The 115343-nt window shown below is 56.4% G+C and carries 98 protein-coding genes, 2 tRNA genes and 1 riboswitch (2 of these 101 running past the window's edge); of the genes, 54 read left to right on the top strand and 46 right to left on the bottom strand.

Annotation, left to right across the window (positions count from 1 at the left end):
* The 8 genes from C1N56_RS07310 to wbaP form a co-directional block, all read right to left on the bottom strand.
* Positions 1-140, bottom strand: partial view of a phage tailspike protein gene (locus tag C1N56_RS07310; protein WP_394517326.1) — the start only. Its footprint begins 2071 nt before the window's first position; the window shows 140 of its 2211 coding nt (coding positions 1-140); the start codon lies at positions 138-140; its stop codon lies beyond the left edge, outside the window.
* A 69-nt stretch (positions 141-209) separates the two neighbouring features.
* A complete protein-coding gene (locus tag C1N56_RS07305; RefSeq protein ID WP_021509330.1) occupies positions 210-1244 on the bottom strand; it encodes a glycosyltransferase in 1035 nt (344 codons plus the stop codon).
* Between the two features lie 155 nt (positions 1245-1399).
* A complete protein-coding gene (locus tag C1N56_RS07300; RefSeq protein WP_058769966.1) occupies positions 1400-2152 on the bottom strand; it encodes a glycosyltransferase family 2 protein in 753 nt (250 codons plus the stop codon).
* A 70-nt stretch (positions 2153-2222) separates the two neighbouring features.
* Positions 2223-3140, bottom strand: coding sequence for a glycosyltransferase family 2 protein (locus C1N56_RS07295; RefSeq protein WP_394517325.1), 918 nt, complete (start codon positions 3138-3140; stop codon positions 2223-2225).
* Between the two features lie 560 nt (positions 3141-3700).
* Positions 3701-5878 carry a tyrosine-protein kinase Wzc gene (gene wzc / locus C1N56_RS07290; protein WP_021509327.1) on the bottom strand — a complete coding sequence of 726 codons (2178 nt, stop codon included), beginning with the start codon at positions 5876-5878 and terminating at the stop codon, positions 3701-3703.
* A gap of 12 nt (positions 5879-5890) precedes the next feature.
* A complete protein-coding gene (locus C1N56_RS07285) occupies positions 5891-6325 on the bottom strand; it encodes an arsenate reductase/protein-tyrosine-phosphatase family protein (protein ID WP_021509326.1) in 435 nt (144 codons plus the stop codon).
* A 9-nt stretch (positions 6326-6334) separates the two neighbouring features.
* Entirely contained in the window at positions 6335-7465 is a 1131-nt protein-coding gene (locus C1N56_RS07280; RefSeq protein ID WP_031280061.1) for a polysaccharide export protein, read from the bottom strand.
* 299 nt (positions 7466-7764) lie between these two features.
* Complete coding sequence (wbaP, locus tag C1N56_RS07275; protein ID WP_058757291.1) at positions 7765-9198, bottom strand: undecaprenyl-phosphate galactose phosphotransferase WbaP; 1434 nt, start codon at positions 9196-9198, stop codon at positions 7765-7767.
* Positions 9199-9987: 789 nt separating this feature from the next.
* On the opposite strand from wbaP, the gene C1N56_RS07270 reads away from it, so the two are divergent.
* The gene (locus C1N56_RS07270) at positions 9988-11556 is read left to right on the top strand and encodes a TerC family protein (protein WP_278706855.1); all 1569 of its coding nucleotides are present in this window, start codon (positions 9988-9990) and stop codon (positions 11554-11556) included.
* 199 nt (positions 11557-11755) lie between these two features.
* Here the strand turns inward: C1N56_RS07270 and asmA are convergent, their stop codons facing one another.
* From asmA to udk, 3 genes are all read right to left on the bottom strand, one after another.
* Positions 11756-13555: an outer membrane assembly protein AsmA gene (gene asmA / locus C1N56_RS07265; protein ID WP_394517324.1), complete on the bottom strand. Its 1800-nt coding sequence runs from the start codon at positions 13553-13555 to the stop codon at positions 11756-11758.
* Between the two features lie 59 nt (positions 13556-13614).
* Entirely contained in the window at positions 13615-14196 is a 582-nt protein-coding gene (gene dcd / locus C1N56_RS07260; RefSeq protein ID WP_021509321.1) for a dCTP deaminase, read from the bottom strand.
* Positions 14197-14315: 119 nt separating this feature from the next.
* Positions 14316-14954, bottom strand: coding sequence for a uridine kinase (udk, locus tag C1N56_RS07255; protein WP_010615887.1), 639 nt, complete (start codon positions 14952-14954; stop codon positions 14316-14318).
* A 229-nt stretch (positions 14955-15183) separates the two neighbouring features.
* Here udk and C1N56_RS07250 point away from each other — a divergent pair, with 229 nt between their 5' ends.
* The 3 genes from C1N56_RS07250 (at position 15184) to yegD (ending at position 20131) form a co-directional block, all read left to right on the top strand.
* On the top strand, positions 15184-15795 hold the full coding sequence (locus C1N56_RS07250; protein ID WP_021509320.1) for a phosphatase PAP2 family protein: 612 nt from the start codon (positions 15184-15186) through the stop codon (positions 15793-15795).
* A 343-nt stretch (positions 15796-16138) separates the two neighbouring features.
* Positions 16139-18703, top strand: coding sequence for a diguanylate cyclase (locus C1N56_RS07245; RefSeq protein WP_394517323.1), 2565 nt, complete (start codon positions 16139-16141; stop codon positions 18701-18703).
* A gap of 75 nt (positions 18704-18778) precedes the next feature.
* Positions 18779-20131, top strand: a complete 1353-nt coding sequence (yegD, locus tag C1N56_RS07240) for a molecular chaperone (protein WP_104093114.1) — start codon at positions 18779-18781, stop codon at positions 20129-20131.
* Positions 20132-20246: 115 nt separating this feature from the next.
* Here the strand turns inward: yegD and C1N56_RS07235 are convergent, their stop codons facing one another.
* On the bottom strand, positions 20247-21581 hold the full coding sequence (locus tag C1N56_RS07235; protein ID WP_021509317.1) for a carbohydrate porin: 1335 nt from the start codon (positions 21579-21581) through the stop codon (positions 20247-20249).
* Between the two features lie 221 nt (positions 21582-21802).
* Complete coding sequence (locus tag C1N56_RS07230; protein WP_394517322.1) at positions 21803-22765, bottom strand: aldo/keto reductase; 963 nt, start codon at positions 22763-22765, stop codon at positions 21803-21805.
* A 240-nt stretch (positions 22766-23005) separates the two neighbouring features.
* On the opposite strand from C1N56_RS07230, the gene C1N56_RS07225 reads away from it, so the two are divergent.
* The 8 genes from C1N56_RS07225 to yegS all read left to right on the top strand — a co-directional run bounded on the left by C1N56_RS07225 (position 23006) and on the right by yegS (position 36671).
* The gene (locus C1N56_RS07225) at positions 23006-24235 is read left to right on the top strand and encodes an MdtA/MuxA family multidrug efflux RND transporter periplasmic adaptor subunit (RefSeq protein WP_021509315.1); all 1230 of its coding nucleotides are present in this window, start codon (positions 23006-23008) and stop codon (positions 24233-24235) included.
* Positions 24235-27357 (top strand): MdtB/MuxB family multidrug efflux RND transporter permease subunit, encoded by a 3123-nt coding sequence (locus tag C1N56_RS07220; RefSeq protein ID WP_394517321.1) that lies wholly within the window; start codon positions 24235-24237, stop codon positions 27355-27357. Before C1N56_RS07225 ends, C1N56_RS07220 begins: the two co-directional genes overlap by 1 nt.
* On the top strand, positions 27354-30428 hold the full coding sequence (mdtC, locus tag C1N56_RS07215; RefSeq protein ID WP_021509313.1) for a multidrug efflux RND transporter permease subunit MdtC: 3075 nt from the start codon (positions 27354-27356) through the stop codon (positions 30426-30428). The genes C1N56_RS07220 and mdtC overlap by 4 nt, the downstream gene beginning before the upstream one ends.
* A gap of 98 nt (positions 30429-30526) precedes the next feature.
* The gene (gene mdtD / locus C1N56_RS07210) at positions 30527-31933 is read left to right on the top strand and encodes a multidrug transporter subunit MdtD (protein ID WP_031280060.1); all 1407 of its coding nucleotides are present in this window, start codon (positions 30527-30529) and stop codon (positions 31931-31933) included.
* Complete coding sequence (baeS, locus tag C1N56_RS07205) at positions 31930-33315, top strand: envelope stress sensor histidine kinase BaeS (RefSeq protein WP_394517320.1); 1386 nt, start codon at positions 31930-31932, stop codon at positions 33313-33315. The genes mdtD and baeS overlap by 4 nt, the downstream gene beginning before the upstream one ends.
* Positions 33316-33324: 9 nt before the next feature.
* Positions 33325-34032 carry an envelope stress response regulator BaeR gene (baeR, locus tag C1N56_RS07200; protein WP_031280058.1) on the top strand — a complete coding sequence of 236 codons (708 nt, stop codon included), beginning with the start codon at positions 33325-33327 and terminating at the stop codon, positions 34030-34032.
* A gap of 139 nt (positions 34033-34171) precedes the next feature.
* Positions 34172-35542 (top strand): prephenate-dependent tRNA uridine(34) hydroxylase TrhP, encoded by a 1371-nt coding sequence (gene yegQ / locus C1N56_RS07195; RefSeq protein ID WP_211725201.1) that lies wholly within the window; start codon positions 34172-34174, stop codon positions 35540-35542.
* A gap of 229 nt (positions 35543-35771) precedes the next feature.
* Complete coding sequence (yegS, locus tag C1N56_RS07190; protein ID WP_394517319.1) at positions 35772-36671, top strand: lipid kinase YegS; 900 nt, start codon at positions 35772-35774, stop codon at positions 36669-36671.
* 132 nt (positions 36672-36803) lie between these two features.
* Here the strand turns inward: yegS and C1N56_RS07185 are convergent, their stop codons facing one another.
* On the bottom strand, positions 36804-37925 hold the full coding sequence (locus C1N56_RS07185; RefSeq protein WP_309786804.1) for a Gfo/Idh/MocA family protein: 1122 nt from the start codon (positions 37923-37925) through the stop codon (positions 36804-36806).
* A gap of 308 nt (positions 37926-38233) precedes the next feature.
* On the opposite strand from C1N56_RS07185, the gene C1N56_RS07180 reads away from it, so the two are divergent.
* A tRNA-Asn gene (locus C1N56_RS07180) sits at positions 38234-38309 on the top strand.
* Between the two features lie 55 nt (positions 38310-38364).
* Here C1N56_RS07180 and C1N56_RS07175 read toward each other — a convergent pair.
* The 3 genes from C1N56_RS07175 to C1N56_RS07165 are packed head-to-tail and all read right to left on the bottom strand — an operon-like array spanning position 38365 to position 40642.
* The gene (locus C1N56_RS07175) at positions 38365-39138 is read right to left on the bottom strand and encodes a molybdopterin-binding protein (protein ID WP_021509306.1); all 774 of its coding nucleotides are present in this window, start codon (positions 39136-39138) and stop codon (positions 38365-38367) included.
* Positions 39135-39965, bottom strand: coding sequence for a cytochrome b/b6 domain-containing protein (locus tag C1N56_RS07170; protein ID WP_150058663.1), 831 nt, complete (start codon positions 39963-39965; stop codon positions 39135-39137). Before C1N56_RS07170 ends, C1N56_RS07175 begins: the two co-directional genes overlap by 4 nt.
* A gap of 41 nt (positions 39966-40006) precedes the next feature.
* A complete protein-coding gene (locus C1N56_RS07165; protein WP_058769952.1) occupies positions 40007-40642 on the bottom strand; it encodes a hypothetical protein in 636 nt (211 codons plus the stop codon).
* Between the two features lie 230 nt (positions 40643-40872).
* Here C1N56_RS07165 and C1N56_RS07160 point away from each other — a divergent pair, with 230 nt between their 5' ends.
* From C1N56_RS07160 to C1N56_RS07140, 5 genes are all read left to right on the top strand, one after another.
* Positions 40873-41418 (top strand): chorismate mutase, encoded by a 546-nt coding sequence (locus C1N56_RS07160; RefSeq protein WP_058769951.1) that lies wholly within the window; start codon positions 40873-40875, stop codon positions 41416-41418.
* A 297-nt stretch (positions 41419-41715) separates the two neighbouring features.
* Positions 41716-42726 carry a Zn-dependent oxidoreductase gene (locus C1N56_RS07155; RefSeq protein WP_136545888.1) on the top strand — a complete coding sequence of 337 codons (1011 nt, stop codon included), beginning with the start codon at positions 41716-41718 and terminating at the stop codon, positions 42724-42726.
* Positions 42727-42877: 151 nt separating this feature from the next.
* The gene (locus C1N56_RS07150; RefSeq protein WP_058780333.1) at positions 42878-44161 is read left to right on the top strand and encodes an MFS transporter; all 1284 of its coding nucleotides are present in this window, start codon (positions 42878-42880) and stop codon (positions 44159-44161) included.
* A gap of 52 nt (positions 44162-44213) precedes the next feature.
* On the top strand, positions 44214-45674 hold the full coding sequence (locus C1N56_RS07145; protein ID WP_394517318.1) for a mannitol dehydrogenase family protein: 1461 nt from the start codon (positions 44214-44216) through the stop codon (positions 45672-45674).
* Positions 45675-45773: 99 nt separating this feature from the next.
* Positions 45774-46460, top strand: coding sequence for a GntR family transcriptional regulator (locus tag C1N56_RS07140; protein ID WP_058769948.1), 687 nt, complete (start codon positions 45774-45776; stop codon positions 46458-46460).
* 213 nt (positions 46461-46673) lie between these two features.
* On the opposite strand, the gene fbaB is transcribed toward C1N56_RS07140, so the two are convergent.
* From fbaB to thiM, 3 genes are all read right to left on the bottom strand, one after another.
* Positions 46674-47726: a class I fructose-bisphosphate aldolase gene (gene fbaB, locus C1N56_RS07135; protein WP_058757271.1), complete on the bottom strand. Its 1053-nt coding sequence runs from the start codon at positions 47724-47726 to the stop codon at positions 46674-46676.
* Between the two features lie 146 nt (positions 47727-47872).
* Positions 47873-48673, bottom strand: a complete 801-nt coding sequence (gene thiD / locus C1N56_RS07130) for a bifunctional hydroxymethylpyrimidine kinase/phosphomethylpyrimidine kinase (protein WP_215480494.1) — start codon at positions 48671-48673, stop codon at positions 47873-47875.
* Positions 48670-49455: a hydroxyethylthiazole kinase gene (gene thiM, locus C1N56_RS07125; RefSeq protein WP_058780330.1), complete on the bottom strand. Its 786-nt coding sequence runs from the start codon at positions 49453-49455 to the stop codon at positions 48670-48672. The genes thiD and thiM overlap by 4 nt, the downstream gene beginning before the upstream one ends.
* A 33-nt stretch (positions 49456-49488) precedes the next feature.
* Positions 49489-49585: riboswitch (TPP riboswitch) on the bottom strand.
* Positions 49586-49930: 345 nt separating this feature from the next.
* On the opposite strand from thiM, the gene C1N56_RS07120 reads away from it, so the two are divergent.
* Positions 49931-50128, top strand: a complete 198-nt coding sequence (locus C1N56_RS07120) for a hypothetical protein (RefSeq protein WP_021509295.1) — start codon at positions 49931-49933, stop codon at positions 50126-50128.
* A 52-nt stretch (positions 50129-50180) separates the two neighbouring features.
* Here C1N56_RS07120 and ahpF read toward each other — a convergent pair whose 3' ends face one another.
* On the bottom strand, positions 50181-51749 hold the full coding sequence (ahpF, locus tag C1N56_RS07115; RefSeq protein ID WP_166711722.1) for an alkyl hydroperoxide reductase subunit F: 1569 nt from the start codon (positions 51747-51749) through the stop codon (positions 50181-50183).
* A gap of 70 nt (positions 51750-51819) precedes the next feature.
* Entirely contained in the window at positions 51820-52383 is a 564-nt protein-coding gene (ahpC, locus tag C1N56_RS07110) for an alkyl hydroperoxide reductase subunit C (RefSeq protein WP_010617942.1), read from the bottom strand.
* 290 nt (positions 52384-52673) lie between these two features.
* On the opposite strand from ahpC, the gene C1N56_RS07105 reads away from it, so the two are divergent.
* On the top strand, positions 52674-53117 hold the full coding sequence (locus C1N56_RS07105) for a GNAT family N-acetyltransferase (protein WP_125309732.1): 444 nt from the start codon (positions 52674-52676) through the stop codon (positions 53115-53117).
* 3 nt (positions 53118-53120) lie between these two features.
* Here the strand turns inward: C1N56_RS07105 and apbC are convergent, their stop codons facing one another.
* Positions 53121-54233 carry an iron-sulfur cluster carrier protein ApbC gene (gene apbC / locus C1N56_RS07100; protein ID WP_058757266.1) on the bottom strand — a complete coding sequence of 371 codons (1113 nt, stop codon included), beginning with the start codon at positions 54231-54233 and terminating at the stop codon, positions 53121-53123.
* A 162-nt stretch (positions 54234-54395) separates the two neighbouring features.
* On the opposite strand from apbC, the gene metG reads away from it, so the two are divergent.
* Positions 54396-56429, top strand: coding sequence for a methionine--tRNA ligase (metG, locus tag C1N56_RS07095; protein ID WP_394517317.1), 2034 nt, complete (start codon positions 54396-54398; stop codon positions 56427-56429).
* 265 nt (positions 56430-56694) lie between these two features.
* On the opposite strand, the gene C1N56_RS07090 is transcribed toward metG, so the two are convergent.
* Entirely contained in the window at positions 56695-57042 is a 348-nt protein-coding gene (locus C1N56_RS07090) for an endonuclease domain-containing protein (RefSeq protein ID WP_394517316.1), read from the bottom strand.
* Between the two features lie 151 nt (positions 57043-57193).
* Between C1N56_RS07090 and C1N56_RS07085 the strand changes: the two genes are divergently transcribed.
* From C1N56_RS07085 to sanA, 5 genes are all read left to right on the top strand, one after another.
* Positions 57194-57577 (top strand): CidA/LrgA family protein, encoded by a 384-nt coding sequence (locus C1N56_RS07085; RefSeq protein ID WP_021509289.1) that lies wholly within the window; start codon positions 57194-57196, stop codon positions 57575-57577.
* Complete coding sequence (locus C1N56_RS07080; RefSeq protein ID WP_021509288.1) at positions 57570-58262, top strand: CidB/LrgB family autolysis modulator; 693 nt, start codon at positions 57570-57572, stop codon at positions 58260-58262. Before C1N56_RS07085 ends, C1N56_RS07080 begins: the two co-directional genes overlap by 8 nt.
* A gap of 124 nt (positions 58263-58386) precedes the next feature.
* Positions 58387-59283: a cytidine deaminase gene (cdd, locus tag C1N56_RS07075; protein ID WP_211726751.1), complete on the top strand. Its 897-nt coding sequence runs from the start codon at positions 58387-58389 to the stop codon at positions 59281-59283.
* Between the two features lie 158 nt (positions 59284-59441).
* On the top strand, positions 59442-61139 hold the full coding sequence (locus C1N56_RS07070) for an NAD-dependent malic enzyme (RefSeq protein ID WP_021509286.1): 1698 nt from the start codon (positions 59442-59444) through the stop codon (positions 61137-61139).
* A gap of 139 nt (positions 61140-61278) precedes the next feature.
* Positions 61279-61998 (top strand): outer membrane permeability protein SanA, encoded by a 720-nt coding sequence (gene sanA / locus C1N56_RS07065; RefSeq protein WP_104093252.1) that lies wholly within the window; start codon positions 61279-61281, stop codon positions 61996-61998.
* A gap of 191 nt (positions 61999-62189) precedes the next feature.
* Here the strand turns inward: sanA and mglC are convergent, their stop codons facing one another.
* From mglC to C1N56_RS07030, 7 genes are all read right to left on the bottom strand, one after another.
* On the bottom strand, positions 62190-63200 hold the full coding sequence (mglC, locus tag C1N56_RS07060; RefSeq protein WP_394517315.1) for a galactose/methyl galactoside ABC transporter permease MglC: 1011 nt from the start codon (positions 63198-63200) through the stop codon (positions 62190-62192).
* 18 nt (positions 63201-63218) lie between these two features.
* Entirely contained in the window at positions 63219-64739 is a 1521-nt protein-coding gene (mglA, locus tag C1N56_RS07055; protein ID WP_021509283.1) for a galactose/methyl galactoside ABC transporter ATP-binding protein MglA, read from the bottom strand.
* Between the two features lie 71 nt (positions 64740-64810).
* Entirely contained in the window at positions 64811-65806 is a 996-nt protein-coding gene (gene mglB, locus C1N56_RS07050) for a galactose/glucose ABC transporter substrate-binding protein MglB (RefSeq protein WP_059009180.1), read from the bottom strand.
* A gap of 308 nt (positions 65807-66114) precedes the next feature.
* Positions 66115-67155: an HTH-type transcriptional regulator GalS gene (gene galS, locus C1N56_RS07045; RefSeq protein WP_058757261.1), complete on the bottom strand. Its 1041-nt coding sequence runs from the start codon at positions 67153-67155 to the stop codon at positions 66115-66117.
* A gap of 141 nt (positions 67156-67296) precedes the next feature.
* On the bottom strand, positions 67297-68457 hold the full coding sequence (yeiB, locus tag C1N56_RS07040; protein WP_394517314.1) for a DUF418 domain-containing protein YeiB: 1161 nt from the start codon (positions 68455-68457) through the stop codon (positions 67297-67299).
* A gap of 54 nt (positions 68458-68511) precedes the next feature.
* On the bottom strand, positions 68512-69177 hold the full coding sequence (gene folE, locus C1N56_RS07035) for a GTP cyclohydrolase I FolE (protein WP_021509279.1): 666 nt from the start codon (positions 69175-69177) through the stop codon (positions 68512-68514).
* 124 nt (positions 69178-69301) lie between these two features.
* Complete coding sequence (locus C1N56_RS07030) at positions 69302-70432, bottom strand: YbfB/YjiJ family MFS transporter (protein WP_394517313.1); 1131 nt, start codon at positions 70430-70432, stop codon at positions 69302-69304.
* A 103-nt stretch (positions 70433-70535) separates the two neighbouring features.
* Here C1N56_RS07030 and C1N56_RS07025 point away from each other — a divergent pair, with 103 nt between their 5' ends.
* Genes C1N56_RS07025 through fghA form a run of 3 tightly spaced genes read left to right on the top strand, consistent with a single transcriptional unit; the run spans position 70536 to position 73472 of the window.
* Entirely contained in the window at positions 70536-71447 is a 912-nt protein-coding gene (locus C1N56_RS07025) for a putrescine utilization regulator PtrR (RefSeq protein WP_058757258.1), read from the top strand.
* A gap of 45 nt (positions 71448-71492) precedes the next feature.
* Entirely contained in the window at positions 71493-72617 is a 1125-nt protein-coding gene (locus C1N56_RS07020) for an S-(hydroxymethyl)glutathione dehydrogenase/class III alcohol dehydrogenase (RefSeq protein WP_021509276.1), read from the top strand.
* A 12-nt stretch (positions 72618-72629) separates the two neighbouring features.
* On the top strand, positions 72630-73472 hold the full coding sequence (gene fghA, locus C1N56_RS07015) for an S-formylglutathione hydrolase (RefSeq protein ID WP_394517312.1): 843 nt from the start codon (positions 72630-72632) through the stop codon (positions 73470-73472).
* A gap of 47 nt (positions 73473-73519) precedes the next feature.
* Here fghA and C1N56_RS07010 read toward each other — a convergent pair whose 3' ends face one another.
* From C1N56_RS07010 to C1N56_RS06990, 5 genes are all read right to left on the bottom strand, one after another.
* Positions 73520-74308 carry an ABC transporter ATP-binding protein gene (locus tag C1N56_RS07010; protein WP_021509274.1) on the bottom strand — a complete coding sequence of 263 codons (789 nt, stop codon included), beginning with the start codon at positions 74306-74308 and terminating at the stop codon, positions 73520-73522.
* Positions 74308-75387, bottom strand: a complete 1080-nt coding sequence (locus tag C1N56_RS07005; protein WP_262257585.1) for a FecCD family ABC transporter permease — start codon at positions 75385-75387, stop codon at positions 74308-74310. Before C1N56_RS07005 ends, C1N56_RS07010 begins: the two co-directional genes overlap by 1 nt.
* A 161-nt stretch (positions 75388-75548) precedes the next feature.
* Positions 75549-77015 carry an amino acid permease gene (locus C1N56_RS07000; protein ID WP_021509272.1) on the bottom strand — a complete coding sequence of 489 codons (1467 nt, stop codon included), beginning with the start codon at positions 77013-77015 and terminating at the stop codon, positions 75549-75551.
* Positions 77016-77151: 136 nt separating this feature from the next.
* Positions 77152-78018, bottom strand: a complete 867-nt coding sequence (gene yieE / locus C1N56_RS06995) for a DNA-binding transcriptional regulator YeiE (protein WP_058775786.1) — start codon at positions 78016-78018, stop codon at positions 77152-77154.
* A 9-nt stretch (positions 78019-78027) separates the two neighbouring features.
* On the bottom strand, positions 78028-78405 hold the full coding sequence (locus C1N56_RS06990; RefSeq protein ID WP_058757253.1) for a YkvA family protein: 378 nt from the start codon (positions 78403-78405) through the stop codon (positions 78028-78030).
* 106 nt (positions 78406-78511) lie between these two features.
* On the opposite strand from C1N56_RS06990, the gene C1N56_RS06985 reads away from it, so the two are divergent.
* A complete protein-coding gene (locus C1N56_RS06985) occupies positions 78512-79558 on the top strand; it encodes a YeiH family putative sulfate export transporter (protein ID WP_394517311.1) in 1047 nt (348 codons plus the stop codon).
* Between the two features lie 56 nt (positions 79559-79614).
* Positions 79615-80460, top strand: a complete 846-nt coding sequence (gene nfo / locus C1N56_RS06980; RefSeq protein ID WP_058775787.1) for a deoxyribonuclease IV — start codon at positions 79615-79617, stop codon at positions 80458-80460.
* A gap of 69 nt (positions 80461-80529) precedes the next feature.
* On the opposite strand, the gene fruA is transcribed toward nfo, so the two are convergent.
* The 4 genes from fruA to C1N56_RS06960 form a co-directional block, all read right to left on the bottom strand.
* Positions 80530-82227: a PTS fructose transporter subunit IIBC gene (gene fruA, locus C1N56_RS06975; RefSeq protein ID WP_125309756.1), complete on the bottom strand. Its 1698-nt coding sequence runs from the start codon at positions 82225-82227 to the stop codon at positions 80530-80532.
* Positions 82228-82243: 16 nt separating this feature from the next.
* The gene (gene fruK, locus C1N56_RS06970) at positions 82244-83182 is read right to left on the bottom strand and encodes a 1-phosphofructokinase (RefSeq protein WP_021509266.1); all 939 of its coding nucleotides are present in this window, start codon (positions 83180-83182) and stop codon (positions 82244-82246) included.
* Positions 83179-84309, bottom strand: coding sequence for a fused PTS fructose transporter subunit IIA/HPr protein (gene fruB / locus C1N56_RS06965; protein WP_058769932.1), 1131 nt, complete (start codon positions 84307-84309; stop codon positions 83179-83181). Before fruB ends, fruK begins: the two co-directional genes overlap by 4 nt.
* Before the next feature lie 277 nt (positions 84310-84586).
* On the bottom strand, positions 84587-84841 hold the full coding sequence (locus tag C1N56_RS06960; RefSeq protein WP_104093088.1) for a YkgJ family cysteine cluster protein: 255 nt from the start codon (positions 84839-84841) through the stop codon (positions 84587-84589).
* A 152-nt stretch (positions 84842-84993) separates the two neighbouring features.
* Here C1N56_RS06960 and yeiP point away from each other — a divergent pair, with 152 nt between their 5' ends.
* From yeiP to yejF, 9 genes are all read left to right on the top strand, one after another.
* Entirely contained in the window at positions 84994-85566 is a 573-nt protein-coding gene (yeiP, locus tag C1N56_RS06955) for an elongation factor P-like protein YeiP (protein ID WP_031280049.1), read from the top strand.
* A gap of 99 nt (positions 85567-85665) precedes the next feature.
* Positions 85666-86640 (top strand): CobW family GTP-binding protein, encoded by a 975-nt coding sequence (locus C1N56_RS06950; protein ID WP_059009164.1) that lies wholly within the window; start codon positions 85666-85668, stop codon positions 86638-86640.
* A 45-nt stretch (positions 86641-86685) separates the two neighbouring features.
* Positions 86686-87393: a phosphatase PAP2 family protein gene (locus C1N56_RS06945; RefSeq protein WP_058769930.1), complete on the top strand. Its 708-nt coding sequence runs from the start codon at positions 86686-86688 to the stop codon at positions 87391-87393.
* A gap of 514 nt (positions 87394-87907) precedes the next feature.
* On the top strand, positions 87908-88483 hold the full coding sequence (gene mepS, locus C1N56_RS06940) for a bifunctional murein DD-endopeptidase/murein LD-carboxypeptidase (protein ID WP_031280047.1): 576 nt from the start codon (positions 87908-87910) through the stop codon (positions 88481-88483).
* Between the two features lie 226 nt (positions 88484-88709).
* Positions 88710-90275 carry a cyclic di-GMP phosphodiesterase gene (locus C1N56_RS06935; protein WP_058757525.1) on the top strand — a complete coding sequence of 522 codons (1566 nt, stop codon included), beginning with the start codon at positions 88710-88712 and terminating at the stop codon, positions 90273-90275.
* A 65-nt stretch (positions 90276-90340) separates the two neighbouring features.
* Entirely contained in the window at positions 90341-92149 is a 1809-nt protein-coding gene (locus C1N56_RS06930; RefSeq protein WP_336698129.1) for an extracellular solute-binding protein, read from the top strand.
* A gap of 10 nt (positions 92150-92159) precedes the next feature.
* Entirely contained in the window at positions 92160-93251 is a 1092-nt protein-coding gene (locus tag C1N56_RS06925; RefSeq protein WP_058757245.1) for a microcin C ABC transporter permease YejB, read from the top strand.
* Positions 93251-94273 carry an ABC transporter permease gene (locus tag C1N56_RS06920; protein ID WP_058757524.1) on the top strand — a complete coding sequence of 341 codons (1023 nt, stop codon included), beginning with the start codon at positions 93251-93253 and terminating at the stop codon, positions 94271-94273. The genes C1N56_RS06925 and C1N56_RS06920 overlap by 1 nt, the downstream gene beginning before the upstream one ends.
* Positions 94274-95863: a microcin C ABC transporter ATP-binding protein YejF gene (yejF, locus tag C1N56_RS06915; protein WP_336698125.1), complete on the top strand. Its 1590-nt coding sequence runs from the start codon at positions 94274-94276 to the stop codon at positions 95861-95863.
* On the opposite strand, the gene C1N56_RS06910 is transcribed toward yejF, so the two are convergent.
* From C1N56_RS06910 to rsuA, 3 genes are all read right to left on the bottom strand, one after another.
* A complete protein-coding gene (locus C1N56_RS06910; RefSeq protein ID WP_021509254.1) occupies positions 95857-96183 on the bottom strand; it encodes a YejG family protein in 327 nt (108 codons plus the stop codon). The two genes, yejF and C1N56_RS06910, sit on opposite strands and share 7 nt — an antisense overlap.
* A 331-nt stretch (positions 96184-96514) precedes the next feature.
* Positions 96515-97708 carry a Bcr/CflA family multidrug efflux MFS transporter gene (locus C1N56_RS06905; protein ID WP_394517310.1) on the bottom strand — a complete coding sequence of 398 codons (1194 nt, stop codon included), beginning with the start codon at positions 97706-97708 and terminating at the stop codon, positions 96515-96517.
* A gap of 12 nt (positions 97709-97720) precedes the next feature.
* Positions 97721-98443 (bottom strand): 16S rRNA pseudouridine(516) synthase RsuA, encoded by a 723-nt coding sequence (rsuA, locus tag C1N56_RS06900; RefSeq protein WP_021509252.1) that lies wholly within the window; start codon positions 98441-98443, stop codon positions 97721-97723.
* Between the two features lie 225 nt (positions 98444-98668).
* On the opposite strand from rsuA, the gene C1N56_RS06895 reads away from it, so the two are divergent.
* Complete coding sequence (locus C1N56_RS06895; protein ID WP_125309766.1) at positions 98669-100423, top strand: DEAD/DEAH box helicase; 1755 nt, start codon at positions 98669-98671, stop codon at positions 100421-100423.
* A gap of 131 nt (positions 100424-100554) precedes the next feature.
* Complete coding sequence (gene rplY / locus C1N56_RS06890; protein WP_010618083.1) at positions 100555-100839, top strand: 50S ribosomal protein L25; 285 nt, start codon at positions 100555-100557, stop codon at positions 100837-100839.
* A 64-nt stretch (positions 100840-100903) separates the two neighbouring features.
* Here rplY and yejK read toward each other — a convergent pair whose 3' ends face one another.
* Positions 100904-101908 carry a nucleoid-associated protein YejK gene (yejK, locus tag C1N56_RS06885; RefSeq protein ID WP_021509250.1) on the bottom strand — a complete coding sequence of 335 codons (1005 nt, stop codon included), beginning with the start codon at positions 101906-101908 and terminating at the stop codon, positions 100904-100906.
* Positions 101909-102066: 158 nt separating this feature from the next.
* Here yejK and C1N56_RS06880 point away from each other — a divergent pair, with 158 nt between their 5' ends.
* The 7 genes from C1N56_RS06880 (at position 102067) to C1N56_RS06850 (ending at position 108625) form a co-directional block, all read left to right on the top strand.
* Positions 102067-102294 carry a YejL family protein gene (locus C1N56_RS06880; protein ID WP_021509249.1) on the top strand — a complete coding sequence of 76 codons (228 nt, stop codon included), beginning with the start codon at positions 102067-102069 and terminating at the stop codon, positions 102292-102294.
* Positions 102295-102317: 23 nt separating this feature from the next.
* Positions 102318-104066, top strand: a complete 1749-nt coding sequence (gene yejM / locus C1N56_RS06875; RefSeq protein WP_336698119.1) for an LPS biosynthesis-modulating metalloenzyme YejM — start codon at positions 102318-102320, stop codon at positions 104064-104066.
* 72 nt (positions 104067-104138) lie between these two features.
* A tRNA-Pro gene (locus C1N56_RS06870) sits at positions 104139-104215 on the top strand.
* 218 nt (positions 104216-104433) lie between these two features.
* Positions 104434-105699: an integrase domain-containing protein gene (locus tag C1N56_RS06865; RefSeq protein ID WP_052018814.1), complete on the top strand. Its 1266-nt coding sequence runs from the start codon at positions 104434-104436 to the stop codon at positions 105697-105699.
* A 104-nt stretch (positions 105700-105803) separates the two neighbouring features.
* Positions 105804-106970, top strand: coding sequence for a restriction endonuclease (locus C1N56_RS06860; protein ID WP_034937977.1), 1167 nt, complete (start codon positions 105804-105806; stop codon positions 106968-106970).
* 585 nt (positions 106971-107555) lie between these two features.
* Positions 107556-107684 (top strand): hypothetical protein, encoded by a 129-nt coding sequence (locus C1N56_RS06855; protein WP_394517309.1) that lies wholly within the window; start codon positions 107556-107558, stop codon positions 107682-107684.
* A 644-nt stretch (positions 107685-108328) separates the two neighbouring features.
* Entirely contained in the window at positions 108329-108625 is a 297-nt protein-coding gene (locus C1N56_RS06850; protein ID WP_394517308.1) for a DUF3223 domain-containing protein, read from the top strand.
* 62 nt (positions 108626-108687) lie between these two features.
* Here the strand turns inward: C1N56_RS06850 and C1N56_RS06845 are convergent, their stop codons facing one another.
* A complete protein-coding gene (locus tag C1N56_RS06845) occupies positions 108688-110256 on the bottom strand; it encodes an SIR2 family protein (RefSeq protein ID WP_394517307.1) in 1569 nt (522 codons plus the stop codon).
* Positions 110257-110645: 389 nt separating this feature from the next.
* Here C1N56_RS06845 and C1N56_RS06840 point away from each other — a divergent pair, with 389 nt between their 5' ends.
* From C1N56_RS06840 to C1N56_RS06820, 5 genes are all read left to right on the top strand, one after another.
* Positions 110646-111596, top strand: coding sequence for a hypothetical protein (locus C1N56_RS06840; protein WP_394517306.1), 951 nt, complete (start codon positions 110646-110648; stop codon positions 111594-111596).
* A 180-nt stretch (positions 111597-111776) separates the two neighbouring features.
* Positions 111777-112163 (top strand): hypothetical protein, encoded by a 387-nt coding sequence (locus tag C1N56_RS06835; protein WP_394517305.1) that lies wholly within the window; start codon positions 111777-111779, stop codon positions 112161-112163.
* A complete protein-coding gene (locus C1N56_RS06830) occupies positions 112141-113373 on the top strand; it encodes a relaxase/mobilization nuclease domain-containing protein (RefSeq protein WP_394517304.1) in 1233 nt (410 codons plus the stop codon). The genes C1N56_RS06835 and C1N56_RS06830 overlap by 23 nt, the downstream gene beginning before the upstream one ends.
* Before the next feature lie 243 nt (positions 113374-113616).
* Positions 113617-114201, top strand: a complete 585-nt coding sequence (locus tag C1N56_RS06825) for a DUF4755 domain-containing protein (protein WP_394517303.1) — start codon at positions 113617-113619, stop codon at positions 114199-114201.
* A 3-nt stretch (positions 114202-114204) separates the two neighbouring features.
* On the top strand, positions 114205-114585 hold the full coding sequence (locus tag C1N56_RS06820; protein ID WP_394517302.1) for a hypothetical protein: 381 nt from the start codon (positions 114205-114207) through the stop codon (positions 114583-114585).
* Between the two features lie 58 nt (positions 114586-114643).
* Here the strand turns inward: C1N56_RS06820 and C1N56_RS06815 are convergent, their stop codons facing one another.
* Positions 114644-115343 carry the 3' portion of a hypothetical protein gene (locus tag C1N56_RS06815; RefSeq protein ID WP_394517301.1) on the bottom strand. 38 nt of this gene lie beyond the right edge of the window, so 700 of the gene's 738 nt are visible here — the last part of the coding sequence; the start codon falls outside the window, past its right edge; the stop codon is at positions 114644-114646.

Here is a 115343-nt window from a genome sequence, read left to right as displayed (position 1 = left end):
TCGCCCGGCGGGACGCTGGAGGCATCAACCGCTTTCAGCGCCGGCTGACCACTTTTGGCGGCGTAACTGGAAAACGCGCTCACCGACAGCGCGGCAACAATGGAGGAGGCTGCAGTTTGCAAGACTTCTCTTCTTTTCATGCTAACAATCCCGTGGTCATGGGGCCGCATGGCGGCCGAAAAGGTATCCCCGAGGCACGATAAAAGTGGTTACACCAGCGCCAGCCAGCTCTGTTTGATCTGATTACCGTCAAACTTCAGCGCCGTCTCTTTGGTCTTTTCGCTCATGGCAAAGAACAGGCGATCGTCGCTGGCCAGCTGCTCCATGCGCGCCAGGAAAGTGGCTTTGTCGTTCATTGGAACCAGGAAGCCATCTTCGCCGTGATTGATGATCTCCTGCGGTCCGGTCGGACAGTCATAGGCCACCACCGGCAGCGACCAGGATTTGGCTTCCAGCAGTACCAGCGGCAGTCCTTCATAACGTGAGGTCATCAGCGCCATGTCGCTGTCGCGGTAGTAGTCATTGATATTGCTGACTTTGCCGACAAAGTTAACGCTGCCGGTGATGCCCAGCGCCGCGGCCTGATCGTGCAGCTGCTGGCGCAGTTCGCCGTCACCGGCGATCACCAGCTTCCACTCCGGGTGTTTTTTGCTGAAGTCGGCCCAGATATCCAGCAGCAGGTCAAAGCCCTTCTGGTTATCGAGGCGGCCTACCGCCAGCGCCTGACGGCTGCGCGTCTCGCGCTGCCAGGATTTGTACACCACCGGATTAGGAATTTGCTGGCTGGGGATATGCCAGCGGGTAAAGACCTGATGGTCTTTGTCAGTCAGCACGATCACCTGGTCGTAGTAGCGCAGCAGCAGCCACTTCAGCAGTTTGATCGGCTTGCTGAACGAGTTGATGGCGATGTGCTCGCAGGCGTAGGCTTTGAAGGTTTTTTTCTTCATTGCCATCAGGTTCCAGAAGGCAAACATCACGCTCAGGCGCCCCATACTGATCAGGAATACGCTGTCGAAGCCCTCCTGATGGATGCGCGCCACGGCACTTTTAATCGGGTTGCTGTGGCCTTCGAAGCTGACAATCTCTTTCACCCGCTCAAACGGGTAAAAGGTTTTGCCGTGCCCTTCCAGCGAGTAAATGGTGACGGCATGCTCTTCACCGAGGCACTCCGACATGAAGTTGCAGATATTCTCCGTGCCTGCGTAGGAGTAGGCATCCTTAATAACCAAAACAATCTTTTTCATCTGATACTTTTCACCTCAAATTGCTCAAATCCAGACCCAAGTCATTTGCGTTGCCGCAAGGCGGCAAGTGCGTTCATTCCCGGGAGCTTACTCAAGTAAGTGACCGGGATGGACGTGCGCAGCCAACGTAGCGGCAGCGCGAAGGACACAGGGTCTTAGCGATGTTTAAGGGTGAAAAGAACCCCATTCACCATATACCAGCCGTAATAGTAATAGATTTTTAAAGGATTGTTTTTATAGATAATTCTTAATAATTCGAGGTGCCATTTCGCCGCTTTATTTTTGTTACGCGACAGCGAATCGCCCAGCTCGTAGTAGTTGACCAGCGTCTTCTGGATCACCCGGGCTTGTTTGTAGCGGAGGAACAGCTCATAGAGGAACAGGAAGTCTTCATGGCCTTTACGCTGGAAGAAGATGCCCTGTGGCGGACGGCGGAAACACACCGAGGAGAAGCAGACGCGATACTGCTTCTTCACGAAGTTTTCCTGCTGCAGATAAGGTTTGTTGTAGTTGATGTCGTGATCGGCGGTTTTGGTTTTGTAGTGATAATGGGTGATGACGAAGTCGTCACCGGCGGCCAGCGCCGCGGCCTGCTCGGCCAGTTTCTCCGCGTGCCATTCGTCATCGCTGTCGAGAAACGCAATGATCTCCTCTTTGGCCGCGCGCAGGCCCACGTTGCGCGTTTCCGCCGCGCCGAGGTTGACCTCGTTGCTGAGGATAGTGATGCGCGCGTCCTGGCAGTGCTCGCGCACAAAAGCGAGTGAATCATCGGTGGATTTATCATTGACCAGGTAGAGATGCCAGTCGCTGTAGGTCTGATTCACGATCGACTCAACCGCACGCAGCACGGTGTTGCGCGCGTTGTACATCGGCATCACGATACCGATGGTGCCAACATGATTTGTCATTTGTATACCCGGAGTGTCAGGAACCGAAAAAATGCTCCCGCTGCGGGAGCAAGTGAAAGTCATAAATCGATCAGGAAACCGCTCTTCGCCCCGTGAAGCGCGACTTCAGCTTATCGACCAGGCGATTGATGAAGTAGGCGCGGTTATCACGGTTGGTGAGGAAGAAGTAGCGCGCAAAACTGACGCTGGCCAGCAGCGAATTGCCATCCATTTTGTAGCGCAGCGGCAGCTTGAACGCTTTGTAGGTATGGATATCGCGCGCCGTCAGATGCGGCCTCATGGTGTCGAGCCAGAAGAAGGAGTACTTCACCGACTCGCCTTTGTGTTTGGAACCAAATTTGGTCACCAGATGGTAGGTCGCCAGCGGTTTGGCGATCATCACAAATTCGTAGCCCATGCGGTCGGCGCGGATGCAGAAGTCATAATCCTGATGGCGAATATAGCGCGCATCAAACTGGATTCTGGCGGCATCTTCGCGTTTCAGCACGATGGTACTGGTCTGGATAAAGCCGTAACAGCCAAACAGGTACTCCGCCACGGTCTCGTTCTTACCCGGCGGCTGCATCGGCATCACTTTGAGGAAGCTGCCGTCCTGATGAATATTGACCTGGCTGAAGATGACATAGCGCGATTTACCCTGCGCTTCCAGCTTGCGGATGGTATCGCACACTTCCAGCAGCTTGTCCGCGTGCCACTCGTCGTCGGCGTCGAGGAAGCTGATGAAGTCGCCCTGCGCCAGTTCAATACCTTTGTTGCGCGCGCCGGCACCGTTGAGTTTGACCTCAGACAGCTCCAGTTTGATGTCCAGATCCTGATACCGCTCGTCGCGTACCACCTGCGCCAGTTCCGCGGCATCTGCGGATTTGTCATCCACGATGATGACTTCAAAGTTGCGATAGGTTTGCGCTTTGACGCAATCCAGCGTCGTGACAATCGATTTCGACGCGTTATAAGCGGGAATTACAATTGAGAAGCGGATGTCCTGCATTGCCAGCACCTCTTAAACAGCTGTTCCAGATTCAACGGTAACGCGAGCGGCCTGTAGAAAGGAATCGGCTTTGTTCTGAAAAATCATGCCGTTAGTATTCTTTTTCAATAAGACTTTTCGTACCGTCACGGAAATACCTAAGATTGTGCTGTGTGTATGTTGGATGGTGCAAAACGCACCGAAAAATTTAGTCGCCATGTATGGCGTTGTGTCCGGCCAGGCGGTTTGCCGGTCGCCATGAATGGCGTTATATCCGACAGAGCGGTTTTCCGGTCGCCATGAATGGCGACCCTACAGCGTCGGGCACGGTTCTGACCGTCAGTGCATTTATGCGCACCAGCAAAGAGGTCAATTCCCCTGCACCGTCCACGTAGGGTGTGCATTTTTGCGCACCAGCAAAGAGGTCAATTCTCCTGTACCGTCCACGTAGGGTGCGCATTTATGCGGACCGGCAAACAGGTCAATTCTCCTGCACCGTCCACGTAGGGTGCGCATTTATGCGCACCTCGCTAACGCATTTTAGTCATAAAAAGGGGCGGAAAATCCGCCCCCGATGTTGCTTAGCTTTTGCTCTCTTTGCCGTATTCGTAGTTGTAATAGTCGTAGCCATAACCATAGGCATTCGACGCTTTACGGACCACGGCGTTGAGGATGACGCCTTTAATCTCGATACCGTTCTGGGCGAAGCGCTTGTAGCTAACATCCAGCTCTTTGGTGGTGTTGGTTTCGAAACGCGCCACCATCAGCGAGGTACCAGCCAGCTTACCGATGATGGAGGCATCGGTCACAGCCAGAATCGGCGGCGTATCGATCAGCACCAGGTCATAGTTCTTGCTCGCCCAGTCCAGCAGCTCCTGCATGCGACGATGCATCAGCAGCTCAGACGGGTTCGGTGGCACCTGACCGCGCGGCAGGAAGTCAAAACCGTACACGCCCTTCTGAATCATCGCCGGCGAGAACTCGCTCTTGCCTGACAGTACGTTAGACAGGCCGGTCTTGTTATCCGCACCCAGCAGCTCGTGGGTATAGCCGCGACGCATATCACCATCGATGAACAGCACGCGCTGACCTGCTTTGGATACCAGCGTCGCCAGGTTGGCACAGATAAAGGTTTTACCAATACCCGGGCTGGCACCGGTGATCATCAGGATGTTGTTTTTCGCTTCCATCATGGCGAAGTGCAGGCTGGTACGCAGGCTGCGAATCGCTTCGATGGAGAGGTCAGTCGGGTTACCCAGCGCCAGCAGCGTGTTGTGCGGATCCGACTTCTCTTTGCTGCCGCGTCGCGCCAGCGCTTCGGTGTCTTTCTTACGCTGCCACTCGGAGAGCGGTACGCTGGCATAGACGTTCATGCCCAGCTCTTCCAGCTGCTCCGGGTTGTCGATCCCGTGGTGGAACAGCGCTTTCAGCAGCACCAGACCAACCGACAGCATCAGACCCACAATCAGACCCGCGACAATAATCAGCAGCTTCTTCGGTGCTACCGGGCTGGTGCTGGTTTCAGCACGGTCGATGATGCGCACATCACCCACGGTGCTGGCCTTGCTAATGCCCAGTTCCTGCTGACGGTTCAGCAGCTGCATGTAGATTTCCTGACCGGCCTGCACGTCACGCGTCAGACGCAGAATCTCCTGCTGGGTCTGCGGCATGGCCGAGATTTTCTTGTTCAGCTGTGCCTGTTCCGCTTCCAGCGTTTTGCGTTTTTCCAGCAGCGCGCGGTACGTTGGGTGGTCTTTGGTGAACAGCTGGGAAACTTCGGCTTCACGGAAGGTCAGCTCGTTCAGCTGGCTCTGGACGCTAACGGAAGAGTCGAGCGCCGATTTGGCTTCCAGCGACATGTCGACCGACTCGTTCTGACGACGGAAGGTGTTCAGCTTGTCTTCCGCATCGTCCAGCTTGGCACGCACGTTAGGCAGCTGGGTGCGCAGGAATTCGAGGCTCTTTTCCGCCTGCTCAGACTTACGCTCAACGTTCTGCAGCAGATAGTTGTTGACGATCTGGTTCAGCACGCGGCTCGCCTGCTCCTGATCTTCATCCTGGAACTCCAGGCCCAGCACGCCGGTGGTTTTGCCTTTATCGGCGACGGTCAGCGCGCCCAGTACGGTTTTAATCGCCTGCAGGTCGCTCAGCTTGGTGACGCTGAAGCTGGTGCCTTCGTCAGCCTGAATGCCGCTAACCAGCATGGTGACGTCGCCGTGCTGCTCCAGCTGACCGACGCGGCCTTTGAACAGCTCGTCGCCGTCTTTGCTCACGGTATAGGTCTGCGGACCGGTGACTTCCAGCTCAACGGTACGTTTGTCGATGCTGCGCGGAATTTCCAGGCGTGAAATGGCAATCTGCGCCGGCTTGTTGCCCATCAGGCGCGACAGACCTTTACCGATCACCGGGAAGTAGTTTTGCTGAATGACCGTGTCCAGACCAAGGTCGTTAACGGTTTTACCAATCACCATGCGGGATTCGATGATCTGAATCTCGGTGTCTGATGCTGGCGTGGTCGGAATCACATCCTGTAATTCGTTCAGCACCGAGGCGGTGTTTTTCTGCTCCACCTGCACCATAGCGTCCGCGCTATAGATTGGCGTAGCAAACAGTGTGTAGAGCGTTGCCATCAGCATAAAGAAAGCGGTGACCGCCACGATGATCCAGCGATGATCGATCAGCTGCCCCACAAGATGCGCCAGATCCCATCCATTCGAATCTTCTTTTGGCGCAGTCATAACCTTGTTTTTGATATTCATGGATATTCCCAACTATCGGCTTAGTACGTTAACCCATTTCTGGGTAGCGTTTTCCAGTAACCCGTAAACCTCTTCAAAGGCCTCACGGCTTTTTTTGTACGGATCCGCAATTTCCTGTTGGTTAAGCCAGTGGCCCAGCAGCATGGTCTTCCCCCGCGCGGCCGGATCGATGCGGTTCACCTGCTCAACGTGGCGCTTCTCCATTACCAGAATCAGGTCAAAGTCACGGCACATGCTGGCCGTTAACTGCTGAGCCTCATGACCGTCCAGCGAGACGCCATGTTCAGCGGCGACGGCGCTGGCCGTCTTATCCGCCGGGTGGCCCTTCAGGGCGCCAAGACCGGCAGAAGCGATACGGGTATGCGGAAGTGCGCGTTTAAACAGACGCTCCCCGGTGGGGGAGCGGCAAATGTTGCCGACGCAGACGACTAACACTGACTTAATCATGGTAAAACCTTAGTCCGACCAGTTGCGGAAACGCAGCGCTGCGGAGCTTGCATCGTCGATACCCACGATGGTCGGCAGCAGTCCGGAAATCACGCGGTTCCAGCGGGTGATTGGTGTTGCGGTGACGTAGACAATGTCGTACGGCTCCAGTTGGAATTCGGTGCCCATCACCATCGACGCCGCATCTTTGGTGTTCAGCTGATAGATGTTGGCGATCTTGGTGCGGTTAGCACCGCGAATCGGACGAATGACGAATACGCCGGTGGCGTCAGAGGTGGTTTGATCCATGCCCTGTGCGTTACCCAGCGCTTCAGCCAGCGTCATGCCGCTGCGGTCCATCTTCAGCGTGGTCTGCTGTTTCACTTCGCCCATTACGAAGATCTTCAGATCGTCGTTACGCGGTACGTAAAGGATATCGCCCGGATAGAGCAGATGGTTCTGGCTCAGGTCGCCGTTTTGCATCAGCGCCTGCAGCGAAATGCGCTGCTCGCGGCCATTGTGCGTCAGCACCACGTTGCGCCAGTCGGCGTCGGCAGCAAGGCCACCCGCGGCGTTCACCGCATCCAGCACGGTCAGCGGCACGTTGGTGATCGGCTGCTGGCCGGACGTGGTGACCGAACCGGTCACGTAGGCTTTCTGCGAACGGAACGCGGCCACATTGACATCCACCTGCGGACTTTCAATGAACTGCGCCAGACGACGCGCGATTTCACTGCGGATTTCCGTCACGGTGCGGCCTGCAACGCGCACTTTACCGATGTACGGATAGAAGATGGTACCGTCTGCCTGTACCCAGTTACCGGTGTCGCTGGCGCTGCGGTACTGACCGGCCGGCGTGGTCAGCTCAGGGTGATCCCATACGGTGACGTTCAGTACGTCGCCGATGCCAACGCGGTATTGATAGCTCTGAATCTCGTTCTGCAGCAGCGGGTTAGCCTGAGCAACCAGCGGCTTCGGACGCATCTGTTCAACCAGACGCGGCGTCAGAGGGAAGACGTTAACGTATTTGTCGATGTCAAAATTGCTATCCTGTTGCTCAATGACATCTTTTCCGCTAGTGGAAAGGTGCGAACCTGGTTCGATGGTGCACCCGGAGAGGAAAGTCGCGGATACCAGTAACGGTATCAATTTAGTTTTCATTATCATCTGGTTCTTCGCTATCAGTTAATGATTGATAGAGGCGAAAACGCCGCTGTGTAAGCGTCTAACAAAAATAAAGGCAAGGAATTAAACACTGAAACTGAGGTTCATTATCATTAGCTCCCTGGTTTATGTTGTCATCCTGGTTGCAGACGACTTCAATTAAAGTGGGTTATCGTTAAGCGGCTTAATAACCCGCTCTGTTCGGGCTCGATAATGGCAGTTATCAGTTACAGACACTCCCAGCACCGGCAGTTATCAGGCGGGAACGTTATTTCGTCCCCTGCCCTTGCTGTCTATCAATAAGCGCCGTCGCGTTTGAGTACCACGCCGACCGTCTTAAACAGAATCGCGATGTCATTCCACAGCGACCAGTTTTTGACATACCACGAATCGAAATAGACGCGCGTCTCATAGTCAACGTCGTTACGACCGCTGACCTGCCACAATCCCGTCATGCCTGGCTTTGCCATCAGGTAATAATCAACATCACCGGCATAACGGCAGAGTTCATCTTCAATCACCGGGCGCGGGCCAACGAGGCTCATGTCACCGCGCACGACGTTCCACAGCTGCGGCAGCTCATCCAGGCTGGTTTTACGGATGAAATGACCGACTTTGGTAATACGTGGATCGTTTTTCAGTTTGAAATCTTTGTCCCACTCGGCGCGGGCTACCGGGTCGGTGCGCAGCACCTCTTCCAGCACCTCTTTCGAGTTAATTACCATCGAGCGGAACTTCAGGCACTTGAACTTGCGGCCATTGAGACCCACACGTTCGTGACCGTAAATCGGTGGTCCGCCATCACGGCCAACCATGAAGCCGAGTACCAGCAGCGCAGGTGACAGCGCGATGATGATGCTGAGCGCGCCGACGATATCGAATGCCCGCTTCAGGACACGCGAGGTGCGTTTCGCCAGGTTGTTATTCACACGCAGAATCATCACTTCATGGCTGAAGATGTAAGCCATATCGGTGCCGTACAGCGGTACGCCGCGCAACGTCGGGATAACCGAGACCGAGCGACAGTTATGCATCGCCAGCATTTTCAGCCAGCGGTCGCGGTGCTGACTCTGCTCGAACTCAACCGCAACGATAAACTGGGTTTCGCTGTTGGTCAGTTGCCACAGCTCCTGCTCGTTATGCAGCACCGGTACACCGGAGATGCTAGCCTGCGGGCAGCTGCCATCGACGTCGAAGAAGGCGATCACATCAAAGCCCATCACCTCTTCGCTCTGCAGCGCCTGCCAGGCTTCCTGCGCGTTACGGTTGCTGCCAATAATAATGGTTTGCTTTTTCCACATACCGAAATGATTCAGCACGCGTTTGGAAATAGCGCGCGCCAGCGGAATCAGCACCAGCGCTAAAATCCACGTTAATACCCAGACAAAACGGGACATCTGCCATTGTGATAATGCTGAAATTGACAAATCGATGACAGAGAAAATGAGAATGGTACGAAAGATCTCTTTCAGCTCAAACCAGAAGGGTTTGCGATAGGTATAATGACGCAGGCGAACCCAGAACCAGCCTGTACAAATTAAGGACAGACAGACATGGGTGGCGATTTTTAAGTTGAGGTCTTTTTCAGAAATATCTGCCAGTGGAGAATCGGCGAACGAATTAATCAGCGCGAGTGCAATAAACAATGCCGCGTTGAAACAAATTAAATCCGAGCACGCCAGTAAAATTTTTGTCAGAAGACTTTTATATGTAAATTCATTATCGCGCATATTTGACTCTTTTATTTTATTTCCCTTAATCCCTAACGCCTAAGCCTGAGTAATTAATGAGCGATGCACTAACTAAACCAGCGAGACAAACTGCGGCGAACTCCCCGGCATTTAGGCCAATTCTCTTTCCAGTTAAGCAAGAAAATTGTGATAAATACCAACAGATTAGTCTGACTTCCTTTTGCCGCAAGGCCAGACAATTCTTAACCTGTGAAAACCACGTCAGGCACGCTACCGCCCTTGGCTGTCGCTGCCAATACCGCTTACAACACCCTATTTTTTGTCCGCGCTTTGTCGCCACGCCGGGAAATACCCGCCTTAACCCGTGCACGATCACAATTCACAACATTAAGAAGCTAAACAGCGCGCTATTAACAACATTGGCGCAGACATTTACTAACACGTTGCTATACTAGTTATTACTGGCTTGTTTACAAGTAGGCCCCGTCTTCCCTGCACTATTTTAGGAAAAAGACTACCAGCCATAAGTATTGATGCCAGCCCCGCCAGGCAATTTCACGCCAAAATTCAGAATAATTCGATACCCGTCTTCAGATTAGTCGCATTAAAAATGTACGCTTTTGCCGCTGGATAAGAATAAATAGTGGTCTTCATCCACACAGGATGTTTATCCATACTTTTCACTTATCGCCCGGCTGAGCAAGGTAAGATTAATCCTAATAAGCCGCCAGCCCGCGACATCCGCGCGGCCGGGGCGTATTTGTACCCTGTCTGACGATTAACTATCATCAGACTAAGCTCATTTTTAGACATTATGGTGATGAAAGTATGTGGGAGTGGATCATCGATCCGTCGCTCTGGGCAGGATTAGTCACGCTAATCGTTCTTGAGCTGGTGCTGGGTATTGATAACCTGGTTTTCATTGCCATCCTGGTGGAGAAGCTGCCGCCGACGCTGCGCGACCGCGCGCGGGTGTTCGGTCTGCTGCTGGCGCTGGTATCACGGCTGGTGCTGCTGGCGTCGCTGTCGTGGCTGGTTACGCTGACCCAACCGCTGTTCACCCTCTTCCAGCAAAGCTTCAGCGCACGCGACCTGCTGCTGCTGGGCGGCGGTATCTTCCTGTTGTTTAAAGCCACCACCGAACTGAACGCCCGGCTGGAGGGCAGCGACGAGGAATCGGGTCAAAATAACAGCGGTGCTAAATTCTGGCCGGTGGTGGCGCAAATCGTGGTGCTGGACGCCATCTTTTCACTTGATGCCGTCATTACCGCCGTCGGTATGGTCAACGACCTGCCGGTGATGATGATCGCCGTGACCATCGCCATCCTGTTAATGCTGCTGGCCAGCAAGCCGCTGACGCGCTTCGTTAACGGCCATCCGACCATTGTGATTCTCTGCCTGAGCTTTCTGCTGATGATCGGCTTTAGTCTGGTGGCAGAGGGTTTCGGCTTCGTCATCCCGAAAGGCTATCTGTACGCGGCCATTGGCTTCTCGATTGTGATTGAGATCTTTAACCAGCTGGCGCTGTTTAATCGCCGCCGTTTTCTTACCGCCGGACGACCGCTGCGCCAGCGCACCGCCGAAGCCGTGCTGCGCATTCTGCGCGGTGAAGCACAGCGCGCCGATCTGGATGCCGACACGGCATCGCTACTGAGCGATAACCAGGGCGCAGCGCTGTTTAATCGTCAGGAGCGGCGCATGATAATGCGCGTGCTGGGTCTGGGTCAGCGCCAGATCAACAGCATCATGACGTCACGCCATGACGTCGAGCACATCGATCTGAGCGAAGACCCGCAGTCGATCATGGATAAACTCGACCGCAACCAGCATACGCGCCTGCTGATCACCGAACAGGGACGCGAGCCGCTGGGCGTGGTGCATGTGATCGATCTGCTGCATCAGTCGCTGCACAGTAAATCGCTGGATTTGCGTGCGCTGATTCGCCAGCCGCTGGTGTTTCCCGAGCGCGTCACCCTGCTGCAGGCGCTGGAGCAGTTTCGCCATGCGCGCACCCATTTTGCCTTTGTGGTGGATGAGTTTGGTTCGGTGGAAGGCGTGGTAACGCTGAGCGACGTGATGGAGACCATCGCCGGCAATCTGCCCAATGAAGGGGAAGAGATTGATGCCCGTTACGATATTCAGCCCGCAGAGCATGGCGGCTGGATCGCCAACGGCCATATGCCGCTGGAAGATTTAGCGCTGTATGTGGCACTGCCGCTCGACGAGAGGCGCAATTACCATACGCTGGCGGGATTGCTGATGGATAGCCTGCAGCACGTGCCGGCCGAAGGTGAGGAGTTGCGCGTCGGGGATTATCTGCTGCGCACCCTGCAGGTGGAGAACCATCGGGTGCAAAAAGTCGAGATAGTGCCGGTCGCGCCCGCACCGTTTATTTAACCAGGTGCCGGGGCGTGATTTATTATGCGTGTCCGGCCACCTGTGTTGCGATTTGTAGCGGCGCGATTTATCGCGCATGCCTGACATCCGCACCGTTGTACATTGCGCAATAAATTGCGCCGCTACCCGTCAGTGCAACGCGGTGTCGCGGCGCGAATCATCGCGCGATGAACAATCCGATAACGTCGCTCTGGTCCTTTTATTGCCGCGGTGCAGACTTCTGGCTATCCAGCCACTGATTGAGGCGCGTTTTGGCTTCGCCCTGTAACTGCTGGCGCACCACGTCGTCCACCGGCAGTGAATACTGCAGATTGCCCCAGCTGCCGTAAATGCGCAGCGGAATCGGCTGGCCGTTGAGTACTTTCGCCAGCCGGTCGTCGCCCTGCCAGCCGCGCAGAATCATATTAATGGTGACATCCAGCTGCTGCTTGACCACATCCACGTTGCCGTGGGTTTGCAGCGCCAGCCGGCTACTGCCGCCCTGCAGATCCGGCAGCGTGACGTTGCCCTGCTTCAGGCTGATGCGCCCGCTTAACTGTTCAATTCCCTGATCATCCGGCTGATCGTTACTGACGCGATTGCTGACGCGCGCCACGGCGCGGCGCACCATCTGCTGCAGATTCAGCTGCGCCAGTTGCAGATTAGTTGCTTCCAGTTCTGCATTGCCCTGCCAGTTCTGTTTCGCCTCCGCCACGCTCAGCCCGGCACCGCTGATGTCGCCCTTGAGCGAGACCGTGCCCTGCAGCGAAGCCGGCAGTTCCAGCGCTTTAAGCAGCGGCGCAATGGCAATGCTGCTCAGCTCCGGCTGAAACGCCACCTGCGTGACCGGCTGACGGATATCCACCGAGCCGGGAATGGAAAAGTGGCCGTCACCAAATTTGCCCTGCAGCTTGTTGAGCGTCAGCAGCCCGCGCTGATTGCGGGCGTCAATTTGCAGATTGCTGAGCGTCAGACCGCGCCACACGCTGCTGTCAGCGTCGAGCGTCAGCTGTAAATCCATGCTGTTGAGCGGCGAGTCGGCATTATTGTGCGCGCGCGGCTCAGCGATCACCGGCGTGCGCATCACGTTAGCCTGCTGCGTGGTGCTGTTATCGCTGGCGGGCGCGCTGGCCATCAGGTTATCCAGATTGAGCGAGGTCGCGTGCAGCGCGAGATTGAGCTGCTGCGGCAGGGCCAGCCGGCCCTCAGCGCTGCCGTCGAGGGCGCTGTCGTTCGCGGTTAACTGCAGCTTGTTCAGCGCAAACTGCTGCTGGTCGCCATCCCACTGCGCCTGCCCGCTCAGCGTCCCTTTAATGCCCTGCGGCGGCAGGTTCGCGCCGTCCAGCGTGTAATCCAGCTCATCCAGCTGGCCGCTGATACGGTGCGGATAGTGCGCCACGTCCATCTGCCCTTTCAGGTTCAGGCTGAGATTGCGCTGATTGCGCGACACGCGTGTCGCCAGCTCAACGCTGGCCTGCCGGTTATCGTCCTGATTCAGATTGAGGTTGAGATCGCGGAAGTTGTACTCGTCACCGCCCGGCTGCTGCCAGATGAGCAGGCTATCGGCGATGCGCAGTTTACTGATGTTAAAGGTCCAGCCATTGCTGGCGGCGATGGCCGGTTCACTATCGCCCGGCTCAATCGGCGCGCCCTGCGGTTTCTGCACCGCGCTGTCCGGCGTAGCGCGAATAATCGCGTTTTTCAGCATCACCTGGCTGACGCTCAACTGATGCGACAGCAGCGGCCACAGATTGACGTCCAGGCGCATATTATCGGCGGTCACCATCGGCTGGCTGGCGCCGGGCGCGGTCAGGCTCATGCGGCCCGCCAGAATGCTGAGCTGCGGCCAGACGTGCCAGCGCAGGTCGCCGCTCACTTCAAGCTGATAACCACTGCGCTGTTTTACCTGCTGTACCATATAGGTACGAAAGTCGTTGGGATTGACCAGCAACACCAGTGCCGTCATGCCCGCTACGACCACCACTAACAGGATGGCCAGCGTGGTTATCAGTCTTCTCATTGCATCCTCATCACCGTCAGATTTCAGGCCGCTGGCGCGAAATCACTCCAGGAGAAACGTTAGTCTTTATCAATACGGCTGGCGTCAGCGCCCTGCTGCCCGCGATATTTGGCGTCTTCGCGGCGATTGTAAGGACGCGCCGCCGGCCCGGACAGCGGTTCAAAGCTCAGTGCGCCAATCAGCATGCCGGGACGCAGCGCCAGCGGCAGCTTACCGGAGTTGTAAAACTCCAGCACGATACGGCCCTGCCAGCCTGGATCGATGCGGTGCGCGGTAACGTGCACCATCAGCCCGAGGCGCGCCAGTGACGAACGGCCATCCAGCCAGCCCACCAGATCGTCGGGGATGGTGACGGATTCCAGCGTCACCGCCAGCGCCAGTTCACCCGGATGCAGAAAGAATGCTTCGCCTTCCGGCAGCACAATCTCATCGCTCATCACGCGATCCAGCGCCGCGCTCACTTCATGCTTTGGACCACTCAAATCTATAAACGGTGCGGTGTGGCCGCTAAACGTACGGAACTGGTTACCGAGGCGCACATCCACGGTAGCACCGTTGATGCGCTCAACCGGCGGACGGGGATCGATGGCCAGCTTGCCGCTGTCCAGCCAGCTTTCAATATCGCGATCGCATAATCTCATCGCAGCAACTCCATGATTAAGTGTAGCGAAAGGTGGTCAGGTTGTGACAAACCGCTCGCGTCACGTCCATCCGGACGCACGGTGTCCCGTTCCGGTCCCGCTGAACCGGACGGGCGTCGTCAAAGATACTGGTTAATTTTGGCCTTGAGGATATCAATGGCGATGCGGTTTTTACCACCGCGCGGCACAATGATGTCGGCATACTGCTTGGAAGGCTCAATGAACTGCAGGAACATCGGGCGCACGGTCTTTTGGTACTGGCTCATCACCGAGTCCATCGAGCGCCCGCGCTCGTTGACGTCGCGCTTCATACGGCGCATCAGGCAGATATCCAGCGGGGTATCAACGAAGATCGAGAAGTTAAGCTCCTGGCGCAGCCGTGCATCGGTCAGCAGCAGAATCCCTTCCAGAATAATCACTTTCTTCGGCTTCAGATGAATACACTCGTCGGTGCGGGTGTGCTCAACGTAGCTGTAAACCGGCAGGTCGATATCTTCGCCGGCCTTCAGTGCGCGCAGATGCTGCAGCAGCAAATCGTGGTCCATCGCGCTCGGATGGTCGTAGTTGGTTTTCACCCTCTCTTCCATGGTGAGGTGGCTTTGATCTTTATAGTAGGCATCTTCGGGGATCACACCGATATGCTCGTCACCGACCTGGTCACGGATTTCACGATAGAGCGTGCTGGCAATAAGACTTTTTCCGGATGCGGATGCACCTGCAATGCCAACGATCACGCACTGATGAGACTTGTCAGTCATACTTTTTTAAGACCTGATAACTGGAGCCGGTTTCTGTCTGCACAAAAACAGGCCGATTGAGAGGGTTAGTTGGCGGCAATTATAGGGATTTCACCGGGTTGATGCCAGTGAAAACCGGCGCGCCGCCTTTTCAGACTATCCCGTTTTGCAGCCAGCGGCTTAATCGATACACTGTTTCTCTGCCCGCCGTGTGACTGGCGGGAGCCCGATAGTCGTTGCAAGGAAAAGTATGAGCTGGAGAACCCTGACCTATTTTGGCGACAGTATGTTGCTGATCCCCACTGCGGTGATCATCGCACTGGTGCTGCCATGGAAAAGCGACAACCGTCGCACCGTCTGGTACTGGCTGCTGGCGTTTGGCCTGGCGGGCCTGCTGGTCAGCATCTCGAAAATTATGTTTCTCGGCTTCGGCATTGGCAGCGCGCGCTACAACTTCACCGGGTTCAGCGGCCATAGCGCGATGTCAGCGACGCTGTGGCCGGTGATGATGTGGCTGATATCCGGCCGCTGGCCCACGTTCTGGCGCGCCCTGACTATCGGTATCGGCTATCTGATTCCGTTAATGGTGGGATTATCGCGCCTGGTGATCCACGCGCACTCGGTGAGTGAAGTGCTGGCCGGACTGATGCTGGGCTTTACCCTGAGCAGCGCGTTCCTGCTGAGCCAGCGTCGCACCGCGCTGAAGGGTTTTAGCGTGGTGCAGGTGGCGGTGGCATTTCTGATTCCGCTGTTGCTGATGGGCCACGGCCGCGTCGCCACCACCCAGCAGTTCCTCGAGCGTTTTTCCGCTGACCTCGCCGGACTGGAAAAGCCCTTCACCCGCGCCGATTTGTTCCGCTGAGTGCGTTGCGCGGTAAAGGGTGTAAGGTCTGTCCATTACGTTTTGAACACGTTTCATAAATGATTGCACATACGGTAGCGGCGCAATTTATTGCGCGATAAATCGCGCCGCTACAAAATTGTGCAATTTGTCGTGTCCTTACCTGAATCGCTGCAGATCCAGCAGCCGCGATACTGCCAGCAGATTTCACCGTTTTTGTCGGGTGCGCATTCATGCGCACCTGGATGCAGGCCGCAAAAAAACATTTCCGCACAAAGATATCTGACAGATGTGCTAGCATGGATTAAGAGATTGACTGGCGCATTTTTCTTCGAGTAATCAATGCGCGCTGCTGGATTCGTGCATGACTCTTGAGATAGTAACCTCGCAGGATAATCCGCAAAAAAAGTGGCTCAGCGCCCTGCTGCTTTGCGCGCTGGCATTTTTACTGACGCTGTTCTGTCTGGAACTGATTGTCGTCAGCGGCCGCATTTCCCCGCTCTGGTACTCCACCGCGTTAATGACCGTCGTGGTGTTCCGCGCACCCTCGCGACAGGTACCGCTGCTGCTGGCCAGCTGCGTGCTCGGCACGGCGCTGGCCAATCTGCTGGTGATCGGCCCGGCCCTGAGCAATGTCAAATTCGCCATCCTTAATATGGTGCAGGCCATCCTCGGCGGGCTGATGCTGCGCGCACTGCTCGACCGCAAAGCCCCGCTCAACTCACTGGCCGACTGGATACGCTTTGCGCTGGCTGCGGGCCTGATCGCGCCGCTGCTGGGCGGCGTGGTGGCGCTATGGATGCTGCACGTCGACGGCCACGCCTCGCTGCCGTTTTTCTCCACCTGGGTGATCTCTGAAGTGATTGGCGTGCTGGCCTTCGGTCCGGTGCTGCTGCTGTGGCCTGATAAACCGCTGCGCCAGCTGATCACGCCGGAACGTCAGCTGGAGACGCTGCTCACGCTGATCGTCACGCTGCTGGCCAGCTATCTGGCGCTGCGCTTCCTGCCGTGGCCGTTTACCTTTATCGTGGTGATTCTGTTCTGGTGCGCGGTGCGCCTGCCCAAATTCGAAGCCTTTCTGCTGTTTTTCCTCAACGCCAGCTTTATCTCGCTGCTGCTGGCGCTCGACTGGGTCAACCTGGCGCGCAACGATCTGCTGCTCGGCCAGGTCAGCACCTGGCTGCCGTTTCTGCTGGTGCTGCTGCCGAGCCACGTAATGTCGCTGGTGATGGATGCCTTCCAGCGTGAAAAGCACCACATCAGCGAAAGCGAAACCCGCTTCCGTAACGCCATGGAGTATTCCGCCATCGGCATGGCGCTGGTATCACCGGAAGGCGGCTGGCAGCAGGTCAACCAGTCGCTGTGCCGCACGCTGGGCTTCGCGGCGGAAGAGCTGAAAAAACTCACCTTCCAGCAGATCACCCATCCGGACGATCTCAACAGCGACCTGCAGCAGCTGGAGCGGCTGATCGCCGGTGAGATCCTGACCTATACCCTGGAAAAGCGCTATTTCCGCAAAGATGGCGAGATCGTCTGGGCGCGCCTCACGGTCTCGATGGTGCGTGATGCGCGGCTGCAACCGCTCTACTTTATCGCGCAGATTGTGGATATCTCCGAGCTGAAGCAGAGCGAGCAGGTCAACCAGCGGCTGATGGAGCGCATCACGCTGGCCAACGAAGCGGGCGGCATCGGCGTGTGGGAGTGGAACCTGCTAAACGGCGAGATGTTATGGGACAAGCGCATGTACGAGTTATTTGCGCTGGAGCCGCACCGGGTGCCGAGCTACGACCTGTGGCTGCATCTGGTCGATGTTCAGGAACGCGAAGCGGCCGCGCTCATCATTCAGCAGGCGATTGAGCGCCGCAGCGCCTTCCAGCTGGAGTACCGCATCAATCTGCCGCAGGGCGTGCGCTACGTGCGCTCCGAGGCCAATAGCATCATCAGTAAGGACGGGCAGATCGAACGCATGCTCGGCATTTGCCAGGACATTACTTCGCTGCGCACGCTGAATGAAGCGCTGTTCCAGGAGAAGGAACGCATGGCCATCACCCTCGACTCGATCGGTGAAGCGGTGATTTGTACTGACGATGAGATGCGGGTGACCTTCATGAATCCGGTGGCCGAGACGCTGAGCGGCTGGCCGCAGGCGAAAGCGGCTGGCGTGGCGCTGAGCGAACTGCTGACGATTACGCGTGGCGCGCAGGGGCCGCGCGTGGAGAATCTGTTGCTATGCAGCCTGCCCGCCAGCAAAACCACACCGGACCTGGAAGAGGAGCTGGTGTTGCATACCCCGGATGGTGCCCAGGTCGAGATTCACTACAGCATCACGCCGCTGAAAACCCTGACCGGCAGCGACATTGGTGCCGTAATGGTCATTCATGACGTCAGCGAGTCGCGCCGCATGATGAAACGCCTGAGCTACAGCGCCTCCCACGATATGCTGACGCGCCTGCCGAACCGTCACAGCTTTGAACAGCAGCTGAAGCGACTGGTAAATGACGCCGCCGCGCATCACAGTGAGCACGTGCTGGTGTTTATCGATCTGGATAAGTTTAAAGCGGTCAACGATACCGCCGGCCATGCCGCTGGCGATGCGCTGCTGCGCGCACTGGCCGATCTCATGCAGCAGCACCTGCGCAATAGCGATGTGCTGGCGCGCCTCGGCGGTGACGAATTTGGCCTGCTGCTGCCCTACAGCAATGTTGACCAGGTGCGCGAGGTAGTGCAGGGCATCGTCAGCGCGGTGCATGACTTTACCTTTATCTGGCAGGACCGGCCGTATCACGTCGGTGCCAGCGCCGGTATCACGCAAATCGATCAGCATAACTGCATCAGCAATGTGGTGATGTCGCAGGCCGATGTCGCCTGTTACAGCGCCAAACACGCCGGGCGCGGCCAGTATCAGGTTTACCAGGAAGTTCAGGGATAAACTGCGGCGCTGCCCATTGCCAGCCCGCGTTGGCTGCGCTAAAGTCGCCCCCTTTTTTCTGGCATGGGGGATATAATGTTTATCGGATTCGACTACGGCACGGCTAACTGTTCCATCGCGGTAACGGATAGCGGCACACCGCGGTTACTGACACTGGAAAACGGTCAGCGCCTGCTTCCCTCCATGATTTGCGCGCCCACGCGCGAAGCCATCAGTGAATGGCTGCACCGCCACCATCAAATCCCCACGCCAGACAGCGAAAGCACCGCGCTGCTGCAGCGCGCGTTGCGTTATAACCGCGAAGAGGATATCGAGGTAACGCCTGCCAGCGTGCAGTTTGGTCTGACCGCGCTGCAGCACTATATGGTCGATCCGGAAGAGGTGTGGTTCGTCAAATCACCGAAGTCGTTCCTCGGTGCCAGCGGCCTGAAACCCCAGCAGATCGCCTTCTTTGAAGATCTGGTGTGCGCCATGATGCTGCACATTCGCCAGCAGGGCGAAACCCAGCTCGATCAACCGATTGACCAGGCGGTGATTGGCCGGCCAATCAATTTCCAGGGGCTGGGCGGTGACGACGCCAACCAGCAGGCGCAGGGCATTCTGCTGCGTGCCGCACAGCGTGCCGGGTTCCGCGACGTCGAGTTTCAGTTCGAGCCGGTTGCCGCCGGTCTGGAGTTTGAAGCCACGCTGCAGCAGGAGACACGCGTGCTGGTGGTGGATATCGGTGGCGGAACCACCGACTGCTCCATGCTGCTGATGGGGCCGCAGTGGCGTAATCAGTCCGATCGCCGTGCCAGCCTGCTTGGCCACAGCGGCTGCCGCGTCGGCGGTAACGATCTCGATATTATGCTGGCGTTCAAAACGCTGATGCCGCTGCTGGGTCTGGGCGGTAACACGCTGAAGGGCACTGCCCTGCCCGCCCTGCCGTGGTGGAACGCGGTGGCAATTAACGATGTGCCGGCACAAAGCGACTTCTACTCAGCCGCCAGCGGTAAGTTGCTGCGCGATCTGGTGCGTGATGCCGAACAGGGCGATAAAGTCGCGCATCTGCTGAAAGTTTGGCAGCAGAAGCTGAGCTACCGGCTGGTGCGCGCGGCGGAAGAGAGCAAGATTGCGCTCTCCGAGGAGCGCGAGACCGCAGCCTCGCTGGCGTTTATTGCGCAAACGCTGCAGGCGGAGATCAGCGCCGCGCAGCTGGAAGAAGCGATTAACCAGCCGCTGGCGCGCATTCTTGAGCAGGTGCAGCTGGCGCTGGCCAGTTGTGACACCCGTCCGGAGGTGATTTACCTCACCGGCGGCAGTGCCCGTTCGCCGATCCTGCGCGCCGCGCTGCAGCAGGCGCTGCCCGACACGCCCATCGCCAGCGGCGATGATTTCGGTTCGGTCACCGCCGGCCTGGCGCGCTGGGCGGAAGTGATGTTCAGATAATTCCCTCTCCCGCTTGCGGGAGAGGGTTAGGGTGAGGGCCAGACAGCTCCGTGCGATTTTCCCCTCACCCAGCCCTCTCCCAAAGGGAGAGGGAAAAGTCACACATTCTGCCAGATTAGAAATTCACGTTCGCACTGATCCCACCCACAAACGCATCTTTCACTTCGCTCACCGCACCCGGTGCCACCACGTATTGCAGGTTTGGACGCAGCTGCAGCCATTTGGTCAGCTGCGCATTGTAATAAACCTCGTAGTTGTACTCGGAACCATCCTGAATCGGCAGATAAGTTGGGCTGTCGAAATCAGTTTCGCCGTTGGCATCGTTTTGCTGACGCAGCGAACGGGTATACGCGCTGTTGACGTGAATACGCGCCGCGCCGACGCCAATCTCATCCTGCGGACGCGCATCAAACGGCCCTTTCCAGGTAAAGCTGATCGACTGATAGTTGTCGGTTTTCGAGGTTTTGTGATCGTTCATCACCGCCTGCACCGTCACGCCCAGACCCCGGCTGGCATCGCCGCCCTGTGCGGTCAGCTGCTGCTGTAACAGCACGTAGCCGCCGTAGGCGTGGTCCTTGCTCTGATAAGCGCCATCGCGCCAGCTGCCGTAGTTATCGCCGTTGGCCGACGAGTAGTAGTAACCAATGCGGTAGTTACCCGGCAGGTTGGCCGGCCCGAAGGTCGGTTTCCAGCCCAGTTCCACCGGCACCAGGTTGCCTTCGGAGTTGCTGGTATCCAGACGGAAACCGTCACCGCGATCGTAGTTGGCACTGTTCTGGTTGTAGAAGCCCACCTGGAAGAACACTTCCGGCGTGAAGTTAACCTTCACGCGGCCGCCCCACTGGGAAACCGGCCAGTTAAACCAGCGGTCGCCGCGCCAGTTACCCGCCTGGCCGCTGCCGAATGCGAGGTTCTGGAACTTGCTGTCGAAGTTGTCGAAATCTTCCCCGACGGTGACGCGACCGGCTTTCAGGTTGACGGTGTTATCAAACAGTCCTTTGCTGAGCCAGAACTGCGTCAGACGCCAGGTCTGGCCACGTCCGTACACTTCCTGCACCGATGACAGCATGCCGGTACGGCGGTCTGCCACCTGATCGGAGATATTGCGACCGTTACGGTCGGTAATGGTCATCTGGAACTGCGCATCCTGCCAGTCGAGCAGTTTTTGCAGGTCAAGATTCAGGCCAAACGCCCACTGATCGCTGTAGCGCATCGAGGTGTTGGTATCGGCACCGCCGCCCAGGTTCGAGGCACTCTCCATGGTGTAGTTAACGTCGAACTTCACGCCGTCGTTTTCCAGCTGCGTTCGGTTACCGCCCCAGTCGCCAAACATGTAGGGGGAATCGTAGCTGAACGCATCGGCTGCCACCGCCGACGCACTCAACATGGCAAACATCAGGGTGCCCGCTGCCAGGCGAGGCATATGCTGCACTGCTTTTTTTCTGTTCATGATGATTATTCTTCTGTGAATTTCCGGAGAGGAACGGGCAGAGAATAATGCTGAGGTTATGTCAGTTTTTGCAAATCTGTGCGCAGTGAGTGCAAAGGTGACAGTGACTTAACGCAATTGTGACAGCGATCGATGAATGGATATGTTCTGGAGGAAAAAGGCATTTTTTGCGTGGCGAAAAAATTATTACGTGACGGGACGCCGCAGCGTCCCGCTTCGCGTTACGGCTTGCTGGCGCTGGCCAGTTCTTCAATCTCCTGCTTGCTGAGCTCCAGCTCGGTAGCTTTCACCAGCTCATCCAGCTGCTGCAGCGAGGTGGCACTGACAATCGGTGCCGTGATGCTCGGTCGCGCAATCTGCCACGCCAGCGCCACCTGGGTAGCAGAGGCGTCGTGCGAGGCCGCGACATCTTCCAGCGCTTCAATGATGCGCTTACCGCGATCGTTGAGGTATTTTTCTACAATGCCCTGGCCGCGCGCGCTTTTGCTGGCGTCTTCCGGCTTTTTGTATTTCCCGCTCAGGAAACCGCTGGCCAGCGAGTAGTAGTTAATCACGCCGAGACCGTTTTTCACCGCCACCTGCTCCAGTCCGCTTTCATACTCCTGGCGATCGTACAGGTTGTACTCCGGCTGCAGGGTTTCATAGCGCGCCAGTCCCTCCTGCTTACTGATGTCGAGCGCTTCCTGCAGGCGCTGCGCGCTGTAGTTGGACGCACCGATTGCCCGCACTTTCCCCTCTTTGATCAGCGAGTCGAAGGCTTTCAGCGTCTCCACCAGCGGCGTGCTGTCGTCATCACGGTGCGCCTGGTAGAGATCGATGACATCCGTCCGCAGGCGGCGCAGCGAATCTTCCACGGCCTGGCGGATATAGGCCGGTTTCAGCCCGGTTTTCTCCGGCGTCAGCTCCATGCCTACCTTGGTGGCGAGCACGATACTGTCGCGCTTACCGCTTTTTTTCAGCCATTTACCGATGATGGTTTCCGATTCACCGCCGGCGTTGCCCGGCGCCCAGCGTGAGTAAACGTCTGCGGTATCAATGAAGAACAGCCCCTTTTCCACCAGCGCGTCGAGCAGTGAAAACGAGGTTTTTTCATCGACGGTCCAGCCAAAAACGTTGCCGCCAAACGTCAGCAGCGGCACGCTGATACCGCTGTCGCCCAGCTGACGGGTTTTGTGTTGACGCATGTGATCCTCCTTAGTGAAACGAGACTGGTCTGTCATTCAGCTTAGCAAAGGAAAAAGTCACGCTTATGCGTATTGCTGCCAAAATATTTACTGAATATGAATACTTAGCGTGCCCGGGGCGATATTCTTAATTCCTTCAATTTTTGCCCGGCCCGGGCGACTACAATCATTTCGTTTGCGCCGCGGTTCGTTTGCGCGCGCATGTGGGGAAAACGAAACCGCCGGAGAGCACACAGAGCAATGAATAAACGATTAAAAACAGGCCTGATTAGCGTGGTGGTACTGGCTGCGCTGGCGGGCGCTTACTACTGGTGGCAGCATCCGGCCGAGCCAGCACAGGCTAACCAGGCTGATGGCCAGCCGCATCACGGACGCGGTGGCAACAACAGCGGCGGACGCCGTCCGCTGGCACCGGTGCAGGCCGCAACCGCGACCACCGAAAGCGTGCCCTATTACCTCAGCGGACTCGGCACCGTCACCGCGGCCAACACCGTTACGGTGCGCAGCCGGGTCGATGGCCAGCTGATGGCGCTGCACTTCACGGAAGGTCAGCAGGTGGAGGCCGGCGCGCTGCTGGCAGAAATCGATCCCCGCCCATGGCAGGTAGCGCTCACCCAGGCGCAGGGCCAGCTGGCCAAAGATCAGGCGACGCTGGCTAACGCGCGCCGCGACCTCAGCCGTTATGAAAAGCTGGCGAAAACCTCGCTGGTGTCGCAGCAGGAGCTGGATACCCAGCGCTCGCTGGTCAGTGAAACCCTCGGCACCATCAAAGCCGACGAAGGCAATGTTGCCAGCGCGCAGCTCAATCTGACCTACAGCCGCATCACCGCGCCGATTGCCGGACGCGTCGGGCTGAAGCAGGTGGATGTCGGCAACTACATTACCGCCGGCGATACCAATGGTCTGGTGGTGATCACCCAGACGCACCCGATTGACGTGGTGTTCAGCGTTGCCGAGAACAACATCAGCCAGATCCTGAAAGCCCAGAAAAGCGGCCAGCCGCTGCCGGTTGAAGCCTGGGATCGCAGCAATAAAACCCTGCTGACCACGGGTGCGCTGCTGAGCATTGATAACCAGATCGATGTCACCACCGGCACCATTAAACTCAAGGCGCGCTTCAGCAATCAGGACGACGCCCTGTTTCCCAATCAGTTTGTTAATGCCCGGCTGAAGGTGGATACGCTGCAAAACGCGGTGGTGATCCCGACTGCCGCGCTGCAGATGAGCAACGACGGCCACTTTGTCTGGGTGGTGAACAGCGATAACAAAGTGAGCAAGAAACGCGTCACCGCCGGGCTGCAGGATAGCCAGAAAGTGGTGATTGATGCCGGGCTGCAGGCCGGTCAGCGCGTGGTCACCGACGGTCTCGACCGCCTGACCGAAGGCGCCACGGTGGAAATTGTCGCCGCACAGAGTACCGCCACGCACAGCACGCGCGCGGCGCAACCGGCTCGCGGAGAACGTCAATAATGCAGGTGATGCCTCCCGACGCCAGCGGCGGCCCGTCACGCCAGTTTATTCTGCGCCCGGTGGCCACCACGCTGCTGATGATCGCGATTTTGCTGGCCGGCGTGCTGGGCTATCGCTTCCTGCCAGTTTCCGCGCTGCCGGAAGTCGATTACCCGACCATTCAGGTCGTCACGCTCTATCCCGGCGCCAGCCCGGATGTGGTGACCTCGTCGATTACCGCGCCGCTTGAGCGCCAGTTCGGGCAGATGTCCGGTCTGAAGCAAATGGCGTCGCAAAGCTCCGGCGGTGCCTCGGTGATTACGCTGCAGTTCCAGCTGACGCTGGCGCTCGACGTTGCCGAACAGGAAGTGCAGGCGGCGATCAACTCTGCCACTAACCTGCTGCCTAACGATCTGCCGAATCCGCCGGTGTACAGCAAAGTCAATCCGGCCGATCCGCCAATCATGACGCTGGCCGTTACCACTACCAGCATGCCGCTGACGCAGGTGCAGGACATGGTGGAGACGCGGGTGGCGCAGAAGATTTCCCAGGTCTCCGGCGTCGGTCTGGTCACGCTCTCCGGCGGCCAGCGTCCGGCGGTGCGGGTGAAGATGAACGCACAGGCGCTGGCGGCCCTCGGCCTCACCAGCGAGACGGTGCGTACCGCCATCAGCAACGCCAACGTCAACTCGGCGAAAGGCAGTCTTGATGGCCCAACGCGCTCCATCACGCTGTCGGCCAATGACCAGATGACCTCCGCGGAGGATTACCGCAAGCTGATCGTCAGCTACAGCAACGGCGCGCCGGTGCGGCTGGGCGACGTCGCCACGGTTGAACAGGGCGCAGAAAACAGCTGGCTGGGCGCCTGGGCCAACCGTCAGCCGGCGATTGTGCTGAACGTGCAGCGCCAGCCGGGCGCCAATATTATCGCTACCGCTGACAGCATCCGCGCGCTGCTGCCGTCGCTGACCGCCACGCTGCCGAAGTCGGTTGACGTCAAACTGCTCACCGATCGCACTACCAACATTCGCGCCTCAGTAGCGGATACTCAGCATGAGCTGATGCTGGCCATCGGGCTGGTGGTGATGATCATCTATCTGTTTCTGCGGAATGTCCCGGCCACCATTATTCCGGCGGTCGCGGTGCCGCTGTCGCTGGTCGGCACCTTTGCCGCCATGTATTTCCTTGGCTTTTCGATCAATAACCTGACGCTGATGGCGCTGACCATCGCCACCGGCTTTGTGGTCGATGACGCCATCGTGGTAATCGAGAACATCTCGCGCTACATCGAAAAAGGCGAAAAGCCGATGACCGCCGCGCTGAAAGGTGCCGGTGAGATTGGCTTCACCATTATCTCCCTTACCTTCTCGCTGATCGCGGTGCTGATTCCGCTGCTGTTCATGGGCGACGTGATTGGCCGTTTGTTCCGCGAGTTCGCCGTGACGCTGGCGGTGGCGATTCTGATCTCGGCGGTGGTCTCGCTGACGCTGACGCCGATGATGTGCGCGCGCATGCTGAGCGCCGAATCGCTGCGCAGGCAGAACCGTTTCTCCCGCGCCAGCGAGGCGATGTTCGATAAGGTGATTGCCGGCTATGGCCGCTGGCTGACGCGCGTGCTGCGCCATCCGTGGCTGACGCTGTCGGTGGCGCTTGGCACGCTGCTGCTGACGGTGCTGCTGTGGGTGGTGATTCCGAAGGGCTTCTTCCCGCAGCAGGACAACGGCATCATTCAGGGCACGCTGCAGGCGCCGCAGTCGGTCTCTTACGCCAGTATGGCGCAGCGCACCCGCGACGTGGCGTCGATCATTATGAAAGATCCGGCGGTGCAGAGCCTGACCTCGTTCGTAGGCGTGGATGGCACCAACGCGGCGCTTAACAGCGCGCGGCTGCAAATCAACCTGAAACCGCTGGACCAGCGTGATGATCGTATTCCGGCAGTGCAGCAGCGGCTGCAGCAGGCGATTGATCGCCTGCCCGGCGTGTCGCTGTGGCTGCAGCCGGTACAGGACCTGACCATTGATACCCAGGCGAGCCGCACGCCGTACCAGTTTACCCTGCAGTCAGGTTCGCTGGAGTCGCTGGGCAGCTGGGTGCCGAAACTGCTGGCACAGCTCGATACCTTGCCACAGCTGCGCAATGTCAGCAGCGACTGGCAGGATCAGGGGCTGGAAGCCTTTGTGCGCATCGATCGCGACAGCGCCAGCCGGCTCGGCATCAGCATGGCGGACATTGATAACGCGCTGTACAACGCCTTTGGCCAGCGCCTGATCTCAACGATTTACACCCAGGCCAACCAGTATCGCGTGGTGCTGGAGCAGGACAACACGCAAACCCCCGGTCTCGCCAGCCTCGACGCGATTCGCCTGAACAGCAGCGACGGCGGCAGCGTGCCGCTCAGCGCCATCGCGCAAGTCGAAGAGCGCCACGCTGCGCTGAGCATTAATCATCTCGACCAGTTCCCGTCGGCCACCTTCTCGTTTGACGTAGCGCACGGCTACTCGCTCGGCGATGCGCTGCAGGCGATCACCACGGCGGAAGATCAGGTCGGCATGCCGGCAGAGATGATGACGCAGTTCCAGGGCAGCACGCTGGCGTTTGAAGCGGCGCTGACCAGCACCATCTGGCTGATCGTCGCGGCGGTAGTGGCGATGTATATCGTGCTCGGCGTGTTGTATGAGAGCTTCATCCACCCGATTACCATTCTGTCGACGCTGCCCACCGCCGGCGTTGGCGCGCTGCTGGCGCTGATGCTGAGCGGCAACGAGCTGGATATCATCGCCATCATCGGCATCATTTTGCTGATCGGCATCGTGAAGAAGAACGCCATCATGATGATCGACTTCGCGCTGGCCGCCGAGCGTGAACAGGGCATGGCACCGCGTGAGGCGATCTATCAGGCCTGTCTGCTGCGCTTCCGGCCGATTCTGATGACCACGCTGGCGGCGCTGCTTGGCGCGCTGCCGCTGATGCTCAGCACCGGCGTCGGCGCGGAGCTGCGTCGTCCGCTCGGCATCGCCATGGTCGGTGGCCTGGTATTGAGCCAGGTGCTGACGCTGTTTACCACTCCGGTGATCTATCTGCTGTTTGATCGCCTTGCTCATGCCACGCGCCGGCGTCTGAAAGGCACGGAGGCGCAGTCGTGAAGTTTTTCGCCCTGTTTATCCATCGGCCGGTTGCCACCACACTGCTGACGCTGGCGATTGCGCTGGCGGGCATTCTCGGCTTCCGTCTGCTGCCGGTGGCGCCGCTGCCGCAGCTGGATTTCCCGGTGATTCTGATCTCGGCCTCGCTGCCCGGCGCGTCGCCGGAAACCATGGCAGCCTCGGTCGCCACGCCGCTGGAGCGCTCGCTGGGGCGCATTGCCGGCGTCAGTGAAATGACCTCCACCAGCTCGCTGGGCAGCACGCGCATCATCCTGGTGTTTGATTTCGACCGCGACATCAACGGCGCGGCGCGCGACGTGCAGGCGGCGATCAATGCCGCCCAGAGCCTGCTACCGACCGGCATGCCCAATCGTCCAACCTACCGCAAAGCCAACCCGTCTGATGCGCCGATCATGATCCTCACCATGACCTCGGACATTTATAATCCCGGTCAGCTGTATGATTACGCGTCGACGCAACTGGCACAGAAGCTGTCGCAGATTGATGGCGTCGGTGATGTCACGGTAGGCGGCAGTTCGCTGCCGGCGGTGCGCGTCGACCTCAATCCGCAGGCGCTGTTTAATCAGGGCGTGTCGCTGGATGCGGTGCGCACCGCCATCAGCAACGCCAACCAGCGCCGTCCGCAGGGCGCCATCGACGATACCCAGCAGCGCTGGCAGGTACGGACCAACGATGAGCTGCAAACCGCCAGCGTCTACCAGCCGCTGGTGGTGCACTACAACAACGGCGCGGCGGTACGGCTGAGCGATGTGGCGAACGTGCAGGATTCGGTACAGGACGTGCGCAACGCCGGGATGACCAACGGTAAACCAGCGGTGCTGCTGGTGGTGCGCAAGTCGCCGGACGCCAACATCATTGATACCGTCGACCGCATCCGGGCAGAAATGCCGGAGCTGCATGAGGTGATCCCGGCAGCTATCGACCTGCAAATCGCCCAGGACCGTTCGCCCACCATCCGCGCCTCGCTGCATGAAGTGGAGCAGTCGCTGGTGATCGCCGTGGCGCTGGTGATTCTGGTGGTGTTTTTCTTCCTGCGCGACGGCCGCGCCACGCTGATTCCGGCGGCGGCGGTACCGGTATCGCTGATTGGTACCTTCGCCGCCATGTACCTGTGCGGTTTCAGCCTGAATAACCTGTCGCTGATGGCGCTGACCATCGCCACCGGCTTTGTGGTGGATGACGCCATTGTGGTGCTGGAGAACATCGCGCGTCACGTCGAAGCTGGGATGAAGCCGCTGCAGGCGGCACTGACCGGGGTGCGCGAGGTGGGCTTTACCGTGCTGTCGATGAGCCTGTCGCTGATTGCGGTGTTCCTGCCGCTGTTGATGATTGGCGGTATTATTGGCCGCTTCTTCTCGGAGTTTGCCATCACGCTGTCGGTGGCGATTCTCATCTCGCTGTTTATCTCCATTACCCTGACGCCGATGATGTGCGCGTATCTGCTGAAACCGCAGGCGAAGCGCAGCCAGCCGCGTACGCGCGGATTTGGCCGCGTGCTGCTGGCGGTGCAGCAGGGCTATGCGCGCTCGCTGGGCTGGGTGCTGAACCACGCGATCTGGGTGCTGTTGCTGCTGCTCGGCACCGTCGGGCTGACCATCTGGCTGTTTATCGCCATCCCGAAAACCTTTATGCCCGAGCAGGATACCGGCCGTCTCAACGGCTTTATCTCCGCCGATCAGAGCATTTCGTTTCAGGCGATGCGCGGCAAGCTGCAGGATTTCATGAACATCATCAAGGCTGACCCGGCGGTCGATAACGTCACCGGCTTCACCGGCGGCTCGCGCACCAACAGCGGCTCGATGTTTGTGTCACTCAAGCCGCTGTCAGAACGCAGCGAAAGCGCGCAGGAAGTGATCGCCCGCCTGCGCGTGAAGCTGGCGAAAGAACCGGGTGCCAACCTGTACCTCAATGCGGTGCAGGATATTCGCGTCGGCGGACGCGAATCGAACGCCAGCTACCAGTACAGCCTGCTGTCGGATAACCTCGCCGATTTACGTGAGTGGGAGCCGAAAATCCGCCAGGCGTTCGCCGCGCTGCCAGAGCTGGCCGATGTGAACTCGGATCAGCAGGACAACGGCAGCGAAATGGCGCTGACTTACGATCGCGAAAGCATGGCGCGCCTCGGCATCGACGTGTCGGCGGCCAATGCGCTGCTGAATAACGCCTTCGGCCAGCGGCAAATCTCCACCATCTACCAGCCGCTGAATCAGTACAAAGTGGTGATGGAGGTGGATCCGCGCTATACCCAGGATGTCAGCGCGCTGGATCAGATGTTCGTGATCAACAGTGACGGCAAAGCGATTCCGCTGAGCTGGTTTGCCAAATGGCAGCCGGCCAACGCGCCGCTGTCGGTCAACCATCAGGGGCTGTCGGCGGCCTCGACCATCTCGTTTAACCTGCCGGAAGGGGTCTCGCTGTCGCAGGCGTCAGAGGCCATTGACCGCACCATCACGGCGATTGGCGTGCCGTCCAGCGTGCGCGGCAGCTTCGCCGGCACCGCGCAGGTATTTCAGGATTCGCAGTCGAACCAGCTGTGGCTGATGCTGGCGGCGATTGCTGCGGTGTATATCGTGCTCGGCATTCTGTATGAGAGCTACGTGCATCCTCTGACGATTCTCTCTACCCTGCCCTCGGCGGGCGTCGGCGCGCTGCTGGCGCTGCAGCTGTTTAATACGCCGTTCAGCCTGATTGCGCTGATCGGCATCCTGCTGCTGATCGGTATCGTGAAAAAGAACGCCATCATGATGGTGGATTTCGCGCTGGAGGCGGAACGCAACGGCAACCTGTCGGCGCGCGACGCCATTTTCCAGGCGTGCCAGCTGCGTTTCCGCCCGATTCTGATGACCACGCTGGCGGCGCTGTTTGGTGCGCTGCCGCTGGTGCTGACCAGCGGGGACGGCGCGGAGCTGCGCCAGCCGCTGGGCATCACCATTGCCGGTGGGCTGGTTATGAGCCAGCTGCTGACGCTGTACACCACACCGGTGGTGTACCTGATGATGGATAAACTGCGCCGTCGGAAAAAGCAGCCGCGGTTGATAACGGAACCATAACGCCATACCTGCACTAAGCGTAGCGGCGCAATTCAACGCGCGATAAATCGCGCCGCTACGCGACCTGCGGCTGATGAAACTGTTAATACGGGATGACCATGAACGCACAAACCGCCACCGTCCGCTGGCAACTGTGGATTGTGGCCTTCGGCTTTTTTATGCAGACGCTGGATACCACGATTGTGAACACCGCGATTCCGGCGATGGCCCACGATCTCAACGTCAGCCCGCTGCATATGCACTCGGTGATTGTCTCCTACGTGCTCACCGTGGCGGTCACGCTGCCGCTCAGCGGCTGGCTGGCGGACCGCTTTGGCGTGCGCAACATCTTCTTCTGCGCCATCGTGCTGTTTAGCCTCGGTTCGCTGCTGTGTGCCTTCGCCACGTCTCTCGACCAGCTGGTGATGGCGCGCGTGGTCCAGGGCATTGGCGGCGCGATGATGGTGCCGGTCGGCCGGCTGACGGTGATGAAGATCGTGCCGCGTGAGCAGTACATGTCGGCCATGACCTTTGTCACCCTGCCCGGCCAGATTGGCCCGCTGCTCGGTCCGGCGCTGGGCGGAATTCTGGTGGAGTATGCCAGCTGGCACTGGATCTTCCTGATCAACATTCCGGTCGGCATCATCGGTGCCATTGCCACGCTGCTGCTGATGCCGAACTACACCATGCAGACGCGACGCTTTGACTTCCTTGGTTTTGTGCTGCTGGCGGTGGGCATGGCTACGCTGACGCTGGCACTCGACGGCCAGCGCAGCGCCGGCGGCTCACCGCTGCTGCTGTGCCTGCTGATTCTGCTGGGGGTATTTTCCCTGCTGTTCTACCTGATGCACGGCCGCAACAACGATAACGCACTGTTTAGCCTGAAGCTGTTTGATAACCGCATTTACGCCATCGGCCTGCTCGGCAGCTTCACTGGCCGCATCGGCAGCGGCATGCTGCCGTTTATGACGCCGATTTTTCTGCAGGTGGGTCTCGGCTTTAGCCCGTTCCACGCCGGTCTGATGATGATCCCGATGGTGCTGGGCAACATGGGCATCAAACGCGTGGTGGTGCGCATCGTAAATCTGTTTGGCTATCGTAACGCGCTGGTGGGCGGCACGCTGGCGCTGGCGCTGGTGGTGCTGCTGTTTCCCGTGGTGGCGCTGCTCGGCTGGATCTGGCTGCTGCCCGTGGTGCTGCTGTTGCAGGGCATGGTCAATGCCATCCGCTTTTCGTCCATGAATACCCTGACGCTGAAAGAACTGCCGGACGAGCTGGCCTCGAGCGGCAACAGCTTGCTGTCGATGATCATGCAGCTGTCGATGAGTATCGGCGTCACCGTGGCCGGTCTGCTGCTCGGCGCTTTCGGCCATGGCGCGGTGAGCGACAGCGCCGCGACCCATCAAACCTTTATGTACACCTATTTGTGCATGGCGCTGGTGATTGCGCTGCCGGCGCTGGTGTTCTGGCGCGTACCCGCCGATGTGAGTAAAAACGTGGACCTGAGAGGCAGGAGAAAAGGATGAAGCAGCCGGTAAAACTCGGCATCAGCGCCAAACTATTTATGGCGATTTTTTCCACCTGCATGCTGGTGATCATCACCATGCACTGGGGCGTGCGCCTCAGCTTTGAGCATGGCTTTGTCGATTACATCAAAAAGGGCAACGAGCAGCGCCTGACGCTGCTGAGCGATGCGCTGGCCGATCAATACGAACAGCACGGGAGCTGGGATTTTTTACGTAACAACGACCGGCTGATTTTCACCATTCTGCGCTCGCTGGAACAGAATCCCGGCAGCGGCACTCAGCTGCCGCCGCACGGCTGGCGCACCCAGTTCTGGATTATCGATCAGCAGTACAAAATACTGTCCGGCCCGCGCTCGCCGGTGCCGCCGGAAGGCTCGCGCCGTAATATCACCACCAGCAACGGCAAGATTGTTGGCTGGGTGATTGCGTCGCCCGCCGAGCGGCTGACGCGCAGCACCGACATCAACTTTGACCATCAGCAACGTCAGACCAGCTGGCTGATTGTCGGCCTCACCACGCTGCTGGCCGCGCTGGTCACCTGGCTGCTGGCGCGCGGCCTGCTGGCGCCGGTGAAACGGCTGGTGGACGGCACCCATCAGCTGGCGGCGGGCAAATTTACCACCCGGGTGGAGGTCGGCAGCAGCGACGAAATTGGCCAGTTGGCGCGCGACTTCAACCAGCTGGCGCGCTCGCTGGAGAAAAACGAGAGCAACCGGCGCGCCTTTATGGCCGATATTTCCCATGAGCTGCGTACGCCGCTGGCGATTTTACGCGGTGAGCTGGAGGCGATGCAGGATGGCGTGCGCAAGCTGACGCCCGACGCCATCAGTTCGCTGCAGAGTGAAGTCGCGCTGCTGACCCAGCTGGTGGAAGACCTGCACCAGCTGTCGCTCTCCGACGCGGGTGCCCTCGCCTACCGCAAACAGCCGGTGGATCTGGTCAGTCTGCTGGAGGTGGTGGCGGGCAGTTTTGGCGAACGCTATCGCAGCCGGGGGTTGACGCTCAGCCTGCTGCTGCCGGCGCAGGCCAGCAGCTTTGGCGATCCGGACCGGCTGATGCAGCTGTTTACTAACCTGCTGGAAAACAGCCTGCGCTACACCGATGCCGGCGGCACGGTGCAGCTCAGTATGCAGCTCAGCGGCGAGCAGTGGCAGCTGCAGTTTGCCGACAGCGCACCGGGCGTCGAGCGTCAGCAGCAGACGCAGCTGTTTGAGCGCTTCTTCCGCGCCGAAAGCTCGCGCAATCGCGCCAGCGGCGGCTCCGGGCTCGGTCTGGCGATCTGCAAGAATATTGTTGAGGCGCATGACGGCAGCATTAATGCGGCCGACTCTGATTTAGGTGGGCTGAAAATCACGCTAAACTTGCCGTATGTTCCTCACTAGACACCCTTTATGAGCACGGAAAATAGCGATCCCCTGATTCTTGTTGTGGAAGACGAACCCAAACTGGCGCAGCTGATGATTGATTATCTGCAGGCGTCAAACTACCGCACGCATCACCTCGCCGATGGCAACGCGGTACTGAGTTACGTGCAGCAAACCCCGCCGGACCTGATGCTGCTGGATTTGATGCTGCCGGGCCGTGACGGCCTGACGCTGTGCCGGGAAATCCGCCGCTTCTCCGAGCTGCCGATTATCATGGTGACCGCACGCACGGAAGAGATCGATCGCCTGCTCGGGCTGGAGATTGGCGCTGACGACTATATCTGCAAACCCTTCAGCCCGCGTGAAGTGGTGGCACGGGTGAAAACCATTCTGCGCCGGGTGAAACGTTCGCCAGAAGAGGCGCAGCTGGCCTCGCATCTGCTGATCGACGAAGGGCGTTTCCAGGCCAGCTGGCGCGAACAGCCGCTGGAGCTGACGCCCGCCGAGTTCCGCCTGCTGAAAACCCTGGCGCTAGAGCCGGGCAAAGTGTTCTCGCGCGAGCAACTTTTGAACCATCTGTATGACGACTATCGCGTGGTCACCGATCGCACCATTGATAGCCACATCAAGAACCTGCGGCGCAAGCTGGAGAACCTTGATGCCGAACAGCCGTTTATTCGCGCCGTGTACGGCATGGGATATCGCTGGGAAGCGGATGTTGGCCGCCTGCTGTAACCGCTTAGATTGATCCAGGTCAATTTACATCGGGAGTCGCCCTGCCTACAATTCCCCACCTTTTGCAGGGCCGCCTGACGCGGCCGCTGCACGTGCCATCCGTGATGGCATGCTGACCTGACATCAGTGAGAACTCCCCATGCTTAAACCCGAACTGCTTTCGCCGGCAGGCACGCTGAAAAATATGCGTTACGCCTTTGCCTACGGCGCCGACGCGGTGTATGCCGGCCAGCCGCGCTACAGCCTGCGCGTGCGCAATAACGAATTCACCCATGAAAACCTCGCCAAAGGCATCAGCGAGGCGCACGCGCTCGGCAAGAAGTTTTACGTGGTGGTGAACATTGCCCCGCACAACGCCAAGCTGAAAACCTTTATCCGCGATCTGACGCCGGTGGTTGAGATGCAGCCGGATGCGCTTATCATGTCCGATCCCGGCCTGATCATGCTGGTGCGCGAAGCCTTCCCGCAGATGCCGATTCACCTGTCGGTGCAGGCTAACGCGGTGAACTGGGCCACGGTGAAGTTCTGGCAGCAGATGGGGCTGACGCGCGTGATTCTGTCACGCGAGCTGTCGCTGGAGGAGATCGCCGAAATTCGCCAGCAGGTACCGGAGATGGAGATCGAAATCTTTGTCCACGGCGCGCTGTGCATGGCCTACTCCGGCCGCTGCCTGCTCTCTGGCTATCTGAATAAGCGCGATCCCAATCAGGGCACCTGTACCAACGCCTGCCGCTGGGAATATAACGTGGCCGAAGGCCAGCAGGATGAGGTCGGCAACATTGTTGGCTTCCATCAGCCGGTTGCGGTGCAGCCCGCGACGCTCGGCGTCGGTCAGCCCACCGACCGGGTATTCCTGCTGGAAGAGAAGATGAAGCCAGGCGAGGTGATGAGCGCGTTCGAAGATGAGCACGGCACCTACATCATGAACTCGAAAGATCTGCGCGCGGTGGCGCACGTCGAACGCCTGAGCCAGATGGGCGTGCATTCGCTGAAAATTGAGGGCCGCACCAAATCGTTTTACTACTGCGCGCGCACCGCGCAGGTGTACCGCCGCGCAATCGACGATGCAGCCGCCGGCAAACCTTTCGATCCGGCACTGCTGGAGACGCTGGAAGGGCTGGCGCACCGCGGCTATACCGAAGGTTTTTTGCGTCGCCACACCCATGACAGCTATCAAAACTACGAGCAGGGTTTTTCCATTTCGGAGCGTCAGCAGTTTGTTGGTGAATTTACCGGTGAGCGGCGCGGTACGTGGGCGCAGGTGGCGGTGAAGAACAAATTCATGCTGGGCGATAGCGTAGAGATCATGACGCCGGACGGCAATCTCAACTGCACGCTGCAGGCGATGCAGAATGACAAGGGTGCCGCGGTTGAGGTGGCTCCGGGAGATGGTCATCGCGTCTGGATCAGCGTGCCGGAGGGGGTCGATCTGGCCTATGCGCTGCTGCTGCGCAATTTTACCGATGGTAACAGCACTTACGATCCGCACGGTAAAAATCGCACTAAATGAAAAGAAAACGGCGAAGTTAGAACAGGATCACAGACCGCCGCTTCGCCGCGCTTTAGAATCGCGCCTGCTGCTAACGAGTAACAACAAACAGCAGGTAGTACCAGGAACCACCTCATTCACCCGCCCGGCTCCCCCGTGCGGGTTTTCTTTTTTTCATCGTTCGCCGATAAAGTTCCCGCCGCAGCTATGCTATAACCACAGCTCTGTCTTACTCATCAGGGAAGCGATAATGCAAAATAAACCCCTCACTTTGCTGATTCTGAATGGAAAAGGCGCAGGCAATGAAGAGTTGCGTACCGCCGTGAATACCCTGCGCGACGAAGGCTTTAACCTGGCGGTGCGCGTGACCTGGGAAAAAGGCGACGGTGACCGCTACGTGCAGGAAGCGCTGCAGCTGCAGGCGGAAACCGTGGTGGCTGGCGGCGGCGATGGCACCATCAATGAGATTGCCACCGCGCTGGCCGCCCTGCCGCCAGCGCAGCGGCCGGTGCTGGGGATTTTACCGCTTGGCACTGCCAACGATTTTGCCACCAGCGCCGGTATCCCGGCAGAAATGGAAGCGGCACTGCGGCTGGCGGTACTGGGCAAAGCCACGGCCATCGATCTGGCGCGGGTGAACGGCGACCGTTACTTCATCAACATGGCGACCGGCGGTTTTGGCACACGCATCACTACGGAAACGCCGGAGAAACTGAAATCGGCGCTGGGCGGCGTCTCCTATTTTATTCATGGCCTGATGCGCGTTGATGCCCTGAAGCCGGACAGCTGCGAAATCAGCGGACCGGGCTTTCACTGGCAGGGTGACGCGCTGGTGATTGGCATTGGCAATGGCCGTCAGGCCGGTGGCGGACAGCGGTTATGTCCGGAAGCGCTGATCAACGACGGACAGCTCAATCTCAGCATCGTAACCGCCCAGGAGCTGCTGCCAACGCTGCTGCACTCGCTGACGCGCGACGATGAAAACCCGAACATTGTCGCGGCACAGCTGACGTCGCTGACCATCCGTTCACCGCATGAGATGACCTTTAACCTCGACGGCGAGCCGCTGTCCGGCAGCGAGTTTGTGATTGAGGTGCAGCCCGGCGCGCTGAGCTGCCGCCTGCCGCCGCAGTGTGCGTTGCTGGCGTAATCATTGGAAAATTCCTGCATTATCCCGGTGCGCATAAATGCGCACCCTAAGAGGCTCGCCATCCCTGCACGCACCGTGTAGGGTCGCCATTCATGGCGACCGGTTACGTGCGTCTGCGGCTGACGCTCTGCATCACACCTTCATCCAGCGGCGCTCCACGGCGGAAATCGCCACCGCTTCCAGCACCTTCTGCACCTGCAGCCCTTCGGCAAAATCCGGCCACATGCGATCGCCGGCGGCAATGCCGTTGATCAGATCGCGAATCTCGACCGTTTTCTGATCGTTAAAACCGATGCCGTGGCCGGCCGAGACGCAGAAGCTGGCGTAATCGGGGTGCGCCGGACCGGTGAGAATGGTTTTAAAGCCCTGGCGGCCGGCCGGATCGTCGTGCAGATACAGTTCCAGCTCAGCCATGCGCTCCTGCGTGTAGCGCAGCGTGCCTTTGGTGCCGGTCACCACATAAGTCAGCCCCATCTTGCTGCCGCAGGCGATGCGCGAGGTTTCAATCACGCCGTGCGCGCCATTTTTAAAGCGCAGCAGCGCGCTGGCCTGATCTTCATTTTCCACCGGCAGCAGGCGTGACGGTGCCTTCGGATCTGGTCGCTGTTTGATCACCGTCATCATGTCACCGCTCACCTCATCAATATCACCGACCAGATAGTGCGCCATGTTGACGATATGCGCCGCCAGATCGCCAAGCGCGCCGAGACCGGCCAGCGCTTTCTGGCAGTGCCAGTCGAGCGGCGTCTCCGCGCGCGCCAGATAATCTTCGTTATGGGTGCCGTAAAAGTGCACCACTTCGCCGATCTCACCGCGCGCGATAATCTGCCGTGCCAGCTGGCTGGTGGGGTTTTTCATGTAGTTGAAGCCCACCAGGGTTTTCACCCCCGCCTGCTGCGCCGCCTGCACCATCTCTTCGGCATCGGCCACCGAGAGCGACAGTGGCTTTTCGGAGTAGACGTGCTTGCCGTGGCGAATCGCTTCCAGCGCCATCTCTTTGTGCAGGAAATTGGGCGCGCAGATATCGACCACGTCGATGTGCGGATCGCGCACCAGCTCGCGCCAGTCGCCCGTCGAACGGGCAAAGCCAAACGTCGCCGCCTGCTGCGCCGCCAGCGCCGGATTCACCTCTGCCAGCATCTCGCGCACAATCTCACCCTTCAGGGCGAACACCGTGGGTGCCTGCGCATAGGCAATCGCGTGACAACGCCCAATATATCCACTGCCAATCATACCGATTCTGACTTTGTTCATGCTGCACCTGCGGTTCACGGGGATGAGTTTCACGGAATATATGTTTCGTTTTGGGCGGCGACAACGGCGAAATGAAATATCTGTGATCATACATGCGAGGTATCTGACAGAAGCGACAAATCAGAATGTAATTTTGCATAGCATTGGTGACATCTCTCACAATCAGGCACAGTGCTGGCGCTAATTCGCGCCATCGCGCGGGCCCGCGTCGGGCAATTGACGCTTTATTCAGCAGTCAGAAAAAATTGTGAAAAAGAGCTTTGACAAGCCACAGCCTGCCCGATAATATGCGCCCCGTTCCAAACGATTCCTCTGTAGTTCAGTCGGTAGAACGGCGGACTGTTAATCCGTATGTCACTGGTTCGAGTCCAGTCAGAGGAGCCAGATTTAGAAAAGCCTGCTTTTAGAGCAGGCTTTTTGCTTTTCTGCGTTCTGACGTTCAGATACCGCCATACCACTCGTAACCGCGATCTTCCCAGTAGCCACCGCGTCCGCCCCACAGCTGGGCAAACGAATCCACCACTTTAATTTCCATCAGATACTTGGCGTGCTTGTAACCGAGCTGGCGCTCGACCCGGAGACGCAGCGGCGCACCGTGCGCGACCGGCAGCGGCTGATCGTTCATACGGTAGGCCAGCAGCGTTTGCGGATGCCACGCATCCTGCAGATCGATACTTTCGTAGTAGCGCCCGCTGCCGTCCAGCGTCTGCTCCAGTTCGTCGGCACACAGGAACACTACGTAGCGGGCACCTGGCCGCAGGCGCGCCGCATCCAGCACCAGTCCGAGCGGTACGCCCTGCCATTTGCCAATCGCGCTCCAGCCCTCCACGCAGTCGTGCCGGGTAATCTGCGTGCGACTGGGGAACCGCTGCAGATCGCTGAGCGATAAACTCAGCGGCTGTTGCACCAGCCCGGTGACGCGCAGCCGCCAGTCGGCAAACCCGTTCGCCAGCAAACGCGCATATTCGTCGGAGTCAGGCATTTGCGTGCCGTTGGCGCGGAACAGCGGCGAAATATCGGCCTCGCTGAACTCCGGTGCCAGCCGCTGGCCGCCCAGCAGGCGCTGGCTGGCACGCGTCAGCCGCTCGGTCTGATTGAGCCAGCCGCTGACCGTGTCGTTTTGCGTCAGTTGATCGCAACCGCTCAGCAGCGCCGCGCCGGCGCCGGACAGCGCGCCCAGCAGCAGGCGGCGACGCGACAGCTCGATTTTCATGATGGGGTATCCTCTTTGTCGATCGCGTAACGGCCGGTGATCATCGAACGCAGGTTATTGAACACGCCTGACACCAGCACCATCACTACATGCACCAGCACAAACAGCACCAGCAGCGTGGCGGTGATAAAGTGCACCGTGCGCGCCGTGGGACGGCCGCCAAACAGATCGGGTAAAAACGGCAGCGCCGCATCCAGCGCTGGCGACAGGGTTAATCCACTGAGCAGCATCAGCGGCAGCAGTATGAAGATCACCAGCAGATAGCTGAGTTTCTGCAGCGCGTTATAGCGCCGCGCCGCTTCACCGCGGGCGAAGCGCAGCCGGGCGTGGTCGCAAATCTCCTGCCACAAATGACGGGCGCCCAGCTGCTGACGGTCGGGCAACAGATCGCGGCGAAAGTGCCGGTGCCAGAAACCGTGCAGCAGATAAATCACGCCGTTGAACAGCAGCAGCCAGGCAAAAAAGAAGTGCCAGTGGCGACCGGCTCCCAAATCCTGCCACGACGGCAGCGTCAGCCAGCCGGGGAACGCGCGCGCCGTCAGCGTGCCCTCCAGCTTCGAGACACCGAGCACGCCGGTGGTATTCAGTTGCAGCGAGCCGAGCCGGACAAATCCCTGCTGCTGACGATTGCCGATTTCAAACACCGGCTGCTCATGGTCCGCGCCATACAGGCCGACATACAGACGCGGATGCGCATTAAAGATTTGCAGTCCGCTCATCAGCAGTACGGCAAAACACAGGGCGTTGACCCAGTGCGTCACGCGCACCAGCAGCGAATGACGACGGATTAGCGTTTTACTGCGGGAAGGTGAAGGCTGTTGCATCATCGAGCCCCTTACCAGCCAGGCGAAGCCTGGCTGGAGCCGGATTACATCGGCGGCACTACGCCGTTTTTGCCGACAATGACATTGCCTGCGGTGAGCTTACCGTCGGCGCCTTTCTCGGCAGGAACAAACACCGTGGTGCCGGGTTTCAGGTCATCCGGGGTGGCCGCCGCCAGCGTCACCACCGGCGTACCGGCCGGAATAGCAATTTTTTTCTGATGGCCGTGATAGCTCACCGTCACTTCGCTGTTGTCCACCGAGGTGACGCTATTGGCGACTGTGGCGTTGGTCATTGAGCTGCCCGGCTTCAGATCCCAGCTGAAGTTGCCTTCGCCTGCACCTTTCAGCTGCGCCGGGAAAATCAGCACTTCGAGCGCGCCATCTCCGCCGCCCGCTTTCGGCAGCGAGGCAATGCCCACGTAATCGCCCTTTTTAATGTCGCTGATGCTGGCCTTCGCCACCGCAGAAACCATCGCGCCTGGCTTCATGGCCACGCTGACCTCCGATCCTTCGCGTGACTTGATAGTGAGCTGCTGCCCGTTTACCGATTCAACAACGCCACGTACCTGCACTTTTTGCCCTGCCATCTCTGCCGCCATCGCCGGCGACAGCGTGACGCCGGCCAGCAGTGAACCGGCAATCAGCAGTGAAAGGCGTTTGTAATGTGATAAGACCGTCATGGAGTGTTCCTTTTGATGATAAGCGCTGCCTCAGCGGCAGCCCTGTGCCAGAAATCATTCAACCCAAAGCGCAATAACATTGCGGCAAAAGGCGCTGGAAAACAAACCTACTAGTTGGTAGATTAAAAAACAAGATAATTTTTCACCCTGTACTTTGTCATGTCATTATTTTGTCTTAGCCTGAGCCTCGCGCAGATCCAGCGCCTGGGTTGAACATTGGGAGCATCAGTATGGAAATGCAGTTACGATCGGCCACGTTAGCGCTGCTGATTTGCAGCTGTTCCGCCGCCGCGGCAGAACTCAGCAGTCCTTCGCCGGGCCAGCTTATTAACACGCGTTTGTCTTATATGAAGGATGTGGCGGGCTATAAAGCGCAGCATCATCAGCCGATTGAAGATTTGGGTCAGGAGCGCAAGGTGCTGGACAAAGCCCTGGCGGAAGCGCGTCAGCTGGGTCTGGACGATGCCACGGTGCAGCCGTTTATTCAGGCACAGATGGATGTGGCGAAAGCGGTGCAGTATCGCTATCGAGCCGACTGGCTGGCGACGCCGGAGCCGCACTGGCAGCCGCGTCCGCTGGACGAGGTGCGCAAAAGCATTGGTCATTACAGCGACGCGATTCTGACGCAGCTTGCCGCGCAGTTGAAACAGGGCGCGACGCTGCAGGCACCGCAAAAAGCCGAATTCATGCGAGACATTCAGCAGCGCAACGTGTCGCCGCAGGATAAAGAGCTATTGTGGCGCACGCTCAGCGCGGTAACGCTACGGCAGCCGTAATGTTGCGCGGCGAGCGAGCCGTCGATCGCAGCAGGCCTGTCATTTTGCAGCGTTTATTCCGGTCGCCCTGAATGGCGACCCTGTAAACCAGATAACGACTTTACAGGGTGTGCAGTGAGGCGCACCGCAACGCCATTCTTAAACTTCTCTTTGCAACTACCCCATCCGCTCTGTGATTGCGTTCACAACTCTGCAACAGTAACTTGTATGGTAGTATTATTGCGCGTATTTTTTCGTCATTACTGTCGCGTTATTGCTGGTGTGCCGCGCCTTCAGGCCACCCGCCAGGAGTGAATGATGAAAAGTGTGGTGATTGAACAACCGGGTAAACTGCTGCTGGCCGAGCGCGCGCTGCCGCAGCCCGCCGCTGATGAAGTACGGGTAAAAGTGAAATTTGCCAGCATCTGTGGCTCTGACGTGCACATCTGGCACGGTCACAATCCGTTTGCCCGCTATCCGCGCGTGATCGGCCATGAGTTTTTCGGCGTGATTGACGCGGTCGGACAGGACGTTGATGCCAGCCGGCTGGGCGAGCGCGTGGCGGTCGATCCGGTGGTGAGCTGCGGCCACTGCTATCCCTGCTCCGTTGGCCGTCCTAATGTCTGTCAGTCACTGCAGGTGATTGGCGTCCACCGCGACGGCGGCTTCAGTGAGTATGCCGTGGCACCAGCCAAAAATGCCCATCGCCTGCCGGCGAGCATTCCCGACCAACTCGCCAGCCTGGTTGAGCCCTTCACCATTGCCGCGAATATCACGGCGTTCCTCAAACCGCAGCCACAGGATGTGGCGCTGATTTACGGTGCCGGTCCGATGGGGCTGACCGCCATTCAGGTGCTGAAAGGCGTGTACGGCGTACAGCAGGTGCTGGTGGTGGACCGCCTGCCAGAGCGGCTGGCGCTGGCGCAGCAAAACGGTGCCGATCGCCTGTATAACAACAGCGAGATCCCGCTGGCGGCGCAGCTGGAAGGCGTTCAGCCGACGCTGATTATTGACGCCGCCTGCCATCCGGCGATCCTCGCCGAAGCGGCGGCGCTGGCCTCGCCGGCAGCGCGCATTGGCCTGCTCGGGTTTTCTGCTGAGCCGTGCAGCCTGACGCAGCAGGCGTTGACCAGCAAAGAGCTGTCGCTGTTTACCTCGCGCCTGAACAGCAACCGCTTCCCGCAGGTGATTGCGTGGCTGGAACAGGGACTGATCCAGCCGGAAAAACTGGTTACCCACTATTTCCCGCTGGCGCAGATCGAGCGCGCCATGACACTGTTTGAACAAGACCCGCGCACCTGCTGCAAAGTGATCCTGCAAATGGATTGAGTGATGCGCCACACCAGATGTCCCTGATGCCGGTGCGTACCCGCCGGCCACAACAATAATCCCCTGCATAAATCAGGCGCAGCGCCGCGGTCATCAAGGTCATCTCCCCGTGACGCTGCAGTCTGAAGAAGAACAGGGAAACGGAGTTTCTATGCTGAAGAATCTACGCTGGACCCTCGTACTGCTGCTGTTCCTGGTTTATATGATCAACTACCTCGATCGTATTGCCCTGTCGCTCACCGTGCCGCTGGTGGAAAAAGATCTGATGATCAATGCCGAGCAGTTCGGCCTGATCTTCGGCAGCTTCTTCTTCGGCTACGCGCTGTTCAACTTTATTGGCGGTTTAGCCACCGATAAATTCGGCCCGACGATTGTGCTCGGCACCGCCGTCGGCTTGTGGTCGCTGTTCTGCGGTATGACCGCGCTGGCGACCGGTTTCTGGTCGATGATGATTCTGCGCGTGCTGTTCGGCATGGCGGAAGGTCCGATTTGCGCCTCGGCCAACAAAGCCATCAACGGCTGGTTCCCGAAAAAGCAGGCCGCCACCGCCATGGGTCTGCTGAGTGCCGGTTCCCCGCTCGGCGGCGCGGTCGCCGGGCCGATTGTCGGCTACCTGGCGCTCTCCTTCGGCTGGCGTCCGGCGTTTGTGGTGATCTGCCTGATTGGTCTGGTGTGGATGGCGCTGTGGTTCTTCTTCGCCGCCGATAATCCGGCGCGCAGTAAGCGCGTCTCTGCGCAGGAGCGCGCGCTGGTAGAGAAACTGAAAGCGGAAGAGCCGGCAGATATCATCGACGCGGACGGCAAAGCGCACGGCATGGGCTACTATCTGCGTCAGCCGATTATCCTCGTTACCGCGTTCGCCTTCTTCTGCTACAACTACATTCTGTTCTTCTTCCTGAGCTGGTTCCCGGCCTATCTGGTGCAGGCGCACGGGCTGGATATCAAAGCCATGAGCATCACTACCATGATCCCGTGGATTGTCGGCTTCGTTGGCCTGGCGCTGGGCGGCTGGATTTCCGATAAAATCTTTAATATTACCGGTAAGCTGCTGCTATCACGCAAGATTGTGCTGGTAGTATCGCTGCTGGCGGCAGCGATATGTGTGGCGCTGGCGGGCACCATCAAAGAGGTGAATTCGGCGGTGATCATGATGTCGATCTCCATCTTCTTCCTCTACATCACCGGTGCCATTTACTGGGCGATTATTCAGGATGTGGTGCACAAAAGCCGCGTCGGCAGCATCAGCGGCTTTATTCACCTGATTGGCAGCCTGTCCGGCATTATCGGCCCGATCGTTACCGGCTTCATCGTGCAGCACACCGGCAAATTTGACAGCGCCTTTGTGCTGGCGGGCGTGGTGGCGGCTCTTGGCGCGCTGCTGGTGCTGTTTGTGATTCGCAGCCCGAAAGCCAGCGACAAACCGGTTTCCGTTTAATCGAATGACTCTGCCGGGGCGCCGCGCGCCCCGTTTGCCACAAGGATTATGCATGTTACAACCCGATCGCCTTCCCGCTGACGTACAGCGCCCCCGTTACGACCGCAGCCAGCTGAAAACCCGCATGGTGCACATCGGTTTTGGTGCCTTTCACCGCGCGCATCAGGCGCTGGCCACTGACCAACTGGCGCAGTACGGCAGCGACTGGGGCTACTGCGAAGTGAATCTCAACAGCGGCGCGCTGATCGCCGCTCTGCGCCAGCAGGATTTGCTGTACAGCGTGACCGAAATGGCCGACGACAGCCTGCACACGCGCATTGTTGGCGTAATTACCCAGGCGCTGTACGCGAAAAGTGACGGTATAGAGGCGGTGATTGAAGCGATGAGCCAGCCAGAAATCGCCATCGTGTCGATGACGGTCACGGAAAAAGGCTACTGTTCGCTGCCGTCAAGCGGCCAGCTCGACCTGACGCATCCGGACATCGTGCACGATGTGGCGCACCCTGACGCGCCGCGCTCGCTGCCCGGCGTGATCCTGGCGGCGATTGAACGCCGTCGCCAGCGCGATCTGCCGCCGTTCAGCGTGATGTCGTGTGACAACATGCCGGAGAACGGCCACGTTACGCGCAATGTGATAACCCAGCTGGCGCAGCGTCGCAGCCCGGCGCTGGCGGATTATATTCAGACCCACCTCACCTTTCCCTCAACCATGGTGGATCGCATCGTACCGGCGATGACCGATGAGGCTTTCGCGACGCTGGAAGCGCGGCTGGGCAGTCGCGATCCGGTGGCGGTGGAAGCCGAACCTTTTTTCCAGTGGGTGATTGAAGATAACTTCGTCAGCGGCCGCCCGGCGTGGGAACAGGCCGGTGCGGAGCTGGTGCGTGATGTGCTGCCGTACGAAGAGATGAAGCTGCGCATGCTCAACGGCAGCCACTCCTTCCTGGCTTATCTCGGCTACCTGGCCGGGTATCAGCACATCAGCGATTGCATGGCCAACGCCAATTTTCGTCAGGCGGCGCGCGCGCTGATGCTGCAGGATCAGGCACCCACGCTGCGCACGCAGGATGTCGATTTGGTCGCCTATGCCGACTCGCTGATCGCCCGTTACGAAAACCGGGCGATTAAACATCGCACTTATCAAATCGCCACCGACGGTACACAGAAGCTGCCACAGCGCCTGCTGGATAGCGTGCGCTGGCATCTGCGTAACGGGACGGCCTGTGATTATCTGCTGCTGGGCGTAGCAGGCTGGATGCGCTATATCAGCGGCGTCGATGAGCAGGGCGCGGCGATTGAGGTTCGCGATCCGCTCAGCGCGCAGCTGGCCAGCATTGTTACCAATAGCGAGGATGGCCCGCAGCGCGTTGAGGCCTTACTGCGCCTGCAGGCAGTGTTCGGCGACGACTTACGTTATCACTCGGTGTTTGTTACGCGGCTTACCGAGCTGTATCAGCAGCTGCGGCTTACCGGTGCACGCGCCACGGTGCAGGCGCTGGTCACAGAAGGCTAAGCCGCCTGCACAAATGTGTAGCGCAGACGCAGCGTGCTGATTAGACTGACGCTTTCTCATCGGGCTGGCGGCGGCCAGCCGTAATACGGATATTGCTGCATGTCGATTGCCTATACCATAACCACCAGCGAACCGGTAAATCAGCAAATTTATCGCTATCTGCGGAAGGATATCGTGACCTGCGTGATCCATCCGGGCTCGTTGCTGTCGGAGAAAGAAGTGTCGGCGCGCTTCAACGTGTCGCGGCAGCCGGTGCGGGAAGCCTTTATCAAACTGGCGGAAGCCGGCCTGGTGCAGGTTCTGCCGCAGCGCGGCACCTTCGTGCGCAAAATCTCCGCCCAGCGCGTCGCCGACGGCCGTTTCATCCGTGAAGCGGTGGAGATCGCCGTGGTTCGTCGCGCCGCGCTGGAGATCGCTGCCACCGGACTGATGGCGCTGGAACACAATCTGCAGCTGCAGCGTCTGGCAGCGGAACGCCACGACAGCCAGGCGTTTCTGGCGCTCGACGATGAGTTTCACCGGTTGATTGCCGAAGGCATTGACTGCCTGCTGGCGTGGGAGACGGTGGAGAACATTAAAGCGACGATGGACCGCGTGCGCTTTCTGACGCTGAGCGAAGTGTCGCCGCCGGAGAGCCTGATTCAGCAGCACGAAGAGATTTTTGCCGCGCTGAAAGCGAAGAATGCCGATGCGGCTGAGAAGGCGATGCGGCGACATCTGCAGGAGATGATTCTGACCATCACGCCGATTGCCGAGCGCAACAGCGAATGGTTTGAAGGGCCGTAGTGTTTTGGGGGCTTTGAGCTTGTGGTGTGGTGCGATACGGTGCGGTTTGATACGGTGCGGTGTGATGCCCTCACCCCGGCCCTCTCCCACCGGGAGAGGGAGCTGTTCCAGTAAGCTGTCAGAAAATTAACGCATTAAAAAACCGCACAAAACAGTCCCCTCTCCCGCTCGCGGGAGAGGGTTAGGGTGAGGGCAAAAACGCCCCTCACACCATCAGGCAATCGTCACATCTTTCGCCAGATACACATCCTGCACCGCATTAATCAGCGCCACGCCCTCTTTCAGCGACTTCTTAAACGCCTTGCGCCCGAGAATCAGCCCCATGCCGCCGGCGCGTTTATTGATCACCGCCGTACGCACCGACTCCGCCACATCGGTCGCACCGGCTGAAGCACCGCCGGAGTTGATCAGCCCGGCGCGACCCATATAGCAGTTGGCCAGCTGGTAGCGCACCAGATCAATCGGATTCTCACTGGTCAGCTTGCTGTACACGCGCTCATCGGTGTGGCCAAACTTCACCGCGTTATAGCCGCCGTTATTCTCCGCCATTTTCTGCTTCACAATGTCGGCACCAATGGTGGCCGCCAGATGGTTAGCCTGACCGGTTAAATCGGCGCTGGCGTGATAATCCACCCCATCCTTCTTGAAATCGTTGTTGCGCAGATAAGCCCACAGCACCGTCACCATGCCCAACTCGTGCGCGCGCTCGAAGGCCGCTGCAATTTCCTCGATCTGCCGGCGCGACTGCTCAGAACCAAAATAGATGGTGGCGCCGACCGCAACCGCGCCCATGTTGAACGCCTGTTCAACGCTGGCGTACAGCGTCTGGTCATACTGCGTGGGATAGCTCAGGGTTTCGTTATGGTTCAGCTTGACCATAAACGGGATACGGTGTGCGTAGCGACGTGACACGGAGGCCAGCACGCCATAGGTTGATGCCACACAGTTACAGCCGGCTTCAATCGCCAGCTCGACGATATTCTTCGGGTCGAAATAGGCCGGATTGGCAGCGAACGAGGCGCCAGCAGAGTGTTCCACGCCCTGATCCACCGGCAGAATCGACAGATAGCCGGTACCCGCCAGACGGCCGGTGTTGTAGAGCGTCTGCATATTGCGCAGTACCGCAGGAGAACGATTGTTATCAATCATCACGCGATCGACATAATCCGCGCCCGGCAAATAAAGGCTGTCCGCTGGAATGGTCATGCAGCGATGTTGAAGAAGCGTATCCGCCTCTTTACCCAATAACTGTACGATGTCCGTCATGTTCGCTCCTGATAAATGGCTGGAAAAGAACCGGCACCTGCCGATTCGCCCCCACAGCCTGGACCGAAACGCGCCAGGCTGGCAAATTGCTGACTCCATTTTTCAGACGGATACGCAGTGAAAAAACGGCAATCTGGCGTTACGCCCTACCACCACTGATGGAAATGATGCACCGGCCCAATGCCGTGGCCGACCTCCAGCGAATCGGCGTGCAGCAGCGCCTGCTGCAGCCAGGCCTTGGCCTCCGCTACGGTGCCCGCCCAGTCCGCATGGCGCGGTCGCAATGCCGCCAGCGCCGCCGACAACGTGCAGCCGGTGCCGTGCGTATGACGGGTGTTAACGCGCGGCGCGGTAAAGCGCTGGCGGCCGGCGCGGGTGATCAGCCAGTCCGGGCTTTCCGCATCGCTGAGATGACCGCCCTTCATCAGCACCGCTTCACAGCCCAGCTCCAGCAGCGCATCGCCCTGCTGCAGCATAGTCGCCTCGTCCTGCGCCATGCGGCAACCCAGCAGCGCCGCGGCTTCCGGCAGATTGGGTGTGATCAGCGATACCTGCGGCAGCAGCCGTTCACGAATGCTGGCTACCGCATCGGGCGACAGCAGCGCATCGCCGCTTTTGGCAATCATCACCGTATCCAGCACCACAAACGGCAGGCTGGCGCGTTTCAGCTTCTCTGCCACCACCTCGACGATCGCCGTCTCCGCCAGCATACCGATTTTCGCGGCGTCAATGCGCACGTCGTTCAGCACCGAGTCGAGCTGCGCCGCAACAAATGCCGGTTCGATGCGATACACCGACTGCACGCCGCGGGTGTTCTGTGCCACCAGCGCGGTAATCACGCTGGTGCCGTACGCGCCGAGCGCGGAAAACGCTTTCAGATCGGCCTGGATACCTGCGCCGCCGCTGGGATCGGTGCCGGCAATAGTCAGGGCATTAATGCGTTTCATGCCGCCACCTCCAGCGTCCACAGCGCATCGAGAAAAGCGGCGACGAAGCTGCCCGGCCCTGCCACGCTGCGCGCGGCCTGGTCTCCCGCCAGTGACATTACGCGGCAGGCCGCTGCCACGTGCTGGATGCGCTCGCCCGGCAGGCTGCTGCACGCCGCGACGACGGCGGATAGCGCACAACCGGTGCCGACCACGCGCGTCATCAGCGGGCTGCCGCCGGGAATTGCCAGCGTCTGGCGGCCATCGGTGACGTAATCGACTTCGCCGGTTACCGCGACGATAGTCTTGCAGCGTTGCGCCAGCTGCTGCGCGGCGTTCAGTGCGGCATCGGCCTGATGCACGCTATCCACGCCGCGTCCGCCCGTGGCCTGGTGGGCTAAGGCGAGAATCTCTGAAGCGTTGCCGCGAATGGCCGCCGGTCGCAGGCTCAGCAGCTGCTGACAGAATTCCGTACGCAGGGTTAGCGCGCCTACCGCCACCGGATCGAGCGTCCACGGTGTGCCGGCCTGGTTAGCGGCCTGTACCGCCGCCAGCATCGCATCACGACGCTCGCGGGTTAAGGTGCCAACGTTAATCAGCAGTGCATCGGCAAAACCGGCAAACTGCGCCGCTTCATCGCCATCAATCACCATCGCGGGCGAAGCCTGCAGTGCCAGCAGCACGTTGGCAGTAAAAGTTTGCACCACGTCGTTAGTCATACAGTGCACCAGCGGTGCCTGCTGCCGCAGCAGTTGCAGAGAGTGCGCGAGTTGCGCCGGGGAAAGAGGGTCAGGCTGTGTCATAAGGCTCCCAACCGGCAATCAGGAAGGCGAATGCGGTCAGGCATCTGACTTCCCTACGCTGGCATTATCCAGATCAGGTATTACGGGTATTTCTCAGCCTTCACAAAGAAGGGCACCCCGAGTCATGCACGTCCGTGTCAGACGTGCCTTCACAGCATAAAGGGTCAGCTTAAAGTTGTAAATCCTGCGGCAGGGGCACTTTTTTTGCCGGACAACGATAAGCAAAAATACGTGCGCCATCAATTTTCATAATTTTTTGATCATCAGGAAAATATAAACAATTCGACGGAGATCAATTTTCCCAAAAGCCCTAAAATTCATCAGGATAGTTAATTTAATCTGCCGGGGCAGTATGCGGGAAATAAACAGAAGAAAGCGCGCAACTTGATTAATATCAAACCGGCCGGCGGCGTAACACGGCCTAATTCCCTTCCGGATTTGAAGACCGCTGTTTCACCTTCACCCGGAATCGCTAATGACTTTATTCAGTTTTCTTCCGCACGCGCATCACTGGCACAATATCACCATTTCCCGTCAAGGCGCCGTTGCACCCGGCGGCCGTTACCGGTACTCCACGTACCTCGAAGCCGAATGCAAACGCTGCGGCGAGCGCATCCATAAAATTTATTATCGCGATATCAGCGATGAACAGGCGCGTCGCTGGCTGGGATAAAAAAAAGCCCCGCAACACAGGTTGCAGGGCGCTTGCGTGGCTATCGCAAAACTTATTCAGCCGGTTTGGTGCGGATCAGGTAATCAAACGCGCTCAGTGACGCTTTGGCCCCTTCCCCGCTGGCAATGATGATCTGCTTGTACGGCACCGTGGTGCAGTCGCCGGCGGCAAATACGCCTTTCAGGCTGGTTTCGCCTTTGGCGTCGATCAGGATCTCGCCCATGCGGTTGCGCTCTACCGCGCCTTCCAGCCAGTTGGTGTTGGGCAGCAGACCGATCTGTACGAAAATACCGCTCAGCGCCAGTTCGTGGCTGGTCTGGTTATTGCGGTCAATGTAGGTCAGACCGGTAACTTTACTGCCGTCGCCTTTCACTTCGGTAGTCTGCGCGTTGAGGATCACATCGACGTTTTTCAGGCTGCGCAGTTTATCCTGCAGCACTTTATCGGCGCGCATTTCGCTGGCGAACTCCAGCAGCGTAACGTGCTCGACAATACCGGCCAGGTCGATGGCCGCTTCAACGCCGGAGTTACCGCCGCCGATCACCGCCGTGCGTTTGCCTTTAAACAGCGGGCCGTCACAGTGCGGGCAGTAGGTTACACCTTTGGTGCGATACTGCTCTTCGCCCGGAACGTCCATGTTGCGCCAGCGTGCGCCGGTAGCAATGATGATGCTGCGTGATTTCAGCACTGCGCCGGAAGCGGTTTCGATGGCGTGCAGACCGCCCTCTTTCGCTGCCGGAATCAGCTTGATGGCGCTCTGGGTGTCGATCACGTCAACGTCATAGTCATCAACGTGCGCACGCAGGGAACCGGCGAGCTTCGCCCCTTCGGTTTTCGGCACGGAGATGTAGTTTTCAATGTCAACGGTGTCCAGCACCTGGCCGCCAAAGCGCTCGCCCATCAGGCCGGTACGAATACCTTTACGCGCCGAGTAGATGGCCGCCGCAGCGCCCGCCGGGCCGCTGCCGACGATCAGCACTTCATAGGCGTCACGCTTGTTCAGCTCTTCAGCCGCACGCTTATCCGCGTTGGTGTCTACCTTACCGACGATTTCTGCCAGGCTCATGCGACCCTGACCGAACTCTTTACCGTTGAGGTAAACCGCCGGCACGCCCATGACGTTGCGTTCGGTGATCTCGTTCTGGAACATGCCACCGTCGATGGCGGTATGACGGATGCGCGGGTTGAGCACCGCCATCAGGTTCAGCGCCTGTACCACGTCCGGACAGTTGTGGCACGACAGAGAGTAATAGGTTTCGAAATGCAGGTCGCTGTCCAGCGCAACAACCTGATCCAGCAGGCTCTGCGCCTCTTTCGACGGATGTCCACCGGTCTGCAGCAGTGCCAGCACCAGTGAGGTAAATTCGTGGCCCATTGGCGAACCGGCAAAGCGCGGACCGCTGTGGCTGCCTGGGTTAGTAATCAGGAATGATGGCTTACGTACCGGTTGATCGTTCTCTTCACGGAAGCTGACTTTATCAGACAGACTCGCGATATCGGTCAGCAGAGTACGGATCTCTGCGGATTTTGCGCCATCGTCCAGTGTGGCAATCAACTCAACCGGTTTCGTTAGTTTCTCAAGGTAGGCCTTGAGCTGGGTTTTTAAATTGGTGTCGAGCATAGTGAGTTCCTGTGAAGAAAATCGGGTGCCGCAGCACCCGATGGAAGAAAGATCAAAGGGCGGAGGTGACTTAGATTTTGCCAACCAGGTCCAGTGATGGAGCCAGCGTTGCGTCGCCTTCTTTCCATTTAGCCGGGCAAACTTCACCTGGGTGAGAAGCCACGTACTGAGCCGCTTTCACTTTACGCAGCAGGTCAGATGCGTCACGGCCGATGCCTTCTGCAGTGATTTCGATGGCCTGGATGATGCCTTCCGGGTCAACGATGAAGGTACCGCGGTCAGCCAGACCTTCTGCTTCACGCATGATTTCGAAGTTACGGGTCAGAGCACCGGTCGGGTCGCCGATCATCGCGTACTGGATTTTCGCGATGGTGTCTGAAGAACCGTGCCAGGCTTTGTGGGTAAAGTGCGTGTCAGTTGAAACGGAGTAGATGTCTACGCCCAGTTTCTGGAACTCTTCGTAGTGGTCTGCCACGTCACCCAGTTCAGTCGGGCATACAAAGGTGAAGTCAGCCGGGTAGAAGAAGAAAACACTCCATTTACCTTCAACGTCTTTCTCGGTTACGTCGATGAATTCGCCGTTTTTGAATGCAGCGTTTTTGAACGGTTTGATTTTGGTATTGATGATAGACATGGGTGACCTCCGTTAAAAAGATGTGATGCAGGCTACATAATTTTCGGGCCAACTTCTAATATGCAGACGTTATCAATCAGATAATCAAAAGCTATCAAAGTGCCGACGCCAGATTTGATGCGGCTTGCCGCGGCATTCTACACAGAAAAGCTGCAGAGTTAACAGGCTTTATCTTTACGCGCGGCAACTGCTATTTTTTTATAAACATTCAATCATCTTTGCTGCACGATTCAACTGCGTGCACAACGCCGCTACAAAACGTGCCCGCTTACTCGTCATGGAGTCTGGAAGTGAAAATTCGTCTTTTTGAAGAAGCCGACCGCCCTTTTTTACGCACGCTGTATCTCGCGGCGCGCCGTCATAACTGGACATGGCTGGCCGGTGACGACTGGCAGCTTGAAGATTTCGACGCGATTATTCCCGGTGAAACGGTACTGGTAGCGGAGATCGACGGCCACCGCGCAGGGTTTGCCGGCGTGATGGATAACGATAATTTTTTGCACAGTTTGTATGTCGATCCGGCCTTTCAGGGCCAGGGCGTCGGCAGTGCGCTGCTGAACGCGGTGCAGCAGCGTTTTACCTCCACCGGCGCGCTGAAATGTCTGCTACAGAACGAAGCGGCGCTGCAGTTTTATCAGCAGCACGGCTGGCAGCGCGAAGCGCTGGGAGAGAGCGAACAGGGCCAGTACGTATTGATGCACCTGCCGCTGGCGACACGCACCAGCGGCAGCTAAGGCTTAAACCGCGCGGAAGGCGATGTCGCCCGGAATCACCTCACCCTGCCAGTAAAGCTGGGCGGCAACCCGGCCCGCAAGTTCACGATACAGCGCGGTGAATTCACTCTCCGGACGGCGAATCACGGTCGGTTCACCATCGTCGAGATCTTCGCGCAGATTAATGTGCAGCGGCAGCTGAGCCAGCAGGCGGGTGTGATAATCCTCAGCCAGCTTCTGCGCACCGCCGGTACCAAATATTGGCTCATGATGCCCGCATTCGCTGCAGATGTGCATGCTCATATTTTCCACCACGCCCAGCACCGGCACGCTGACTTTTTCGAACATCACCATGCCCTTGCGCGCATCAATCAGCGCAATGTCCTGCGGCGTGGTCACCACCAGCGCGCCGGTCACCGGCACGTTCTGCGCCAGCGTCAGCTGAATGTCACCGGTGCCCGGCGGCATATCCAGAATCAGGTAATCGAGATCCGGCCACAGCGTTTCGTTCAGCAGCTGCATCAGCGCCTTGCTGGCCATCGGTCCGCGCCACACCATGGCGTTATCGTCGGTCACCAGATAGCCGATAGAGTTGGTTGCCAGGCCGTGCGCCATGATCGGCGCCATGTGCGTGCCATCCGGCGAGGTGGGGCGCTGCTTTTCGGTGCCGAGCATGTCCGGGATCGACGGGCCGTAAATATCCGCATCAAGAATACCGACGCGCGCGCCTTCGGCCGCCAGCGCCAGCGCCATATTCACAGCGGTGCTGGATTTGCCCACGCCACCTTTACCGGAGCTGACGGCGACGATGTTTTTCACCCCGTTGACGCCCGGCTGATTTTTCACGCGTTTCAGGGTGGCGATGTCATGACGCAGCCGCCAGTCGATGGCGCGCGTGTTGGTCAGGCGCAGCAGTTCCGCGCTGGTCTGGGCTTTCAGCGCCTCAAACGCGCTGGCCCAGGCAAATGGCATCACCAGTTCAATGTGCAGCTTGTCGTCGAGCAGCGCCACGTGACGCAGCGCTTTGAGGGTAGTCAGATTGTGTTGCAGCGTCGGATGCTCAAACTCGCTCAGCACGCCGATAACCACGGCGCGCAACGCTTCAGGTGAATGATGGTCCCGGGATTGTGCGGTCATCCCAACTCCTTATTTAGTCATGACGCCAGACGATGGCGGTGTGCCATCAATCATATCAGATAGGCGCTAAAAGTGACGTGGCCGAGCTGCTGTGTTTACGCCAGAGGGTGCTTCGGTTAACATCTAAGCCCGATTTTTTATTCACGGAATGCTACGCAAATTATGACTCAAGTCGCTAAAAAACTACTGGTAACGTGCGCCCTGCCGTACGCAAACGGCTCTATCCACTTAGGTCACATGCTTGAACACATTCAGGCTGACGTGTGGGTCCGTTACCAGCGAATGCGTGGCAATCAGGTGTTCTTCATCTGTGCGGACGACGCCCACGGCACGCCGATCATGCTGAAAGCCCAGCAGCTGGGTATCGCGCCGGAGCAGATGATTGCGGAAATGAAGCAGGAGCATGAGACCGATTTCGCGGGTTTCAACATCAGCTATGACAATTATCACTCCACGCACGGCGACGAAAACCGCCAGCTGTCTGAGCTGATTTACACGCGCCTGAAAGAGAACGGTTTCATTAAAAACCGCACCATTTCGCAGCTGTACGATCCGGAAAAAGGCATGTTCCTGCCTGACCGCTTCGTCAAAGGCACCTGTCCGAAATGTAAATCGCCCGATCAGTACGGCGATAACTGCGAAGTGTGCGGCGCGACTTACAGCCCGACCGAGCTGATTGAGCCGAAATCGGTGGTGTCAGGTGCGACGCCGGTGATGCGCGATTCTGAACACTTCTTCTTCGATCTGCCATCCTTCAGCGCGATGCTGCAGGCGTGGACGCGCTCCGGCGCACTGCAGGAGCAGGTGGCGAACAAGATGCAGGAGTGGTTTGAAGCCGGTTTGCAACAGTGGGATATCTCCCGCGATGCGCCGTACTTCGGCTTCGAGATCCCTGGCGCGCCGGGCAAATACTTCTACGTCTGGCTGGATGCGCCAATCGGCTATATGGGGTCGTTCAAGAACCTGTGCGACAAACGCGGCGACATCGATTTCGACGAGTTCTGGAAGAAAGATTCCAGCACCGAGCTGTATCACTTCATCGGCAAAGACATCGTCTATTTCCACAGCCTGTTCTGGCCAGCGATGCTGGAAGGCAGCAATTTCCGCAAGCCGACCAACCTGTTTGTGCATGGTTATGTCACGGTGAACGGCGCGAAGATGTCGAAATCGCGCGGTACCTTCATCAAAGCCAGCACCTGGCTGCAGCACCTTGATGCCGACAGCCTGCGCTACTATTACGCGGCCAAGCTCTCTTCGCGCATCGACGATATTGACCTTAATCTGGAAGATTTCGTTCAGCGTGTGAACGCTGACATCGTTAATAAGGTGGTGAACCTCGCCTCGCGCAACGCCGGCTTTATCACCAAACGCTTTAACGGCCAGCTGGCAAGCGAACTGGCGGATCCGGCGCTGTATCAGACCTTTGTTGATGCGTCAGAGAAGATCGGTGAAGCCTGGGCCAGCCGCGAACACAACCGTGCGATCCGCGAGATCATGGCGCTGGCCGACCTGGCCAACCGCTACGTTGACGAGCAGGCACCGTGGGTGGTGGCGAAACAGGAAGGCCGCGATGCCGACCTGCAGGCGATTTGCTCGATGGGTATCAACCTGTTCCGCGTGCTGATGACCTGGCTGAAGCCGGTGCTGCCGTCGCTGAGCGAGCGCGCAGAAGCCTTCCTGCAAAGCGAACTGAGCTGGGATGGCATTGCGCAGCCGCTGCTCAACCACAGCGTAGCGCCGTTTAAAGCGCTGTATGGTCGTATTGAGATGGCAAAAGTGGAGGCGCTGATTGCGGCTTCAAAAGAGGACGCAGCGGCGGCGAACCAGCCGGCGGCAAGCGGTCCACTGGCCGATGCACCAATTGGCGAGACCATCACCATTGATGACTTCGCCAAAGTCGACATGCGCGTGGCGCTGATCGAGCAGGCTGAGCTGGTAGAAGGTTCCGATAAGCTACTGCGTCTGCAGCTGGATCTGGGTGGCGAGAAGCGCCAGATTTTCTCCGGCATTCGCGCCGCTTATCCGGATCCGTCGGTGCTGGTGGGCAAGATGACTATCATCGTCGCCAATCTGGCGCCGCGCAAAATGCGTTTCGGCGTGTCCGAAGGCATGGTACTGTCTGCCGGCCCTGGCGGCAAAGATCTGTTTGTGCTGTCAGTGGATAGCGGTGCCCAGCCGGGTATGCCGGTGAAGTAAGGGGTGGTGCGCGCTGGCCCTCACCCTAACCCTCTCCCGCTTACGGGAGAGGGAACCGCTGAGTGCGGGGTCTGGGTTTAGAGCCAGGCCTGCACTTGGCAAAACACTGCACAAGGCTACCCCCTCTCCCGCCTGCGGGAGAGTGAACTGCTGAGTGCGGAGTTTGAGTTCAGAGCCAGACCTGCACATAGCAAAACCCCGCACAAGACTACCCCCTCTCCCGCCTGCGGGAGAGGGCCGGGGTGAGGGGAAAACCGCACTGCGCTTATCGCGCCAACATCAAACAGCGATAAATCTCCGCCGTCACCGCCTCAAATTCATTAAACACCTGATGATTCCAGAAGCGAATTACGCGCCAGCCGCAGCGCTGTAAATACGCCGTGCGCCGGGCATCGTAAGCCTGATCTTCAGGCGTATTGTGCTGTCCACCATCCAGTTCCACGATCAGCGATCGCTCAACGCAGGCAAAATCAACGATATACCCTCCAACAGGATGCTGGCGGCGAAACTTCGCGCCACACACATTTCGGTTGCGTAAATAGCGCCATAGTTTTTGCTCCGCTTGCGGCATCGCCTTTCGCAGCGCGGGCTGCGGTTGCACGGTGTGGTTCATCGCTGCTCCTTCGCTCTGCCCACCAGCTTACGCCGCTTTGCGCAGCTTCAAAGCAAAGGTGTTGAAATCCTGAATCTGCATTCCAGTGTGATCGCTAGCACGCTAAGCGCTTAATGCGTATGATGAAGCGCCACGAAAACAGGAGCCTGACATGCCCACCGTGCTATCTGCCTGCTGGCGCTATCTGCGCGCCTTTGCCATCGTCTATGCTGCGCTGTATGCCGGCAACGGCCTTGCCGCCCTGCTGCCATTTACCATTCCTGGCAGCATCCTTGGCATGCTGTTGCTGTTTGCCCTGCTGGCGCTGCAGATTATCCCGGTAACGTGGGTGAAACCCGGCTGTCAGCTATTGATCCGCTACATGGCGCTGCTGTTTGTGCCGATCAGCGTTGGCGTGATGGGCTACACCGATATCCTCAGCGCACAGTTTGGCCCGATTGTCGTCTCCTGTATGGTCAGCACCCTGCTGGTGTTGCTGATTGTCGGCCTGAGCGCCGAGCGCCTGCAGCGTCCGAAGGAGTCCGGCCATGAGTGACGCCTGGTGGTCACTGCCGCTTACCGTGGTGGCGTATCTGCTGGCACGCCGTCTGGCAGCCAGAATCAACCTCTCCATCGTCAACCCGCTGCTGGTGGCCATGGCGATCATTATTCCACTGCTGCTGCTGACGCACCTGCCCTACGCGCGCTATTTCGCCGGCAGCGCGCTGCTTAATCAGCTGCTGCAGCCCGCCGTGGTGGCGCTGGCGCTGCCGCTGTATGAGCAGATGCACCAGATTCGCGCGCGCTGGAAAACCATCATCAGCGTCTGTTTTATCGGCAGCATTACCGCCATGGTGTCCGGCACGGCGATCGCGCTGTGGATGGGAGCGACGCCGGAAATCGCGGCCACCATCCTGCCGAAGTCGGTGACCACGCCCATCGCCATGGCAGTATCGGGCTCGCTACACGGTATTCCGGCCATCAGCGCCATTTGCGTGTTGATTGCTGGCGTGCTGGGCGCGGTGTTTGGTCACATGCTGCTGAATCTGTTTAAAGTACGCAGCAAGTCATCACGCGGGCTGGCGATTGGCAACGCGTCTCATGCGCTCGGCACCGCGCGCGCCGCGGAGATTGACTATCAGGAAGGCGCCTTCAGTTCACTGGCGCTGGTAATCTGCGGCATCATCACCTCGTTACTGGCGCCTTTCATTTTTCCTTTGCTGATGCGCTTACTGGGGTAAAACTTGCGAGAGATCTCGCAAAGTTGAAACAAGCCAATCAGCTTGCATTGTCATAGCGACATGGATCACATATAAACCTTGAGGCGGCGCTTCGCCGCTGACGAGTTAATGAGGCCATAACATCATGCATGCACGATTCACTTCCGCTTTCTCTGCCCTGCCCGCTGCGCTGCAGAGCGCGCTTCAGCCGCTGCTGGACGCCGCTGATTTTCACGGCGTGCTGCGACCGCAGGAGGTGACTCAGCTGCAACAGGCAACCGGTCTGGATGATGATGCGCTGGCACTCGCACTGCTGCCGATTGCCGCCTGTTGTGCCGTGGCACCGGTTTCACACTTTAACGTGGGCGCTATTGCACGCGGCATCAGTGGCCACTGGTACTTCGGTGCCAACATGGAGTTTTTACATGCGCCGCTGCAGCAAACGGTCCACGCCGAGCAGAGCGCAGTCACGCATGCCTGGCTGCGGGGCGAAGCGCAGCTGGCGACCATTACCGTCAACTACACGCCGTGCGGACACTGCCGCCAGTTTATGAATGAACTCAATAGCGGTACGGCGATTCGCATCAGCCTGCCGGGCCGCGCGGTCAGCACGCTGGCCGACTATTTACCGGACGCCTTTGGCCCGGCCGATCTCAATATCAGCGAACGGTTGCTGACCCCCGTCGACCACGGTTTCCTGCCGCAGGGCGATGCGCTGCAGCAGGCCGCGATTGATGCTGCCAGCCGCAGCCATGCACCTTACAGCCAGAGTTATAGCGGCGTGGCGTTGCAGAGCCGCAGCGGCCAGATTTACCCTGGGCGCTATGCCGAAAATGCCGCCTTTAATCCGAGCCTGCCGCCATTACAGGCCGCGTTGATTCTGATGAATATGCACAACGAAGCGATGGAGGAGATTCAGCAGGCGGTGCTGGCAGAAAGCGCCGACGCCACGCTGAGCCAGTTTGATGCCACCCGCACCACCCTCGCCGCGCTCGGCTGCAGCAATTTCTCAGTTACTTTAGTTTCGAAACCAACAGTTTAGTGATCCTTTTACCGCTTTTGTGACCTTCTATTAACAAAAGCTGTACATCTGCAGGAATTTTCATAGGATCGGGCGCCAGAACTTCACAATAAACGGGTCTGGCGTTACCTTCTTGCTGGCGACACGTCAGAAAACACTGCAACCGGAGCAAACACTGCATGGAACTCGAGTACGAAAGTAAACGTCCGCTGTATATTCCTTACGCGGGTCCGATCCTGCTGGAATTTCCGCTGTTGAACAAAGGCAGCGCTTTCTCGCTGGAAGAACGTAACGAATTTAACCTCAATGGCCTGCTGCCAGACGCCGTAGAAACCATCGAAGAGCAGGCCGAGCGCGCCTGGCGTCAGTTCCTGGACTTCAAAAACAATAACGACAAGCACGTCTACCTGCGCAACATCCAGGACACCAACGAAACGCTATTCTATCGCCTGCTGGATAACCATCTGGAAGAGATGATGCCGATCATCTACACCCCAACGGTTGGCGCGGCGTGCGAGCACTTCTCTGAAATTTACCGTCGCGCGCGCGGGGTGTTTATCTCCTACAACAACCGCGACCGCATTGAAGACATGCTGCAAAACGCCACCAAGCAGAATGTCAAAGTCATCGTGGTCACCGACGGCGAGCGTATTCTCGGCCTCGGCGACCTGGGCATCGGCGGCATGGGCATTCCTATCGGCAAGCTGTCGCTGTATACCGCGTGCGGTGGCATCAGCCCGGCCTACACCCTGCCGGTAGTGCTGGATGTCGGCACCAATAATCAGCAACTGCTGAACGATCCGCTCTACATGGGCTGGCGCCATCCGCGCATCACCGGCGAAGAGTATGAAGCCTTCGTTGATGAATTCATTCAGGCGGTGAAGCGCCGCTGGCCAAACGTGCTGCTGCAGTTTGAAGATTTCGCGCAGAAAAACGCCATGCCGCTGCTGGAGCGTTACCGCGATGAGATCTGCTGCTTCAATGATGATATTCAGGGCACGGCCGCTGTCACGGTGGGCACGCTGATCGCCGCCAGCCGCGCTGCAGGCAGCCGTCTGTGCGAGCAGAAAGTGGTGTTCCTCGGTGCCGGTTCCGCCGGCTGCGGTATCGCCGAGCAGATCGTCGCACAGATGAAATCTGAAGGCCTGAGCGATGATGAAGCGCGCGCGCGCGTGATGATGGTAGACCGTTTCGGCCTGCTCACTGACAAATTGCCTAACCTGCTCGATTTCCAGAGCAAGCTGGTGCAGAAGAGCGACAATCTGAAAGACTGGGACGTCACCAGCGATTCGATTTCACTGCTCGACGTGGTACGCAATGCCCGGCCGGATATCCTGATCGGCGTTTCCGGCCAGCCGGGACTGTTCACCGAAGAGATCATTCGCGAGATGCACAAGCACTGCAAACGCCCGATCGTGATGCCGCTCTCGAACCCGACCTCACGCGTGGAAGCGACCCCGGCTGATATCATCGCCTGGACCGACGGTGACGCGCTGGTCGCCACCGGCAGCCCGTTTGCACCGGTCACCTGGAAAGGCAAAACCTACCCGATTGCCCAGTGCAACAACTCCTATATCTTCCCGGGTATCGGTCTCGGCGTGATCGCTGCCGGTGCCACCCGCGTAACGGATTCGATGCTGATGACCGCCAGCCGCGCGCTGGCTGACTGCTCACCGCTGGTTAACGACGGTGAAGGTCCGGTGCTGCCAGAGATTAAGGACATCCAGGGCGTCTCCAAAGTGATCGCCATGGAAGTGGGCAAAGCGGCGCAGCTGGCGGGCGTAGCGGTGGTCACCTCCGAGGACGTACTGTCGAAAGCCATCAACAACAACTTCTGGCTGCCGCAGTATCGTCACTATCGCCGTACCTCGATTTAATTGCAGACCGACGCTGCCGCACGCTTCAGGTGCGGCAGCGCTTAAAAAAACGCCAGCCGACCGGCGCGAACTTGCTTAGCCGTGCCGCCTCAAGTAGCCTTGACCCATCTGAATTTTCGTCAACCGAGTGCCCGTGCGCATACTTAAACGCGTTTTCTTTGGTCTGTTTATCATCATCTTACTGGTGATGGCGACCGCGCTCGGCCTCGATCGCTGGATTAGCTGGCGAACCGCGCCGTTTATTTATGAAGATGTCGCTTCGCTGCCGCATCGCCAGGTCGGCGTGGTGCTGGGCACCGCCAAGTATTACCGCACCGGCGTCATCAATCAGTATTACCTGTATCGCATTCAGGGCGCGCTCAACGCTTACAACAGCGGCAAGGTGAATTATCTGCTGCTGAGCGGCGATAATGCGCTGCAGAGCTACAACGAGCCGATGACCATGCGACGCGATTTAATCAAAGCCGGCGTCGATCCCTCAGACATCGTGCTGGATTATGCCGGTTTCCGTACGCTGGATTCGATTGTGCGCACGCGTAAAGTCTTCGACACCAACGACTTTATCATTATTACCCAGCGCTTCCACTGTGAACGCGCGCTGTATATCGCCCAGCATCTGGGCATTCAGGCGCAGTGCTACGCGGTGCCGTCACCCAAGAATATGCTGTCGGTGCGGTTCCGCGAGGTGGGTGCGCGCCTCGGTGCGCTGGCGGATCTCTATCTGATGAAGCGCGAGCCGCGTTTCCTTGGCCCGCTGGTGCCGATTCCGGCGGTGCATGAAGTGCCGGAAGATGCGCAGAGCTACCCGGCAGTTACACCGGAACAGTTGCTCGAGCTGGAAGAGAAGCTGCGGAAATAATCGGCAAGAGGCCAGCAGCCGGATCTGACGTTGGCGAGTTAAGCAGGATCGCGCCGATGCTGCCGGTGCGCATCAATGCGCACCCTACAAAATACCGGCCATCCCCTGCAATTCTCACCGCTATCCTTATTGTGCAATAAAAACAACAAGGGCCGCGTTGCCGCAGCCCTGATGGTTGACCTTGTTCTCTGCTATTTCTTACGCGCGTATTTCAGCGAATCAAGCGCCACGGCGAAGATGATGATGCCGCCCTTGATGATGTACTGCCAGTACGGGTTCACGCCGATGTAGGTCAGACCGTAGTTGATGACGGTGAAGATGATCACACCGGTCACCACACCCGCGACGGTACCTACCCCGCCAGCGAACGACACGCCGCCCACCACGCAGGCCGCAATCGCATCCAGCTCATACATAAAGCCGAGGTTGTTAGTGGCGCTGCCGATACGGCCCGCTTCCAGCATCCCGCCGAAGGCATAGAACACGCCGGACAGCGCATACACCAGGATCAGGTTAAGCGGAACGTTAACACCAGAGACTTTCGCCGCTTCCGGGTTACCGCCGATAGCAAAGATGTTTTTGCCGAAGCGGGTTTTGTTCCACAGGATCCAGACGAACACGATGGCGATAATCGCATAGAAGGTGATGAACGACAGCTTGAAGTCGCCGAAGCGCAGGAAGCCCTGGGCAAACTTCGAGAAGCCAGCGTCAAAACCGGCAATCGGTGAAGCGCCCACGAAGTCGTAGTAAAGCGAGTTGATGCCGTAAACGATGATCATGGTGCCCAGCGTGGTGATAAACGGCGTCACCTTCAGGTAAGCGATGATCACGCCGTTAACCAGGCCAATTACGCCACCGATGATGCACACGGTCAGAATCACCAGCGGAATCGGCACGGTTTCCAGATGCGGGAACACCTTGTTGGCGTTATCCATCGACTGCAGCAGCGTTGCCGCCACCACCGCCGCCAGACCCACCTGGCGCCCTGCCGACAGGTCGGTGCCCTGGGTCACGATCAGACCGGCTACGCCGAGTGCGATAATAATACGGACCGATGACTGAGTCAGAATGTTACTCAGGTTCATCAGGCTTAAAAAGGTCGGATCCTGGAAAATAATAATCGCCAGTAGTACCAACAGGACAACATAAATGCCGCCCTCTTTTAACCAGGTTAGCGCATTCTTTTTAGTAGTCGATTTCATGTTAAAGCCCTTGCTTCATTAAAGGTGTAATGACGCTAAACGCAGGATTTCATTCTGCGAGGTCGTTTTAGTATCGACAATGCCCGCTACCTGACCATTACTCATTACTAAAATACGGTCGGTAATGCCCAGCAGCTCTGGCATTTCAGAAGAGATAATAATGATGCCCTTTTCTTTTTTCGCCAGCTCCGAGATCAGCTGATAAATCTCGAATTTAGCGCCGACGTCAATACCGCGCGTCGGTTCATCAAGCATCAGTATTTCCGGCTGCGTCAATAACCAGCGACCAATAATGACTTTTTGCTGGTTACCGCCGGAGAGCGATCCAATTTGGGTATGATGGCCGGGCGTTTTCACCCGCATGGCATCAATGACCCACTGGGTATCGCTTTTCATGCGTTTATTATCCAGCAGACCCATACTGGATTTATATTTCTTGATATTAGAAATGAGCGAGTTAAAACCAATATCCAGGTAGGCATAAATCCCGGTGGAACGCCGCTCTTCCGTCACCAGCGCAAAACCATGGTTGATGGCTTCGTTGGCGCTGTGGTTATTAATCGCTTTACCGTGCAGTTTAATGGTGCCGCCCGACTTCTCACGGATACCAAATAAGGTTTCCACAATGTCAGTACGCTTGGCGCCCACCAGGCCGGCAATCCCGAGAATCTCGCCTTTGTGCAGGTCAAACGAGATATCACGGATCGATGGCTGGCGCAGCGAGGTCAGATTGCGCACCTCCAGAATCACTTCACCCGGCACGTTAGTTTTGTCCGGGAAGCGCTGGTTGAGTGAACGGCCGACCATCATGGCGATGATCTTGTCCATGTCCAGCCCTTCCAGCGGCTGAGTAGCAATCCACTGGCCGTCACGCAGAATGGTGATCTCATCGCACAGCTGGAAAATCTCTTCCATTTTATGCGAAATATAAACAATACCGCAGCCGCGATCTTTCAGCTTACGGATAATGGTGAACAGGTGGTTAACTTCTTTTTCGGTCAGCGATGACGTGGGCTCATCCATAATGACGATTTTCGCGTCATAGGAAAACGCCTTGGCGATTTCAATCATCTGCATTTGCGATACCGAAAGCGTCGCGACTTTATCACGCGGATCGATATCAATATCTAATTCATCAAAGATCGCTTTGGTATCACGATACATTTTATCCTGATCGACAAACGGACCTTTGCGCGGATAGCGCCCCAGCCACATGTTGTCCATCACGTTGCGCTGCAGCACCAGATTTAATTCCTGATGCACCATTGAAACGCCATTTTCCAGCGCCTCTTTGGAGGATTTGTAATCTATTTCCTCACCCTGAAACAGGATGCTCCCCGTATCCTTTTTATAAATCCCAAACAGGCATTTTAATAAAGTGGATTTACCGGCGCCGTTTTCACCCATTAAGGCATGGACGGAGTGCGGCCGCACTTTTAAATTCACATTATCTAAGGCTTTCACCCCTGGAAATGATTTCGAGACATTCGTCATCTCCAGCAGATATTCTCGCTGTGTGGTCGGATTCTCACTGGCCATAATTTACCTGGCTAAAAAAAGCGTTGGTCAGATGCAATAAGGCGCGGCAGAAAAGCCGCGCCCGGGACGAATTACTTCACAAACTGCGACAGGTTTTCTTTATCAACCGGTACGTACGGTACGCGTACTACTTTGCCATCCATCTTGAAGTTGGTACCTGCGGTTGGCTCTTTGCCATTGGCCAGGTTGTTAGCAATGTCCAGCGTGGCTTTCGCCTGGTTTTCCGCATCGTTCAGCACGGTACCGGCCATCGCACCGGATTTCACCAGTGCCAGCGCTTCTGGCAGGGCGTCAACACCAAATACCGGAATGCTGGTTTTGTTGTGCGCCTTCAGCGCTTCAACCGCACCCATCGCCATCGCATCGTTGTTCGCGATGATCACTTCAATTTTGTTGGCGTTCGGGCCAGACAGCCAGGCGTCCACTTTGTCTTTCGCCTGCGCGGTATCCCACATTGCGGTATCCATCGCCAGCTGCTGGGTTTTGATGCCGTCTTTGTTCAGGGTTTCGATAACGTATTTGGTACGCGCTTCAGCGTCCGGATGGCCCGGTTCACCTTTCAGCAGCACGAACTGAATCTGACCGTCTTTGTTCAGATCCCAGGCTGGCGTGGCTTTCCAGTGTTTCTCGATCAGCTCACCCTGCTTGATGCCGGACTCTTTGGAGTCGGTACCGACATAGTAAGCTTTGTCGTAGCTGGCCAGCACTTTCGCGTTAGGCTCTTTGTTGAAGAACACCACCGGCACGTCGTTCGCGCGCGCTTTATCGATCACCACTGCCGCAGCAGCCGGATCCACCAGGTTGATAGCCAGCGCTTTCACGCCTTTCGCCATCAGCACGTCAATCTGGTCGTTCTGTTTGGATTGGTCGTTCTGTGAGTCGTTCATCAGCAGCTGAATGCCGCCAACGGCTTTCGCCTCTTTTTCGATGTCCTTGCGCACCATCGACATGAAGTTGTCGTCATATTTATAAATTGTCACGCCAATGCGGGTATCGGCGGCGTGCGCAGTTGCACCAAACATCATGCTGGCAACCAGTGCTGTGAGCGTGAAAACCTTCTTATTCATGGTATCTCCGGTTTTTTTATGCAGGGTATTTCATCGCGCCGTATTGCCTGCGGGCAGACAGCGCAGTCGGTTGAAACGCTATTTTTTATGGGGCAGGCGCTGCTACCAAGCCGGACCACCATCGCTATCCTGACTTCCCTGTAGGTAAACGCTTCCTAAAGTGTGTTGTGAACCATTTCAATCGGCTACTGAAACCAGACCGGGGAAGGAAAGCCCGGCGTTACATAATGTTTCAGTCCGGTAAGACGCTGCCATCATAGTGAGCGCCATGTTAATTAACTGTGAATACAATCACAGATTGGAAACGGTTACACGGCGCTATCGCCTGAATTAGTGACCGACTCCACAATTTGCCGCTGCGCCACCGAATGGCGCCGCACCAGCGTAGGCATGAAGCAGTGCGCGGCGTGCGGATCGAGCGTGCCTGCTGCGCCCTGCAGGGCCAGCTCAGTCGCCAGTTTCGCCATAGAAACAATGGGATAGCGCACCGTGGTCAGTTGCGGGTCGGTGTAACGGGAAATGGGGATGTCATCGAAGCCGATGACAGAGAAATGCTGCGGCACCTGAATACCGTTATCTTTCAGCGCGGTGAGCGCACCGGCCGCCATGCCATCGTTATAGGAGAACACCGCAGTGAGGTGCAGATTGCGCCCCAGCAGCTCCACCATCGCGGCTTCACCGCCCTGCATGTCCGGTTCGGCATGCGCAATCCAGCCCTCCGGCGGGCGGATGCCCTGCTCCGCCAGCGCCTGCAGCCAGCCGTCGCGGCGCTGCGCCACGTCCTCAATCGGATGGCTGGAGCTGAGGTAACCAATGCGCTGATGGCCCTGCTGTAACAGCATGCGCGTCGCTACCTGCGCACCAGTGACATTATCAAGGCAGACGCAGCGGTGCTCGTAACCGGGAATAGTACGATTAATCAGTACCATACCGGGAACCTGATCCATAAACTGCGCCAGCTCCGCGTCTGTAAGCGTTTTCGCGTGCACCACCAGCGCGTTACAGCGCTGGCGGATCAGCACCTCAATGGCATGGCGTTCTTTCTCTTCCTGATGCCACGAATTGCTGATGAGCACATGCTTGTGCATGCGCTGCGCCACGGTATCCACCGCTTTAACCAGCGCACCAAAGAAGGGATCGGAAACGTCCATGACCACCACGCCGATGGTATCGCTCACCTGGGTCGCCAGCGCCTGCGCGTTGGCATTCGGCCGGTAGCCGAGCGATTCAACCGCCTGCAGCACGGCTTCGCGGGTATCAGAGGTGACTGCACTGCTGTTATTGAGCACCCGCGACACGGTGGCAACGGAAACCCCGGCCTGACGGGCGACATCACGAATCGTTATCATGCAGTTGTTCCACAGAGGAGAAAAGGCGCGACTGGCGCGTAACGGCGCTATTCTGTCAGGGCATCGGAAACAGCTGCGTGAATTACGTCACACGGATGAAAACGGTTACATACAATTATGCAACCTTTGTGATGAACATCATTATCTGCCGGCGGACGCGTTATCCGCTTTTCCGGCGGCGAGCTGCGTCAGCCGGCGCCAGAGCCACTCCATCGGTCCCTGCGAGAAGACGCGCAGCCACAGCACGGAGAACAGAATATTGATCAGCCAGATGGCCGGTACAAAAGCCAGTAGCTGCAGGCGGTCAAATTTGAGGAACAGATCGAAGCGGTAGAACAGCGTGGTGCAGATCAGCGTCTGCAGCAGATAATTGCTCAGCGCCATGCGTCCGACGCACTGAATGGCGTAACTGATCCGCGTGGCGGCGATGGCCGGCCAGTAACCGAGACAGAGTGCAGCGTAGCCAAGGCTGATAAACGGACTGGCAAGATCGCGTGGCACCTGCAGGAAAAAGCCGCTCCAGCGAAATTCCCACTGTAGCAGCCACTGCGCCAGCACGCCGGGTATGGCAATCAGCCAGCCGATGGTCAGTAACAGCGCCGCCGCGCGTCGGTAGTGTTGCAGACTAAACTGGCCGCTCAGCCAGCCGCTGCGCATCAGCGCGGCACCGATCAGCATCAGCCCGGCCAGCTGCCAGCCATACTGCGAAGCCAGCGCCATCAGGCCGGATGACAGGTGTTCGAGGCGATTCTGCACCGCTTCCCAGCCACCGACCAGTTTCCAGTAGCTCTCATACTCCAGATCTGCCGCGCCCGGCAGCCACGAACGCGTCGGCTGCGGACTGGAGATGACGCCAAACACCAGCAGCACGGCACAGCCCACCAGATAGAGCAGCACGCCGGTATGTAATAGCGCCCGCTCCGACGGCACGTCACGCAGCATGCGCCAGACAATCAACCCAATCAGGCCATAATCCAGCAGGATGTCGCCTTCCCACAGGAACACCGCGTGGATGAACCCGATGAAGACCAGCAGCGTTAAGCGTGAGGAGATCCAGCGGCTGCCGCGCGGCACCTGCAGTGCCAGTCCGGCACCAAACAGCAGCGCAAACAGCGTCAGGAATTTTAGCTGCGCCAGGCCATCCATGATTGCCCAGGTCCAGGCATCAGAAACGAAGGCTTCACCCTGCCAGGCCGGATTGAGATAGGCCGCCGAGGGCAGACCAAAGCCGACGATATTCAGCAGCAATATGCCGAGAATGGCGCAACCACGAATGAAATCCAGCGCGAGATAGCGTTGCATCGAGTGCCCTGACGGTGAGAGGAACACGGGCGACAACGACGCCGCCCGCGCTGCTTAGCTGTGGCGTACTGCGCGCAGAAACTCCTGACGCGTGTTCTGGCTCGATTTGAACAATCCGCCGAGTGAAGTGGTGGTGGTCGCGCTGGTCGCATCTTTGACGCCGCGCGCTTTCACGCAGTAGTGCACCGCATCGATCGACACCGCCACGTTATTGGTGCCCAGCAGGGTTTGCAGCGCCACCAGCACCTGCTGGGTTAAACGCTCCTGCACCTGCGGACGCTGGGCGAAGAACTGTACGATACGGTTGATCTTCGACAGGCCAATTACCTTGTCTTTAGGGATATAGGCCACGGTGGCTTTGCCGTCGATGATCACGAAGTGGTGTTCACAGGTGCTGGTCAGGGTGATATCACGCACGGTGACCATTTCGTCCACCTTCATCTTGTTTTCGATGACGGTGATTTTCGGGAAGTTGGCGTAATCCAGACCTGAAAAGATTTCGTCGACGTACATCTTGGCGATGCGGTGCGGCGTCTCCATCAGGCTGTCGTCTTCCAGGTCCAGATTCAGCAGCTGCATAATCTGGGTCATGTGGCCGGCGATCTCGCGCTTGCGTGACGCGTCGTCCATGTCGCGCACCGGGGCGCGTAATGGCGTTTCCAGGCCACGCGCCAGCAGTGCTTCGTGAACCAGGGCGGCTTCCTGACTTAAGGTGCTCATCGTACTCTTCTCCGGCAGGTGATGCGCCCGCAGGTCTGCGCCTGCGGGGGAAATTCTGAGCGCGTATTGTGAAACACAACGCGCGCTTAATCCAGCAATCAATCCGATTGGAGATGAAAGCGTTTCAGGTGGGCGATCGCCGCATCACCAGCGCCCCCGCCAGCAGCAACCCGCCTCCGGCCACCCACAGCGCCGGATCGAGCCGGTGCCACAGCAGGCTGGAAATCCAGGACAGCAGCGGCCCACCGAGCTGTCCGATGGCATAACCGGTCGTGAGCAGGCCGGCGAGATAGCGCGCATGGTGCGGCGCCAGCTCCCGGCTGTACTGCAGCGACAGCTGCACTACGCAGAGAAAGCCGCCGCCAATCAGCAGCGCCGCCAGCAGCAGACCGTTAATGCCCGGTAGTACGATGGCGGCAATCACGCCCAGCGCCTGCGCCCACAGCACCAGCGCCAGCCGCCGATGGCTGCTGCCCCAGTGGCGCGTCACGATCCCCAGCACGATGCCGATCACCGCCGCACCGCCAAACACCGGCCAGACAAACTGCGCAAAAGCGCTATCAGGGAAGCGCGCCGCCGCCATTTGCGACAGGAAGGTGGCGGGCAGAATATAGCCAAAGCCGGCGAGGCTGTAGCTGAGGATCAGGCGCTTCAGGTCACGCGTCAGCAGCAGCGGTGCGGCGGCCTGTTGCGGACGATGCAGCTGTCCGCTGCGCGGCAGGAAGCGCGCAATCGCGGCAATCAGCAGCAGCGCCAGCACACCGTACGCCGCCCAGGCAAACGCCGCGCTCACGCCGCTGGCGTGCAGCATTACCGCCAGCATGCCGCTGATGAAGATGCCGGTGCCGGGACCGGCAAACACCGCTGCCGACAGGCCCGGCCGGCTGTGATGCAGCAGTTGCTCATTGCTCCATGCTGCCACCAGCACCATTGCCCAGCCGCTGGCGACGCCGATCAGGAAACGCACCACCGCATGCAGCCACGGCCCGCTGATACAGGCGGACAGCAACGTCAGCGCGACGGCACCCCAGACGCCCAGCTGCAGCCGCCACTCCACGCGCCGCTGCGCGCGCATCGCGTCAAACGATCCGGCCAGATAACCGAGATAGTTCAGCGCCGCGACCAGGCTGGCGCTGGCGAGCGTGAGCTGACCGTCGTGAATCATCAGCGGCACCTGCGGGGTAAACGCAAATCGCCCAATCCCCATTGCAACCACTAAACTTAAAAACGCGCTAAGCGCAACTCGCCACGCCATTCTGACTCCGGATCGATTGGATTATCACTTGTCAGCAGCATGCATGACGTTTAGACTCACGAAAAGTGAATAATATTAACCAAGTTGTTTACGAGAAGAGAATATGGATTTAGTACAGCTCCGCATGTTCTGTTCCGTGGCCGAAACCGGCTCACTGGCGCGCGCTGCCGAAATGCTGCATCGCGTGCCGTCTAATCTCACCACGCGACTGCGACAGCTGGAAGAAGAAATCGGCGTCGATCTGTTTATTCGTGAGAAGCAGCGCATTCGTTTGTCGCCGATGGGCCACAATTTCCTCAATTATGCGCAGCGTATTCTGGCGTTGAGCGACGAGGCGCTGAACATGGCGCGCGCCGGTGAACCCGGTGGTAACTTTGCCTTCGGTTCGATGGAGAGCACCGCCGCCACCCGCCTGCCGGGATTACTGGCCGCCTATCATCAGCGCTTCCCCAACGTCGCGCTGTCGCTGGTGACCGGCACCTCAGGCGATATCATCGATAAAGTGCGTGCCGGCACGCTGGCGGCGGCGCTGGTGGACGGTCCGGCCAGTCATGACGATCTGAATGGCTGCATTGCCTTTCGTGAAGAGATGGTGCTAATCACCAGCCTCGAACACGCGCCGATTCACAGCGCCCGCGATACGCAGGGCGATACGCTGTTTGCCTTTGGCAACAGCTGCTCGTACCGCACCCGGCTGGAGTCCTGGTATCGCGACAGCCAGAGCGCACCGCACAGCGTTATGGAGATTCAGTCTTATCACGCCATGGTCGCCTGCGTAGCCGGTGGCGGCGGCGTGGCAATGATTCCCGCCTCGGTGCTGGCGCAGATGCCGGCCCGCGCGCGCGTGCAGCAGCACAGCCTGCCGCCGACCTGGCGCGACACGGCCACCTGGCTGATGTGGCGCCGCGACGCCTTTACGCCCAACGTTGAGGCGCTGAAGTATCTGATTATTGAAATGTTTGATGACCGCCCGCTCAACGATGAACTGCTGCATCCGCTGCAGGCCGCTGAGTAAGCGTTATTTTTTATCCAATCACGACATCACAGGAAGAGGGATTGCATGAACATGATTAAAACCCGCGCGGCCGTGGCCTGGGCTGCTGGCGAACCGCTGAAGATTGAAGAAGTGGATCTGATGCCGCCACAGAAAGGGGAAGTGCTGGTGCGCATCGTTGCCACCGGCGTGTGCCATACCGATGCTTACACCCTGTCCGGTAAAGATCCGGAAGGCGTATTCCCGGCGATCCTCGGTCACGAAGGTGGCGGCGTGGTTGAAGCGGTGGGCGAAGGCGTTACCAGCGTGGCGGTCGGCGATCACGTGATCCCGCTGTACACGCCAGAGTGCGGCAAGTGTAAATTCTGTCTCTCCGGCAAAACCAACCTGTGTCAGGCAATCCGCACCACGCAGGGCAAAGGGCTGATGCCCGACGGCACCACCCGCTTCTTCAAAGACGGCAAGCCAATCTTCCATTACATGGGCACCTCGACCTTCTCTGAGTACACCGTCGTACCGGAAATCTCCCTGGCGAAAATCAGCAAAGAAGCGCCGCTGGAAGAAGTGTGCCTGCTCGGCTGTGGCGTGACCACCGGCATGGGCGCGGTGATGAACACCGCCAAAGTGAAAGAAGGCGACACCGTGGCGATTTTCGGCCTCGGCGGTATTGGCCTGTCGGCAATCATTGGGGCGAAAATGGCCAAGGCCGGTCGCATCATCGGTATTGATATCAATACCAGCAAGTTTGACCTGGCGCGCAAACTGGGCGCAACCGACCTGGTTAATCCGAAAGATTTTGCTAAGCCAATTCAGGAGGTTATCGTCGAGATGACCGACGGCGGCGTGGACTTCTCGTTTGAGTGTATCGGTAACGTCAACGTGATGCGTTCCGCGCTGGAGTGCTGCCATAAAGGCTGGGGCGAATCAGTGATTATTGGCGTTGCCGGTGCCGGCGAAGAGATATCTACCCGACCATTCCAGCTGGTTACCGGTCGCGTATGGCGCGGGTCGGCGTTTGGCGGCGTGAAAGGACGCACTCAGCTGCCGGGCATCGTGCAGGATTACCTCGACGGTAAGTTTGCGCTGAATGATTTCATCACCCACACCATGCCGCTGGAAGAGATCAACGAGGCATTTGAGCTGATGCATGAAGGCAAATCGATCCGTTCCGTGGTGCATTTTAATAAATAAGCAGGAGGCGACATGGCATCCACTCTGGAGCTGCTGGAAGAACACCGTATTTTTGGCGGCTGGCAGCAGCGCTGGCGTCATCAGTCCGGCGTGCTCAACTGCCCGATGACGTTCAGCATTTTTCTGCCACCGCCGCGCGACGACGCGCCACCGCCGGTGGTGTGGTTTCTCGCCGGGCTGACCTGCAACGATGAGAACTTCACCACCAAAGCCGGTGCGCAGCGCGTGGCGGCCGAACTCGGTCTGGTGCTGATTATGCCGGACACCAGCCCGCGCGGCGATGCAGTGGCCAATGATAGCGGGTACGATCTGGGCCAGGGTGCCGGGTTTTATCTCAACGCCACGCAGCAACCGTGGGCGGCACATTATCGCATGTTCGATTATCTCAGCGAGGAGCTGCCGGCACTGGTGGCGGATAACTTCAAGCTGAGCGATCGCCAGTCGGTAATGGGGCATTCGATGGGCGGCCACGGCGCGCTGGTGCTGGCGCTGCGCCTCGGCGGGCGCTTTGCGTCGGCGTCCGCGTTTGCACCAATCGTCAACCCGAGCGAAGTGCCGTGGGGACAGAAAGCCTTTGCCGCCTATCTGGGCGACGATCGCCAGACGTGGCGCGAGTGGGATAGCTGCCTGCTGATGCAGAACGCTGAACATCGCCTGCCGGTGCTGATCGATCAGGGCGATAGCGATCAGTTCCTCGCCGATCAGCTACGCCCGGAGCGGCTGGAAGCAGTGGCGCGCGAGCAGAACTTCCCGCTGGAGCTGCGTATCCAGCCGGGTTATGACCACAGCTACTTCTTTATCGCCAGCTTTGTGGAGGACCATCTGCGGTTCCACGCGCAGCATTTACTGGCGTAGTGCACTTCTCTGCCCCTCTGATGCTGAGGGGCAGAACGTGTCTGGCGTCAGGCCAGTGATTCCGCCACCAGCCCATCAATCATTACCTGCGGCATGCCCTGTGAGCAGTGCTCAATGCGGCCGCGCACGCCATACACCTGCGCCAGCGTCTCCGGCGTAATCACCTGCGACGGCACGCCGTCGGCTAGCAGTTGCCCCTGCTTCAGCATCAGCGCGTGATCGGCATGACGCAGCGCGATATTGATGTCATGCACCACCACCACCGTCACCATGTTGCGCAGCCGGGTTTCGCGCCGCACCAAATCCATCACGTGGAACTGATAATTCAAATCCAGCGCGCTGAGCGGTTCATCCAGCAGCAGCAGTTCCGGACGGCGAATCAGCGACTGCGCCAGTCCGACCAGCTGCTTCTGGCCACCGGACAGCTGATCGAGGTAGCGCATCGCCAGATGGGCAATGCCCAGCTGCTCCAGCAGGTGCATGATTTCCGCTTCACTGGCGGCGCTGTGTAATCCACCGGAGGCACGCTGCGCCACGATGATCGACTCCAGCACGTGCAGATGCACACCGGCTGGCAGCGTCTGCGGCAGATAGACCACGCGCTGCGCGCGCCGGGCAAACGGCTGGCTCATCAGCTCTTCACCGTTGAGCCACAGCTCGCCCTGCCCTTTGCTCAGACCGGCCAGCGCGCGCAGCAGCGTCGATTTGCCGCAGCCGTTGGGCCCCAGCAGCACGGTGATTTTGCCGCGTGGCAGCTGCGTGACATTGAGATCGTCGATGACGTTCCGCTTCGGGTAACCGGCGTAAAAGTGGCTGACGCGTAAGCCCTGCTCCATCACACTGTCCCCCGATGCCGCAGAATAATGCTGAGAAAGAACGGCACGCCCACCAGCGAGGTGACGATGCCGACCGGAATGATGACGCCGGGAATGAGGTTTTTCGAGGCCACCGACGCCAGCGACAGCACCAGCGCGCCGATCAGCGCACTGGCCGGCAGATAGTAGCGGTGATCTTCACCAAACATCATGCGCGCAATGTGCGGCGCGACCAGGCCGATAAAGCCGATCGGGCCGACGAATGCCACCGCCAGCGCCGAGAGAATGCTGATGCGCAGCAGCGTCGCCAGCCGCAGCCGCCGCACGTCAATGCCGAAACTCACCGCGCGATCTTCACCAAGGCGCAGCGCCGTGAGTTTCCAGCTGCTGAGCATCGAGAACGGCAGCAGGATGGCAAAGGCGGCGCTCAGCACGCCCAGTTTTTCCCATGAGGCACGCGCCAGACTGCCCATGGTCCAGAACACCAGGCCCTGCAGCGTATCTTCGCTGGCGATGAACTGCATCATCGAAACCAGGGCGTTAAAGGTGAACACCAGCGCGATGCCAAACAGCACCACGCCGGAGGTTGAGACTTTGGTCCAGCGCGTGATGCCATCCAGCATTAGCGCGGCAAACAAGGCGAAGACAAAGGCATTGGCGGAGATCAGCCACTGATCCGGCACGCCGGGAATACCGATGCCGAGAATGATTGCCAGCGCGGCACCAAACGCCGCTGCCGACGAGACGCCGAGCGTAAACGGGCTGGCCAGCGGGTTATTAAGGATGGTCTGCATTTCAGCACCGGCGAGGCCGAGTGAGAAGCCGACCACCACCGCCATCAGCGCATACGGCAGACGGATGTCCCAGACGATCACGCGCGTGCCGGCGTCCACCGCTGCGGGATGGAGCAGCGTTTGCCACAGCGTGTCGAGAGTCAGGCCGGCCGGGCCAAGGGTGAAATCGAGGATAACTGAAGCGAGGATCGCCAGCACCAGCACACCAATCAGCAGCAGTCGCTGACGCAGAACCTGACGATAACGGGTCAGGGTATCGGCTTCGGTGCCATGTTCCGCCACCAGCGCGGAGTCCGTACTACGCATTGTTCTACCTGTTTCCTGTCGCCTTATAACGGCTGCCACAATAGAGCAGGTGATAATAATTATCAATGCTGTCTCTGTAACAAAGCCCGAATGGTTTGCGCCAGGTTTGCATAGCGTAATAGATCGCAAAAAAAACGCGGCCGTGGCCGCGTTGTCAGGCATTACTGCTTAAAGGAGGGGAATTCCATCTCGCTGTATTTCACGAAGCGGGTGCCGCGCGTCAGCTTATAGCCCAGCCAGATCACCAGGAACAGCGGAATGCCGATATAGGTTGCGGCTACGCCGTACCAGTCGATGCGATCGGCGAGGAATGCCTGATAATTCTGCCCCAGCGTAATGATCAGACACAGCGCGAACGCAAACATCGGACCCAGCGGGAAGAAGCCGGAGCGGTAAGGCAGATCGGCCAGATTCAGCCCCTGTGCCACATAGCCGCGGCGGAAGCGATAATGGCTGATAGCAATACCGAGCCAGGCGATAAAGCCGGTCATCCCTGACGTATTCAGCAGCCACAGGTACACTTCCTGATTGCCAAATTTCGAGGTCAGGAAGCACAGCGCTGCCACCACCGTGGTCGCCAGCAGGGCATTGCGCGGTACGCCACCTTTCGACAGTTTCGCAAAAATGCGCGGTGCCTTGCCTTCCTGCGCCAGGTTAAACAGCATACGCGTTGAGGCGTACATGCCGGAGTTACCCGCCGACAGCACCGCCGTCAGGATCACCGCGTTCATCACCGCCGCTGCGGACAGCAGACCGGCATTCTGGAACACCAGCGTGAACGGGCTGACGCTGATATCGGTGACATCGTTATGCAGCAGTTGCGGATCGGTATACGGCAGAATCAGGCTGATGATCAGGATCGCGAACACATAGAACAGCAGAATGCGCCAGAACACCTGGCGCACCGCGCGCGGGATATTCTTCGCCGGGTCTTCTGATTCACCGGCGGCAATCCCGATCAGTTCGGTGCCCTGGAAGGAGAAGCCGACAATCATCGCCACGCCAATCATCGCCGCAAACCCGCCCGCAAACGGCGCATCTCCCACCGTCCAGTTGTGCCAGCCAGCATTTTCCGCGCCGCGCAGGATGCCGGTAATCATCAGCACACCGACCACAATAAAGATGATGACGGTGGCGACTTTGATCAGTGAGAACCAGTATTCCGCCTCGCCGAAGCCTTTGACCGAAATGTAGTTGAGCAGGAACATCAGACCGAGGAACAGCGCGCTCCAGATCCAGCCTGGCGTGTCCGGGAACCAGTAGTTCATCACCAGCTGTGAGGCGACGAGGTCAACGGCGATGGTCACCGCCCAGTTGTACCAGTAGTTCCAGCCCAGCGCGAAGCCGAAGCCCTCTTCGACATATTTGGCGCCGTAGGTGGCAAAGGAACCGGAGACCGGCATAAACGCCGCCAGTTCGCCGAGGCTGGTCATCAGGAAGTAGACCATCAGGCCGATCAGCGCGTAGGAGAGTAACGCACCGCCAGGACCCGCCTGAGAGATAGTGGCACCCGAGGCGACAAACAGGCCGGTGCCGATAGAACCGCCAATGGCGATCATGGTGAGATGGCGCGCTTTTAATTCACGGCGCAGCCCAGGTTGTTGTGTTGTTTTTGAGTCATTATGCATGTGTAAACGCTATGCTGGATAAAAATAAGGCGCGATTGTAGCAGCAAAGCCTGCACTGTATAGCATTCGCCTCGGGTTATTAGTTACCTTCATAATCGGCCGGGAATTATTAGCCACAGCACAGGGCAGACCGCGGCTATTCCCGGCAATAGGCGAGGAAGCGGCTCAGCGCTTTCGACAGATGTTTCTGCCGGTGATGGATGCGATACAGGGTACGCGTCAGGCGCGGCAGGGGCACCGGCACTTCCGTCAGCGTGCCCGCCTCCAGCAGATCCGTAATCACCCGGCGCGATAAGCAGCTGATGCCCATGCCGTGGCGCACCGCGTGTTTAATTGCCTCCGAATTGCCTAACTCCATCCCCAGCTGAAACTGCGGCAGGTGCGACAGCAGCAGGTAATCGACAATCTCACGCGTACCGGAACCGCGCTCGCGCAGGATCCACGGCGCAGCGGCCAGCGTCTCCAGCGTCACCGGCTGCTGTAACAGCGGCGCATCCGGCGCGGCGAACACCACCAGTTCATCTTCCAGCCACGGTTCGCTGATGATATCCGGCTCATGGCACGGCCCTTCAATCAGGCCAATGTCGACGCGAAAATCGGCCACCGCATTGATGGCGTCCTGGCTGTTGCCAACGCTCAGCTCCAGCGGCAGCGTGGGAAAATCACGGCGATACGCGGCGATCATCCCCGGCAGCAGATAGTTGCCGATGGTGCTGCTGGCAAACAGGCGAATCGCTCCGTTGTCCTCTTTAAACAGCTGTTCGATCTCAATCGCCTGCTCCAGCAGCCCGACCGCACGCGGATAGAGCAGCCGGCCGTGCTCGTTGAGCACCAGCCGTTTGCCGACGCGGTCAAACAGCTGTACGCCGAGCTGACTTTCCAGATCGGCCAGGGCCGCACTGACCGCCGACTGCGACAGCGCCAGCACCTGTGAGGCCTGAGTGGTGGAGCCGCTTTTCAGCACCTCGGTAAACACTTCAATCTGACGCAGCGTAATGTGCATGCGTGCTCCTTACATGGCGTACCGCTTCACCAGATAGATCACCACCGCCAGCCAGATCAGCAGCATCAGAATCAGGCCGCTCCAGCTGACGATCTTTTTGCCGCGCGCCCGCTGCACCTCGGCGCGTTCGGCGCTGCTGATGCGCACGTCGCGCGGCAGCAGACGCAGCAGGATCATCACGCCGAGCGGGATGATAATCGCGTCATCCAGCAGGCCAATAATCGGGATGAAGTCCGGAATCAGATCGATGGGGCTGAGCGCATAAGCGACGATGCCAAACGCCAGCAGCTTAAACCACCACGGCGTACGCGGATCGCGACAGGCAAACCACAGCGTCAGCACGTCCCGTTTGATGAGCTTCGCCCAGCGGCGCAAGCGCATGAACATTGTTGCCCTTCCTTATCACTTATTCCGGTTGATTATAAATATATTATCAATTTCACTTTTAAGCCAGCCAGGCGCACGCTAAAGCCTCACTGAGGAGAAGCGTATTATGGCTGAACTAAGCGTCAACAAAACCCCTTTTCATGTTCATCGCTGGCTGCCGGGACTGCTGCTGACCGCCGCCATCGCCGCAGGCGCCGCGTGGCTGGCCAGTCAGCCGTGGCTGGCGGGCGCGGGATTCGGCGCGCTGACGCTGGCCATCATTATCGGCATCGTGCTGGGTAATAGCCTGTATCCCCGCGTTGCGACACCGTGTGACAGTGGGGTGATGCTGGCCAAACAGCGACTGCTGCGACTCGGCATCATTCTTTACGGCTTCCGCATCACCGTGCAGCAGATCGCCGATGTCGGCGTCAGCGGCGTGCTGATTGATGTGCTGGTGCTGAGCTCAACCTTTCTGATCACCTGCCTGATCGGCATCCGTTTACTGAAAATGGATCGCGAAACCGTGTGGCTGATTGGTGCCGGCAGCAGCATCTGCGGTGCGGCAGCGGTGCTGGCAAGTGAACCGGTGATCAAAGCCGCACCGTCGAAAGTGGCGGTCGCGGTGGCCACCGTGGTGCTGTTTGGCACCGTCGGCATTGTGCTGTACCCGTTTCTCTGGACGCTGCTGCCGCAGGTCAGCGCGCAGCACTTTGGCGTCTTTACCGGCTCGACGCTACACGAAGTGGCGCAGGTGGTGGCGGCTGGCCATGCAATGGGCGCGGAAACGGAGAACACGGCGGTGATCGCCAAGATGCTGCGGGTGATGATGCTGGCACCGTTTCTGCTGATCCTCGGCAGCTGGCTGCAGCGCCAGCCCAGCCACCAGCGTCAGGCACAGCAGCCGATCCGCTTTCCGTGGTTTGCCCTATTGTTTATTGTGGTGGCGCTGTTTAACTCGCTCCATCTGCTGCCACCGCCGGTGGTAGCGGGACTGAATCAGCTGGCGAATCTGCTGCTGGCGATGGCGATGGCGGCGCTGGGCTTAACCACCCGTTTCGGCGCGCTGAAGCAGGCGGGCGTCAAACCGCTGCTGCTTGGTCTGCTGATGTTTATCTGGCTGATTCTCGGCGGCGGCGCACTGAATGTGCTGGTGCAACATTTCATGGCGTAAGCGCATCCGCTATCATGGGCGTTTTGCATCAGCAATCGCCCATTCAGGAGAGCGGCATGAAATATATCGGCGCACACGTAAGCGCATCCGGCGGCGTAGACCAGGCAGTGATCCGGGCCCATGAAATCGAAGCCACAGCCTTTGCGCTGTTCACTAAAAATCAGCGCCAGTGGAAAGCCGCGCCGCTCTCTGCGCAGGTGATCGACGCTTTTAAAACCGCCTGCGATCAATACAACTTTAGCGCCGCGCAAATCCTGCCGCACGACAGCTATCTGATTAACCTCGGTCACCCGGTGATGGACGCGCTGGAGAAATCGCGCGAGGCGTTTATCGATGAGATGCAGCGCGCCGAACAGCTTGGTCTGACGCTGCTCAACTTCCATCCCGGCAGCCACCTGCAGCAGATTGATGAAGATGCCTGCCTGAAGCGCATCGCCGAGTCGATCAACATTGCGCTGGATAAAACCCACAACGTGGTAGCGGTGATTGAGAATACCGCCGGCCAGGGCAGCAACCTCGGTTTCCGCTTTGAACACCTCGCGGCGATTATTGACCACGTCGAGGATAAGTCGCGCGTCGGCGTATGCATCGACACCTGCCATGCCTTCGCTGGCGGATATGATTTACGCAGCGAAGCTGCCTGTGAAGCCACCTTTGCCGAGTTTGAGCGCGTGGTGGGCTTTCAGTATCTGCGCGGTATGCACCTTAACGATGCCAAAAGCACGCTCGGCAGCCGCGTGGATCGCCATCACAGCCTCGGCGAGGGCAACATTGGCAAGACCGCGTTTAGCTGGCTGATGAAGGATGCGCGTTTTGACGGTATCCCGATGATTCTCGAAACCATCAATCCGGATATCTGGAAGGATGAAATTGCCTGGCTGAAAGCAGAGCAGCAGGCGTAACGGGTTTCACCGGGGCCTGTCGCCAATAAAAAAGGGAGCCGCGGCTCCCTTTGTTGTTCCTGGCTGCCGTTACGCGGCTTTGGCCAGTTCTTCTTCCGGACGTTTCAGAATCGCATAGCCCAGACCCGCAATCAGCGTACCAATCACAATCGCCAGCAGGTAACCCAGCACCGGGGTAATGGCGCCTGGAATCAGCAGGACGAACAGCCCGCCGTGCGGCGCCATCAGTTTGGCCCCCATCGCCATGGAGATCGCACCGGTCACTGCGCCACCCACGATACAGCATGGCAGCACGCGCATCGGATCACGCGCCGCAAACGGAATGGCACCTTCGGAGATAAAGCACAGGCCCAATACCAGCGCGGCTTTACCGCCCTCCTGCTGACCTTTATTGAACTTACGACGCGCCACCAGCGTTGCCAGCCCCATCGCCAGCGGTGGCACCATACCGGCCGCCATGATCGCGGCCATCGGCGCGTAGGTTTGCGAACTCAGCAGACCGACACCAAACGCGTAAGCCACTTTGTTCACCGGACCGCCCATGTCGGTACACATCATGCCGCCCAGAATCGCGCCCAGCAGGACCGCGTTAGCAGTGCCCATGTTCGCCAGCCAGCTGGTCAGGCCGCTCATGATGCCGGCAACCGGTTTGCCTACCACGTAAATCATCAGCAGGCCGGTAATCAGACTGGCCACCAGCGGAATGATCAGAATCGGCTTCAGCGCTTCCATACTTTGCGGCAGCTTCACTTTGCTGCTCAGCAGTTTCGCGGCGTAACCGGCGATGAAACCGGCGATGATGCCGCCAAGGAAACCGGCGTTGATGCTGGTGGCGATCATGCCGCCAATCAGACCTGGCGTCAGGCCCGGACGGTCAGCAATCGAGAAGGCGATAAAGCCCGCCAGCACCGGCACCATCAGCGCAAAGGCGCTGCCGCCACCGATCTGCATCAGCGCCGCGGCTAAGGTGCCCTGCTCTTTAAACGCGGTAATCCCAAAGGCGAATGACAGCGCAATGCTCAGACCGCCGGCGACCACCATCGGCAGCATATAAGATACGCCGGTCAGCAGATGCCGATAGGCACCGGCTTTCTCTTTGCTGTCGCTCTGGCTGGCTGCCGCCTGGTTGCCGGAAGGCTGCCAGACTTTGGCTTCCGCCTGCGCTTTATCCAGCTCCTGTGCGGTTTTCTTCAGCGCCAGACTGGTGGAGGTACGGTACATCGGCTTGCCGGCAAATTTCGCCAGGTCAACGTCGATATCCGCCGCAACGATCACCAGATCGGCCGCCGCCACTTCTTCCGGGGTGATCGGGTTGCCAGCGCCGACTGAGCCGCGGGTTTCCACTTTTACCCACCAGCCGCGCTTGCTGGCTTCCGCCTCAATCGCCTCGGCTGCCATGAAGGTGTGCGCCACGCCGGTCGGACAGGCGGTGACGGCCACAATACGTTTCTGCCCGGCGCTCTGCGCCGGTGCACTTGCCGCCGGGGTTGCCGCAGCCGGCTGCCACGGTTGCGCCGCATCTTTAGCCAGCGCCAGCGCCGCCTGCGGATCGCGCAGCGCCTGCTGCACGTCCACGAGGGCAACGGACTTGCCGGCGAGCTGCGCGTTGTCGGTAACCTGCTGGCCAATCACCAGCACCAGTTCGGCGTCCGCGGCGCTGTCGACCAGCGTCAGTCCCGCCTGCCCTGCCGCCGCCTGCAGACGTTCCGAGGCTAAATGGCCTGATGCCAGGCCGAGTGACGAATCTTTTATCAGCAGCGTTTTCATTATCGCTCTCCTGCTGTTAGTTAACGGGTTGTAAGTCGACGCGCGCCATCATCGCGGCCAACTGGGTACGATCGGTCACGCCGACGTTGCTCTGGCTGACGGCCATGGCCGCCACCGCCGTCGCCAGACGCAGCGTGTGTTCACTGGATTCCCGCATCAGCAGGCCATAAATCAGGCCGCCAACCATCGAATCTCCGGCGCCTACGGTGCTGACCACTTCACACGCAGGCGGTTTGGCGATCCATTCGCCAGAGGCATTGACCCACAGCGCGCCTTCCGCACCGAGGGAGATCACCACGTGGGCAATGCCCTGCTCGCGCAGCTGGTGCGCGGCGTCAATCACATCCTGCAGCGTCGGCAGCTTGCGGCCGGCCCAGATCTCCAGCTCGCGGCGATTGGGTTTTACCAGCCACGGAGCCGCTTTCAGACCGGCCACCAGCGCTTCACGGCTGCTGTCAAAAATGATGCATGGGCAGTGGGTGCGCAGATCGCTCATCCATTTGGTGAACGCGTCCGGCGCAACGCCCGCTGGCAGGCTACCGCTGACGCACACCATATCGAACTGGCCCAGCCAGGTCAGCGAGTCGGCGGTGAAGCGGTCCCAGTCCTGTGGCGTGACGTCAAAGCCCGAGAAGTTGAGGTCGGTGACGTCGCCGTCTTTTTCCGTCAGCTTAACGTTAATGCGGGTACGACCCTGCACCACCTGAAAACGGTTAGCGATACCGAGTTCGCTGAACAGCTGCTGAAAGCCGTCCTGATTCTCTTTGCCGAGGAAGCCGCCAACGGTGACGTCGATGCCGAGATCTTTCAGCACTTTGGCGACATTGATGCCTTTACCCGCAGCGTGCAGCCCGGTGGTTTTGACCAGGTTAACTTCGCCGCGCTCGATCTCCGGCGTGTAGCCGACCAGATCGTACGCCGGGTTCAGGGTGATAGTGGCAACGCGACGACTCATGCTGCCCCCTCGCCCAGACCGCTATTAATGGCTTCTTCGATAGCGTGCAGTGCCTGCTGCGCATCGTCACCGCTGGCGGTGAAACGCAGACGATGGCCTTTCTTCACGCCCAGCGCGACCACCTTCATCAGGCTGCGCCCGTTAGCCGGTTTACCGCTGCCGTCGAGATTGGTCACGGTGATATCGCTGTTGAACTGCTTGATCACGCTCACCAGCGCGGTGCCCGGACGCGCATGCAGACCGTGCTCGTTGCGGATGGTGAATTCTGCGGTTAAGACGTCCGCAGCTTCATCAACTTCGCTGGTCAGCAGCGCGAGAATACCTGCCGCGTCCGCCTTCAGCAGGCGTTCAGCCTGCTTGTTCAGCAGCAGATTGCTGAGGTAGCCCAGCACCTCAAGCGGGCGCTGATCGGTGGCGGCGACCGTCAGCAGCAGCGCTACCGGTTCGCCCTGATGTGTCAGCGGCGTCGCGCTGCGGCTCACTGCCACCGCGCTGTTGAGGTTGCCGTGCGTGCTGTCGCTCAGCCAGATGCCCTGACCGAGGCTGAGCGGCGCGTGCGAGACAACGTCCGCGACAAAGCTGGCGTCAACGGCACCGGCCGCCTGCAGACGACCGGCGTTCAGCGCCTGCAGCGTCATCAGATCGCTGGCGGCCACGTCAGTGGCGATCAGCGACGTATCGAACTGGAATTCAGCGGCCTGCTTTTCACCCATCAGCAGCGCGCGCAGCTCTTCAGCAGAGGCAGATTTCAGCTGCTCCGCGATGCTGTCATCGCTTAATACGTGGGTCAGCTGGCGCAGCAGCGCGAGGTGCTCGTCAGATTTGGCGGCAATGCCGATGGCGACGTACGCTGTCTGGCCATCACCCCAGTCCACGCCCTGCGGGAACTGATAAACCTGCACGCCGGTTTTCAGCACCAGATCGCGGGTATCGGTGGTGCCGTGCGGAATGGCGATGCCGTTGCCGAGAAAAGTGGTGGTTTGCTGTTCGCGCGCCAGCATGCCGTCGACGTAGCCTTCGGCCACATTTCCGGCCGCGGTAAGCGCAGCGGCAACCTGACGAATGGCCTGTTCTTTATCGGACGCGCTGGCGCCGGTGTGAATGGCCTGAACTTCGAGCTGGAACATATTTCTCCTCGCTTGCTGAAAGTGAATCGTTTCAGCCTGATGGCGAAAAAATACGCTGTGCGACACGGACTTAGCCGGGAGGACAACGCTGAAACGTTTCAGGGAATATGGTACAGCACCCGATTACAGGCAAGAAAATGCGCAATCGGCGTAGCAGATTTTTGATGCTCCGCACACTTCGCGGCGGATTTAGGATTTTTCACAGCGGGCGCGCTGACGCGTTGCTGTAACGCGGTACCTGTGACGAGCGTGCTGTTCAGCTCGCGTCAGCTTAAACTCAGGGCGCGGTATCGGCTTCCAGCTGCAGCAGGTAGATCATGGCATCGGCGCGGCTGTTGCCGCACATCTCCACCTGTGGCTGTAAACCGGCACACACCGCCGGACGCAGCGGCGAGCCAAAAATTTTGCAGCGCTGCTGTTCGTCGAGCTGAACGCAGCGGGTATTGGCCGGTTTGCCGTCAGGCATACCCGGAATGGGGGAAGAGATGGAGGGGGCTGTGCAGCAGGCACCGCACTGGTCTCGACATAACATCATGCGCTCCTGCAAAGATTAGCGGCCGACAATAGCAGTCTGCACCGCGGAATTCTATGCGCGACCAACAATTTTCACCGGCCTCACTTGCCTGTTTTTCACCGCGCGAGTAAGTTGGCGCGCATCTACCTGGTTATAGCGAGTCAAGCATTATGCCAAAGGCAAACGAAATCAAAAAAGGAATGGCCGTCACCTGGAACGGTAAACTGTTGCTGGTGAAGGATATCGATGTCCAGAGCCCGAGCGCGCGCGGTGCCGCCACGCTGTACAAGATGCGTTTCACCGATGTACGCACCGGCCTGAAAGTTGAAGAGCGCTTCAAGGGTGACGACATTATTGATGCCATCCAGCTCAGCCGCCGCGCGGTGACCTTCTCATACATCGACGGCGACGAATACGTGTTTATGGATGACGAAGATTACACGCCGTACAGCTTTAAAAAAGATCAGATCGAAGAAGAGCTGCTTTTTATTCCGGAAGGCGGCATTCCCGGTATCCAGGTGCTCACCATGGATGGTCAGGTGCTGGCGCTGGAACTGCCGCAGACGGTAGACATGGAGATTGTTGATACCTCACCTGGCATCAAAGGGGCATCCGCCAGTGCGCGCACCAAACCGGCGGGCATGAGCACCGGGCTGTCGATTCAGGTGCCGGAGTACCTGAGCAATGGCGATCGCATCCGTATCCATATTGCCGAGCGTCGTTATATGGGACGCGCCGATTAAGCGCACGATTTTCTCCGGCGGCGGTTGATTGTTATAGTATAACAACAGCCTGCGCGCCGGATGCGGTTGTCCGGCGCGGCTATTTTAACGGAGTAAATCATGACGCGCGTGAACCTGATTACCGGTTTTCTCGGTAGCGGTAAAACCACCACCCTGTTACATCTGCTGGCGCACAAACCGGCCAATGAAAAGTGGGCCATTCTGGTCAACGAGTTTGGCGAGATCGGCATTGACGGCGCCCTGCTCGCCGACCGCGGCGCCACGCTGAAAGAGATCCCCGGCGGCTGCATGTGCTGTGTTAACGGCCTGCCGCTGCAGGTTGGGCTGAATATGCTGCTGAAGCAGACTCAGCCGGACCGCCTGATTATCGAACCCACCGGCCTTGGCCATCCCAAACAGTTACTGAATATGCTGCGTGCGGCGGTCTATCAGCCGTGGATCCGCGTGGACGCCACGCTGACGCTGCTCGATCCGCGTCAGTTAGCCGATACGCGCGTCACGGAGAATGAAAACTTTCGCGACCAGCTGATCGCCGCAGACATCATCATCGCCAACAAGAGCGACAAATGGGATGCGGAAGATCGTCAGCGGCTGGCGAGCTGGCAGCAGCAGCATTTGGGCGACCGTCAACTGGTGGAAGCCAGCTGGGGCAACATTGATCCGGCGTTGCTGAGTCAGCCGGCATTGGCGGATCGTGCGGTACCCGATGCCGCGCATCATCATCATTCGCCACGCCCGCAGGGGCTGGCGGCGCTGAAACTGGAAGGCGAAGCGCGCTGGCGTCGTGCGTTAAATGAAGGTCAGGGCTATGCTTCCTGTGGCTGGATTTTCGATGGTGACACGGTGTTCGATACCATTCCGGCTTTAGAGTGGGCGCGGCTTGCGCCGGTGGATCGCGTGAAAGGCGTGCTGCGTACCGCTGACGGTCTGGTCAGCATTAACCGTCAGGGCGAAGACCTGTTCATCGAAACGCGCCCGGTCACGCCGCCGGATAGCCGTATCGAATTGATCCACCATCAGGCCGCCGACTGGAATGCCTTGCAGACTGCCCTGTTGAAGATTCGTTTAAATTAGCTGCGGTAGGTTTGCCCGTTATTTTTTTCTTTTTGAGTTACTTTTATGCGCACTACTCGTTTGATCACCATCCTGCTGCTGAATGCACTGGGTGTGATGCTATTTATGTCGTGGTATCTGCCGCCAGAGCACGGGTTCTGGTTCGCTCTCGACAAAGGCATCTTTTTTGGCTTTAACGACCAGATGGTCGACCATCACGGCTTTGCGCTGCTTGTGGCGATCACCAATTTCCGCGGTTTTGATGCGGTGTCGCTGCTGGCGATGGGCCTGCTCTATCTGTGGTTCTGGCGCCGCGAAACGCCGCAGGGCCGACGTCGTATGCTGGCGATTGGTATCACCATGCTGCTGACGGCGGTGATTCTTAACCAGCTGGGCCACCTGCTGCCGGTTAAGCATGCCAGCCCGACGCTGTTCTTTGATAACGTGCATCGCGTCAGCGAACTGACCGGTATTCCGGCAAAAGATGCGTCCAGAGACAGCTTCCCCGGCGACCACGGCATGATGCTGATTATCTTCGCCTGCTTTATGTGGCGCTATTTCGGCTTCCGCGCCTTCCTGATGGGCCTGCTGATTGTGGTGCTCTTTTCCCTGCCGCGCGTAATGGCAGGCGCGCACTGGTTTACCGATATCGCGGTCGGTTCGCTGTCGGTGGTGCTGGTGGGCCTGAGCTGGTGGTTATTAACACCGGCCAGCGACAAACTGGTGAACTGGCTCTATCGTTCGCTGCCCGGAAAATATAAACCCCAGGCGTAATTGTTTAGCGCGGGCGATTATTTCCTGTTTTTAAGATCGCCTGCGCTTATTTAATCCTGCAATAAATTATTAGCTAACTAAGCGTTTTCTGATAAAAGAAAAACCTATGCGTCAAATCGTCTGACAATGGCGTTATTCCTGGCCTGTCCAGTCAGAACCCTCTTAAAATCTCCCTTAGCGCCAGAATTAGCCGCTGTTCCTGCCGTTAATTGACGCTTAAATCGCTACCAGTTGTTGATAAAGTAACCGTTGTGTTACAGATTGATTTCACATCAAAAAAACCTATAAAAATTTATATAAAAGCACTCGCCACGCGGTCTGTAATCGGTTAACCTCAACTCCGATTACTACCGTGCAGCATAAAATTCGGTACCTTAAGCAACAAAAATGTGTGCATTAACACATTTTAGTAATTAAGGAATTGTCTTAGAGGGTCGCACTTATTAATCTCAACCCGTTTTGTCATCTGGCTGGCGACATTCTGTCGTAAGGACATCGAAGGAAAACACGTACAATGGTCAAGTCTCAACCAATTCTGAGATACCTCAGGCGGATTATTCCCGCAGTAGCATTAGCAACCCTCTTATCGGCATGTAGCAGTACCCATAACGGTCAGAACGCGAATAACGAGAATCATGAAGTTAACAACCAGAATGGTTTTTTACTTCAGGCGTCTCAGGACGAATTTGAACAAATGGTGCAGAACGTGGACGTTAAGTCCCGCATCATGGAGCAGTACAGTGACTGGAAAGGTGTGCGTTATCGCTTAGGCGGCGACACCAAACGCGGCATTGACTGTTCTGCTTTTGTTCAGCGCACCTTTCGCGAACAGTTTGGTTTAGAGCTGCCGCGTTCCACCTCGGAACAGCAGGACAGCGGTAAAGAGATTTCACGCAGTAAACTGCGTCCGGGTGATTTAGTGCTGTTCCGCGCCGGCTCCACCGGTCGTCATGTCGGCATCTATCTCGGCAACGACAATTTTGTACACGCGTCTACCAGCAGCGGCGTGATGATTTCCAGCCTTAACGACAGTTACTGGAAAAACCGCTACCGCGAAGCGCGTCGGGTACTGGCAAAAAACCCCAGTTAACCCCCTTCCTTCCTGATGTTCTCAGCCAGAGAATCTGAAAACGCTGCCCCGGCAGCGTTTTTTTCGTCTGCGGTTGCTTAAGCCAAATCCATGGCGGAAAAAGTAATTGTGAATCAAAAATATAACGAGACTTTTCGCGCAGCCTCGTTATATTCTCGTTGCCTTGAACCAGCACAGTTGTATGCGTTTTTATAATAAAAAGGGCAAGATCAGGGGAACCAACTCCATGCCACTGTCGGGGACGTTAAATCGTCATGCCAGCTACTCGCGGCGCATCGCCTGGAGTAGCGTAATTATTGGGGTCGCGTTTTTTATCCTGTTTGTCACCGTCCTGCTCACGCTGACCTGGCAAAAACGCGTCCAGCAACACCAGCAGCTGCTGGCTCACAGCCGTGACGATCTGCAACAGGTGATGTCAACCCTGGTCGAGAGCCTTTATCCACTGCAGCAATACACTCAACTCAGCTGCAACAGCGTCAACCGTGAGCTGACCTCTCGCGCCGCCTTTGCCGGCAACATTCGCGCGATATTACTGGTACGCGACGGCAACGCTTACTGCTCCTCGGCTACCGGCGCATTTCTGCTGGCCGCCAGCGCCATTTCACCCGATTCAGAGCTGGAGCGCGACCGTGATGTCCGCCTGCTGCCCGGCACGCCGCTGCAGCCCGCCAAACCAGCGCTGGCGCTGTGGCTGAAAAGTCCGGGAGCGAACGAAACCGGCATCCTCGCCACCATGAACCTCAGCATGACGCCTTACCAGCTGCTGGCCTCTTACCATCCCGAAATCACGCGCATGGCGCTGGTGGCAGGCGACAGCGCGCTGCTCAGCGGCACCAGCCAGGTGGTGCGCAGCCGCGATTTGCCGCCCGCCCTCACCGACCTGACGCTTGATGACGGCAGCATGCGCTTTGTGCTTTACGGCAGCACGCTGGCCTCACGCGATTACACGCTGGCTTTGCTGACCGGCCTGCTGCTGGCGCTGCTGGTTGCCGCAATCAGCTGGCTGCTGCTGTCGCTGCATCAGCGACCGGGACGTGAAATCCTGCTCGGCATCCGGCGCGGTCAGTTTCACGTTGAGTATCAGCCGCTGGTAACGGCACACAACGGCAAACCCTATGGCGTTGAAGCGCTGCTGCGCTGGACCCACCCGGTTGAAGGCATGATCCCACCCGATGTATTTATCAGCCACGCCGAAGCGCAAAACCTGATTATTCCTCTTACCCAACATCTGTTCAGCCTGGTAGCGCGCGACGCGCGTTTTCTCTGTCAGCAACTGCCGCGCGGCACCCGTCTCAGTCTGAATATGTCACCGCAGCATCTGGCATCGGCCAGTTTTCGCCGCGACGTCCAGGCGTGGATCGCCAGTATGCCCGCCGATCATTTTAACTATGTCTTTGAAATCACCGAGCGCACCATGGTGCGGGAGAAGAACGCCGGCGAAATCTTCGCCTGGCTGCATGAACACAATTTCAAGATTGCCATCGATGATTTCGGCACTGGCCATAGCGCGCTGATCTACCTGGAAAAATATCCGTTCGACTACCTGAAAATCGATCGCGGCTTTGTGCAGAGTATCGGCACCGAAACCGTAACTTCGCCGGTGCTTGACACCGTGTTGCTGCTGGCAAAGAAACTCAACCTGAAAACTGTGGCGGAAGGCGTTGAAACCGGCGACCAGGCGGCCTGGCTGGTTAATCGGGGCGTCACGCATCTGCAGGGGTATCTGTTTAGCCGCCCGCTGCGCCCGGAAAAGCTGATCAGCTACTATCAGAGCCAGGCCAGTTTGGGTTAACGTCACGTACCGCGCATGAAACTGCTACCATACAGTGCGGATTACCACAGGAGAGCGCCCCACTTATGCTGCTTCGTCTTGCCACAGCCCTACTGATGTGCAGCGCCATTGCGCCGGTGCACGCGGTCACTATCCATGAAAGCTATGCCTTTGCGAAGCTGGGCGAACCGAAATACGCGGTTAACTTCAGCCATTATGATTACGCCAATCCGGCGGCGCCAAAAGGTGGCAAGATCACTCTCGCCGTGGTGGGCACTTACGACAACTTCAACCGCTATGCGTCGCGCGGCAATCCCGGTATCGGCACTGACACGCTGTACGACGGCCTGTTTACCACCTCAGACGATGAGCCCGGCAGCTACTATCCGCTGATCGCCGAATCAGCACGCTATCCCAGCGATTATCACTGGATGGAGGTGTCGATCAATCCGCACGCGCAGTTTCAGGACGGTACACCGATCACCGCGCAGGATGTCGCCTTCACCTTCGGCAAATTCATGACCGAAGGCGTGCCGCAGTTTCGCGTGGCGTTTCGTGGCGTGCAGGTGAAAGCGCTGAACCGGCTGACGGTGCGCATTGAGATGCCCAAACCAGATAAAGACCTGGTGCTGAGTTGGATCACGCTGCCGGTGCTGCCGGAAAAATTCTGGCAGAACAAAAAATTCAATGAGCCGATTGGCTATCCGCCGCTCGCCAGCGGGCCTTACCGCGTCACTTCGTACAAATCCGGCCAGTTCATTCAATATAGTCGGGTGAAGAACTACTGGGCGGCCGATCTGCCGGTGAATCGCGGTCGCTTTAATTTTGATACCCTGCGCTACGACTACTATCTTGATGACAACGTGGCTTTTGAAGCGTTTAAGGCCGGTGCCTATGACCTGCGCGAGGAGAATTCGGCGAAGAAATGGGCCACACAATATCGCGGGCGCAACTTCACCAGCCACGCCATTGTGAAAGCCACCACGCCGAATGACGTCGCCACCGACACGCGCTGGCTGGCGTTCAATAACGAAAAAGCATTGTTTGCCGACCGCCGCGTGCGCGAGGCGCTGACGCTGGCGTTTGATTTTGAGTGGATGAACAAAGCGCTGTTCTACGGCGCTTACAAGCGGACCGACAGCTACTTCCAGAACACCGCTTATGCCGCCAAAGGCTATCCTGACGCCGCTCAGCTGGTCCTGCTCGCGCCCTACAAGGCGCAGCTGCCTGCCGAGGTCTTTAACAACGCCTACGCGCCGCCGCACTCTGACGGCAGCGGCTTTGACCGCAACAATCTGCTGCGGGCGATGGCGCTGCTGAAGCAGGCCGGCTGGCAGATCAAAAATCAGCAGCTGGTGAACGTGAAAACCGGCCAGCCGTTTCAGTTTGAACTGTTGCTGCGCAGCGGTTCTCAGAACGACTGGGCGCTGCCGTTCCAGCACAGCCTGGCACGGCTTGGCATTACGATGACGCTGCGTCAGGTGGACAGTTCGCAATATCTGCGCCGGCTGCGCGAAGGCGATTACGACATGATTCCGTCGCTTTATCAGGCGATGCCGTGGCCCTCCACCAGCCTGCAATATGTCTGGCAGTCGGATTACATCAGCTCCTCATGGAACACCGCGCGGGTAAAAGATCCGCTGGTCGACCATTTCGTGCAGCAGATCGTGGCGCATCAGGGCGATGAAAAAGCGCTGCTGCCGCTCGGTCAGGCGCTGGATCGCCTGCTGCTGTGGAACGCCTACATGATTCCGATGTGGTACAACGCCGAACAGCGGCTGGCCTGGTGGGACAAGTTTTCCCATCCGCAGATTAAACCGGCGTTTGCCACCGGGCTGGAAAACTGGTGGTACGATGTGAACAAAGCCGGTCGTTTACCGGCCGATCGACGCTGAGGAGAGCGGTTTGGGTGCTTATTTCCTGCGCAGGCTGTTGCTGATTATTCCCACGCTGTGGGCCATCATCACCCTGAATTTCTTTATCGTACAGATTGCGCCGGGCGGTCCGGTCGATCAGGCGCTGGCCAACATCCAGTTTGGTCATAGCACCGGTCTGCCTGGCGGCGGCGGCAGTGACAGCGGCGCGCGCGGTGCGCTGGTGCGCGACAATCCCGGCGACAGCCAGTACCGCGGCGCGCGCGGGCTGGATCCGGAGGTGGTGGCAGAAATAACTCATCGCTACGGCTTCGATAAGCCACTGCTGCAGCGCTATGGCGAAATGCTGTGGAATTACCTGCGTTTTGACTTTGGCGACAGCCTGTTTCGTAACGCCTCGGTGCTGCAGCTGATTAAAGAGAGCCTGCCGGTGTCGATCAGCCTCGGGTTGTGGAGCACGCTGATCATCTATCTGGTGTCGATTCCGCTGGGCATCAAAAAAGCGGTGCGCAACGGCAGCGCGTTTGATATCTGGAGCAGCATCTTTATCATCATCGGCTACTCAATTCCGGCGTTTTTGTTTGCCATCATGCTGATTGTGCTGTTTGCCGGCGGCAGCTATCTCGACTGGTTCCCGCTCCGCGGCCTCACTTCGCCGCAGTTTGATACGCTGCCGTGGTACAGCAAAATCAGCGATTATCTGTGGCATATCACCCTGCCGGTGCTGGCTACGGTAATTGGCGGCTTTGCCACCCTGACCATGCTGACGAAAAATTCGTTCCTTGATGAGGTGCGCAAACAGTACGTCGTCACGGCGCGCGCCAAGGGCCTGGATGAGAAGCGCATCCTGTACGGCCACGTGTTCCGCAACGCCATGCTGCTGGTGATCGCCGGGTTTCCCGCCACCTTTATCAGTATGTTTTTCACCAGCTCGGTGCTGATCGAAGTGATGTTCTCACTCAACGGCATGGGGCTGCTCGGCTATGATGCCACCATTCAGCGCGACTATCCGGTGATGTTCGGCACGCTGTATATCTTTACGCTGATTGGCCTGCTGATGAATATTCTCAGCGATCTGACCTATACGCTGGTCGATCCACGCATTGATTTTGAGGGCCGATGATGCGTTTATCTCCCGTTAACCAGCAGCGCTGGCAGCGCTTTCGTCACAACCGGCGCGGCTACTGGTCGCTGTGGCTGTTTCTGCTCATCTTTGTGATGTCGCTGGGCGCGGAATTATTAGCCAATGACAAACCGCTGCTGGTGCACTATCAGCAGCGCTGGTACGCACCACTGCTGTTTAACTACAGCGAGAGCGATTTAGGCGGCCAGTTTGCCACGGCGGCGGATTATCAGGATCCGTGGCTGAAACAACGTATTGATCAGCAGGGTTGGGCGCTGTGGGCTCCCATCCGCTTCAGCGACAGCACCATTCATTTCGCCACCGACGTGCCCTTCCCGTCACCGCCGTCCGCGCAAAACTGGCTGGGCACCGATGCTAACGGCGGCGATGTACTGGCACGTCTGCTGTACGGCACGCGCATCTCGCTGCTGTTCGGTTTGCTGTTAACGCTGTTCTCCAGCGTGATTGGTATTGTGGTGGGTGCCCTGCAGGGTTACTTTGGCGGCCGCGTTGACCTCATCGGTCAGCGATTGATTGAAGTGTGGTCCGGCATGCCGACGCTGTTCATGCTGATTCTGCTCTCCAGCGTGATTCAGCCCAACTTCTGGTGGCTGTTACTGCTGACAGTGATCTTCGGCTGGATGAGCCTGGTGAGCGTCGTGCGCGCCGAGTTCCTGCGCACGCGTAACTTTGACTATATCCGCGCCGCACGCGCGCTGGGCGTGAGCGATAGCCGCATCATGCTGCGCCACATGTTGCCCAACGCCATGGTTGCCACGCTCACCTTTCTGCCGTTTATCCTGTGCGGTTCGATCACCACGTTGACCTCACTGGATTTTCTCGGCTTCGGCCTGCCGGTGGGCTCGCCGTCGCTGGGCGAACTGCTGCTGCAGGGAAAAAACAATTTACAGGCACCGTGGCTTGGCCTTTCTGGCTTCTTCGCCCTCGCCCTGCTGCTGTCGCTGCTGATTTTTATCGGCGAAGCGGTGCGCGATGCCTTTGATCCGAGCCGGGGGCGCTAAATGAGTTTGTTAACGGTGAATCATCTGGCGGTGGCGTTCGGGCCGCGCCGCGTGGTGGAAGATATCTCGCTGCGTATCGACGCCGGCGAAACGCTGGCGCTGGTGGGCGAATCGGGATCGGGCAAGAGCGTGACGGCGCTGTCGATTATGCGTCTGCTGCCGCATCCGCCGGTGAGTTATCCGCAGGGCGAGATCCTGTTTGACGGGCGCGATGTGTTACAGGCCAGCGAACGTGAAATGCGCGGGCTGCGCGGCAACCAGATGGCGATGATTTTTCAGGAGCCGATGGTGTCACTCAATCCGCTGCACAGCGTGGAAAAGCAGCTGTATGAAGTGCTGTCGCTGCACCGTGGCATGCGGCGTGAAGCGGCGCGCGCTGAAATTCTCAGCTGCCTCGATCGCGTGGGCATCCGCCAGGCCGCGACGCGCCTGCATGATTTTCCGCACCAGCTGTCCGGCGGTGAGCGCCAGCGCGTGATGATCGCCATGGCCTTGCTGACGCAGCCCAAACTGCTGATTGCCGATGAGCCTACTACGGCGCTGGACGTCACGGTGCAGGCACAGATTTTACAGCTGCTGCGCGAACTGCAGCGTGAACTGAACATGGGCATGCTGTTCATTACCCACAACCTGAACATTGTGCGTCAGCTGGCCCACAGCGTGACGGTGATGCGCAACGGGCGCGAGGTGGAACACAACCGCTGTGACGCACTGTTTCGCCAGCCACAGCAGCCTTATACCCGCGAGCTGCTGGCCGCCGAGCCGGACGGCGCACCGGTGCCGCTGATCGACGCGCCGCCGCTGTTGCAGGTAACTAATTTGCAGGTGGGTTTCCCGATTCGCCGTGGACTGCTGAAGCGCACCGTGGCGGAAAAAACCGCGCTACACAATCTCAGTTTTACCCTGCGGCGCGGCGAAAGCCTCGGGTTAGTCGGCGAATCCGGGTCAGGCAAAAGCACCACCGGCCTGGCGCTGCTGCGCCTGATTGCTGCGCGCGGCGAGATCTGGTTCGACGGCCAGCCGCTGCATCAGCTGAGCGCGAAGCAGCTACTGCCGCTGCGCCAGCGCATTCAGGTGGTGTTTCAGGATGCCAACTCTTCACTCAATCCGCGCATGACGGTACAGCAGGTGATTGCCGAAGGGCTGGCGGTGCACCAGCCGCAGCTTAGTGCTGCCGAACAGGAAGCCAGAGTCATTGCGGTGATGGAAGAGGTTGGTCTGGAGGCAGCGAGCCGCAGCCGCTACCCGGCGGAATTCTCTGGCGGTCAGCGCCAGCGCATCGCCATTGCCCGCGCGCTGATCCTGCAGCCGCAGCTGATTGTGCTGGATGAACCCACCTCGTCGCTGGACCGCTCGGTGCAAAAGCAGATCCTCACCCTGCTGCGCCGTTTACAGCAGCAGCATCAGCTGGCGTATCTGTTTATCAGTCACGATTTGCAGGTGGTGCGCGCGCTGTGTCATCAGCTGGTAGTGTTGCGCCAGGGTGAAGTGGTGGAACAGGGTGAATGCGAAGCGCTGTTCAACGCGCCCGCAGCAGAGTATACGCGTCAGCTGCTGGCCTCCGCGCAGGGCGAGATCGGGCCTCAGTGACCGTCAAAGGTTTCGGCGATCGCCACGCCCTGATTTTTCAGACAGCAGTTAGTGGCGCTCTCGTCACCGCGCTGAATCAGCAAACACGGCTGCCCTTCACATTCGGCAATTTTGCACTCGACCTGAATCTGCGCCAGCGTTTCCTGTAGCTGCTGCAGGATCTCCAGCGCCGGATGGCCATCATGGCTCAGCAGGCGCAGCGCGACCAGATCCCCGTCATGCGCGCCGTTCGCTGCTTCCTGGCGTTCAATGGCGCCGGCATGTTCCAGCGACCAGCGGTAAAGTTGTGGTAAACGATGCACAACCGAGAGTTGCAGCATAGTGTTTCGGTTCCCAGAGACAGTAACGTTATTCACAACGGACGGCTTCATCGCGGTGAATCCCCACCTGGCAAGCTCAGCATACGGACGTCAAGGATAGCCTTCTCGTTTTAAGCACAAAGCGTGACGCAACTTTATTATTTGCGAGCTTTCTCGCATTTATGCCTATGTTTACCGCGTTACGCGGCGCTTAACAATCATTTTAGACGCAATGTCGTTACTTTTTTATCAATTAATTTTCACAATATGGAAACATTAAGCAGAGCGAGAGTGCGGAGAGGGGCAAATCAGGAGGTGAAATAACAGCGGGCTTAGCATAGACCCGCCGCCATCACGCGGTGTGGCGCGGACGGGCGGCGTAGCTGAACAGCACGATTGATACAGTAGCGCACAGCGCGATAGTGGCGACCATCGGCCAGGCGCTGTTGACGCTGACCAGCGACAGTAGCGCGCCAACCAGCGCACCGACGCCGAAGCGCAGCGTACCGGCCAGCGAGGATGCGGTGCCGGCCATATGGGGAAATTCGTCGAGGATCACCGCCATCGCATTGGAGGAGACGGTCGATACGCAGCCAATGAACATTGCCACGCCAAACACCAGCGGCAGGAAACCGAGGTTGAGCGCGCTGACAATCAGCAGCCAGATGCCCATGGCAAACTGAATCAGCAGACCGAGGCGGAACATCGCCAGCGGTCCGAAACGGCGCACCGCGCGGCTGTTAATCAGCGTCATGACAAACAGAAACACCACGTTGAGGCCAAAGTAGTAGCCGAAATTCTGCGGCGACACATGGTTCACTTCAATGTAAACAAACGGCCCGGCGTTAAGAAAGGTAAACAGCCCGGCAAACGAGAAGCCGCTTGCCAGCATATAGCTGAAGGCGCGTTTGTGCCGCACCAGCGCGACAAAATTGCTCAGCGTGGTGCGCAGGTGAAAACGCTGCCGCTGCTCGGGCTTAAGCGTTTCGCGGATCTGCGTTACCACCAGCACGGTGGTAATCAGTGCGGCCAATGCCAGCGTCCAGAAGATGGCGTGCCAGTTCCACAGCAGCAGCAGCCAGCCGCCGATGATCGGGGCCAGCAGCGGCGCAATGGTGGTGATCAGCATGACAAACGACATCATGCGCGAGAAATCTTCTTTCGAATAACTGTCGCGCATCAGGGCGTTAATTACCACGCTGGCCGCGGCGGCGGAGAGCCCGTGCAGGAAACGCATCAGAATCAGCTGGTCAATGGATTGCGACAGCGCACAGGCTGCCGCCGCGCAGGCAAAAATCAGCGTGCCAAGCACAATCACCGGTTTACGTCCGTAGCTGTCCGCCAGCGGGCCATACACCAGCTGACCAATGGCGAAGCCGAGGATGTAGAGATTCAGCGTCATCTGTACGCTGCCGGCCGACACCGCGAATTCACGGGCGATTTGCGGCATTGCCGACAGATACATATCAATGGAGAGCGGCATCAGCATCGCCAGCAATCCCAGAATCACCACTAATCCCACCGGTGAATTTTTTTCCTTACGCACCACTGTCTCCCGCTATTTGCGCTGTTTCAGTTCGTCCGGCAGGCCGATGCTGTTGATTTCCGCCTCGGTCAGTTCACGGTATTCGCCTTCACCGAGCTCCTCATCCAGCACAATCTCACCGATGCTTTCGCGATGCAGCGCCGTGACGTGGTTGCCCATCGCCGCAAACATGCGTTTCACCTGGTGATAGCGCCCTTCACTGAGGGTGAGACGTGCGGCTTTCTCATCAAGGATTTCCAGCTGCGCCGGTTTGGTCAGATCTTTCTCGTTGTGCAACTGAATGCCGGCAGCAAATTTTTCGATCAGCCCCGCGTCAAGCGGCTGCTCCAGCTCCACCAGGTAGGTTTTCTCCAGGTGATGGCGCGGAGAGGTAATGCGATGCGACCACTGACCATCATCGGTCAGCAGCACCAGCCCGGTGGTATCAATATCCAGCCGCCCTGCCGCGTGCAGTTTGAACGCCGCCGGCTCCTCAATGAAATAGAGAATAGTGGGATGATCCGGATCGTCGGTGGAGCAGACATAACCCTGCGGTTTATTCAGCATGAAATAGCGCGGGCCCTGCTGCACCGTCAGCGGATTGCCGTCGTACTCTACGGCATCGTCCGGCAGGACTTTATACGCGGTGTCGCGCACCACTTCGCCATTGATGGTGATCTTTCTGCCACGTATTTCACGGCCGGCGATGGCACGGCTAACTTCCAGTTGCTGAGATATGAATTTGTCGAGTCGCATGAATTCGCTTTTTTGCCTGTTACTGCGGAGGGGAACTGAAACGGCGTTTGCCCGGTAAATCATTTACAGCGTAGCGCGGCGGCCACGGCATAATTGAGAGCAGGGTTAACCGTTGAAAAAGTGTGGGCAGTATAGCCTGAACCTTCGCCTGCTAATAGTGCCGATCCTGCGTTTCAGCCACTTTCATGGCATAATGCGCGTCCGTTCCAGAATAAGCCGGTTCCCATGTCGTTTACCCTGCGCCCCTATCAGCAAGAAGCCGTTGATGCCACCGTTGCCCATTTTCGCCGCCACGCCACGCCAGCGGTGATTGTGCTGCCGACCGGCGCCGGCAAAAGCCTGGTGATCGCCGAACTGGCGCGGCTGGCGCGCGGTCGCGTGCTGGTGCTGGCTCACGTCAAAGAACTGGTGGAGCAGAACCACAGTAAATATCAGGCGTATGGCCTGCAGGCGGACATCTTCGCCGCGGGCCTGCAGCGCAAGCAGAGCGACGGTAAAGTGGTATTCGGCAGCGTGCAATCAGTGGCGCGCAATCTGGCCAGTTTTGACAGCGCCTTTTCGCTGGTGATCGTCGATGAGTGCCATCGCATCAGCGACAACGAGGAGAGCCAGTATCAGCAGCTGTTCGCCCATCTGCGCCAGCACAATCCGCAGCTGCGTCTGCTGGGGCTGACCGCCACGCCATTCCGCCTGGGCAAAGGCTGGATTTACCAGTACCACTATCACGGCATGGTGCGCGGCGATGATAATGCGCTGTTCCGCGACTGCATCTACGAATTGCCGCTGCGCTATATGATCAAACATGGCTTTCTGGTGCCACCTGAGCGGCTGGATATGCCGGTGGTGCAGTACGATTTCAGTCGGCTGATCCCGCAGAATAATGGCCTGTTCAGTGAGGCCGATCTTAACCGTGAACTGAAACAGCAGCAGCGCGTCACGCCGCAGATCATGCGACAGATCATCGAGTTCGCTGAGACGCGCCGCGGCGTGATGGTGTTTGCCGCGACCGTTGAACACGCGCGGGAAATTCTCAGCCTGCTGCCGGAAAACAGTGCGCTGGTGTCGGCGGAAACCCCGGTGAAAGAGCGTGACCGGCTGATTCAGCAGTTCAAAGCGCAGCAGCTTAAGTTTCTGGTTAACGTGGCGGTGCTGACCACCGGCTTTGACGCGCCGCACGTCGATTTGATCGCCATTCTGCGCCCGACCGAATCGGTCAGCCTGTATCAGCAAATTGTCGGTCGCGGATTGCGGCTGGCACCGGGCAAAACCGACTGCCTGATCCTTGATTACGCCGGAAACCCGCACGATCTCTTTACGCCCGAAGTCGGCGCACCGAAAGGCGCCAGCGATAACCAGCCGGTGCAGGTGTTTTGTCCGGCCTGCGGCTTTGCGAATACCTTCTGGGGCAAGGCGACCGAAGATGGCCACGTCATTGAGCACTTTGGCCGCCGCTGTCAGGGCGTGCTCGACGATGACGAGGGCAATCGCGCGCAGTGCGACTACCGTTTCCGCTTCAAAAGCTGCCCGGACTGCGGTGCAGAAAATGATATCGCCGCGCGCCGCTGCCAGCAGTGCGACAAGGTGCTGGTCGACCCCGATGATATGCTGAAAGCGGCGCTGAAGCTGAAAGACGCGCGCGTACTGCGCTGCAGTGGTATGACGCTGGCGCACGGACGCGATGATAAAGGCGAATGGCTGCAAGCCACCTATTTTGATGAGGATGGCACCAGCGTCAGCGAGCGCTTTCGCCTGCGCACTCCGGCGCAGCGCACCGCCTTTGAGCAGCTGTTTATGCGGCCACATCAGCGTGCGCCCGGCGTGGAGCTCGGCTGGCAGACCGCCGCCGATGTGGTGGCGTTGCAGCCGCTGCTGCGCCATCCCGATTTTGTGGTGGCGCGCGCCAAAGGCCACTTCTGGCAGGTGCGGGAAAAAATGTTCGATTATCAGGGACGCTATCGCCGTGCTAACGAGCTGCGCTAAGCGGCGGAATCATTTGCCCCGCTGTGGCAATCCGGCTATAATGCCGCCCGCTTTTGCATCCGTAAAAGCGTATTGAATAACCGTCCTGTTGCTGGGTCGCCTGTAGCAGGAACTATAGAAGAGATCTTAAGATGTTCACTATTAATGCAGAAGTACGTAAAGAGCAGGGTAAGGGTGCGAGCCGCCGCCTGCGCGCAGCGAACAAATTCCCGGCCATCATCTATGGCGGTAAAGACGCTGCGGTTTCTATCGAACTGGACCACGACGCTGTGATGAACATGCAGGCTAAGCCTGAGTTCTACAGCGACGTGCTGACTCTGGTTGTTGACGGTAAAGAAACCAAAGTTAAAGTTCAGGCTGTTCAGCGTCACCCGTTCAAGCCAAAACTGCACCACATCGACTTCGTTCGCGCTTAATCGCTAACGGGTTGACGAAAAAACGCCGCATCTGCGGCGTTTTTTTATGGCGCAAATCCGGCGATCACTGACCGCCGGTGCGACGCTGCAGCTGATCGCGCAGATTCGGCGGCGTGCCTTTGATGGTCAGCGTATCGGTGGCCGGATCCCAGAAAATGCGCTCGCCCAGCAGCATGGCATCAAAGTTAAGCGTTAATCCCCCGCCGCTACCGGCAAATTTCGTCAGCTGACGCAGGGTGCTGCGGTCGGCCGGGAAATGTTCCTCCAGCTCATAACCCTGTTCCTGGGTAAACGCCTGAAAGGTTTTTTCGCCCAGTGGCGGCAGCTCGCTGGAGAGATCTTCCAGCGCAATCTCCTCGCCCGCCTGCAGCTGTTCATTGCAGTAGCTGTAGACCTGTTGGCGATAGTTCTGGCGCTCATTTTTATCCAGGCTGGACTCGGCACAGTAATCATCTACCGCCTGCAGCAGCCCGCGGTTCTGTGCTTTGGTATCCAGACCGACGCTGGCGCCGAGGAAATCCATGAAGAAATCGGCCACTTTGCGCCCCACGCGTCCGCGCAGGAAGGTCAGGTAGCGCGTGGATTCCGGGTTGGTTTCCCACTCGGTGAGATCGATACGCGCCACGATATCGGCATGGTTGATATCCAGATAGTGCGTGCTGCTGATGTCGAGCTGCTCATTAACGCGCATGCTCGACTGGCTGTTCAGCACCGCCACCAGCAGATACTCCACCGCCAGATAGCGATAGTGCAGAAACAGCACCACGCCGCCTTCGGCGAACGGGTATTTGCTCAGCTCGTCGCGCAGGCGTCCGGTAGCCGCACGGCTGAACGCCAGGAAGTCATCCTGCCCTTTACGGCAGTTGCGCAGCGCTTCCGCCAGCTCGCTGTCTTCATTAAACAGGCCGTAAGCCTTGCTTTTGGCGCTATAGACGCGGTGTAACTCTTCCGCCATCTCTTCTACCGCCTGCGTGGCAGGTAACAGAGTATCGCGCAGCACCAGTTCCAGCTGGTTTTCATCACGTTTGACTAACTGATGCAGGGCAATCTGGTCGATATCCAGACTCATGGTAGACTCTCCTTTTGGCTCAGGCGCGTATTCAAACACCGCCCGCAGCCGCTTTCAACTGCGCGCACAAACTGATCGTTCTGCTTGCGATAAAATTGCGGAAAAAAGTGCGTTGTTACGGTAATATACCGCGTTTTCACACTTGATTAGTCGACGATATGCCACAATCATCCCGTTACAGCGACGCGCGCGTCGAACAGCTTCTCGCGCAGCTGGCGCAGGTTCTTGAAAAAGACAAAGCGCCAACCGATCTTTCCCTGATGGTGTTGGGGAACATGGTGACCAATTTGATCAACACCGACATCGCACCGGCCCAGCGCCGCAGCCTCGCCCGCTCGTTTGCGGAAGCGCTGCAGTCTTCCGTGCGCGATGACAACGCCCACTAAATTGCAGATTTGACCTCATAAATATGGTAACCAACCGGCAGCGCTACCGTGAAAAAGTCTCCCAGATGATCAGCTGGGGGCACTGGTTTGCCCTGTTTAATATTCTGTTTGCGCTTATTTTAGGCAGCCGCTACCTGTTGGTCGCCGACTGGCCCTCTTCCCTCGCCGGCCGTATTTATGCGTTTACCAGCTGGATTGGCCATTTCAGCTTTATCGTGTTTGCCGCTTATCTGCTGATTATCTTCCCGCTGACGTTTGTCGCCATGTCGCAGCGGTTGCTGCGCGTGCTCTCCGCCGTGGTCGCCACGGCCGGGCTGACGCTGATTATGGTCGACAGCGCGGTGTTCAACCGTTTCCATCTGCACCTCAATCCGGTGGTGTGGGAACTGGTGGTCAACCCCGATCAAAGCGAGATGGCGCGCGACTGGCAGCTGATGTTTATCAGCGTACCGCTGATTTTCCTCGTTGAGATGCTATTTGCCACCTGGAGCTGGCAAAAGCTGCGCAGCCTTAACCGGCGTTCGTTTGGCAAGCCGCTGGCCGCGCTGTTTATCAGCGCCTTCTTTGCCAGTCATCTGCTGTATATCTGGGCCGACGCCAACTTCTACCGGCCGATTACCATGCAGCGTGCCAACCTGCCGCTCTCCTATCCGATGACCGCACGGCGCTTTCTGGAGCGACACGGCCTGCTGGATGCGCAGGAGTATCAGCGCCGTCTGGTGCAACAGGGCGATCCGGAAGCGCTGTCGGTGCAGTATCCGCTCAGCGATATTACGTTCCGCGATGGCGGAACGCGCCACAACCTGCTGATTCTGACGGTGGACGGCCTGAACAATGCCACGGTGGATAAAGCGCTGCCGTCGCTTAACCAGTTCGCCAGTGAAAATGTGCGCTTTACCCAGCATTACAGCGCCGGACTGCAGCCGGAAAAAGGCCTGTTCGGCCTGTTCTACGGTATCTCATCCAGCTACATGGACGGCGTGCTGGCGGCGCGCATGCCCTCTGCCCTGCTCGGCGCGCTGAACAGCCAGGGTTATCAGTTCGGCCTGTTCTCTTCCGATGGCTTTAGCCAGCCGCTGTACCGTCAGGCGCTGCTGGCGGATTACAGCCTGCCGCAGGCCGATACCCAGCCTAACAGCACCACGGTGACACAGTGGCAGAACTGGCTCAATGGTCAGAAAGGCGGCGCGCCCTGGTTCTCGTGGATCGCGCTCAACGGCGTGACGATAACCGGCGACAGCACCAAAGCGCGCCAGCGCAGTTATATGCGCCAGGCGACAGGCGTGGATGAACAAATCGCGACGGTGCTGCATACGCTGCAGCAGAATGATGCGCTGAAGAATACCGTGGTGGTGATCACGGCGCAGCGCGCCATCACTTTCGACAACAGCGATAACCCGGGCAACCGCGCGACGCTGCAGGTACCACTGGTGGTGCACTGGCCGAATACCCCGGCGCAGAGCATCGATCGCCTGACCGATCAGCAGGATGTGATGACCACGCTGATGCAGCGCCTGCTGCACGTGCGCACCAATCCGGTTAACTATTCACAGGGTGAAGATCTGTTTGCCGCGCAGCGCAGCCATAACTGGGTCGCCAGCAGTGAAGATGGCAAACTGGTGGTGACTACGCCAACGGTGACGCTGGTGCTCAGCAACAACGGTAACTACAGCGCGTACGATGCCCAGGGCAAAGAGCTGAAAGATCATAAACCTCAGCTGGCGCTGCTGTTGCAGGTGCTGACGGAAGAGAAACGGTTCACGGCAAACTGATTAATTATGAGGCAGTTAAGCTGCCGGCATATTGCAATCGCCAACGGAACCAGTAGTATAACCCTCCACGTTCGGCACGTAGCGCAGCCTGGTAGCGCACTGTCATGGGGTGTCAGGGGTCGGAGGTTCAAATCCTCTCGTGCCGACCATCAACCTCTTCAAAGTTTTGTCCAGCTAAGTCCAGACAAGACTATAAATATAGAAAGTACAGTGGGTTAACATGATCCGCTGTACTTTTTATTGTCTAGTGACGTCCATAGTCTTACATTGAAATCCACGATTGATAGGCCTATCTCTAGGCTTAGTCATACATTGGCTTGAAAAGCGATATGCCTATCACTGCTAAGGACTGAAATGGAGAGCTTTTGTGGCAAGGCAGACTAAACCTCTTACAAATACTGAAATCAAAAACGCTAAGTGTTCGGAACGTGCCATCGTCCTCTATGACGGAGACGGACTAGAAATTCAGATCAATCCAGCCGGTTCAAAACTCTGGCGCTTCCGTTACTACAGACCTTTTACAAGCAAACGCACTATCCTCAGCTTCGGTTCCTACCCAGAAATCTCTCTCTTAGAAGCTCGCCAGTTCCGTACAGACTTCCGAAAACTTCTGCAGCAGGACATTGATCCGCAAGAGCACAGGAAGGCGCAAAGACTTCAACAAAGAGAAGCAACAGAAAACACATTCGAAAAGGTTGCTGCATTATGGTTCAAGACTAAAGAAGCTGCCGGACTAACCCAGCACACGCTAAACGACATCTGGCGCTCTCTAAGTAAGTATGTGTTTCCACACATTGGCTCATTGCCTATCGCAAAAATCACCGCTCAGCAATTCATTGGGGCGCTTGAACCAACTCACTCAGCCGGAAGGCTGGAAACAGTTAAACGTCTTACGCAGCGTATCAATGAAGTCATGGACTACGCCCTCAATTCAGGATTAGTGACTTTCAATCCTGCTGCGAGAATCAGTAGAACCTTCCATAAGCCGACAGTAAAGCACCGCCCTGCCCTTGCACCCGAACAACTCCCCCTACTTATGAAGGCTCTCGCATTTGCGAGTATTGGCAGACAGACGCGTTGCCTGATTGAATGGCAGCTTCTTACTATGACGCGGCCAGCCGAAGCAGCAATGACCCGGTGGGACGAGATCAATTTTGAGACAAAGGAATGGCGCATTCCTGCCGGGCGCATGAAAATGAAACGTATGCATATTGTTCCGTTGTCTGACCAGGCACTTGCCGTATTAGAAATCATGAAGGCTATCAGTAAACATAGACCACACGTTTTCCCGGGCTACCGTAACCCACTGGAACCAATGAACAGTCAGACGGCAAACATGGCGCTGAAACGTATGGGCTTCAAAGATATCCTTGTTGCGCATGGTATGAGATCCATAGCCTCAACTGTTCTCAATGAGAAAGGGTTTCAGCCTGACGTGATTGAAGCAGCACTGGCACACATTGATACTAATGAGGTCAGAAGAGCTTACAACCGTTCTCAATATCTAGAGCAACGAAGAGATATGATGGCGTGGTGGGGAAGGCATGTTGAACTTTCAGCAAGTGGCAACTACAGCTTTTCATCAGGATTGGAAAATGATTCATTAAATCATTACCATGATTTAAAAGTATGATAATTATTTGCATTTAACATTGTACTCTACTACAAGAATAGCAACTCAACTTTATGATCCAAAGATCATGACTAAGCCTAATAATTATATAAGGAAATAGCCTAATGATTTATCAGTGTTACTCATGCAGCAAGACATCTTTCGAAATTATTTGTCCCTGGTGTTCTGGCGGAGTACCAACTGCAACGAATTCATGGGGCACAAAAACGCCCACCCCTATTACCTCAGAACAAATGATCCCTCTGAATCCCTCTTTTTATCCAGAATTTCAGTATCAGTCAAAAGGAATTATCAAAGACTTGTTCGGGAAAAAGAAAGAGCAGTCCCAACTCAATAGTCTCTTGCAGAATGTTTTAGATAAATATGCAACGTTTAAGGATCCTTATTTCACTAATTTCATTTACACAACAAAGTTTTCACATGATAAGCGATCAGAAAGTGATTTATCGGAAGACAAAAGCACTTATTCTGATTTTGTATTATTTCGTGAAGTACTTGTTCGAAAGGGGTTTAATGAATTGGAAGAGCTGCCAATGCTTTTGGACAAGCTTTTACTTACTACATCATTTAACGCTGTATATAACGGGTTTGCGAAAGAGATCAAAAGACATATCAAACCTACATTAACAGAATCTTTAAAATCATGGATTGAAGAAGCAGGAACGACATTTAGATCTGATCTATCATTGTTTCTATACTTTGTCTGGAGCAATAACATAGCCTTCTCTGCATTAGAATTCAATGAGAACGCACAAAACACTCCGGGCAAGCCATTGATCTCAATTGATAATGTTAGAAAGTATATATCAATCTGTGAAACTATATATTTTGACATACTGGTAGAAAGATTGGCTATACGCCTTGAACATTTCAATCCCGATAAATATGTTAATATGTACTCAGTTGATTCAATGAATGGTTTTGAATTTGAAGACTTCTTAGTCAAGATATTCCAAACTCTTGGATACGATGTTAAAGAAACTAAGAGAACTCAAGATCAAGGTGCAGATCTATTTGTCACTCGTTTCGATAAAAATATTGTTATTCAGGCAAAAAATTATTCTGGCTCAGTTGGTAATTCAGCAGTACAACAAGCTATCTCCGCTAAGGCATTTTACTCATGTGACGAAGCAATGGTTATAACAAATTCATATTTCACCAATTCGGCCAAAGAACTTGCTGAATCAGCAAAAGTACGTTTGATTGACAGAAATGAATTACAGAAATACCTAGAAGATTACAACCAAAAAATAATAGAAGACTTCAAATAATCGAATAATCGAATAATCGAATAACTATAGTTTTCACGAAACTAATAGAGTTGATGTTAAACAAGACATTTAAAGAATTAGCACAACTTTTACTGCCTAAGTGCAAAATTGGAAAAGTAATTAAGGGTGGTTATCTAGTAATCTTGGACATACAATCCTGATACTACGCCACCCTGACCTTTAGAAAATAACAAATAAAGACCCGCACAGAGTATCTACAATAATTTAATTATCCGAATCTGGCTGTAAATCTTTTATTACTGACTCTCCGGCTCATTTTATTGTTGCAATTAGGACATAAATGTTGTTTACGACCTTCAATTGTCCAAGTGTAGTAGTTTCTTTTAAACAATATTCCACATATATCACATCTTCGTGGTTTCAGAATCGCGCCTATAATTGCCAATAAAATGACCCCACCAAAGATCCATTCCATAAATCCTCTCATAAAAAAAGCAGTCAATTATTAATAATAATTCTTTTATTAAAGAAAAAATAATTCCGTCATTAGACTTGATAATACCTGCAAGTAAGTATATATCTTTTCTTGAGAGATTTCCCTCTCGAACATATAGGATACCAATCATGTCACTTAAAACAGGACCAAAACGCATTGCTGAATCAACTGGCAAACCTGATCAGCGCCAGCGTGATAACAAAAACACGCCTGGAAATACTCCAGATCTGAAGCCTAGTAAATCTTCAAAAAAATGATTATTGTAAATTTAAACGCATAAAAGCCTTTCGGGGCTTTTTTTTAATAGCGCACGCTCAGCCAGCAGTAAATTCTCAAGTGTATTTTCACATTTTTCTCTATTACAATCTACTCTTAGCAACATATTGCGCAAGCATAAAAAAATAAATATAAAAACGACAAAAAAGTGCCATTGGAGAAAAGATCATTATAGCTGACTATCAGTTAAGATTTAAACAAAAAAAATTTTAGCTTTCGATAAAAAGCAGAGTGAATTGCAATTTCTACTTAACTCAAATTATAGAAGCTTAATCGCTCCAGCTATCAATTTTTTAATTGATTAACTCAAACTGAGTTAACAGCACTTTTAAACATGGTAATGTCAATCTGCGTTAGAAAAATGCGTGTTAACGATTAAAACAAAACCTCTGGAGATTGATATATGTCAAAAGTACCACTCGGAACCACTGGCACTACTGGCGGAACATGTCCTGAAAGTGGAGTATGGACTGTTGTTGGAACTCCTTCAACGACTGCGCCGATTGCAAAAAATAATCGATTCCCACCCTATAATGGAAAGTCGGTTACCTGGAAGCTAACCCAGTATGCTTAATAATTGGTGACCGCATTGCGGTCACTTTCAGCAATTTCATGAGGACAGGAAATGAAATACACTGTGGCAGGAAAGAGCTTTCTTACAAAGGAATTAATCAAGAAAGAGGCTCAGCGCATCCTTAATAAAGACACAATAGGAAATGCTGTAAAAGGAGAAGATTATGATTTTTTATTAAGTTTATTTAAAAATCATAGCGAATGGGAAGAAAAGAGTCGAGGTGGATTTGAGGGAATTTTCACAGGTAAAGCTTCACATGGCACAACATGCTTTTATTTAAAAAAGGAAAACGACTTAGAAGACATCTCATTCATACATGCTATTAAATGCTTAAAGCCTAATAGATGAGATACTCAGTATTAACCCCTGACATTAAAAATACAGGGGCTAATAATTTGCATATAAACTCTTCACACCCAGCCGTATTTTAGTTTATCATACAAACAAGCTAATTTTTTAAAGTAAGTTGCATAACTTGAATTATCAGGGTTAATTTTATCAATACTTGCAATAAGAAAATCTCGAGTAACATCAAGATCAATTTTATCCCAAAGGAATGGAATATAGATCGCAGCTGACTCAGGAGTACAATGTTCAATTATATATTTAGCATCCTTACCTTTAAATTTTCTTACGTAAGACCGTAAATAAGTAGAACATTGGTAGCTTTTATCTTGGCGGAGAACCCACTTATCTAGATTAAGAGAAGACTTTTTGTAGTCGTCGTAACTCTCGATACCTATTTCCTTTAAATATTTGAAAACAGGTATGTTAGGCGAATGCTTTCCAGCATTAGGAATTACACTATCTAAAATACTATTGGCATGATATTTTTTATTACATTTTAGCAAATCTTCAAATAAGTCCAAATTTCGTATTTGTGTGTACCCGATCATGCCTACTTCGTCTTCTTTTTTCTTTGCGGCTGCTACTCCCACACCAACAACAAATTCAACATCTTCATGTTTTTCGACCTCATCAATATCTACTACATAGATCTTTTTCTCAGGCTCATTAGATTGAACTAAATTATAAAGCTCTTCCTTACAGTACCTTAATATTCTTGCAGGTATTTTTCTTTTATTTTCGTCTATAGCCTCATAAATTGGTAAAAAATCATCAGTTCGGATTAACGTAATGGGGATCTGTACGCCATCAATCGCAGTATAAGTTTCAGAGACTGTTGGTTCCTCGATACCTTCTTCTCGCTGAACAAATATTAAATTATTTCGAAGTTGATGTAGGTTCTCGCTGCCAATACATACAGAAATTGCACTAAGTAAATCACTAATATTTTTATCAGATAGTGAGTAACCTAGAAAAACAACAGGGTGCTCAACGAAAATGGTTATGAGCTTTGCTGCAAGATAAGGATTCTTTAAATTAAAATCTGCATAGTCATAGTCAGTTAAAACCAGAGACTTTGGCTTATGGGCGCTTCCATGAATTTTGTATATTTCGGCAATTGATTGTGGGTTTGAGAAAAGCAATTCATTTTGCCCAGTATAAACTTTATAGTCTGGAAAAAGCTGCTCAAGAAAACAGTCCCAGTTTGTAGTGATAAGACCATCAACATTGAGATTGGATAGTAAGTTTATCTCCTTTGTGTATTGGCTATCACTTAATGGCTTTTGAATAGCCTTAGTCAATATGTCACATATTTCAAAACGCATAGCGGAAGTATTGTCTATAACTCTCTTACTGAATTTTTCACGACTTGAAGAATACAAATCATCGGTCCACCATTCATTATTAAAATCTTCCGCTATAAGACGAGCAGCGGTGGGATATGTACTATTACCACTAGAGAGATAATACTCAAATGGTTTTTTTTGGGTGCAAAAAAATGATAGTAATGTCCTCCAGTCAGGCAGGCCTATATATCTTCGTGAAAATCCTGAACCTATGAAAAGAAAAGGCCCTGCACTTCTTTGGTTGAAAATGTTCACCAATGTGTCTTTCAACTGATAGCTATCCATATGATACATCCTTAAGTTAAATTTTTTTATATGACACACAAAGGGTGGTAACTAGCAAAACCTACAAGATATTGATATAAATGAATAAAATAAAATAGTTCACGCTCCCCCCTTTACTTTTTACCACATATTAATAAGATATGCTTCTATTTATGATTTTAAGTTTTGATTACAAGGCTTCATCATTAGAAAAGTGATCATTTCCTAGCAGAGAATTCTTTATTTTACTAAGGAACAATTAATGTGTTCAAATCTTACTTCCTGTAATTTTACGTAGTTTTTTAGTCTAGCAAGGGCTAACTCATAGAAGCTACGCGTTCTATTCATGCCTTGCCTTTTTTCTCTTCGGTCATAAAGGTTAGAAAGCAAAAAAATTAAGAGGACGTGTTATGTCAGAAATTATAAATGCAATTAAGAGTTACTTTTCAGAAAACTTAGTTAAAGTAATATTTTTTGTATTCATTCTCATTATTGCAATTGCATTTTCAATTAGCTCGATCTTCCCTAAAATTTCAGATTTATTAATGAAAATCGGGCCTGTGATTTTTGGATTAGGTATATTCACTGGTCTAACAAGAACAAAATTTTATACGGAATTTTTCCAACGAGTTATTTTCAATGTATTTTATAATCCATCTGAGAACAACAAGCCCAATGAACTTACCGAAAAATGGAAAGTACTCACCAAAGCTATACTTAAAAATGTAGCGGAAAAGTTTCATGATAATGGTACTAATGAAATATTTACAAGATATCTTGATATAAAGACAGACTATCATTACTCAGATGTTGAAATAACTTTCAACATCGAATTAAAAGAGGACGATATAGTAGAAATTACTCAAACAATAAAAAATAAAATAGTTGCTAATAAAACTTGTGATAAAATAACTATGGAGCAGATTTTTTCTTCCTATCAAGATCATGACAATGGCTTTAAAGTTAGGGAGATATTAATTAATGGCTCACCGTATGAAAAAGCCACAGAACCTAGTAAAGAAAAGAATGTTACAACAATAAAAATAGAGATTGATACATCTGTAAAAAAAGAAATCTTGGTTGAAAGGACTTATCTACATCGTCAAAACATAGCTCAAGATCCTATTTTTACACAAGAATATGTCAGATTTGTACAGGGTATTAATATCAAATACAAAACTAAAAAGTGTAAGGTACATATTTATAAGATAGGTTACAATAATATGATTGACGAAAAAAATATTTACAAAGATAGTAGTGGATTTTATAGGGTGCCTCTTTCTTCTCCCGAAGACTTGACATTACCCGGACAAGGTTATATGTTGGTAATAACACCTAAAAAGGTTGTTTCATCGTTATGAGGAATATAATTATGAACGTTATCACTAAAGTTTAATAAAACCTACCTAATTAGACCCCCCTCGTGGGGGTTTTTGTTTATCTATATTCTATAGAAAGCATATTGACAATCCCGAACACTTTGATATAGATATCAAAAGCATATGGAACATGCTTATATCTAAAATAGAAAAGGAGCTTCTATGGATACCACCTATCACCCTCCCCTTGCAGAGAATCTACGTATTCATTGCGTCAGCGTTAGACTGAATAACGCTGAGTTGAATACTTTGGATCATGAACGCAAACAATACGCCAAAGGCGAATGGCTTCGCATGTGCTTCATGAAAAATCAACCTGTTGTCGTTCCTGAGATCAACAGAGCAACCTGGGAAATGTTCGGTGAGATAAATCATAGGCTCAACGAGATTGTTAATCACCTGAATGCTAAGCAATCATGCAGCCCTCTGACCAAGACAGAACTCTTCGCTGTTAAGCGTCAAATCACTGATCTTCGCTCACGTCTCATTACAACCGATCTTTGGAGTATCCCCTCTCATGAAGGGCATGCAGAAGATCAAACGCGGTAAGAGCTTCGCTGGAGTTGTTCTATACGCGTTAAAGCCGGGCGTTCACCATAAAACTGATCCGGTGGTCATAGGGGGGAACATGCTGGGCGCTTCAGCACCTGAACTGATTACTGAGTTCAACGCTTCTGCTTCACTTCGGGCAGACGTTGTCAAACCGGTGTGGCACAACTCGCTTCGCCTTCCACAGGGTGAATCACTCACGACAAAGCAATGGGTGTCATTTGCTGACGACTACATGTCGTGTATGGGATTTAGCGATACGCACCTGCGCTGCTATGTCATACATGACGACGGGCCAGGTCAACATATTCATATCATTGCCAGTAGAGTCGACCTGGTAGGAGGGAAGCTCTACTTGGGCAGAAATGAAAATCTGATTAGTACACGGGTAATCCAGGAACTCGAGTCAGCCCATGACCTGACCAGAACCAAGGGTCCTTCCCCTTTACTAGGCCCTTCCCCCTCTAGTAAGCATAAGAGGCTATCACGTGGTGAGGAACAGAAAGAGAAGCGCGAAGGTCAGCCAAGCCCCAAGACGTTCCTGCAGAACACAATTGATACACTCCTCTGTACTCACAATGACATTCCGAGCTTCGTTGAAGCACTTTGTGAGTACGGTATAACGCCCGTTCCCAATATTGCCAGTTCTGGCCGCATGAATGGTTTCTCCTTCGAATACTCAGGTATAGCTTTCAAAGCTTCGCAACTCGGAAAGGCGTATTCGTGGGCAACGCTGCAAGAGAAGCTTCGCTACGAACCTCAACGTGACAATCCCCTGCTTTTTGATTTGAAAGCTTCGGCTATAGGAAGGACTGAGGCAAGTGAGTTAGTAACAGAGGCTACGAAAGAGGATACTACGCCGTTATTGACGGCAGCCATGACAGAAGAGGTTACTGCACCTCCTCCACAGCGCGAACATAGAGTTGAGACAGCGGAAACCTGCGAAGCACATACACCTCCCAGCAGCGTACTAGCAGCAATGGAACCAGTCAGCAACAAAGACTACCTCATGACAGCAGTCATAAAGTGGCTACTGAGCATTCCCTACCTCACAGCGTTCACAGAGTTGCTTAAAAAGGCCGGTAAAACGTTTCTCCACAGAAAATCCTCATTTTCCGTTATCAGCACGGTCAGATCAGCCGAGCCTGACCTCAAAACTTCAAACGAAATACCTCATGACTTCTTAAAAAGCTCATACACGCCTAACTAGCCAACCTTCTGAAGAACATTATCTTTCCTGTCTAAGCGCTTCAAATCACAAAACAATTGATCGTTTTTACAGATCAATTACTAGATTAATGATAGTTTATGCCTATCAAATAAGATCTATCGATCGGTACAAGTGATTTGCTTAAGTTTTGAGCTTGCTCAAAAATGCCCAGTAAAAGCAGTGACCAATCAGTTAGTTACAAACCTCTTATTCCTCAGCTATTGGTTTTAAAAGGAATTCAACATGAACAGCATGAGTATTCGTAAACCTTCATATTTTCGCTCGATTAGAGTCTTATTCACTATTGGTGTAGCTCTTCTCATCGTTTTCAAAGCGAAGCACACTGACGTTCTCGGTATGCTTCTCCTCTGGTGCATTCCTGCATTTTTCCTTCTTGTAACCGCAGGAATTAGCTACAAACACAAGAAAGACAATGCTTCTACAGTCGATTACTTCAACGAAAGCAATGACGGCTTCTGGAGCCATGAATTCAACGACTCAAAGCTACTGCTTAATGAGAAGCAACAAACTATTACGATCAAAAATGGTAAGAATGAAAAAACCTACCCTTTTAGTTCGGTAATCGGTTGGCATTTCAATCTCGACTCAGGCGGATATGACGGCGGCTTTGGAACCGGCGCTATCAGACAGCAAAATCTCAACAACTCAGGTCTTTTCATTGAAGTTAAGGACGTCATGTTTCCCGTGTGGCAGGTGAAGTTTTACCCGCAGAAAGGCAAATTTCACCAGGACACAGGGTATAACGATGTCAAAATGCAGATTACGCGGTGGTTAAGAGTTTTATCTCAAACTATTAATAAGGAATAAACAATGAAAACTAAGGTTGCAGGAGCTTTATTAACTCTTATCGTTTTATCAGGTTGTGCGTCAACAGCAGGGAATCAATCAATTAAAAATGAGACGCAGCAGAGTATTGCGTCAAAGATTATTAAAGGTCGAACTACTAAGCAGGACATTTCAAGAGAATTTGGTGACCCAACACGTAAGACCACCGTTGATACTAATGAAGAAATGTGGTTTTACTCAATCATGAACTCGAATATGTCAGCAATGTCTTATATTCCAATTGTAGGGCTATTCTCGAACGGAACCGACATGAAAAGTAAGGCATTAACAGTCACGTTCGAAGGAGACAAAGTCGAAAACTGGTCTTTCAGTGAGAACAATGATTCAGTTCATAATGGGTTCTGATTAGAAATCTGATACTAAAGCCCTCAATACGAGGGCATTTTTATTTCATCAATTATGCTCAAGCGTGAAATAAGTATCCTTTTAGAATCAAAAAAGCAAACACTGAGAATAAAATAATGATCACACCAGAATATCTAAATCTAAAAGAATCAGTTTTTGTAAATAACAGATACCAAAACCCGATTTTGTGTTTATCCGCTAAAGAATAACATAATTGTCTGAAAGAGATTAAATGGTTAAGAAACCCTGATACAAATATCAAAGCATAAGAGCAAAATGTTATGATAGCTCTATTATGCTGATCTTCAGATAAAACATTCCAAAAATCAATAATACTTGAATATTGTTTAGATAAATCTACTACATCTAATGGCGCAGTATAATATGCATTCTCATTCAATAGAAGAACCAATAGACCTAATGCTATACTAAATATTAAATTTCTTAGGTCCGTCGTTTCAAACTGATTGTTAGCAAATAGAATAATCACACTTACCACTGCTAAGAGCGGCGAAGTATAAGATCCTATATTAACAACTCTCGTGACCAAGTCGAAATTATTAAAAAAAAGCCAAATGATAAATACTAAGCCGAAAAATATAGGTATCAGAATTACGGCAGCATCGTTTCCCTGCTCTGGGCCAGAATTGTGGTGTACATGCTTATTAGTTACAGAGTGATTATTGGTAGTGCTATTATCTACAACATTGTAGCCGCCACTATTAGCTTGATAAGTATTATTTTCATTTCGATTGCCA

Source organism: Pantoea sp. SGAir0175 (assembly GCF_043547855.1).
This window is presented reverse-complemented; position numbering and strand designations above follow the sequence as displayed.

What these genes read in the sequence shown, in the direction of transcription:
- C1N56_RS07305 (WP_021509330.1), bottom strand. Translation starts at nt 1,244, where the DNA reads ATGAAAAAGATTGTTTTGGTTATTAAGGATGCCTACTCCTACGCAGGC.
- C1N56_RS07300 (WP_058769966.1), bottom strand. Translation starts at nt 2,152, where the DNA reads ATGACAAATCATGTTGGCACCATCGGTATCGTGATGCCGATGTACAAC.
- C1N56_RS07295 (WP_394517325.1), bottom strand. Translation starts at nt 3,140, where the DNA reads ATGCAGGACATCCGCTTCTCAATTGTAATTCCCGCTTATAACGCGTCG.
- wzc (WP_021509327.1), bottom strand. Translation starts at nt 5,878, where the DNA reads ATGAATATCAAAAACAAGGTTATGACTGCGCCAAAAGAAGATTCGAAT.
- C1N56_RS07285 (WP_021509326.1), bottom strand. Translation starts at nt 6,325, where the DNA reads ATGATTAAGTCAGTGTTAGTCGTCTGCGTCGGCAACATTTGCCGCTCC.
- C1N56_RS07280 (WP_031280061.1), bottom strand. Translation starts at nt 7,465, where the DNA reads ATGAAAACTAAATTGATACCGTTACTGGTATCCGCGACTTTCCTCTCC.
- wbaP (WP_058757291.1), bottom strand. Translation starts at nt 9,198, where the DNA reads ATGCGCGATAATGAATTTACATATAAAAGTCTTCTGACAAAAATTTTA.
- C1N56_RS07270 (WP_278706855.1), top strand. Translation starts at nt 9,988, where the DNA reads ATGTGGGAGTGGATCATCGATCCGTCGCTCTGGGCAGGATTAGTCACG.
- asmA (WP_394517324.1), bottom strand. Translation starts at nt 13,555, where the DNA reads ATGAGAAGACTGATAACCACGCTGGCCATCCTGTTAGTGGTGGTCGTA.
- dcd (WP_021509321.1), bottom strand. Translation starts at nt 14,196, where the DNA reads ATGAGATTATGCGATCGCGATATTGAAAGCTGGCTGGACAGCGGCAAG.
- udk (WP_010615887.1), bottom strand. Translation starts at nt 14,954, where the DNA reads ATGACTGACAAGTCTCATCAGTGCGTGATCGTTGGCATTGCAGGTGCA.
- C1N56_RS07250 (WP_021509320.1), top strand. Translation starts at nt 15,184, where the DNA reads ATGAGCTGGAGAACCCTGACCTATTTTGGCGACAGTATGTTGCTGATC.
- C1N56_RS07245 (WP_394517323.1), top strand. Translation starts at nt 16,139, where the DNA reads ATGACTCTTGAGATAGTAACCTCGCAGGATAATCCGCAAAAAAAGTGG.
- yegD (WP_104093114.1), top strand. Translation starts at nt 18,779, where the DNA reads ATGTTTATCGGATTCGACTACGGCACGGCTAACTGTTCCATCGCGGTA.
- C1N56_RS07235 (WP_021509317.1), bottom strand. Translation starts at nt 21,581, where the DNA reads ATGAACAGAAAAAAAGCAGTGCAGCATATGCCTCGCCTGGCAGCGGGC.
- C1N56_RS07230 (WP_394517322.1), bottom strand. Translation starts at nt 22,765, where the DNA reads ATGCGTCAACACAAAACCCGTCAGCTGGGCGACAGCGGTATCAGCGTG.
- C1N56_RS07225 (WP_021509315.1), top strand. Translation starts at nt 23,006, where the DNA reads ATGAATAAACGATTAAAAACAGGCCTGATTAGCGTGGTGGTACTGGCT.
- C1N56_RS07220 (WP_394517321.1), top strand. Translation starts at nt 24,235, where the DNA reads ATGCAGGTGATGCCTCCCGACGCCAGCGGCGGCCCGTCACGCCAGTTT.
- mdtD (WP_031280060.1), top strand. Translation starts at nt 30,527, where the DNA reads ATGAACGCACAAACCGCCACCGTCCGCTGGCAACTGTGGATTGTGGCC.
- baeS (WP_394517320.1), top strand. Translation starts at nt 31,930, where the DNA reads ATGAAGCAGCCGGTAAAACTCGGCATCAGCGCCAAACTATTTATGGCG.
- baeR (WP_031280058.1), top strand. Translation starts at nt 33,325, where the DNA reads ATGAGCACGGAAAATAGCGATCCCCTGATTCTTGTTGTGGAAGACGAA.
- yegQ (WP_211725201.1), top strand. Translation starts at nt 34,172, where the DNA reads ATGCTTAAACCCGAACTGCTTTCGCCGGCAGGCACGCTGAAAAATATG.
- yegS (WP_394517319.1), top strand. Translation starts at nt 35,772, where the DNA reads ATGCAAAATAAACCCCTCACTTTGCTGATTCTGAATGGAAAAGGCGCA.
- C1N56_RS07185 (WP_309786804.1), bottom strand. Translation starts at nt 37,925, where the DNA reads ATGAACAAAGTCAGAATCGGTATGATTGGCAGTGGATATATTGGGCGT.
- C1N56_RS07175 (WP_021509306.1), bottom strand. Translation starts at nt 39,138, where the DNA reads ATGAAAATCGAGCTGTCGCGTCGCCGCCTGCTGCTGGGCGCGCTGTCC.
- C1N56_RS07170 (WP_150058663.1), bottom strand. Translation starts at nt 39,965, where the DNA reads ATGATGCAACAGCCTTCACCTTCCCGCAGTAAAACGCTAATCCGTCGT.
- C1N56_RS07165 (WP_058769952.1), bottom strand. Translation starts at nt 40,642, where the DNA reads ATGACGGTCTTATCACATTACAAACGCCTTTCACTGCTGATTGCCGGT.
- C1N56_RS07160 (WP_058769951.1), top strand. Translation starts at nt 40,873, where the DNA reads ATGGAAATGCAGTTACGATCGGCCACGTTAGCGCTGCTGATTTGCAGC.
- C1N56_RS07155 (WP_136545888.1), top strand. Translation starts at nt 41,716, where the DNA reads ATGAAAAGTGTGGTGATTGAACAACCGGGTAAACTGCTGCTGGCCGAG.
- C1N56_RS07150 (WP_058780333.1), top strand. Translation starts at nt 42,878, where the DNA reads ATGCTGAAGAATCTACGCTGGACCCTCGTACTGCTGCTGTTCCTGGTT.
- C1N56_RS07145 (WP_394517318.1), top strand. Translation starts at nt 44,214, where the DNA reads ATGTTACAACCCGATCGCCTTCCCGCTGACGTACAGCGCCCCCGTTAC.
- C1N56_RS07140 (WP_058769948.1), top strand. Translation starts at nt 45,774, where the DNA reads ATGTCGATTGCCTATACCATAACCACCAGCGAACCGGTAAATCAGCAA.
- fbaB (WP_058757271.1), bottom strand. Translation starts at nt 47,726, where the DNA reads ATGACGGACATCGTACAGTTATTGGGTAAAGAGGCGGATACGCTTCTT.
- thiD (WP_215480494.1), bottom strand. Translation starts at nt 48,673, where the DNA reads ATGAAACGCATTAATGCCCTGACTATTGCCGGCACCGATCCCAGCGGC.
- thiM (WP_058780330.1), bottom strand. Translation starts at nt 49,455, where the DNA reads ATGACACAGCCTGACCCTCTTTCCCCGGCGCAACTCGCGCACTCTCTG.
- C1N56_RS07120 (WP_021509295.1), top strand. Translation starts at nt 49,931, where the DNA reads ATGACTTTATTCAGTTTTCTTCCGCACGCGCATCACTGGCACAATATC.
- ahpF (WP_166711722.1), bottom strand. Translation starts at nt 51,749, where the DNA reads ATGCTCGACACCAATTTAAAAACCCAGCTCAAGGCCTACCTTGAGAAA.
- ahpC (WP_010617942.1), bottom strand. Translation starts at nt 52,383, where the DNA reads ATGTCTATCATCAATACCAAAATCAAACCGTTCAAAAACGCTGCATTC.
- apbC (WP_058757266.1), bottom strand. Translation starts at nt 54,233, where the DNA reads ATGACCGCACAATCCCGGGACCATCATTCACCTGAAGCGTTGCGCGCC.
- metG (WP_394517317.1), top strand. Translation starts at nt 54,396, where the DNA reads ATGACTCAAGTCGCTAAAAAACTACTGGTAACGTGCGCCCTGCCGTAC.
- C1N56_RS07090 (WP_394517316.1), bottom strand. Translation starts at nt 57,042, where the DNA reads ATGAACCACACCGTGCAACCGCAGCCCGCGCTGCGAAAGGCGATGCCG.
- C1N56_RS07085 (WP_021509289.1), top strand. Translation starts at nt 57,194, where the DNA reads ATGCCCACCGTGCTATCTGCCTGCTGGCGCTATCTGCGCGCCTTTGCC.
- C1N56_RS07080 (WP_021509288.1), top strand. Translation starts at nt 57,570, where the DNA reads ATGAGTGACGCCTGGTGGTCACTGCCGCTTACCGTGGTGGCGTATCTG.
- cdd (WP_211726751.1), top strand. Translation starts at nt 58,387, where the DNA reads ATGCATGCACGATTCACTTCCGCTTTCTCTGCCCTGCCCGCTGCGCTG.
- C1N56_RS07070 (WP_021509286.1), top strand. Translation starts at nt 59,442, where the DNA reads ATGGAACTCGAGTACGAAAGTAAACGTCCGCTGTATATTCCTTACGCG.
- mglC (WP_394517315.1), bottom strand. Translation starts at nt 63,200, where the DNA reads ATGAAATCGACTACTAAAAAGAATGCGCTAACCTGGTTAAAAGAGGGC.
- mglA (WP_021509283.1), bottom strand. Translation starts at nt 64,739, where the DNA reads ATGGCCAGTGAGAATCCGACCACACAGCGAGAATATCTGCTGGAGATG.
- mglB (WP_059009180.1), bottom strand. Translation starts at nt 65,806, where the DNA reads ATGAATAAGAAGGTTTTCACGCTCACAGCACTGGTTGCCAGCATGATG.
- galS (WP_058757261.1), bottom strand. Translation starts at nt 67,155, where the DNA reads ATGATAACGATTCGTGATGTCGCCCGTCAGGCCGGGGTTTCCGTTGCC.
- yeiB (WP_394517314.1), bottom strand. Translation starts at nt 68,457, where the DNA reads ATGCAACGCTATCTCGCGCTGGATTTCATTCGTGGTTGCGCCATTCTC.
- folE (WP_021509279.1), bottom strand. Translation starts at nt 69,177, where the DNA reads ATGAGCACCTTAAGTCAGGAAGCCGCCCTGGTTCACGAAGCACTGCTG.
- C1N56_RS07030 (WP_394517313.1), bottom strand. Translation starts at nt 70,432, where the DNA reads ATGGCGTGGCGAGTTGCGCTTAGCGCGTTTTTAAGTTTAGTGGTTGCA.
- C1N56_RS07025 (WP_058757258.1), top strand. Translation starts at nt 70,536, where the DNA reads ATGGATTTAGTACAGCTCCGCATGTTCTGTTCCGTGGCCGAAACCGGC.
- C1N56_RS07020 (WP_021509276.1), top strand. Translation starts at nt 71,493, where the DNA reads ATGAACATGATTAAAACCCGCGCGGCCGTGGCCTGGGCTGCTGGCGAA.
- fghA (WP_394517312.1), top strand. Translation starts at nt 72,630, where the DNA reads ATGGCATCCACTCTGGAGCTGCTGGAAGAACACCGTATTTTTGGCGGC.
- C1N56_RS07010 (WP_021509274.1), bottom strand. Translation starts at nt 74,308, where the DNA reads ATGGAGCAGGGCTTACGCGTCAGCCACTTTTACGCCGGTTACCCGAAG.
- C1N56_RS07005 (WP_262257585.1), bottom strand. Translation starts at nt 75,387, where the DNA reads ATGCGTAGTACGGACTCCGCGCTGGTGGCGGAACATGGCACCGAAGCC.
- C1N56_RS07000 (WP_021509272.1), bottom strand. Translation starts at nt 77,015, where the DNA reads ATGCATAATGACTCAAAAACAACACAACAACCTGGGCTGCGCCGTGAA.
- yieE (WP_058775786.1), bottom strand. Translation starts at nt 78,018, where the DNA reads ATGCACATTACGCTGCGTCAGATTGAAGTGTTTACCGAGGTGCTGAAA.
- C1N56_RS06990 (WP_058757253.1), bottom strand. Translation starts at nt 78,405, where the DNA reads ATGTTCATGCGCTTGCGCCGCTGGGCGAAGCTCATCAAACGGGACGTG.
- C1N56_RS06985 (WP_394517311.1), top strand. Translation starts at nt 78,512, where the DNA reads ATGGCTGAACTAAGCGTCAACAAAACCCCTTTTCATGTTCATCGCTGG.
- nfo (WP_058775787.1), top strand. Translation starts at nt 79,615, where the DNA reads ATGAAATATATCGGCGCACACGTAAGCGCATCCGGCGGCGTAGACCAG.
- fruA (WP_125309756.1), bottom strand. Translation starts at nt 82,227, where the DNA reads ATGAAAACGCTGCTGATAAAAGATTCGTCACTCGGCCTGGCATCAGGC.
- fruK (WP_021509266.1), bottom strand. Translation starts at nt 83,182, where the DNA reads ATGAGTCGTCGCGTTGCCACTATCACCCTGAACCCGGCGTACGATCTG.
- fruB (WP_058769932.1), bottom strand. Translation starts at nt 84,309, where the DNA reads ATGTTCCAGCTCGAAGTTCAGGCCATTCACACCGGCGCCAGCGCGTCC.
- C1N56_RS06960 (WP_104093088.1), bottom strand. Translation starts at nt 84,841, where the DNA reads ATGTTATGTCGAGACCAGTGCGGTGCCTGCTGCACAGCCCCCTCCATC.
- yeiP (WP_031280049.1), top strand. Translation starts at nt 84,994, where the DNA reads ATGCCAAAGGCAAACGAAATCAAAAAAGGAATGGCCGTCACCTGGAAC.
- C1N56_RS06950 (WP_059009164.1), top strand. Translation starts at nt 85,666, where the DNA reads ATGACGCGCGTGAACCTGATTACCGGTTTTCTCGGTAGCGGTAAAACC.
- C1N56_RS06945 (WP_058769930.1), top strand. Translation starts at nt 86,686, where the DNA reads ATGCGCACTACTCGTTTGATCACCATCCTGCTGCTGAATGCACTGGGT.
- mepS (WP_031280047.1), top strand. Translation starts at nt 87,908, where the DNA reads ATGGTCAAGTCTCAACCAATTCTGAGATACCTCAGGCGGATTATTCCC.
- C1N56_RS06935 (WP_058757525.1), top strand. Translation starts at nt 88,710, where the DNA reads ATGCCACTGTCGGGGACGTTAAATCGTCATGCCAGCTACTCGCGGCGC.
- C1N56_RS06930 (WP_336698129.1), top strand. Translation starts at nt 90,341, where the DNA reads ATGCTGCTTCGTCTTGCCACAGCCCTACTGATGTGCAGCGCCATTGCG.
- C1N56_RS06920 (WP_058757524.1), top strand. Translation starts at nt 93,251, where the DNA reads ATGCGTTTATCTCCCGTTAACCAGCAGCGCTGGCAGCGCTTTCGTCAC.
- yejF (WP_336698125.1), top strand. Translation starts at nt 94,274, where the DNA reads ATGAGTTTGTTAACGGTGAATCATCTGGCGGTGGCGTTCGGGCCGCGC.
- C1N56_RS06910 (WP_021509254.1), bottom strand. Translation starts at nt 96,183, where the DNA reads ATGCTGCAACTCTCGGTTGTGCATCGTTTACCACAACTTTACCGCTGG.
- rsuA (WP_021509252.1), bottom strand. Translation starts at nt 98,443, where the DNA reads ATGCGACTCGACAAATTCATATCTCAGCAACTGGAAGTTAGCCGTGCC.
- C1N56_RS06895 (WP_125309766.1), top strand. Translation starts at nt 98,669, where the DNA reads ATGTCGTTTACCCTGCGCCCCTATCAGCAAGAAGCCGTTGATGCCACC.
- rplY (WP_010618083.1), top strand. Translation starts at nt 100,555, where the DNA reads ATGTTCACTATTAATGCAGAAGTACGTAAAGAGCAGGGTAAGGGTGCG.
- yejK (WP_021509250.1), bottom strand. Translation starts at nt 101,908, where the DNA reads ATGAGTCTGGATATCGACCAGATTGCCCTGCATCAGTTAGTCAAACGT.
- C1N56_RS06880 (WP_021509249.1), top strand. Translation starts at nt 102,067, where the DNA reads ATGCCACAATCATCCCGTTACAGCGACGCGCGCGTCGAACAGCTTCTC.
- yejM (WP_336698119.1), top strand. Translation starts at nt 102,318, where the DNA reads ATGGTAACCAACCGGCAGCGCTACCGTGAAAAAGTCTCCCAGATGATC.
- C1N56_RS06860 (WP_034937977.1), top strand. Translation starts at nt 105,804, where the DNA reads ATGATTTATCAGTGTTACTCATGCAGCAAGACATCTTTCGAAATTATT.
- C1N56_RS06855 (WP_394517309.1), top strand. Translation starts at nt 107,556, where the DNA reads ATGTCACTTAAAACAGGACCAAAACGCATTGCTGAATCAACTGGCAAA.
- C1N56_RS06850 (WP_394517308.1), top strand. Translation starts at nt 108,329, where the DNA reads ATGAAATACACTGTGGCAGGAAAGAGCTTTCTTACAAAGGAATTAATC.
- C1N56_RS06845 (WP_394517307.1), bottom strand. Translation starts at nt 110,256, where the DNA reads ATGGATAGCTATCAGTTGAAAGACACATTGGTGAACATTTTCAACCAA.
- C1N56_RS06840 (WP_394517306.1), top strand. Translation starts at nt 110,646, where the DNA reads ATGTCAGAAATTATAAATGCAATTAAGAGTTACTTTTCAGAAAACTTA.
- C1N56_RS06835 (WP_394517305.1), top strand. Translation starts at nt 111,777, where the DNA reads ATGGATACCACCTATCACCCTCCCCTTGCAGAGAATCTACGTATTCAT.
- C1N56_RS06830 (WP_394517304.1), top strand. Translation starts at nt 112,141, where the DNA reads ATGCAGAAGATCAAACGCGGTAAGAGCTTCGCTGGAGTTGTTCTATAC.
- C1N56_RS06825 (WP_394517303.1), top strand. Translation starts at nt 113,617, where the DNA reads ATGAACAGCATGAGTATTCGTAAACCTTCATATTTTCGCTCGATTAGA.
- C1N56_RS06820 (WP_394517302.1), top strand. Translation starts at nt 114,205, where the DNA reads ATGAAAACTAAGGTTGCAGGAGCTTTATTAACTCTTATCGTTTTATCA.